The following is a 111,484-nucleotide window of genomic DNA, read 5'->3' as shown; positions in this document are numbered from 1 at the left end:
ACAACACGCCGTCACGAACAAGTACGACGTCATCATTATTATGTCTAACGATAGTGACTTGCTGCCCGCCGTCGAATTTATATACCACGAGACACGGCCGCGCCTTGAGGTAGCTGGGTGGGAAGCGGACGGTCAGTACCCCCTCAGAATCCACCGTGGCACATCTAAGTCCCGAGCACCTTACTGCCACTACCTCGGAGACCACGTCTTCCGCCAAGTCCAGGATGACTAATGGACCGCAATTTGCTACCCACACACGGGACACCCCACCCCCGGGAACCAAGACCAGGGCGACGTCCTAGGGTTTGTCTCACAATATTGTGAGCCATGCGGCAACGGCAGAGATGACCACGCCTGCCCGGTAGACGCCGTCGCCGGTCAGGTGCACGCCGTCGGAGCCCTCGTCGGCGGCGGAGATGCCGCCGTCGACGGACAGCGAGGCGATGCGGCCGGCGACCTCGAGCGTGGCGACCTCCGAGCCGCTGGTGCGCAGCGCGCCGCCGACGCGCAGCGTGCCCACCTCGCCGGTTTCCTTCACGCTCAGCGCGATGGCCTTGAGCACGACCTGGACGCTGCGCACGAGGCTGGAGCCCTCGCCGCCCGAGGTGGTGACGTCGCCGGTGACCTCGAGGTGGGGCAGCGGCTTGGACATCTGGATGCCCAAGGAACCGTCGCCGGTGGTGGTGATCGGCGCCTGAACCTCGATGACCCTCGCACCGCCTTCAATGGCCTTCTTCAGTTCCTGTGCGTCGCGTACCTGTGTCGTGTCGCTCATGCGCCCCCTTGTCCGCGATTTTGGTGACATCGCAGTATTTATTTCGCCTCTCGACGCCCCGCCACCCGCTCCGCCACCTCCCGCGCGTACTGGCCCACCCCCGTCAGCGTGGCGCTGCCCGGCCCGGTCCAGTCGCCATAGCCGACGAAGAAGAGGCCGGGCGGGGTGGCGTCGAAAAGCGAGCGCAGGGGAGTGATGGCGGGGCGGAAGCCGGTGCACCAGATGAGGTGGTCGGCGTCGACCTCGTCGAGCGAGCCGAACATCGGCGTCGCGGTGAGCCGGCCCGAGTCGCGCGCGGCGCGCACCCGCGGCAGGACCACGATGTCGCCCAGCGCGTTGTCCGGGCCGGGGTCGGGCTCGCCGCGCCGGATCGCCGCTGCGCGCTGGCTGGCGCGGCGGAACAGGACACGGCCGTCGACGTCATCCGGCATCCAGCGCGGCTCGTGGCGGGTGTACCACGTCACCTCCGCGACGTCCGTGAGCTCCGCCGCGATCTGGGCGCCCGAGTTCGCCGCTCCCACCACCGCGACCCGCGCGCCACGGAAGGGCTCCACACCCGGGTAGTTCGCCGAGTGCCACTGCCTGCCGGAGAAGGTGCCCGGGTAGCTCGGCACGAAGGGCGCCGACCACGTGCCGGTGGCCGCGATGACGTTGTCGGCCGTGAACGCGCCCGCGGAGGTGTCGAGGCGGAACGCCTCGCCGTCGTGGGTGACCTTCTCCACGCGCACCGGGCGCTCCACCGGCAGGGCGTAGCGTCGCTCGTACTCCGTCAGGTAGCGCACGACGTGCTCGGCGGGCGGAAAACCGTCGTAATAGGGCATCGGCCAGCCGGGCAGGTTGGAAAACTCGCTGGCGGAAAACAAGGTCATCGACGGCCACACGTGGCGCCACGCCCCACCCGGTGCGGGCTGGTCGTCCAAGATGAGGAAGTCGACCCCGCGTTTGCGCAGGTAGTAGCCCGTAGCGAGGCCGGCCTGCCCGCCTCCGACGATGATCGCCTGGTGGTACTCACCCCGCTCAGCCAATGGAGAGCACCGTCCTCAACGCGGCAAAGGTGCCTGGCTCCACCGCGTGCACCACGGTGCGCCCCTCCCTGTGGCGGGTGAGGAAGCCGGCCTCCGCGAGCTTCTTCAGGTGGTGCGACACCGTCGGCTGGCTCAGACCCAGTTTCTCCGTCAGGTCGCCGACCGTCGCGGGGGCGCAGTCCTCCGCCGCGATCAGCGAGATGATCCGCAACCGGGCCGGGTCGGCCAGCACCCGGAACAGCGCCGCGTGGGCCTCAGCCTCGTCGGGGGTCAGGGGCGCGGTGGTGAGGGGGCAGCAGGGTGGGGCGTCGACAAGCATTGCCACATTATATCGATGTTGGTCTATATTTGTGGGCATGTCGCTCCTCGACCGCTTCATCCCCCTCTGGATTCTCCTCGCCATGGGCGCGGGCCTCGCGCTCGGCCGCCTCGTCCCCGGGCTCGCGCCCTTCCTCGACTCGATGAAAATCGGCTCGGTCTCATTGCCCATCGCGCTTGGCCTGCTCGTGATGATGTATCCGCCACTGGCCAAAGTCCGCTACGACCAAACCCGCAACGTCGCCACCGACAAACGCCTCATGGGCGTCTCCCTCGTGCTCAACTGGGTCGTCGGCCCTGCCTTCATGTTCACCCTGGCCTGGGCTTTCCTTCCCGACCAGCCCGAGCTGCGCACCGGGCTGATCATCGTCGGCCTCGCCCGCTGCATCGCCATGGTGCTCGTCTGGACCGACATGTCCTGCGCCGACCGCGAGGCCACGGCCGTGCTCGTCGCGCTGAACTCCCTGTTCCAGGTGCTCATGTTCGGCGTGCTCGGGTGGTTCTACCTGCAGATCCTCCCCGCATGGCTCGGCTTACCGACGACCTCCGCGACCTTCTCCTTCACCGCCATCGTCACCTCAGTCCTGGTGTTCCTGGGCATCCCCCTGCTGCTCGGTGCGCTCTCGCGCGTCGTGGGGGAGCGCGTGCGCGGGCGCGCCTGGTACGAGGAGCGGTTCCTGCCGTGTATCTCCCCGCTCGCCTTGATCGGGCTGCTCTACACCGTGGTGCTGCTCTTCGCCCTGCAGGGCGAGCAGATCACCTCCCAGCCATGGACAGTGGCGCGGATGGCGCTGCCGCTGCTGTGCTACTTCATCGGCATGTTCGCCTTTTCGCTGGTTGTGACGCGGCTGGCCGGCATGGGCTACGAGCAGGCGGCGGCGGTCGCGTTCACCGCCGCCGGCAACAACTTCGAGCTCGCCATCGCGGTGTCCATCGGCACCTTCGGCGCCACCTCCGGTGAGGCGCTCGCCGGCACCATCGGCCCGATGATCGAGATCCCCGTGCTGGTCGGGCTCGTGTACGTCATGCTGTGGCTGCGGCCGCGGTGGGGCGCTGGTTCTGCTGGCGCTCCGGTGCTTCAGGGCAAAAACTAGAGGACAAAAATCCAGCCTCAACCGCCCGGACAGCGCATTCTTGCCCTTCCGTTCTTACCCTCAAGGAGAAGCCATGACCCCCTCCGTCCTGTTCATCTGCGTTGGCAACGGCGGCAAGTCCCAGATGGCCGCCGCCCTGGCCACCCACTACGCCGGCGACTCGGTGGAGGTGCATTCGGCCGGGACCAAGCCCGGGACCTCGCTGAACCAGGAATCCGTGGCGGCGATCGCCGAGGTCGGAGCCGACATGTCGCAGGGCAAGCCGAAACCCATCGACCCGGAACTCCTTGCCACGGTGGACCGGGTGGTGGTGCTCGGCGAGGACGCGCAGGTGGAGATGCCCGCCGACGCGCGCGGGACCATCGAGCGCTGGGTCACCGACGAGCCCTCCCTGCGCGGGATCGAGGGGATGGAGCGGATGCGCCTGGTGCGCGACGACATCGACGCCCGCGTGCGCGCGCTGCTGGGGATGTAACCGGCTGGACGTTTAACCGGCAAAAACAGCCATTCAGAAGCGGATAGTTCGCCATCGGGCCCCGGCGACCCACCCCGAGTCGTTGGAGTATCTGCTTCTGAATGTCTGCATCTGGGGTTTTTCGGGGGTCAGCGCAGCCCGGCGCGCGCGTTCAGCCCCGCGGCCACCAGAAGCATCGCCGCCGACAGGCCAAAACCGGCCAGGGGAGCGGCGGAGTAGACGGGCAGCACCGCCAGCGGGGTCAGGGCGTTGCCGAAGAAGCGGAACGCCTGGACCGTCGAGAGGATCTGCCCACCGGCGGGCGAGCGAAGGACCAGCATGTTCACGCCCACCTGCACGCCCTGGGCGGCGAGCACCGCCACGCCCCAGAACACCGCGACGCCGAGCATCCACGGCGCGAGGGCCACGCCCAGCATCGCGACGGCGGCCACCACCAGGGAGACGACCACCAGGGGGCGGGGGCCGCGCGTGTCGGCGAGCGCGCCGATGCGGCGGGAGAAGACGAAGGCGGTCAGGCCTCCGGCCATCACGATGAGGCCCCGGGTGAGAGGTGGGGCGTCGAAAAGCGAGCCCACGTGGATGGCGATGAGGAAGCCCATGCCAATCACGCCCGCGCCGATAGCGAGCAGCGTGAGGCACGCGCGCACGACCGGCCAGCCGAGGACGCGGTGGCCCGAAACCGAGCCCTGGGCGGGCACGAAGGGCAGGCCGAGGGCCACGATGAGCAGCGCAAACACGCCGAGGAGGACGTACATCCACCGCCACGAACCCACCGTGACCATGAGCCCTGCGACGAGCGGGGCCGAGAAGATGCCGAAGGACTGCATCGCCGCGTACGTACCCAGCGCACGACCCAGCCGCTCCCGCGGCGTGATGTGACGCAGGATGAGCTGCAGCAGCGGTGCCGTGAACGCGTTCGACACCCCCGCCACCACGAACGCGAGAAGGAACATCCACCACGCGGGCGCTGCGACCAGCACCACCGACGCCAACGCGATCACCGTGTAGGCGAGGCGCACCACGCGCGTGGGGGAGAGGTGGCGCACCAGGTACGTGGAGAACAGCATCATCGTGGCAAACGGCAGGGTGTAGGCCGTCATGGTGAGCGAGGCCAAGCTCAGCGAAATGCCGAAGTCCGAGGCGAACTCCGGCAACACCACGGCGAGCGACTGCGCCGCGAACGGGCCGAGGAAGCCGCCGACCATGATGCAGAGGTAGCGCAGGCGGTCGATAAGGGGCATGCGCCTACCTTAGGTCCCTTAGGCGATGCCGCCCGCCGCGAGGGCCACCGCCAGGACGATCGGCCAGGCGAATAACGTCAGCACCGAGACCACGCCGAGCAGCCACGACCTGCTGCGGACAGCCACGACGATGCCCGGCCTCTCTAGTAACTGCTCGACCCACCGGCCCCGGAGAACCCGGAGCTGAACGAGGTGTTCGTGGCCGAGGAGGACGCCTGCTCCGCGGCCTGCACGTTGTTGTCGTGCCAGCTCGACAGCGCCACGTAGGGCACGATGCCGGGGTAGTGGTAGCCGGGCTCGTAGAGGCGGGGTTGCTGCAGCTTGTGGCGGTCCTTCACGTCGCTGAACTCGCGGGTGCGCACGAGGTCGAGGATGACCTGGTAGTCGCCGAGCACGCGGACGAACTCGTCCATATAGGTGGGTGCTTCGGTGTTCTGGTCCAGCCAGTTGATGCGCCCCTCGAGGTCGCGCAGGCGGCTCTTCACATCGGGGTCGTTCACCTCGACGGAGGCGCGCATGACGTCCTCGCGCAGTGAGGTGAGGTCGGCGCGGCGGGCGGCCGGGTCGCCGCGTTCGACGTCGAAAAGCCTGTTGATGTTCGTCTCCGCGGTGGTGGTGTGCCGGACAGACTCGGCGGCGTCGGCGAGCTTCGCGCGGTTGGCCCACACCTGCTTGTCGTCGTTCATGTCGATCGACCCGATGCCGCCCGCGCCCGAGACCGTCTCGTGCATGCCGAGGAAGCGGTCGCGCACCTGCGCCCAATCGCGGCGCAGCTCGGCGTTGGCGAACTCCGAAGTCAGCGAGTTGGCACGGATGTCCACCGCATCGAGGCGCTGCCCGAGCTGCGCGTACTCGCGGGTGACCAGCTCGTAGTCCTCGCGGCCCTGGGCAATTGCTTTACGACGCCTATTGCGCACCCCCACCACAACAGCGCCCGCCGCACCGGCGACACCGCCCGCACCGATGCCGCCTCCGATGGTGGCAGAGCCCTTCTCGGACTTCGCTTCCTCGACCCGGTAGGTGGCGATGTCCTCGGCATCCGTCGCCTTGCTTGCCCCGGCGAACAGCGCGGCGGGGATGTTGTTGTCGCGCATGCCGGGCTTCATCGCCTCGTTGACCGGCTCAAGGCGCTGACCCTCGCGCAGGTAGAGCTGGTCGGCCACTTCCTCGCCCGCGAAGGCGAACACCTTGCGCTGGTCGGTGCCCGCGCCGAGGATGAGTACGCCGTCGGCAAACTTGTCGTTGCCGATATCCTCCGGGTGGTTGTCGCGCAGGTACTCCTCGACGGAGTCGTTGACGTTCTCCCGGGTCTGGCCGAGAACCAGGTAGCGCAGGGAGGTCACGGTGTCCGGGACGTCGAGGCGCTCGGCGTCGCGCTGCATCCGGGCCTCGTCCTCGGGGGTGAGGAGGTCCTGCGGGTCGTCGATGAGCACGCGCGGCGCGCCGGCGGTGGCGACGGCGACCTCGTCGCTGGTGGGGACGTCGACGGCCGTGGAGGCGAGGCCGCCCACCCCCACAGCCGCGGCGGCGGCGATCGCGAGGACAGTGCCGATCTGCTTCGAGGTTGCCATGGGTCGGATTCTAGAGCGTCTAGAAGGGTTCCGCGACGGCGCGGGCGATGATGGTGGCCTCCGGGCCGAACCGCTCGGTCAGGCGGTCCTCCACCTGCTCAAGCGTGTCCGTGGTGAGCAGCCAGCCGGACCAGGCGTCCTTGGCGGGGGAGAAAACGCCGTCGCCCCGGCCGATGATGTTCAGGGTGGCGTCGCGGGTCCAGAGGGGGCCGACGAGGTCGGGGGTATCCAGGGCGTCGACAAGCGCGAGCTCCTCCTCGTAGGCAACCGCGGTGCAGCGCTCGATGAGCTGGGTGAACAGCGCCTGCGCGCGCTCCTCCATGCCCTCCGCGCACAGGTAGACAACGGTGATCAGGCGCAGGTCCCGGCCGGGTTCGACCGGGTCGCGCGCGACGATGCCCCTCAGGCCCCCGATCTGGGAGGGGAAGCGGGAGGCGGCGAAGGGGTCGTCGAGGAAGAAGTGGTCGATGATCTCGTCGCGGTCCGTGCCGGCGAAGTCGACGAGCGCGTTGGCCTCGTAGAGCTGCATCTCCTCGGGCGCGGCGAGGTTGCCGTAGGCCGCCTCGGTGCGCAGGTCCCACAGGGAGTAGGGCTCGTCGATCGGGTGCGGGCCGGGGGAGAGGGCGTGGATCGTCGCGGGGGAGTCGTGGACGCGGCGCGCGTAGATCTCGTAGGCCTCCCGCGCGTCATCGGGGTGGGCCAGGTAGAGGGTGGTGACGATCTCGGCGCTCATGGCTACCCAGGATACGGGGGCGGAAAAACGGATGTTTCACGTGAAACATGCGGAAGACGCCGCGCCCTATACTGAACCCAGTTCACCCCACTACGGATCGTTCGGCACGTTCCTGCCGATGGAGGAAATCATGGCAACAGTAACCTTTGACCAGGCCACCCGCGTGTACCCCGGGGCGAGCGAGCCGAGCGTCGACAAGCTATCGCTCGAGGTTGCCGACGGCGAGTTTCTCGTCCTCGTCGGACCCTCGGGCTCCGGAAAGTCGACCGCGCTGCGCATGCTCGCCGGGCTGGAGGAGACCAACGAGGGACGCATTCTCATCGGGGAGCGCGACGTGACCACCCTGGAGCCGAAGGAGCGCGACATCGCCATGGTGTTCCAGAACTACGCGCTCTACCCCCACATGTCCGTGCGCGAGAACATGGGCTTCGCGCTCAAGCTCGCCGGGATGGACAAGGCGGAGATCAACAAACGCGTCGGTGAGGCCGCGCGCACGCTCGACCTCACCGAATACCTCGACCGCAAGCCGAAGGCCCTCTCCGGCGGGCAGCGCCAGCGCGTGGCCATGGGCCGCGCCATCGTCCGCGAACCGCAGGTCTTCCTCATGGACGAGCCGTTGAGCAACCTCGACGCCAAGCTGCGCGTGCAGACCCGCACGCAGATCGCCGGCCTGCAGCGCCGCATGGGCGTGACCACGCTCTACGTCACTCACGACCAGACCGAGGCCCTGACCATGGGCGACCGCATCGCGGTGCTCAACTTCGGCGTGCTGCAGCAGGTGGGAACGCCCCACGAGCTCTACGAGCACCCCGACAACGTCTTCGTCGCCGGCTTCATCGGCTCGCCCGCGATGAACCTCGCCCGCTTCGAGGTCAGCGGCGGCATCGCGCGCCTCGGCCAGGCCGCGCTGCCCGTCTCGCTTCCCGACGGCGGCGTCATCCTCGGCTTCCGCCCCGAAGCGCTGCGCATAGCCCCGGCGTCCTCTGCGGGCCTGCCGCTCGAGGTGGAGTTCGTCGAGGAACTCGGCTCCGACTCCTACCTCTACTGCAACCTCGTCGGCGGCGGCTGGATCTCCGAGGGCAGCGCCGAAGGTTCCACCGGGCACATCGTCGTGCGCACCGGGCCGCGCTCCGGTGTGCAGGCAGGCGATGTGCTCCACGCCGAGGTTGCCCAGGACGGGCTGCACGCCTTCGACGTGGAGACGGGGGAGCGGCTGTAGGGCGCGCTGACCTGTCCCCGCAACGGAAAACGCCCCGCCTCCCCTTCACGTCAGGGGAGGCGGGGCGTTCGCGCGCGATCGGAAGATCTAAACAGCTACACGGCGGTGGAGCCTTCGGTGGCGCTGGCGGGGGCGTCGTCAAGCTGCTTGTTCTTGAGCTCGTGGCCCTCGATGGACCCAGCGGCGAAGCGGTTGACGATCATCGCGATGGCGCCGTCGCCGGTGACGTTGGCGGCGGTGCCGAAGGAGTCGATGACGATGTAGGCGGCGATCATGAGCGAGACCATCGACTCGTCGAAGCCCAGGTTGGCCTGCAGCAGTCCGACGGCCGCCATGATGGCGCCGCCCGGCACGCCGGGGGCGGCGACCATCATGATGCCTAGCAGGAGGAGGAAGCCCGCGATCTGGCCGGCGCCGATCGGCAGCGAACCCATGTAGACGATGGCGAGGGCGTAAAGGGTGATCTTCATCATCGAGCCGGACAGGTGGATCGTCGCGCAGAGCGGCACGACGAAGCCGGCGACGTTCTCGTCCACCTTGTTCTTCAGGGTGGAGGCGTAGGTGACCGGGATGGTGGCCGCGGACGACGAGGTGCCCAGCGCCGTGAAGTAGGCCGGGAGCATGTTCTTCAGCGCGACGAACGGGTTGCGGCCCGCGATGGCGCCCGCGACGAGGTACTGCAGGAGGACAATGACCACGGTCATCACAACCGCCAGGACGAGCACGATGCCGAAGGCGGACATGGTGGAGCCCAGGTTGTCGTTCATGCCCAGGTTGAGGAAGGTGCCGAAGATGAAGATCGGCAGCAGCGGGATGACGAAGACGGTGACCACCTTCATCACCACCGACTCGAGCTCGCTGAAGAAGCTGTACATCGTGTTGGACTTCACGGCCGTCATGCCCAGGCCGACCACGAAGGCGAGGAGGAGACCCGCCATGACCTCGAAGGGGGCGGGCATCTCGACGGTGAAGAAGGCGCTCAGGCCGCCTGCTTCTGGGTCGTCAACGTCCGTGGCGAGGGTGTGCCCCGCGAGCAGGGTGGGGTAGAGGGCGGAGGACAGGGCCCAGGCGATCAGCCCGGAGAGCACCGTGGAGCCGTAGGCGATGCCCGCGGTGATGCCCAGCCACTTGCCCGCGCCGCGGCCGAGTCCCGCGATGGCCGGGGTGATCAGCGAGAAGATGAGGACGGGGACGAAGAAGCCGAGGAAGTTGGAGAACAGGCCGTTGAAGGTCACGAAGACCCGGGCCAACCAGACGGGGAAGAACAGGCTGCAGACGATTCCGAGGAGGATCGCCACGACGATCCAGAACAGCAGCGAGTTCAAGACTTTGGATTTCATGTGCGCGCCTTTTCGCTCGACCCGCTCGGCGGGTTACATAGGTGGGACAGTTGTCTATGGACAATCCTTAACCTATACGGTAGGCCCGCACTCTGGGCCGATAACCTCCCGTTCACTTTCGGGCGGCCGCGGGGGCGGGGTTATGCTGAGGGGCATGAGTGCAGCAAACCTCGTTGTCGGCGTCCTCCTCCTCGTCCTCGCCCTCGCGCTTGTCATCCCGGGCGGGATGGCGACCGCCGGCAAGCTGCCCGGCAACTCCTTCTTCGGCCTCCGCGTGCCGGAGGTGCGCAAGGACAAGGCCACGTGGGACCAGGCGCACAAGGTGGCGGGGCCGCTGTGGATCTTCTCCGGCGTCGCCCTCGCCTTCGCCGCGGCCTTCGCCTTCATGGCCTCCGGCTGGATGTGGCTCGTCCCCGTCCTCTTCTTCGTCGCGGCGGTCGTGGGCTTCTCCGTGGCGGGCAACTTCGGGGCGCGCGCCGCAGCGCTTGTCGACGCCGCCCGTGCCGACCAGGAGAACCAGCCCGCCAACGACCCCGCCCCGGCGCCGCGGGTGAACCTCGACGCCCTGCGCGAGGCCGCGGGGCGCGCGGACGAATCCCGCTAGGGAGGCGCGCCCGGCCCCGATGTTTCACGTGAAACATCGCGAAACCGCTTGCGGGCACCCCCTACGCCCGATAACCTATCCCTCGTGACTTCCGTTAACTTTTCCGCAGCCGCTGCCCCCGGGCAGTGGTGGTGGCGCGCGTAAGCGGCGTGCCACCCAGCTAGTCACAATTTTCTCGGCCCGCCGGCTTGGACAAACCAAGCACCGCGGGTCTTTTTGTTCCCCGTACCCTCGGTGTAGACCACACGACACAAGGACGTACTCATGAGGAACCTCACACCCGCCACAGCGCGGGCCGACGTGCGCTATCACGCCGACGCCTCGAGCCTCTTCGCCCACCTCGGCGGCACCACGGCCCCCGACGCGGTGCTGCTGGAGTCCGCCGACATCACCACGAAGTCTGGGCTGCAGTCCGTGGCGGTGCTCTCCGCCTCCCTGCGCGTGACCTGCAACGGCGAGCGCGTGGCCGTCGAGCCGCTCACCCCCTCCGGCGAGGTTCTCGCCGCGCGGCTGGCCGAGCAGCTCGCCGAGCACCGGGTGGGGGAGAACAGCTACGCCTTCCCCGCCTCCACCGCCGCCGACGAACGCGAGCGCCTCACCGCCACCTCGAGCGTGGAGGTGTTGCGCGCGCTGACCACCCGCGCCGGCTACCGGGAGGGCGACTTCCCCTTCCTCGCGGGGGGCATGGCCTTCGACTACCTGGCCACCTTCGAGACCCTCCCCGAGGTTGGCGAGTCCGCCAACACCTACCCCGACTACCAGTTCGTCCTCGCCGAAACCCTGCTGCGGGTCGACCACCGCGAGCGCACCGCGCATCTGGCCGCCATCGCCTTCGACGGCACGACCCCCGACCTGGGCGAGCTCGCACGGCGCATCGACGAGGCGCAGCCCGAGCCGCAGGCGGCGCCCCGCCACGGCGGCACCCTCACCGTGACGGCGGACATCACCGACGAACGCTTCCGCGGGGACGTCGAGAAGCTCAAAGGCGACATCTACAACGGCGACATCTACCAGGTCGTGCCCGCGCGCACCTTCACCGCCGAGTGCCCCGACGCCTTCGCCGCCTACCAGCGGCTGCGCGAGACCAACCCCTCGCCGTACATGTTCTACGTGCGCGGGATCGACCGGAACGGCACCAGCTACGAGCTCTTCGGCGCCTCGCCGGAATCGAACCTCAAGTTCAACGCCGCGACGCGCGAGGTGCAGCTCTACCCGATCGCGGGTACCCGCCCCCGCGGGCTCAACCCCGACGGCAGCGTCAACCACGAGCTGGACACCCGCATGGAGCTGCAGCTGCGCACCGACGCCAAGGAGGTCGCCGAGCACACCATGCTCGTCGACCTCGCCCGCAACGACATGGCCCGCGTCGCCGTCCCGGGCACCCGCCGGGTGGCGGAGCTTTTGCAGGTGGACCGCTACTCGCGCGTCATGCACCTCGTCTCCCGCGTCACCGCGACCCTCGCCGAGGACCTCGACGCCCTCGACGCCTACCGGGCGTGCATGAACATGGGCACCCTGACCGGCGCGCCGAAGCTGCGCGCCACCGAGCTCATCCGGGAGCTCGAGGGCGCCCGCCGGGGGTCCTACGGCGGGGCGGTGGGCTACCTCACCGGCGACGGAGACATGGACAACTGCATCGTCATCCGCTCCGCCTACGTCGTCGACGGCGTAGCCGCGGTGCAGGCCGGAGCCGGCGTGGTGCGCGACTCGAACCCCCAGGCCGAGGCCGACGAAACCCTGCACAAGGCCTACGCCGTGCTCGGGGCCATCGCGGCGGCGGCCAACGCCGAACTGGAGGTCATCAAATGACACAGCGGATCGTCCTGCTGGACAACCAGGACTCCTTCGTCTACAACCTCGTCGACGCTCTCAGCGCCCACAAGACCGCCGAGACCACCGTCTACCGCAACACGGTGCCCGCCGCCGACGTCCTGCGCGCCAACCCCGCGCTCATCGTGCTCTCTCCCGGCCCCGGCTACCCCGTCGAGGCGGGCAGCATGATGGAACTGGTCGCCCGCGCCCAGGGCCGCGTGCCCATCCTCGGCATCTGCCTCGGCTACCAGGCGCTCATCGAGCACTTCGGGGGTCGGGTGCGGCCGTGCGGGCCGGTCCATGGGGCGTCGATAGGCATGCAGCTCACCGACGCCGGCCTGGCCTCCCCGCTGTTCGGGGGCCTGACCACCGACGACGTCCCCGGCCGCCCCGGCCGCACCGTGCCGGTCGCGCGCTACCACTCGCTCGGCACGGTCGACGCGCCCGAGGGCATGCACGCGCTCGCGCGGACGAGCACGCAGCTTGGCGACGTCATCATGGCCGCGGCCTCCGACGACGGCATGTCCATCGGGCTGCAGTTCCACCCCGAATCCATCCTCACCCCGGGCGGGCCAGTGATCCTGGAACGCTGCGTGAACGAACTCATGAAGAAAGGCGCGAAGTAATGGCGAGCGACAAGGCGCTGGAAATCCTGCGGCGCTTCCTGGACAACAAGGAACCGACCCTCGAGGAGGCGGTTGAAGCCTTCACCCCGCTGACCGTCGGCGACTACGACGACGTGCACATCGCCGCGCTGCTGGCCACCGTGCGCACACGCGGCGAGACCTTCGCCGACATTGCCGGCGCGGCCCGCGCCTTCCTCAAGGCCGGCCGGCCCTTCCCCGTGACGGGGGAGGGGATCATGGACACAGCCGGCACCGGAGGCGATGGGGCGAACACCATCAACATCACCACCGCCGCCTCGCTCGTCGCGGCCGCCGGCGGGGTGAAGATGATCAAGTGCGGGAACCGCTCCGTGTCCTCCAAGTCGGGCTCGGCGGACGTGCTCGAGGCCCTCAGCATCCCGCTGGACCTCGACCCGGAGCGCGCGGTGCGCCAGTTCGAGTCCTCCAACTTCACCTTCCTCTTCGCCCCGGCGTACAACCCGGCGATCGCCCACGTGCAGCCGGTGCGCAAGTCCCTCGGCGTGCCCACCGTGTTCAACACCCTCGGACCTCTGCTTTCTCCGGGACGTCCGGAATTCCAAATAATGGGGATAGCCAACCCTAAACAGGGTCAACTAATCGCGGAGACGATGAAGGAGCTCGGTCGGGGTCGCGCGCTCGTCGTCCACGGGGCGGGGACCGACGAGGTCGCGCTGCACGGCGAGACCCTCGTGTGGGAGCTCGGCCGCGAAGGCTCCATCGAGCACTACACCATCACCCCGGAGGACCTCGGCCTCGCCCGCTACTCCCTGGACGACCTCCGCGGCGGCGACGGCGTGGAGAATGCGGCCGCGATGCGCGCCACGTTCGCGGGGGAGGGGCCGGCCGCGCACCGCGACGCCGTCGCTGCGGCGGCCGGCGCGATGTTCTACCTCTACAGCACCGCCGACACCCTGCGCGGCGGGGTCGAGCACGCGCTCGGGCTGATCGCCGACGGAACGGTGCAAACGTGGCTCGCGACACACGAGGAGACCGATTACAGTGCCTAAACTGCCCACCGTCCTAGAGGGTATTGTCCAGGGACGTTTTAGTCACCTTGACGAAATTAGGCGTCGTATAGCCCACGTCGACCCAGCGGCCCTGCCGCGCTCCGAGCGCTCCCTCTACGGCAACCTCGCCCGCCCCGGCGCGCAGTACATCATGGAGTGCAAGTCCTCCTCGCCCTCGCTCGGCGTGATCCGCGCCCACTACGAACCGGGGGAGATCGCCGCGACCTACTCGCGCTACGCCGCGGGCATCTCGGTGCTCTGCGAGCCGGACCGCTTCGGCGGGGACTACGACCACCTCGCCACCGTCGCCGCGACGACCCACCTCCCGGTGCTGTGCAAGGATTTCATCGTCGACGAGGTTCAGGTCCACGCCGCGCGCTACTTCGGCGCGGACGCGATCCTGCTCATGCTGAGCGTGCTTGACGACGCCACCTACACCGCCCTGGCCGACGAGGCCGCGCGGCTGGGCATGGACGTGCTCACCGAGGTCATCGACGAGGAGGAGGCCGAGCGCGCCTGCCGCCTGGGGGCGCGGATCTTCGGCGTCAACCACCGCAACCTGCACGACCTGTCCATCGACCTCGGACGGTCCGCGCGTCTCGCCCCGCTCGCCCCCGCGGGCGCGCTGGTCGTCTCGGAGTCGGGCATCCGCGACGCTGAGACGGTGCGCCGCCTCGGGTCGCACTCGGACGGCTACCTCGTCGGCTCCCAGCTCACCGGGCAGCGCGACATCGACCTCGCCGCCCGCGACCTCGTCTACGGGCCGAACAAGGTGTGCGGGCTGACATCCTGGGGGGCGGCGCAGGCGGCGCGGGCGGCCGGCGCGGTCTACGGCGGCCTCATCTTCGAGGAGGCCTCGTCGCGCAATGTTTCACGTGAAACATCGGCCGACATCATCGCCCTCGAGCCCCACCTGCGCTACGTCGCCGTCTCGCGCCGCACGTCGGGGTGGGCGGAGCTACTCCAGGACGGGATCGCCGCCGTGCAGGTCCACGCGCCCTACCAGGGGTCCATCGAGGCGGAGGTCGAGCTTGTCCGCCGGGCCCGCGGGGACGTGGGAGAGGGCGTTGAGGTGTGGCGCGCGGTGGACATGACGCGCCCGGAGGGCGCGCAGCTGGCGACGGCGCTGATGGGGGACGTCGACAAGCTCGTTCTCGACGCACACGACGGCGGCTCCGGCGAAGCCTTCGACTGGGCGAGCGTGCCCGAGGAGGTCAAGGCGATGTCGCTGCTCGCGGGCGGCATCGGGCCCGCCAACCTCGAGGACGCGCTGCGCGTCGGCTGCGCGGGCGTCGACCTAAACTCCGGCGTGGAGTACCCCGGCCAGAAGGGCCGCAAGGACGCGGCCGCGCTGCGCACAGCCTTCCGCACCATCCGAAATTTCCACTACTAAAAGGGACACCACACATGACTGATTACGAGCACGGCGGGCGCACCATACTGCCCGCCTACTACGGCGAGTTCGGCGGGCAGTTCGTCCCCGAATCGCTCCTGCCCGCCCTCGACCAGCTCGAGAAGGCCTTCGTGGAGGCGTGGGAGGACGAGGAGTTCATGGCCGAGTACCGCGCGCTGCTGCGCGACTACCTCGGCAGGCCCACCCCGCTGACCGAGTGCCGCAACCTCCCGCTGGGCGACAGCCCCGCGCGGATCTTCCTCAAGCGCGAGGACCTCGTCCACGGCGGCGCGCACAAGACCAACCAGGTGATCGGGCAGGCCCTGCTGGCCAAGAAGATGGGCAAGACCCGCATCATCGCCGAGACAGGTGCCGGGCAGCACGGCACCGCGACGGCCCTGGCCTGCGCCCTTCTCGACCTCGACTGCGTGGTCTACATGGGCGTGGAGGACATGGCCCGCCAGGAGCCCAACGTCTTCCGCATGCGTCTCATGGGCGCCGAGGTCGTCGGGGTCGACTCCGGCTCCGGCACCCTCAAGGACGCGGTCAACGAGGCGCTGCGCGACTGGACCGCGACCTTCCACGAGTCCCACTACCTGCTCGGCACCGCCGCGGGCCCGCACCCCTTCCCGAAGATCGTCAAGGAGTTCCACCGCGTCATCTCCACCGAGGCCCGCGCCCAGATGATCGAGCGCACCGGCGGGCTGCCCGACGCCGTCGTCGCCTGCGTGGGCGGCGGCTCCAACGCCATCGGCATGTTCGCCGACTTCATCGACGACGAGGGCGTCGAGCTCATCGGCGCCGAGCCGGGCGGGGAGGGCTTCGGCAAAGGCAAGCACGGCGCCGCCATCGCCGCCGGCACCGTGGGCATCCTCCACGGCACGCGCTCCTACCTCATGCGCGACGACGACGGCCAGGTGGAGGAGTCCTACTCCATCTCCGCCGGCCTGGACTACCCGGCCGTCGGCCCCGAGCACGCGCACCTGGCGCAGACCGGGCGGGCCCGCTACATCCCCGTCACCGACGAGGACGCGCTGCGCGCCTTCCAGCTGCTGTCCAAGTACGAGGGCATCATCCCGGCGCTGGAGTCCTCCCACGCTCTGGCCTACGCCCTCAAGCGCGCCGAGGAGGCCACCGAGCCCGAGAACATCCTCGTCTCCCTGTCCGGCCGCGGTGACAAGGACGTCGCCCACGTCCGCGCCACCCTGGACGCGCACCCGGACTGGGTCATCAGCACCACCGACAGGAGGGGGAAGTAGACATGTCCCGTTACGAAAACACGTTCCGCGCCCTGCAGGAGAAGGGGGAGGGGGCCTTCGTCCCCTTCGTCATGCTCGGCGATCCGAACCCGGAGGACGCCCTCGAGATCATCCGCGCGATCGTCGACGCCGGCGCCGACGCCCTCGAGCTCGGCGTTCCCTTCTCCGACCCCGTCGCCGACGGCCCGACGATCCAAAAAGCGCACATCCGGGCCCTGGACGGCGGGGCGAACGTCGATAAGGCCCTGGCCCAGGTGCGCACCATCCGCGAGGAATACCCCGACCTGCCGATCGGCATGCTCATCTACGCCAACGTCGCCTACGTGCGCGGGGTGGGGGAGTTCTACCGCGAGTTCGCCGAGGCCGGAGCGGACAGCATCCTGCTTCCCGACGTCCCCGTGCGCGAGGGACAGCCCTTCAGCGAGGCCGCCTCCGCCCACGGCATCGACCCGATCTACATCGCGCCGGCCAAGGCCTCCGAGCAGACGCTCGAGGGCGTGGCGGCGCAGTCCCGCGGCTACATCTACGCCATCTCGCGCGACGGGGTGACCGGCACCGAGCGCGAGTCCTCCGTGGAGGGCCTGCGCGAGGTGGTGGCCAACGTGCAGCGCTTCGGCGGGGCGCCCGTCCTGCTCGGCTTCGGCATCTCCGCGCCCGAGCACGTCCGCGCCGCGATCGAGGCCGGCGCGGCGGGCGCGATCACGGGCTCGGCGATCACCTCGATCATCGACCGCCACGTCGAGGGCACCCACCCGCACCCCGGCCGCGTCACCGACATGGCCGCGCTGAAAGAGGAACTGGCCACATTTGTCTCCGAGATGAAGAGCGCGACCCGCTAGCGGGCTAGACTCTGGAAGCATGACCTGCTCACGACGCCTTTTCCTGCTCGGTACCGCGACCACCTTCGCCGGCGCGTTCCTCGCCGCCTGCGGCGAGAACCCCCCGGAGGAGGTGGCGAAGACGGAGGTCCCCGTCGGCAGTGCGGTCGTGCTGGACACGGTCATCATCGCCCAGCCGACCGAGGGCCAGTTCGTGGCCTACTCGTCCACCTGCCCCCACGAGTTCAAGAAGATCACGCAGGTGCAGGGCGACACGGTGCGCTGCACCGCCCACGGCTCCACCTTCAACATCGCGGACGGTTCCGTCCTCCAGGGCCCGGCCGTTCGGGGGATGCGCGTGCTCGACCTCAAGGAGGAGGGCGGCCGCCTCGTCGCCACCGACGCGGAGGCCTAAACGGCGCCCGGGCGGGCGCGGGGTTCGTAGACTGATCCCATGCCCGTTCCCTCTTTCCTCAAAGACCCGCTCATCCAGGGGATCCTCGCCGCGACGGTGCTGGCGCTCCTCCTCCCCGCCCACGGCACCTTCGCCGCGGTATTCGGGGTTGCCACCAAGCTCGCCATCGCGCTCCTGTTCTTCCTCTACGGCGCGCGACTTTCCACGCAGGAGGCGCTTCATGGCCTGACCCACTGGAAGCTGCACCTGGTCATCCTCGCTTTCACCTTCGTGGCGTACCCGCTCATCGGCCTGGCGCTGCGCCCGTCCACCCTGGTCATCTCCGAGCCGATCTACCAGGGCATCCTCTACGCCATGCTCGTGCCCTCGACGGTGCAGTCCTCGGTGGCGCTGACGGGAATCGCGCGCGGCAACGTCTCCGGCGCGGTGGTGGCCGCCAGCCTGTCCAGCCTCATCGGTGTCATCGCCACACCCGTCCTGGTCATGCTGCTCATGGGGGCGGGGGAGGGCATCAACGTCGACGGCGGGGTCTTCGCCAACATCGCCCTGCAGCTGGTGCTGCCCTTCGCGCTCGGGCAGTTCGCCCACAACTTCCTCCCGCGCGTGCGCGAGATCGCCGGGGCGAAGGCGACGAAGCTCGTCGACCGCGGCTCCATCTGGATGGTCGTCTACGCCGCGTTCTCGCAGGGGATGGTCTCGGGCGTGTGGGACGAGGTCCGCGCCTGGGAAATCGTGGCCCTGGCGGTGTTCTCCTTCCTGCTCGTCTACGCCATGCTCTGGCTGACCCGCGTGACGGCCAACGCGCTGCGCTTCAGCTACGCCGACCGCGTGACCATCCAGATGTGCGGAACCCAGAAGTCGCTCGCGGCCGGCCTGCCGATGGCCAGCGTGATCTTCGGTGGGGCGTCGTTAGGCATTCTCATCGTGCCCCTGATGATCTACCACTTGGTGCAGCTCATGATCTGCTCGGCGGTGGCCGCGCGCTACGCTCGTGAGGCAGAAGCGACGAGCTAGAAGGAGACGTTTCACGTGAAACACTACGTCCGCATCCACTACGAGGTGCCGGAGCTCGGCGGGCAGCTGCTCAACATCGCGGAGCTCGAGGAGATCTCCCCGACGCAGTGCACCATGGTCCGCATGATCGAGCTCGATCCCGCCGAAACCATCACCGGCGCCTACGCGGAGGGCCGGGTCCACGGCCAGGCCAACGAGCCCACCGAGGTCGTCCCGCACCCCGACGCGTACGCCCAGTTCGAGGGCATCACCGCGCGGACACTGACCCCCGAGGAGTTCGACGGCCTCTGGGCCGAGGCCCGCGCCAAGTTCCCGGGGCTCTGAGCCTCCGCTTGACGACGCCCGCGCCCCGCCCCGGCTCGCCCCGGCGGGGCGCTGTCGTTCTCTGGGGCTGGCCCGATTAGAACAGGAGCGTGAGCCCGCCGGACTGCGCGGCGCCGCCGGCCAGCATGAGGAGCAGGGCAGCTCCGGCGAGCTGGGGCGGTGGTGGGAACGGGGAGTGTGCGTGGGGCGCACACGGATCTGCTCACCGGATCACTCACCACGAAGGCCGAACCCACTGGTGCAGGGGACACCTCGACGTCTCCCCGAAACAACGGGCTGCCTCTGGAACAACGCACGATCCCGCCATTCCACGATTCGTCAGCATCGGTCGTTGTCAAGGCATCCACCACGGTGCTCCTTGGTCTCGCGCTGGTCGGCAGCCCCGAGTGATTCGGAGAACATCGGCTCACAACACGGCGTTGACCAGCCCCATGTACAGCGCGGTCCCAGCGAGGATGGACAGGGCGGGGGAGCGCCGCCACGCGTGCACCGCCAGAGTGAAGGCGGCCGCGAACAGCGCCGCGCCGACGCCCCCGGGCTCGGCCGCGGCCCCGGCCAGCGTGTAGACCACGAGGACCACCATCACGCCCACCGGCATGTAAACGCCGAGGAATTCGATGAGCGGGCTTCCCTTGAGCAGGCGCAGGAAGGGGAAGGGCAGGGCCCGCAGGAGGAGGGTCACGGCGGCGACGGGGAGGAGGACGGAGGTGACGTCGATAAGCGATATGCCCTCGGGCAGACCCATTTACCTCGCCTCCCAGCGAAGCGCGGTGTCGAGCCGGGGGCTCCAGAAGCGCGCGAGGAGCACGGCGAAGTAGGCGAGCAGCGCCGCCATGAGCATGTGGCCCGGGGCGAGCACGGCGCAGACGATGCCGGTGAGCGCCGCGATCAGCACCGCCGAGAGGTCGCGAGAGGCAGCGAAGGCCTCGTAGGCGAGGACGACGAAGAGGGCGGTGAGGGCGAAGTCGAGGCCGCGCACGCTGTCGGGGATAGCCTGGCCGGTCAGCGCCCCGACGATGCCCGCGGCGACCCACAGTGCCTGGCAGGTCGCCTGGACCGTGAGCAGCCACGTCCCGGAACGGGCGAGGGTGACGGAGGCGATGGCGTAGGACTCGTCGGTGAGCGCGTAGGTGGAGTAGGCCCGGCCGAGCCGCGAGCGGATGAGGTGGCGGGGGAAGGTCAGCCCGTAGAAGATGTGGCGGAAGTTCACCATGAAGCCCGTGACCAGCGCCGAGAGGGGGCCGACCCCGGTCAGCGTCATGTTCAGGGCGAGGAACTCCATCGACCCCGCGTAGATCACCACCGAGAAGATGGGGGTCCACCACCACGCGAAGCCGGACTGCGTCATGAGGACGCCGAAGGCGAGGCCGAGGGGGATGACGCCGAGGGCGACGAGGGCGGAGTCGCGCAGCCCGTCGCGGACGTGGGAGAGTTCGGGATGTTTCACGTGAAAAACTCCCTAGTTGTCGTCGAGGTCAGCGGGGAACGTCGAGAAGAGGGGCAGGGGCATTGCTTGGCGACGCATCACGTCGCTCCACAGGTCCGCCCCGGCAGGCGCGACCACGTCGGAGGGCAGGGCGGGGGCGACGAACCAGTCGCCGCGCGCGATCTCCTCGTCCAGCTGGCCGCCCTCCCACTGGGAGGTGCCCACGAAGATGCGCACGCCCTCCAGCGCGTCGCCCACCTCGAGCGGGTGTGCATGCAGGTCGAGGTGGACCAGCCGGTTGGCCAGGCGCGTGAACTGCGGGTACTCCTCGATGGCCACCCCGTTCCTGGTCACCCCCACGGCCACGCCGGCCTGCGGACCCACCGGGCCGCCGAGGTAGAGCGCCTGCGGCCGGGCCACCAGCGGCAGCCACTCCGGCAGGACGTTGTGCACGGCCGTCTCGCTGCGTCGGTTCAAGATGATGCCCAGTGTCCCGTCCGCGGAGTGCTCCAGCACCAGCACGACGGTGCGCGCGAACTCGGGGGAGAGCATGCCCGGCGCTGCGACGAGCAGGGAACCCGCCTCCGGCTCGGCGCGCTCGAGCGCGTTGAACAGCCGGTCGGCGTAGAAGTACTCAGGCATTCTCCTCCTCCCACCACTTCTTCAGCTCGGCGACGGCTTCGTCGTGGTCCAGCTCGCCGCGCTCCAGGCGCAGCTCCTTCATATACTTCCACGCCCTGCCGACCTCCGGGCCGGGTTTCAGTCCGAGGATGCTCATGATCTCGTTGCCGTCCAGGTCCGGGCGCACCCGCGCCAGGTCCTCCTTCGCGGAGAGCTCCGCGATGCGCTCCTCCAGGTGGTCGTAGGTGCGCTGCAAGCGGCGCGCCTTGCGCGGGTTGCGGGTGGTGCAGTCGGCGCGCACCAGCTTGTTCAGCCGCGGCAGGAGCTCGCCGGCGTCGGTGACGTAGCGGCGCACCGCCGAATCCGTCCACTGGCCCTCGCCGAAGCCGTGGAAGCGCATGTGCAGGTACACCAGCTGGCTGACGTCCTCGATGACGTGCTTCGGGTACTTCAGCTTCCGCATCCGCTTTCGGGCCATCTTCGCGCCCACGACCTCGTGGTGGTGGAAGCTCACGCCGCCGCCCTCCTTCACCGCGCGGGTGTCGGGCTTGCCGATGTCGTGCAGCAGCGCCGCCCAGCGCAGCTTCAGGTCGGGGCCCTCGTCTTCCAGCTCGGTGGCCTGGCGCAGCACGGTCAGGGAGTGGCGGTAGACGTCCTTGTGCTGCATGTGCTCGTCCGTCTCCAGCTGCAGCGCCGGAACCTCCGGCAGGACCACGGCCGCGATCCCGGTCTCCACCAGCAGATCCATGCCCTCCCAGGGGCGCGCGCCCAGCATCAGCTTGTCCAGCTCCGCCTGCACGCGCTCCGCGGTGATCCGGTCGATCTCACCGGCCATGTCCCCCATCGCGGCGCGCACGCGCTCCGCCACGGAAAAGCCCAGCTGGGAGACGAAGCGGGCGGCGCGCAGCATGCGCAGCGGGTCGTCGCGGAAGGAGACCTCCGGGGCCTGCGGGGTGTCCAGGCGGCGGTGGAGGACGTCGTCGAGCCCGCCGACGGGGTCGTGGAAGCGGGGCTCCAGGGTGCCGTCGACAAGCGAAAGCTCAATCGCCATCGCGTTGCAGGCGAAGTCGCGGCGCACCAGGTCGCCCTCGAGCGTCTCGCCGAAGGTGACCTCCGGGTTGCGCGTCACGCCGTCGTAGAGGTCGGAGCGGAAGGTGGTGATCTCCACCTGCTGGCCCTGCTTGACCGCGGACACCGTGCCGAACTCGATGCCGGTGTCCCACGTCTTCTCGCCCCACGCGCCGAGCAGCTCCTGGATCACCTCCGGCCGCGCCGAGGTGGTGAAGTCGAGGTCGTGGCCGAGGCGGCCGAGCATCGCGTCGCGCACCGGCCCGCCCACAAGGTAGAGGGACTCGCCCTTCTCCGCGAACAGCGCCGCGAGCGGCTCCAGCATGCCGCCAAGCTTCTCGACGGCCCCCTGCGCCCGCGCCAGCAACGCCTCGCGCGCGAACGGGTCGGCGGGGTCGGGCAGGTCGAACAGCGGTGCGTACTTCTCAGGCGTTGTCACCCGTACCACGATACCCGCCGCAAAACACCGCCCCGGGCGGCCCTGTTAAGTACCACAAACGGCGCGGCGGCGGATACGATGATGCGGATGACTGACACAACGAGGCCCAGCTCGGGCGACCCGGAGCGCCCCCGCAGGCGCGGCAGGCGCCGGCGCGGGTCTCGCCCTGCCGGAAAGGCGCAGCAGGGCGGCCGGCGCCGCAACCCCGCCACGGCGGGGGGCGCGGGCTCCAAGGGCGGCAAGACCGCCAAGAGCTCGAACGGGCCCGAGGACAAGGACGAGAAGAAGAACAGCGGCCGCAACCGCAACCGGAAGGGCCGGGGCCGCGGCAAGGGCGGCCGCGGCGGGTCCCGGTCGGGCTCGGCGCACAAGCAGAACCAGCGCGCCCCGCGCCACGCCCAGTACGCGGACTCGACGATGGAGACGCGCGACGAGACGTCGGCAGGCGGGCTCGTCGTGTCGGGCATGGCGGAGGCCGTCGCCCCCAACGGGCACGTCGACCTCTCCCGCATCTACGTCGCCCTCATCGGGCGGCTCGACCGGCGCGGGCGGCTCCTGTGGTCCATGCCCAAGGGCCACGTCGAACCCGGCGAGCACCAGTGGACCACCGCCGAGCGCGAGGTCTGGGAGGAAACCGGCATCTCCGGCGAGGCCTTCGAGACCCTCGGCGTCATCGACTACTGGTTCGTCTCGGACGGGGTGCGCATCCACAAGACCGTGCACCACAACCTCCTGCGGTTCGTCGACGGCATCCTCAACGACGAAGACCCAGAGGTCACCGAGGTGACCTGGGTGCCCATGAGCGAACTGATCGAGCACCTCGCCTACGCCGACGAGCGCAAGCTCGCCCGCATCGCCTACGACCGCATGCCCGAGCTCGCCAGAAAGGAAGCCGACGCCGGAAGGGCGACCCCCCGATGAGGCGCGCCGCATCCGCGCTCGCCGCCCTGGCCAGCGCCGCCCTCGCCGGCGCCACCCTCGCTCCGGCCGCGCGGGGCATCGCCATCCCCACCGACCCCGACAACCCGGCTGTAGCCGAGCAGTGGGCCAACCCCGCCATCCGCGCCGGGGAAGGGGAGCGCGCGACAGTCGAGCTGCTCTCCGGCCCCGAGTCCATCGGCGCCCACGACCCCGTCAACGTCACCCTGCGCGTCACCAACACCTCCGAGACCCCCCTCGACGGCCTGAGCGTTACCCCCCGCCGCGGGCCGGCCACCGGGTCCGTGCGAGACCAGCGGGCCGCCACCGTCGCCGAGGTGAGCGAGTACTCGGTGGTCGGGCGCTCGAGGGACGTCGGCAGGCGGCTCGCCCCGGGTGAGAGCACCGAGGTCTCGATGGAGATCCTCGACGGCGAGCTGCCGCTGCCCGGGCTGGCCACCTACCCGCTGCTGTTCGCGCTCTCCGCCGGCGGGGAGCTGCTGGACACCGACCGCCTCCACCTCACCGTCAGCGGCGCCGCCGACGGCCCCACGCCCGGCCTGAGCACGCTGTTTCCCGTCTCCGCGCCCGTGGACATCGTGCCGGGGGAGACGGGCCAGGCGCCCGACGAGGCGCCGCTCATCCTCTCTTCCGAGAACCTCGCCGACCAGCTCGCCCCCGGCGGAAGGCTCGACACGCTTCTCGACGTCTACTCCGACGCCACGGCCGAACCCGCCGTCGCCCAGGCGACCTGCATGAGCCTCGACCCGGCCCTCGTGGACACCGTCGCGCGGATGGCCGAGGGCTACCGCGTCTCCGAGTCGCGCCCCGACGTGGTGGAGGAGCCGAAGCGCCTGCGCGACAGCTGGGGCGCGGCCGACACCGCCCCCGACAGCGCCCCGGGGCGCGGGGCCGCGGACGCCGCCGCCTGGCTGGAACGCGTCACGCAGATCGCCGCCACCGGCTGCGTCGTCGCGCTACCCTGGGCAAACGCCGACCTCAACGCGGTGGCCCGGACGGGAGACGTGTGGCTCATGCGCGAGGCGCTCGAGCGCGGGCCCTTCACCCTGGACCGCGTCCTCGGCACAAGCGGACTGGAAAACGTCGTCATCTCCGGCACCGGCTACGTCGACCCCGCCGCGGCCGAGGGCCTCGGCTGGGCGGACCACGGCCGCTCCACCATCGCGAGCGAGGGCATGAACGGCGCGTGGGAGAAGGCCCAGGAGGGCGCCGGGCAGGCCGCGGGAGGCCGCATCGAGGGCGACCAGCGCGCCGCCCTCGACCGCCCAGACCTGCCCGGTCCCGCGGGCGTGGCCGCCCCCGCGCCCGAAACACCCGTGCGCGCGCTCGTCGCCGCCGGCACCGCCGGCGCGCGCTTCTCCTGGCTCTCCCCCGGCGTGATGGCCGTGGAGTACCAGGACGACCTGGCCTCCACCCTCGCGGCCGTCGGGCCGCACCCCGAGACCACCGGCTACTCCGCCGAGGAGCTGCGCTACGACCTGCAGGAAGACTCCCAGCGCGCCCGGGCGGTCAACGCCGCCTCGGCCGCCCGCCTGGCCGTCGCCTCCGCCCGCGCGGAAGCGGGGGAGGGCGAGCCGGAGCCCGTGCTGCTCAACCCCCCGGCCGCGTGGGACGCGGCGGATGCCGCCACGCTCATGGGTGCCGTGCGCGACCTCCTCGCCAGCCCGGCTCGGGCCGTCTCGCTCGAGGACTACCTCGCGCCCGGCGCCGACGAGGAGGTCGGGCCCGCCGCGCCTGCGGGCACGCTGGGCGCGCTGGGCTCGGACCCGAGCGCCTACGCCGACTCTGAGATCCTCGCCGCGGGCCAGCAGGCCCGCTTCATCAACGACCTCTCCGCCCTGCTCATCCCCGACCCGGCGATCGCCCTGACGCGCTACGGCTTCACGCTGCCGCTGCGCCGCGACCTGCTCGTCGCGCTCTCCGCCACGGGACGCCGCGCCCGCGACTTCTACCCGGAGGCCGAGCAGGCCACCCGGGCACGCCTGGCCGGCAGCCGCGACACCCTCAACGAGCTGCGCTCCTCCGTCGCGCTTATCCCGCCCGGAAACGTCTACACGCGCGCCTCGCCCTCCTCGCCGCTTCTCATCGTGGCGGAGAACGGGCTGCCCCTGCCGGTGGACGCCACCATCCTCTACAACGGCCCGGAGGGGGCGAGCCTGGACGTGCCGGGCACCCTGCGCATCCCCGCGCACGGCTCGGTCACCGCGCAGCTCACCGCGGACCTGCCGGACACAGGCGGAACGGACCTCACACTCTTCCTCGCCTCCCCGCAGGGCGTGCCGATCTCGCAGCCCGTGGACATCACGGTGCGCACCGCCGGGATCGCGCTGCGCGGCAAGGTCCTCCTCGCCGCGCTGGCCGTCGCGCTCGCGCTGCTGCTGCTGTTCGGGATCGGGCGGCGCCGCCGCGCCCGCCCGCCGACGCGCCGCTCGCCACACCGGCCGCCGCGCGCCCGCCGCGCGGCCCCCGCCAGCAGACAGAGAGACCCACCCCGCCGCCCGACGGGCAGGCGAACCGATTGGAGAACCCCTCACCGTGACCACCCAGGAACCGTCCCAGCAGCAAGCTGGCCTCCGGAGCCGCATCGTCACGCCCGCCCCGCCGGCCCCCGTGCCGGCGCCGCGCGAGAAGAAGCCGACCCCGGAGGAGGAGGCGGGCGAGGACCGTTCCGCCCTGACCATCAGCCCCTCCGGGGAGACGCTGGCCACGCCCGCCGACGCCGAGACGGCCGCCGGCGGGGAAACCACCAACGCCGACGTGGTCCGCTCCACCGGCTCGATGGCGGTGGCCACCCTGATCTCCCGCATCACCGGCTTCGTGCGCACCGTCCTCATCGGCGCCGCGCTCGGCGGCCCGGTGGCCTCGGCGTTCAACACGGCGAACACGCTGCCGAACCTCATCACCGAGATCGTGCTGGGCTCTGTGCTCACGGCCCTGGTGGTCCCGGTGCTCGTGCGCGCGGAGAAGGAGGACGCCGACCACGGCGCCACCTTCATCCGCCGCCTGTTCACCCTGACGCTCACACTGACCTCCGTGGTGACGCTGCTTGCGGTGATCGCCGCGCCGCTGCTCACCCGGGTCATGCTCAACGACGAGGGCCGGGTCAACGTCGTTCAGGCCACCTCCTTCGCCTACCTCCTCCTCCCGCAGATCTTCTTCTACGGGATGTTCTCGCTGTTCATGGCCATCCTGAACACGAAGGAGCACTTCCGGCCCGGCGCCTGGGCGCCGGTGGCCAACAACGTGGTCTCCATCGTGGTGCTGCTGCTCTACATGCTCCTTCCGGGGCAGCTGAACCCGTCCGCGCCGGCGTCGGTAAGCAACCCCCATGTGCTGCTGCTCGGCCTCGGCACGACCCTCGGCGTGGTCGTGCAGTGCCTCATCATGCTGCCCGCGCTGCGCAAGCTCGGCATCGACCTGCGCCCGCTGTGGGGCATCGACGAGCGGCTAAAGACCTTCGGCGGGATGGCGCTGGCGATCGTCACCTACGTGGCCATCAGCCAGCTCGGCTACGTGGCCACCACCCGCATCGCCTCCGTCGCCGACGGCTCCGCGCCGTTCATCTACCAGCAGCACTGGATGCTCTTGCAGGTGCCCTACGGCGTCATCGGCGTCACGCTGCTCACCGCGATCATGCCGCGGCTGTCGCGCAACGCGGCCGACGGCGACCACCAGGCCGTCGTGCGCGACCTGACCCTCGGCACGAAGCTGACCTTCATCGCGCTCATCCCGATGATCGTGTTCATGACGGCGCTCGGCCCCGACATCGGCCACGCCCTGTTCGCCTACGGCAACTTCGACCCCGAGCTGGCGCGCACCCTCGGCCTGACGGTCAGCTTCTCCGCGTTCACCCTCATCCCCTACGCGCTGGTGATGCTGCACCTGCGCGTCTTCTACGCCCGCGAGGAGGCGTGGACGCCGACGTTCATCATCGCCGGGATCACCGCCACGAAGGTCGTGCTCAGCCTGCTCGCCCCGGTGGTGGCGGACTCGACCCAGAACGTGGTCGTGCTGCTCGGCGCCGCCAACGGCTTCGGCTTCGTGGCGGGCGCGATCATCGGCGCCTTCCTGCTGAAGCGCAAGCTGGGCACCCTGGAGGCGGGCTCCGTGCTGCGGACCTCCCTGTGGGCGCTGGGCGCCTCGCTCGTGGGCGTCGCGGCGACGTTCCTGCTGCGCTACCTGGTGCGCGACCTGCTTGGCCTGGACCTGGCGGTGGCGTCCGGCCGGCTGATCGGGGTGCCCTCCATCGGCTTCCTCGTGGAGATCGTGGTCCTGGGCCTGACCTTCCTCGTCATCACCGGCCTCATCCTCTCGCGTTCGAAGCTGCCCGAGGTGCAGAACCTCGGCCGCGCCCTGGCCCGCATCCCGGGCCTGAGCCGCCTCATCACCTACGACGAGGACAAGGCGATCGAGGTCGGCGAGGTCGACCCCCGCGACCTGTCCAACCAGTTCCTCGTGGGCGACACCTTCAACGCCTCGCCCGTGCCGCCGCCGATGTCGGCGGGTGTGGTGCGCGGCCCGCGCCTCGTGCCGGGCGCCCCCGTCTCGGACGGCCGCTTCCGCCTCATCCGCGACCACGGCGCGACCACCGGCGCCCGCTTCTGGCAGGCCCGCGAGGTGGCCACGGAGCGGATGGTGGCGCTGACCTTCGTGGACACCACGGGCTCCGCGCCTCTGGCGCCGGCCACCCCGCGCCAGGCCGCCATCGACGCGGCGGGCGTGGCGCGGCGCACCCGCAAGCTCGCGGAGCTGCGCCACCCGGCGATCGCGGACAACATCCAGATCCTGTCCTACCGCTCGGGCGCGCTCGTCGTCGCGGACTGGATCCCGGGCACGACGCTGAAGAGCGTCGCCGAGTCCGGCCAGACGCTCCACGCGGAGGCGGTGGCCCACGCCCTCGCACCGCTTGCCGACGCCATCGGAGCCGCCCACGAGACCAAGGTCCCGCTCGGCCTGGACAACCGCAACCGCCTGCGCGTGTCCACTGACGGCATCGTGCGCCTCGCCTTCCCGGCGGTGCTGCCCGACGCCTCGGGGGAGGAGGACGCCTCCGCCCTCGCCTCCGCGCTGACGCTGCTGACCACCGACGTCAGCTCGGACGCCCTCGAAGGGGTCGCCGCCGCAACGCGCTCGCTTGCCGACGCCCCCTCCGCCGCCCCGCAGGATTTCCGCGGCGTCGCCGCCACCCTGGAGGCCATCGGCGCCGGGGACGAGGTCGACGACGAGACTGAGCCGGAGGAGCCGCGCCCCGCGCGCGACCTCAGCGCGGCCGTGGAGGCGGGACGGCGCGACCCCGAGCCCGACCCGGAGGCGCTGCGCGGCGGCTTCGGCCGCGAGGCCTACCGGCCGGCGTCGCTGGTGCTCATCCTCTCCCTGGTCATCGGCGCGGTGGTGCTCATCGCGGCGCTGACGGCCTACCTCATCGGGGCGCTCGGCCGCTCGAGCGCCGGGACCCCGGTGACGCCCGAGAGCGTGGAGACCGGCGTGGAGAAGGTGGAGGACAACGCGGCGGCGGGGCCCGCCGTCATCATCGCCCCGCTCGCGGCGGGGGAATGGAACGGCGCCTCCGGCGGGGCCGCGGCGCTGGCGGTGGACGGGCAGCGCTCCACCACCTGGCAGGCGGCCGGGGGCATCGGCCTGCGGCTGCGCCTCGACGGGGCGTTCGACCTGGAGCAGGTGCTCGTCGACGCGGCGGCGGGCGGGGCGTCGTTCAGCGTCTACGGCCTCCCCGAGGGGGCCGCAGGGGAGGGCGAGCTCGGCGGGCTTCCGCAGCTGGGCAGCGGGACGCTGCGCGGGGGCCAGAGCAGCGTGGACACCGCCGGCGGTCAGCGCCTCTCCGGCGTGGTGCTGTGGTTCGCGGACCCCGCCGAGATCCGGGAGGTCACGCTGATCGGGCGGACGTACCCCTGAGAGCCGGGCGGGGTCACTAAAGTGTGAGCCCCGCCGGCCCCTGCCGCCCGGGCCTGGGACACACTGGACAGGCCGGACAACGGGGGAACATTCGGGCAAGCATTCGGGGGAGTGTCAATGACCAACGGAACCATCAGCGACGGGGCGCGATCGGACCAACAGCTCGTCGAGGCGTACATGGGCGGCGACCCGCGCGCCTTCACCGCCATCGTGCAGCGGCACCGGGCGCGGCTCGTCTACGTCGCGCGCCGCTACTCGCGCAACGAGAACGACGTGGAGGACATCCTGCAGGAGGCCCTGTTCAAGGCCTCGCGCAACATGCACACCTACCGCTCCGAGGCCGCCCTGTCGACGTGGCTGCACCGGCTGGTCATGAACACCGGCTTCGACCACGTCAAGGCCTCCCGCAAGCGGTTGCGCGACGTCAGCATCGACGACGAGCGCATCAGCCCCGAGGCCAACCCGGTCCTCGCCCACGACCCCACCGCCCACCTGGACCGCACCATCGTCGTCCGCCAGGCCCTCGAGGCCCTGCCCGAGACGCAGCGCCGCGCGCTCGTGCTCATCGACGTCATCGGGCTCAGCGTGGAACGCGCCGCCGCCGAGATGGGGGTGCAGCCGGGCACGGTGAAGTCGCGCCGCGCGCGGGCGCGGGCGGCGCTGGCGAAGGCGGTGGACGGGGCGGCTGGTGGGGCGTCGAAAAGCGGGTTCTAGCTCGGCAATCGGCGCGGTGTCGGGCGCCGCAGTAGACTAACGCACCGTAGTAGAACCCCCGTTGAGGAAGAGTAGAACGCGATGACGAACCCCGGCTTCAACTTTGTGGCGCCCAAGCAGGACCTGGTCGCCGCCCCGAGCGAGACCAGCGAGACCGTGGACCGGCCCGACGACGAGGTCCGCGACGTCATCATCGTCGGCTCCGGGCCGTCGGGCTACACCGCCGCCCTCTACGCCGCGCGCGCCGAGCTTTCCCCCCTCGTGTTCGAGGGCTACGAGTTCGGCGGCGAGCTGATGAACACCACCGAGGTGGAGAACTTCCCCGGTTTCCAGAACGGCATCATGGGCCCCGACCTCATGATGGAGATGCGCGCCCAGGCCGAGAAGTTCGGCGCCGACCTGCGCCCCGACCTCGTCGAGAGCGTCGACTTCAGCGGCGAGATGAAGAAGGTCATCGTCGCCGGCGAGGAGTACCTCGCGCGTGCCGTGATCCTCGCCACCGGCGCCGCCCCCCGCCACCTCGGGGTGCCGGGGGAGACCGAGCTGACCGGCCGCGGCGTGTCCACCTGCGCGACCTGCGACGGCTTCTTCTTCAAGGACCACCACATCGCCGTCGTCGGCGGCGGGGACTCCGCCATGGAGGAGGCGATCTTCCTCACCAAGTTCGGCAGCAAGGTCTCGCTCATCCACCGCTCGGAGAACTTCCGCGCCTCCAAGGTCATGCTCGAGCGCGCCCGCGCGAACGAGAAGATCGAGTTTGTCACCCACACCATCGTCGAGGAGGTCGTGGAGGAAAACGGCAAGGTCGCCGGGCTGAAGGTGCGCAACGTGCAGGACAACACCGAGTCGGTGCTCGACGCCACCGCGATGTTCGTCGCCATCGGCCACGACCCGCGCTCGGGCTTCCTCGGCGGGCAGGTCGAAACCGACGCCGCCGGCTACGTCGTCGTGGACGAGCCCTCCACCCGCACCAACGTCGAGGGCGTGTTCGCCTGCGGCGACCTGGTGGACACCACCTACCGCCAGGCCATCACCGCGGCCGGGTCCGGCTGCCGGGCGGCGATCGACGCCTCCCACTACCTCGAGGCGCTGGACGCCTAGAGTTTCCGGGGCGGGGCCCGCCCCCACTATTGTTGTAGACAACTGACGCGGCAGCCGCCGCCCCGACCAGCACGCAGAGGAGTTGCATCACCGTGAGCGCCACGATCGACGTCACCCAGGCCACGTTCAAGTCCGAGGTCATCGACTCCGAGACCCCGGTCCTGGTCGATTTCTGGGCGCAGTGGTGCGGCCCGTGCAAGAAGCTCTCGCCGATCCTCGACGAGGTCGCCTCCCAGCTGGGGGAGAAGGTCAAGGTCGCCAAGGTCGACGTCGACGCGGAACGCGCCCTCGGCGCCATGTTCCAGGTGATGTCGATCCCCACCGTCCTCATCTTCAAGGACGGCGCAATGGTGGACCAGTTCGCGGGCGTGCAGCCGAAGGAGGAAATCGTGGCACGCGTGGAGAATCACCTCTAGGACACACCGCCGAGTAGCATACATGTCTGTTCCGCAAACTAGCCCAGGAAGGTGTCCAGTGACAGAGACCCTGCGCGTCGGTGACTCGAGCGCTCGCGTTGCCGAGGTCCGCTCGACCCTCGCGAGGCTCGGCATGCTGGACGACTTCGAAGGAAACGTCGGCGACTGGAACGCCCGCCAGTTCTCCCGCCGCGACCTGCTTTTCGACGACACCCTCGCCGAAGCCCTCAAGGCATTCCAGCAGTCCCGCGGCATCATCCCCTCCGGGGAGATCGACATCGTCACCCTCCGCGAGCTGCGGGAGGCCTCCTACACGCTCGGCGCCCGCGTGCTGTCCTACCAGCCGAACCAGGTGCTCGTCGGCGACGACGTGCGCCAGCTCCAGAACCAGCTTCAGGACCTCGGCTTCTACGCGCACCGGCTCGACGGCCACTTCGGGCCCCGCACCCACGAGGCGGTGGCCTCCTACCAGCTGAACTACGGCCTGCCGGACGACGGCGTCTGTGGCCCCGACACGCTGCACGCGCTCAGCCTGCTCGGCCGCCGCATTACCGGTGGTTCCGCCCAGGCGATCCGCGAGCGCGAGAACGTCCGCGAGGCCGGGCCGCGCCTGGCCGGCAAGCGCGTCGTCATCGACCCGGGACTGGGCAACGGGGAATCCGGGATGACCGTCTCCGGCCCCTACGGCTACATCACGGAGGAGGAGATCCTCTGGGACCTCGCGCAGCGCGTCGAGGGCCGCATGATCGCCGCCGGGATCGAGACGATCCTCTCGCGCCCCCGCGGTGACAACCCGAGCATCAAGGCCCGCGCCGACCTGGCCAACAGCTCCAACGCGGACCTGCTGATCTCCCTCCAGCTCGACCGCTACGAGAACGAAAAGGCCAACGGCGTCGCGTCCTTCTACTTCGGCTCGGAGGCGGGCGCGTCGTCCATGACGGGTGAGACGCTGTCCGGGTTTATCCAGCGCGAGATCGCCGCCCGCACCGACCTGCGCAACTGCTTCAACCACGGCCGCACCTGGGAGCTGCTGCGGATGACGAAGATGCCGTCCATCGAGATCGTTCTCGGCTACCTCACCAACCCCGGCGACGTCGCGATCGTCACCGACCCGCGCCAGCGAGATTCCATCGCCGAGGCGATCGTCGTGGCCATCAAGCGCCTCTACCTCCTGGAGGAGGACGACATGCCCACCGGCACCTATTCCTTCAGCAAGCTTTTGCGCGAGGAGAACGCCATCTAAACCCCGGCGCTGTAACGGGTGGTGCGCGTGGCGCCGCTGCGCCTGACCCGGCCCTGCCCGACGAGCGAGCGCAGCGCCCGGTACGCCTGCTGCTGGCCCAGCCCCGCCCGCCGCGCGACCTCCCCGCTCGAGGCCTCGCCCAGCTCACGCAGCGCCTCCAGCACGAGATCGCTTGTCGACGCCCCACCAGCCCCCACCGGGCTCACCACGCTCACCGTCACCGCCTGCGCGTGCGTCCCCGCGTAGGAGGGCACCGGGGCGCCGCGCCGCGCGAGGTCCCGCGCCGCGTCCACCACGCCCGTGCCCGCCCCGCGCGTGAGCCCCGTGTGGGCCAGGGCGGTGCTCAGGTACAACGAACGGGGGGCGAAGGTCGGAGCGTCGCTGAGCAGGTCCTCCGGCCTCACGCCGCGGGGCAGCGCCCCGGGGCTGGTCACCGCCCGGCGCTTCGCGTCCACGTGCACGTACACCGCCCCCGGAAGCGAGTAGTCCCGGTGGGCCAGAGCGTTCAGCACGAACGGGAGAGCATCGCCGACCGCCTCGGAGGCGGCGAGGTTCTCCGCCAGGACCGCCAGGGGAGCGCGGCTGCGCCACGTCGTGCGGGGGGCACGGGTGTCCGCCAGCACAACCTGGTGGTAGGGCAGGTGGCGGGCAAGCGCCTCCTCCGTGCCGAACAGGGCGACCGCTCCCAGCAGGATGGGGGTGTCCGAATCGTTGCGGAAGCCGAGCGCGCGGACGAGGGCGTCGTCGTCGCGGGCCGCCAGGGCGGTGTTGCCGTGGTGGGCGGAGGTGAGGCGTCGATAGGCGGCGAAGGCCGCGGGATCGAGGTCCGCGAGAGTGGCTCCTGGGGCGGGGGAGAGGGCCCAGTCGAGGCCGTTGGCGTCCCGGTAGCGGGTGAACAGCTCCGGCGGGGTCAGGCCCTCGTCCACCGCGACGCCGGCGCCGTTGAGGCGGCGGGCGCGGTACACGCCCCAGGTTGTTGCCACCGGCGAGGCGGCGGCCTCCGTGCTCAGGGCGACGACCGCGCGACCCCCGACGGCGGCAACCTCCACGGTGACGTCGAGGGGCGGCGAGGTGTGGCGGCGCACCGCGGCGGCGAGCTCGACGGGGTCGGTGTGGTCGCCGTGGAAGGGGTGGGCGCCGGAGACGGTCCCGTCGGAATCGACGCCGACAAGCAGGGTGCCGCCCTCGCTGTTGGCCATCGCGGCCATTCTTTCCACCACGGCGCGCTCGTTGATGTAAGCCGACGAAACGCGGCGGGCGAAGGAAAGAGCGATTCCTTCCCCCGATTCTATGAGCTGCTCTATCTCCCCGCGTTGCATGCTTTCAGACTACTACAGGCCTCGGATGTGGTGGATTGATTGAATGAATAGATGGAATCAGACGGCCGGCACTCGCGCCAGCGCGTCCTCCACCTCGCGCGCGCTCAGCAGGTCGTGGGCCGGCGGCAGAGACACGCGCAGCCGGGGAATGACAGGGTGGTCCGCGACGACCTTGAACCCCGCCGATTCCAGGATGGCCGCGTCCACGAGGCCGATTCGGTCGGAACGGCGCCGCAGCGACTCCGCCGAGGGGGAGGAGACCGGGGCGTCCGGGCGCAGCCCGAAGGCCTCGAGAGCCGGGGCGCCCGCCGTCGAGGCCGCCATAATGACAGAATCGAGGAGGACCGCCTCCCACCCGCGGCGCCGGACCGCTAGGTCGATGTGGAGGCTCGTGACCACCCAAGCGTCGCGGCCGACGGGCGCAGTGGGCATCCGCACCGCCCCCGGGGCCTCGGCGGCGGGGCAGTAGAGGACGGTGGCGAAGGCGCCGAACTCGCTGCCCGCTTCCGCGATGCTGAAGCCCACGGTGCCCTGCTCGGCGGCGCGGGCGACCAGCCAGACGCTCTTGTCCACCTCGGAGTCGGTCGCGCAGTAGGCCTCGCTCAGCGGGTCGACCTCCCAGAACACGCTGGACGCCGTCACGGGGTGGACCCGCGCCAAGTTCTGCGCATCTAGCGGGACGACCTGCGCCCGCCGCCGGGAACCTGTCGAGCCCGCCACCGGGGCTAGTCCTCGCCCTGGATGAGCGACATGATGCGCTCGAAGTCCTCGCGGTCGCCGAACTCGACGACGATCTTGCCCTTGCGCTTGCCCATCGTCACCGACACGCGGGTGTCCCACACGTCGGCGAGGCGCTCCGCGGCGCGGCTCAGGTACTCCGGTTGGGGCTGCGGCTCGCGCTTCGGCCGCTCGGGGGCCTTCCCATTGGCGTTGAGCAGGGTCACGGCCTCCTCGGTGGCGCGCACGGTCAGGCCCTCGGCGACGACGCGGTCGGCGAGGTCGGCCTGGGCGGCGGCGGTGTCGTCGCCAAGCTTGATGCCCAGGAGGGCGCGGGCGTGGCCGGCGGAGAGCACGCCTGCGGCCACGCGGCGCTGGACGGGGACCGGGAGGTTGAGCAGGCGGATCGCGTTTGTGATCACCGGGCGGGAGCGGCCGAGCTTGTCGGCGAGCTGCTCCTGCGTCACCCCGAACTCCTCGAGGAGCTGCTGGTAGGCGGCCGCTTCTTCGAGCGGGTTGAGCTGGACGCGGTGGATGTTCTCAAGCAGCGCGTCGCGCAGCATGTCCGCGTCGCTGGTCTCGCGCACGATCGCCGGGATCTGCTTCAGGCCCGCCTTGGAGGCCGCGCGCCAGCGGCGCTCGCCCATGATGAGCTCGAAGCCCTCCGGCGTTTCCCGCACGACGATGGGCTGCAGCAGCCCGAACTCCCTGATGGAGTGGACGAGCTCGGAAAGCTCGTCCTCGTCGAAGACCTGGCGCGGCTGCTTCGGATTCGGCTGGATCTGGCCCAGCGGAACCTCCTGATAGCGCGCGCCGACCGGGACCGGCTGCTTCACCTTCTCGGTGGAGGCAACCACCGTCGGAGCCCCCGGGATGGAGGGCGCGCCCGGGACGCGGGTGCGGCCGCGGGGCGGCAGCTTGTCGCCCGACGTGTCGGCGGCCTTAGTGCCTGCGTTCCCGCCGCGCGCACCCTTCGACCCGCCGATGATCATGTCGGCCGCACCGTCGCCGAGCCTGCCGGTCTTGCCCGTGGTGTCGGTGGCCTGCGGGTTGGAGGGGATCAGCGCCGCGAGCCCACGGCCGAGGCCGCCCTTACGTTCCTGTGCCATGGTTTATTCTCCGTCCTGCAAAGTGTCCTGCTCGCTGTCCTGCTGCACGTCGGGGGCCTCCTCGACCTCCGAGGCGTCCGCCCCGTCGAGCTGGCGCGCCACCTCGGGGCTCACGCCGATCGGTCCTGTCGTCGCGTGGGGCTGGTAGTCGCCGCGCTCCGCCACTTCGCGGGCGGCGTCGACGTAGGCCAGGGCGCCGCGGGAGCCTGGGTCATAATCCACCACGGTCTGGCCGTAGCCGGGGGCCTCGGACACCTTCACCGAGCGGGGGATGACGTTGCGCATGACCACCTGGCCGAACTGGTTGCGCACCTCGGAGGCGACCTCCTCGGAAAGCTTCGTGCGCGCGTCGAACATGGTGAGCAGGATGGCCGAGATGTGCAGGTTGTGGTTGAGGTGCTCGCGGATCATGCCGATGTTGCCCAGCAGCTGGCCCACGCCCTCGAGTGCGTAATACTCGCACTGGATGGGGATCATCACCTCGTCGACGGCGGTCATCGCGTTGATGGTGAGCAGTCCGAGCGACGGCGGGCAGTCGATGAAGACGTAGTCGAAGCCCTCGCGGTCGAGGAATCCGCGGCGCAGCGCGTCGTGCAGCCGGTACTCGCGGCGCACCAGGCTGACCAGCTCGATCTCCGCGCCGGCGAGGTCGATGGTCGCGGGAATGCAGAACAGGTTTTCGTTGCCGGGCGAAGGCTGCATCGCCTCCGCCGCCTCCGCCTCGCCGATGAGCAGCTCGTAGCTCGACGTCGTGCCCGCCCGGTGCTCCGCGCCCAGAGCGGTGGAGGCGTTGCCCTGCGGATCGAGGTCGATGACCAGGACCTTCAGGCCCTGCCGGGACAGCGCGGCGGCCATGTTGACCGAGGTGGTGGTTTTGCCCACGCCACCTTTCTGGTTCGCCACGGTGATCACGCGCGGCTGGTCCGGTTTGGGCAGCTTCTGCATGCCCAGGTTGAAGCGCGCGGCGCGCTGGGCCGCCGCCGCGATCGGGGTGTCGTCCCACTGGGCCGTGGCGTCCACGGGCCCGTCCGTACCTTCGTTCATCATCCGCCTCACCGTGCCTGTTCCCTCGCCGAGCCGGCCCGCGCCGACCGGGAATCAACCTCTCTCACCCTAGTGCCTCGCGCTCCCACGGGTCAGCGCCGCCGGGGAATACGGATGAGGGTGGTGGGCTGCTCGAGGACGTCCGCGCCGACCGTGACAATCTCCGCCTCGCCGCCGCCGGCGCGGGTGATGGCCGCACGGTCGCGCTCGAGCTCCTCGACCACGCTGGCCCCCTTCATCGCCACCATCGCGCCGCCGACCTTGACCAGGGGAAGCGACCAGCCGGCCAGCTTGCCCAGGGGTGCTACGGCGCGGGAGGTCACGACGTCGAAAAGCGACTTCTTCTGCTCCTCGGCCCGGCCGCGCACGACGGTGACGTTGTCCAGACCGAGCTCCTCCTTGACCTCGGCGAGGTAGGTCGAGCGCTTGAGCAGCGGCTCGATCAGCGTGACGTGGAGGTCCGGGCGGGCGATCGCCAGCGGGATGCCGGGCAGGCCCGCCCCGGAGCCGACGTCGGCGACCCGCAGGTCCGGCCCGAGGGCCTCGGAGACCACCGCGCAGTTGAGCAGGTGGCGCGACCACAAGCGGTCGACCTCCTTCGGCCCGATGAAGCCGCGCGCGGAGGCGACCTCAGCCAGCGAGCGCTGGTACGCCCGGGCGAGCTCGAGACGCTCGCCGAAGACCGCCTCTGCGGCGGCGGGGACGGCCTCTGGAGCGGGCGTGGGACTCGACACGGCTGTGTTCTCCTTTGGATCGGGGGCGCTGTTTCGCGTGCCCTCGACTCTAGTAAACCCCTCCGACACCGACCCAATGGCCGCGCGTCGCCCCAGATGGCGGCGCAAAAACGGCCCACGGGGACGATGTGTCCTCGTGGGCCGTGGCGGGCCGGGATTAGCTGCCCTGCTTGCGCTGCTTCTTCGTGCGCTTGTCGACGCGACGTGCGGCCACCTGGGGCGCGGAGGCGCGCTTCGCCTCGCGCTTGGCCTCCTCCTCGGCGGCCTCCTCCTTGTCCATCTTGTCGAAGACGATGCGGGTTTGGAAGAAGGTCCAGACGTTGTTGGCCAGCATGTAGAACAGCAGGCCGATGTGCCAGAGGAAGCCCGAGGCCAGGATCATGGCCGGGAAGATCCACAGCATCATCTTGTTCATCATCTGCATCTGCGATTCCATCATCGCCGCGTTGTCGTTCGCCGGCGCGGCGACCTTGCCGGCGGCGCGGCGCGCGTTCTGGCGGTCGATGGACAGGCGCGCGTTCAGGTGGGTGAACACGGCGGAGATGATGACCAGCGGGAGGCAGACCGCGATGATGTTAGCGCGGGTGAAGTCGAGGCCCGTGAAGGCCGCGAAGGCGCTTTCCGGCATGGACATGTAGGCCGACAGCGGCACGCCGAAGAAGTCCGCGTCAAGGAAGGAACGGACGTCCTCGGGGGAGAAGATGTAGTTGGCGGTGTTGCGGTTCTCCTCGACGCTCATGCCCAGCGAGCCCGGCCCGGTGCCGGTGCGGTTGAAGGAGCGCAGCACGTGGAACAGGCCGAGGAAGACGGGCATCTGCACGAGCGGCACGATGCAGGAGGCGAGCGGGTTGGTGCCCATCTCCTTGTAGAGCTTCTGGGTCTCCTCCGCCATCTTCTGCTGGTCGTTCTTGTACTTCGCGCGGATCTCCTGCATGCGCGGCTGCATTTCCTGCATGCGGCGCATGGAGCGCATCTGGTTGACCATCGGCTTGACCAGCAGGACGCGGATGGTGAACGTGAGGAAGACGATGGACAGGATCCAGGCGAAGCCCGAGTCGGGGGCGAAGATGGAACCGAAGATCTTGTGCCAGAACCACAGCACAGCGGAGATCGGCCAATAAACGAAATTCAACACTTGCGGGTCGTTGCTCCTAATCGGTGACGGGTGGGGCCGCTTCGCTCCCGGCGGCCTCGCTGGCATCCGGTGAAGCCACGCTGCCGGGGACAGGGTCGTATCCGCCGGGATGCCAGGGCCCGCACTTACAGACGCGGGTTGCGGCAAGCAGGCTTCCCTTCACTGCCCCGTGGCGTGAGACTGCTTCGAGCGCGTAGGCGCTGCAAACAGGCATGAAACGACACGTCCCCGCCATTTTAAGGGGTGAGAGGTATTTTTGGTAAAGGCGCACCAGCCCGACCAGCCCTTTCGCGGCGGGCCCCCGGGCGGGTGGGATCCCCCCGCCGAGGAAGTTGTAGTACGCCATCACATTTTCTTCAGGGCCCTGTTTAGGGCTCTGTCCAGCGCGGAGTCGAAGTCGCGGGCGAGCTGCGCGCTCGTCGCGGTTGCGGCGGGGGGCAGGGCCCGGATGACTACATCGTGGGAACGCTCAAGCTTGTCGACGCCCCCGAGGCACACGTGCCGCAGCTTGCGCGACACCGCGTGGCGCGTCACCGCGTTGCCCACTTGCTTGGAAACGACAAGCCCGAACCGGGGGCCGCCGGTAAGGGCGGTGCCGGTTCGGGCTGTCACGTGAACCACCATCGTCGCCGAGCCGGCGCGGCCGCCCTTCCTCATCGCGCGGCGGAAGTCCGCCGAGGAGGTCAGCTTGTGCGCCTTGGGAAGCACGTCTCGATGGGTGGTGGCCGTCGGGCGGCGAAACTACGCGGTGAGGTTTGCGCGGCCCTTGCGGCGGCGCGCCGAGACGATGGCGCGGCCGGCGCGGGTGCGCATGCGGGTGCGGAAGCCGTGCTTGCGGGCGCGGCGGCGGTTGTTGGGCTGGAAAGTCCGCTTAGACACGGGAGACTCCTTGTACGTTGCGACGGCCAGCGGCGCCGCGCCTGGGGCGCGTATAGCCTCCCGGGGTAGAGACCGTCCCGGTATGAAAATTCTTTCTGAGATGCGGGTGCCCCGTGGCCTGGCCTGAAGCCGAGTGACCGGTGGTGCTCCTCGCGTGCAGCTCCTACGCCGACTCGCCCTGGCGGGCGGCCCGGTGCACCGCGCGGGTGCTGCTCTCAAGCACATCGGAGAAGAAGCGAAAAACGTGCAACCGCGGCTACCCGATGTGGCAGACCATGCCAGGTTACGTGAAATCGCGGTGCCCGGCCAAATCGACACGCCCTGCTCACGCGGGGGTCGGGCGGGTTACCCCCGGAATTACAAAACTGTGTTTTTGGCCAGGTCGGCCGGCGAATCGCCGACGCACCCTGCGCCTCGGCGCCCACAGCCGGGCCGTGGAGGAGGCCCGGGAAGTTATCCACAGGGGCGGTGACGCTTATCGCGTGGACACAGGGCCCGCCAAGCGGGTACCAATAATTTATCACCACAACTTCACACAGACATCACCCCACAGGCCTGTGGATAACCCTGAACATGCGGTTGAGGGTTTGGATTACATTGACGTGTTTCCCTAGTTCACGGACGTTATAGGCGGGGTGGAAATCTATCCACAGGGCGGGAAGCCGACTGTGGATAAGGGGTAGCGCGGAGTTACTCCACACCTGTGGATAAAGTTGTGGAACTACAGGTAAGAGCCACCGCGGGTGGCCCGGAAATTGTGGATGGGGCGGTGAATGACACGCCTCCCATCGCGCCGCACCGTGGCGCTCGGCAGTGCTCGACAACGACGGAACGAAGGACGAGGAAACAGGTACGTGGCGGACCAACAGATCGAGGCGCTCTGGCGCGACATCGTCACCGAGCTGCTCGCGCTCTCGGAGCGCCCCAGCTCGACCATCCCGACCCTCACCCACCAGGAGCGGGCCTACCTCCAGCTCGTCCGCCCCGTGATGATCGTCGACGGCTACGCCATCCTCTCCACGCCCCACGCGGCCGCCAAGGCCGTCATCGAGGACAACCTCGGCACCCACATCGCAGCCCTGCTCACCAACCACCTCGGCCGGCCCTGCAGCCTCGCCGTATCCGTGCAGCAGCCCGCCCCCGAGCCCGAGGCCCCCGCGCCGGACCCGGCGCCCGCGGCAGCGGAGGAGTGGTACCCGACCCGCACCCAGCCCTTCCACCACGAACGCGACACGCTCCCCGGGGAGCAGATCCCGATGGGACTCGACGAGCTCGCCCGGATCCACTCGCAGCAGCAGGCGGAGAGGGAGGGGCGTCGACAAGCATCCGCCCACCCCACCGTGGTGCAGGGGGCCCAGCGGATCCCCCGCGAGAAGCCGGCCCACGACCCCGACCGCGAGACCTCGCTGAACCCGAAGTACACCTTCGAGAACTTCGTCATCGGCTCCTCCAACCGCTTCGCCAACGGCGCCGCCGTCGCCGTGGCCGAAAACCCCGCCCGCGCCTACAACCCCCTGTTCATCTGGGGCGGCTCCGGCCTGGGCAAGACGCACCTGCTCCACGCGGCGGGCAACTACGCCCAGGTGCTGCAGCCGGGGCTGCGGATCAAGTACGTCTCCTCCGAGGAATTCACCAACGACTACATCAACTCGGTGCGCGACGACCGGCAGGAATCCTTCAAGCGGCGCTACCGCAACCTCGACATCCTCATGGTCGACGACATCCAGTTCCTCGAGGGCAAGGAGGGAACCCAGGAGGAGTTCTTCCACACCTTCAACGCGCTGCACCAGGCCAACAAGCAGATCATCCTGTCCTCCGACCGCCCGCCGAAGCAGCTGACCACCCTGGAGGATCGCCTCCGTACCCGCTTCGAAGGCGGTCTCATCACCGACGTCCAGCCGCCGGACCTGGAGACGCGCATCGCGATTCTGCTGAAGAAGGCCGCCGCCGACGGCACCCACGTCGACCACGCGGTGCTCGAGCTCATCGCCACCCAGTTCCAGTCCTCCATCCGCGAGCTGGAGGGCGCCCTGATCAGGGTGTCGGCGTACTCCTCCCTCATCAACGAGCCGATCACTCTGGAGGTGGCCCAGGTCGCGCTGCGCGACATCCTCCCCGACGAGGGCGACGTGAACATCAACGCCTCCACCATCAAGGACGCGGCGGCCGAGTTCTTCGGCGTGACCATCGACCAGCTCACCGGCGCGGGCAAGACCAGGCAGGTCGCCCACGCACGCCAGCTGGCCATGTACCTGTGCCGGGAGCTGACGGACCTCTCCCTGCCCAAGATCGGCGACGAGTTCGGCGGCAAGGACCACACCACGGTGATGTACGCCGACCGGAAGATCCGCAAGGAAATCACGGAAAACCGCGGGACCTACGACGAGATCCAGGAACTGACCCAAATGATCAAGAACAGGGCGCGGATGCGCTGACGCCGCGCACTCCCGCCCGGCGCCGGAGGCCAGCTCGAAAACGCTGGTCTGCCGGCGCTTTTTCGTGTCCGCAGGGATTCTCCACAGACCTGTCCACAATTGTGTAATTCCACGCTTGTGATTCAATGATCTCGGCCACTATGTGCCCTGGATCACCAAAACTGAAGGCTGTGGATAAGACGCATTTCCGTGTGAAAGCCCAGTGGAGAACGCTTTCGGGACTGTGGACAAATCTGCACCGAAGAAATCTATCCACAGGACGATCGATCTATCCACACGTATTCCACAGGCAGAATCACACGGCGTATCCGCCGCCCCACCACGGATAATCGGCCGTTTTCCCCAGAATGCACAGGACTTATTGTTGTTACCGTCTTTTACTTTGTAATTCTTCCCGGAGAAACAGAGCGTGTGGACAGCCTCCCCGGAGCGGCCCGGTGGGCGAAGAGAAACGGGCTGGGACGGCAAGCCGCTGAATGACAAGATTCGGCCCTGCGCCTAAGGTGGAGTGGAAATTCCGTAATTCACCTTCCGCGCCTCCCGCCCCGGCCGACGAGCCCGGCGGGGGAGCGCGAGCCGACGTGCAAGGAGCCGCTCGCCGCCATGGACGACAACCGCGTGTCATTTCGCGTTCACAAGGATGACCTCTCCGACGCCGTCGCGTGGGTAGCCCGCAGCCTGCCGACGAAGAACACGCAGCCGATCCTGCGAGCGGTCGTCATCACCGTCGACGACGAGGGCCTCGAGTTCGCCGGCTTCGACTACGAGGTTTCCTCGCGCGTGCGCATCGGCGCCGAGGTCGACCAGCCGGGCCGCGTCGCCGTGGCCGGCAAGCTGCTCGCCGACATCGTCTCCAACATGCCCAACAAGCCCGTCGAGGTCTCCACCGACGGCTCGAAGATGCTGCTGCAGGGCGGCTCCGCCCGCTTCGAGCTGCCGCTCATGCCTCTCGACGACTACCCGCAGCTGCCCACCCTCCCCGAGGTGACCGCCACCCTCTCGCCCGCCGACTTCGTCGGGGCCGTCACCCAGGTGGCCTCCGCCGCCGGGCGCGATGACCCCCTTCCCATGCTCACCGGCATCCACATCGAGATTGACGGCGAGCAAATCCAGCTCACCGCCACCGACCGCTTCCGCCTCGCGCTGCGCAGCATCTCCTGGCAGCCCGCGGCCGACGGCATCCAGGCCAAGCTTCTCGTGCCCGCCAAGACGCTGCTGGACAACGCCCGCACCCTGGACACGCACATCGACAACCCCGTCGAAATCGCCGTCGGCGGCAGCGGCAACATCGGCGGCGACGGCCTGTTCGGCCTGCACTCGGGCAACCGGGAAACCACCACCCGCATGCTCGACGCCGACTTCCCGAACATCCAGCCGCTGCTGCCGAAGACCCACACGTCCATGGCCCGCGTGGCCATCGCGCCGCTGGTCGAGGCGATCCGCCGCGTCAGCCTCGTCGCCGACCGCAACGCCCAGATCCGCATGCAGTTTCGCGCCGGCGAGGTCACCCTCTTCGCCTCCGGGGCGGACTCCGGCGAGGCCACCGAGACCGTCCAGGCGGAGTTCACCGGCGCCGAGGAGCTCCTCATCGCCTTCAACTCGGGCTACCTCAAGGACGGCCTCGCGGTCATCCCCACCGAGGACGTGGTCTTCGGCTTCACCGAGTCTTCCCGCCCCGCGATCATGATCCCCGCCCCGGAGGCCCTGCCCGAGGCACAGGGCGACGGCTCCTTCCCGACCCCCGAGACCGACTTCACCTACCTGCTCATGCCGGTCCGCCTGCCGGGCTAAACCGTGTACGTCCGCCAACTCGACCTGCGCGACTTCCGCTCCTGGCCCACCCTGACGCTGGAGCTCGAGCCGGGCGCGACGGTCCTGTCCGGGCGCAACGGCCACGGCAAGACGAACGTCGTCGAGGCCGTGCACTACAGCTCGGTGCTCTCCAGCCACCGCGTCGCCGGCGACGCGCCGCTCATCCGGGCGGGGGCCGACAACGCCCGCGTCTCCGTGACCACGGTCAACGAGGGCCGCGAGCTGACCACGCACCTGCTTATCAAGGCATCGGGCGCGAACCAGGCGCAGATCAACCGCACGAGGCTCAAGTCCCCGCGCGAGATGTTGGGCGTGCTGCGCACCGTCATGTTCTCTCCCGAGGACCTGCGCCTCATCAACGGCGAGCCCGCGGAGCGCCGCCGCTTCCTCGACGAGCTCGCCGCCCTGCGCACCCCACGCCTCGGCGGGGTGCGGGCCGACTACGACAAGATCCTGCGCCAGCGCAACGCGCTTTTGCGCAACTCGGCCATCGACCTGCGCCGCGGCTACGACGACGCCAGCGGCGCCTCGGCCCTGAGCACCCTCGACGCCTGGGACTCGCAGCTCGCCCGCGCGGGCGCCGAGGTCATCGCGGGCAGGCTCACGCTTCTCGACGCCCTCCTGCCGCACATCACCGAGGCCTACGCCAGCGTCGCCCCCGAGTCCCGCCCCGCCTCCGCGCACTACAAGTCCACCGTCGACGAGGCGGTGCGCGCCCTGCTCGGCGACAACACTCGAGACCCCGACATCATCGAGGCCGCCCTGCTCAGCGAGCTCGGCCGGCGCCGCAAGGAGGAGATCGACCGCGGCACCACCCTCGTCGGGCCCCACCGCGACGACCTCGTCCTCACGCTCGGTGAGCAGCCCGCCAAGGGCTACGCCAGCCACGGCGAGACGTGGTCCTTCGCCCTGGCGCTCCACCTCGCCGAGTACGCCCTGCTCGCGGGCGAGGGCAGCAGGCCAGTCCTCATCCTCGACGACGTCTTCGCCGAGCTCGACGCGAAGCGCCGCGAGCGCCTCGTCGCCGTCGCCGAGGCCGCGGAGCAGGTGCTCATCACCGCCGCCGTGGGCGACGACCTGCCCGCCAACCTCGACGACGCCGTCAGCGGGCGCCACCGCGTCATCATGGAAAACGGGGAGTCCCGCCTTGAGTGACCTGATCAAAGAGACCTTCGACAACCTGCGCGCCACCGCCCGCCGGCACGGAGGGAAGCTGCCCGATCTGAGCAGGCAGGGAACCAGCGTCGTGCCCCGCCGCAGCGTGGGCAGGGCGAGCCTCGGGGCGGGGGAAGGGGCGTCGATAAGCGTGCCCGGCATCAAGCTCGACGTCGAGGAGACCCGGCCCTGGATCGGCCGCGGCAGGCCCACCGGGCCCGACGGCCGGGCCCTGGGCAAGAGTATGCAGGTCAAGGGGTTCGGCGCGCTGGTGAGCAAGGAGATCAAACGGCGCGACTGGACCCACAACATCGCCTACGGCTGGGTCATGGGCAACTGGCCCGGGCTCGTGGGGGAGAAGATCGCGCAGCACACCCGCGTCGAGATGATCAAGGAGGGCGAGGTCTTCGTCTCCTGCGACCAGACCGCCTGGGCCACCCAGCTGAAATACATGCAGGCGACCGTGCTGTCGGAGATCGCCCGCAAGGTCGGGCCCGGGGTCGTGACCAAGCTTCACGTCTACCCGCCGAAGACCAAGAGTTGGCGCTACGGGCCGCTGCACGTCAAGGGCCGCGGTCCGCGCGACACCTACGGCTGAAAAATAGGCGGGAGGCTCAAATCCGCGCGAGAAACGCCCTCTCGCTGGAGTTGCACGTTCCGTGGGTGGGACCCGCGGGGTGTAGGATGGGATGGGTTAAAGCCAAAATAGCGCAATAGGAGAGTCCATCAAACGTGGCTACCAACGAACCGCACTATGACGCGTCATCGATCACCATTCTTGAGGGGCTCGAGGCCGTGCGCAAGCGCCCCGGCATGTACATCGGATCGACGGGCACGCGCGGCCTACACCACCTCGTGTGGGAGGTCGTGGACAACTCGGTGGACGAGGCGATGGCCGGCTACGCCGACCGAGTCGACGTCACCCTGCTCGCCGACGGCGGCGTCGAGGTCATCGACAACGGCCGCGGCATCCCCGTGGAGATGCACCCCTCCGGCGCGCCCACTGTCCAGGTGGTCATGACGCAGCTGCACGCCGGCGGCAAGTTCGACTCCGAGTCCTACGCCGTCTCCGGCGGCCTCCACGGTGTGGGCATCTCCGTGGTCAACGCCCTGTCCACCCGCGTCGAGGCCGACATCAAGCGCGACGGAAAGCACTGGTACCAGCGCTTCACCAACGCCGTGCCCGAAGAGCTGGAGGAGGGCGGCAACGCCCGCGGCACCGGCACGACCATCCGCTTCTGGCCCGACGCGGAGATCTTCGAGACCGTCGAGTTCGACTACGACACCATCGCCCGCCGCCTGCAGGAGATGGCCTTCCTGAACAAGGGCCTGACCATCACCCTCAAGGACGAGCGCGTCTCCGACGAGGAGCTCGAGCTGGAGGCCATCGCCGAGGAGGGCGACACCGCCGCGCTCGTCGAGGGTGACTCCTTCGATGACACCGTCGTCGAGGAGACCGAGGCGGCCGAGGACGTCGCCCCGGCGGTGAAGAAGAAGCGCGAGAAGAAGGTCACCTACCACTACCCGAATGGCCTGATCGACTACGTCGAGTACCTCAACCGCAGCAAGAACGCCATCCACCCCTCCGTGATCGGCTTCGAGTCCAAGGCCAAGGAGCACGAGGCCGAGGTGGCAATGCAGTGGAACGCCGGCTTCAAGGAGTCCGTCCACACCTTCGCCAACACCATCAACACCCACGAGGGCGGCACGCACGAGGAGGGCTTCCGTGCCGCGCTGACCTCGCTGATGAACCGCTACGCGCGCGAGCACAAGCTGATCAAGGACAAGGATCCCAACCTCACCGGCGATGACTGCCGCGAGGGCATCTCCGCCGTCGTATCCGTGCGCGTGTCCGACCCGCAGTTCGAGGGCCAGACCAAGACCAAGCTCGGCAACACCGAGATCAAGGGCTTCGTGCAGCGCGTCGTCAACGAGCACCTCTCGGACTGGTTCGACGCCAACCCGGCCGAGGCGAAGGCGATCATCAACAAGGCCGTCGCGTCCTCCCAGGCCCGCCAGGCGGCCCGCAAGGCCCGCGACCTGGTGCGCCGCAAGTCCGCCAACGACATGGGCGGCCTGCCCGGCAAGCTCGCCGACTGCCGCTCCAAGGACCCGAAGAAGTCCGAGCTGTTCATCGTGGAGGGCGACTCGGCGGGCGGTTCCGCCAAGCAGGGCCGCGACTCGATGTACCAGGCGATCCTCCCGCTGCGCGGCAAGATCCTCAACGTGGAGAAGGCGCGCATGGACCGCGTGCTGAAGAACGCCGAGGTCCAGGCGATCATCACCGCGCTGGGCACCGGCATCCACGAGGAGTTCGACCTGTCGAAGCTGCGCTACCACAAGATCGTGCTCATGGCCGACGCCGACGTGGACGGCCAGCACATCGCGACCCTGCTGCTCACGCTGCTGTTCCGCTTCATGCCGGAGCTCATCGAGAACGGCCACGTCTACCTGGCCAACCCGCCGCTGTACAAGCTGAAGTGGGGCAAGGGCGAGCCGGGCTACGCCTTCTCCGACGCCGAGCGCGACGCCGAGCTCGCCGCGGGCCTCGAGGCCGGCCGCAAGATCAACACCGACGACGGCATCCAGCGCTACAAGGGCCTGGGCGAGATGAACCCGGGCGAGCTGTGGGAGACCACCCTCGATCCCGAGCACCGCATCCTGCGCCGCGTCGACCTGGAGGACGCGCAGCGCGCGGACGAGCTGTTTTCCATCCTCATGGGCGACGACGTCGCGGCGCGCCGCTCCTTCATCACCCGCAAGGCGAAGGACGTGCGCTTCCTCGACGTCTAGGGGGTGCGCGCGTTAACAGTACGCGCGCGTCTCCATTTCGCGAGCGGTGAGTCGTGGGTCACGCTAAACTCATGACAATGACGAGCATCACACACGTCGGCCCGGAATCCGTGAGCGTGACCCTCCCGGACCGCAGCGCAAGCACCGTTCTCCTTTTCGCGCCCGGCGAGACCGCCCAGCCCGCCAAGCCGCTGGTTGTGATCTGGCCGGGCTTCGGCATGGGCGCCAGGTACTTCAAGCCGATGGCGAGGTGGCTGCGCGACCACGGCTTTCCCACCGCTATCGGCGAGCTGCGGGGGCAGGGCACCAGCACTGCGTCCGCCTCGCGCCGGAGCTCCTGGGGCTACCACACCATGGTCACCGAGGACTACCCCCTGACCATCGCCGCCGCGAAAGAGGTCCTGGGCTTGCCCCCGGGGCACCCGGTTGTCCTCCTCACCCACTCGATGGGCGGCCAGATTGGCTCCCTGTTCCTGTCCAGCCCGGCGGCGCAGGAACAGAACGTGATCGGCATGATGGGGGTGGGAACGGGCAGCCCGTACTGGCGCTCCTTCACCGGGCGGCCGAAGTGGCGCGTCGGCATCGGCGCCCCGGTGATGGCCGCCGTGTCCCGCGTCCTGGGGTTCTGGCCCGGCGGAAGGTTCGACCTCGCCGGCTACGGGCGCCAGGCGGGCCTGCACGTGCGGGAGTGGGCGAAGCTGTCGCGCACCAACTCCTTCTCCCACATCGCGGGGGCGGATTACGAGACGGCAACAACCGAGGTCACCGTCCCCGTGCTGCTGACGCGCTTCGCCAACGATGAGGACTGCTCCCTGGAGTCGGCCCAGGCGCTCGCGATTCATCTGCCTGCGGCGCACCCGGCAGTGGAGGAGCTGGACGGCGGGCTGGGGCACAACAAGTGGGCCCGCAGCCCCGAGGTCGTGGGCCGCAGGTTTGTGCGCTTCTACGAGGAGAAGCTGCGCGGGTAGGCCGGTCGGCGCTACCGGGCGTGGCGCTCCACGATGTCGCCCAGCTGCGGCAGGGCGGGTGCCACGATCGAGCTGGCCTTGTCGCGCAGGCTGCGGTAGACCTTCTGCACCGGGGCCGGTCCCCGGTCCGCAAAAGCGTCGCCGAGCTTCAGGATGGAGGAGGTGACGTCCTCTTCGCGGGAGGCGAGGTAGTTGCCAAACCCGGCCGACTGCTCCGGGGAGTATGCCTCCCAGTAGGGGGTGAGCTCGCGGACGATCTCTGGGAGGAACCGGTCGATGCCCTTGGCCACGGCGTCGGGCTGGGCTTTCCTCACGGCTCCGAGGGCGGACTTGATGGCCATTCCAGTGAGGCCGGATTGGCTGGATGCGGTGGTGTCGACGAGCTCGGCGAGGTCGCGGACGACGGTGGGCCGGGTGGTCTCGGTTAGCAGTGCGCTGAGGTCGCTCATGGGTGACCAGCATAGTTGAGCCGGGTGCCTGTCCTAGGTCGGTTGCCGGGCGGGGTTGGGTGCGGCGCGGTGCCTGATCGTGGCGCCGGCGGAGGAGCGGTAGCCGGTGGTTTCGTTGGTGCGGGGCGGGCCGGTGCCGGCGGGGTGGTGTTCCACCCGTCCGGTGGCGCGGTTGATGTCCACGTGGCCCATGTTGCGGTGGCCGTCCCTGTTGTCGTTGTTGCACCTGTGGTGTTCCCGGCAGAGGCCGACGAGGTTCGAGATGTTGGTCGGGCCGCCGTCTTTCCAGGCGATGACGTGGTGGGCCTCGAGTTCCATCCCGGGTTTGTCGCACCCGGCCCAGGCGCAGACGCCCTGGGCGGCGAAGATGGCGAGCTTTTGCTCGATGCTGGCCAGCCGGGTCCGCCCGAGGTTGAGGGGGAGGGCGGTGACGGGGTCAAGTTCGAGGAGGAAATCGGTGCCGCTGAGCCCGAGGCGGATGATGTCGCCGGCGCTGAGGTCGACCCCGGTGTTCGTGGGGAAGAGGCTGTCGCGGTCCGCGCGGGCCAGGTCCTCGGCGGTGAGTGAGAGGACTATCGACGCCACCCCGCGCCTGGCATCCTGCCTGCCGTTCTCGTAGCTGCGCAGGATGGCCGTCAGCTGGTCGAAACCGCGTTGGGTGCGCGTCCTCGCGTCGTCGGCCGGGGAGTCGGAGGCGTTCGTGCCGGGCGCGTACCCGGGCTGGATGAGGGCCTTGAGGAGGGCGAGCTCGGCGCGGGGGACCTGGAGGGTGACGCGGGTCAGGCCGTCGGCGTCCGTGCGGCCGAAGAGAATCGCGCGTTTCTTCCATGCGGCGCAGGGGTCCTTTTCGCCGTCGTAGTCCCGGCCCGCGAGATTGGCGCGGCGCACGGCCTCGCGCAACCACCGTCGCAGGTCCTCGGGGCCGCGTGTCGACGCCTCCGCGAGCGCCTGCTCGTGCAGCTCGTCGTAGGCGGGGCAGGCGTGCTCGTTGAGGTCGCGCAGGCACTGCTGAATGATCTTCTGCTTCTCCGCGTTGATGGCGGCGGCGCGCTTTCGGGCCTTCTCCCGTGCGCGGCGCGCGGCGGCCCTGCGGCGCTCCTGTTCCTGCCGGCGCGTCCGGGCCCGGGCCTCGTCCTCTTCGGGTTCCCGGGGCGGCTCCGGCACCTCGGGCTCGCCGAACAGGTCGCGCCCGCGCTTGATCCTGCTCAGCGCCTCGGCGCGGGACAGGCCGAGGACATCCACGAGGTACTGGGTGGCGTGGTTCGCGCCGACGGCGGAGCCGGCGCCGTCCCTGTCGGCGACGAAGGCGAAGGCGGCGTCGATGGCGGCGAATTTGTCGAGGGCGGCGTAGAGGCGCTCCATGTCCCCGCGCACGTCGGCGAAGTCGAGGTGCTCCGGGTGGGAGAATAAGACGGAGAGTTCGTTGGTGGCGTTGGCGATGTCGTCGACAAGCGAGCTCAGCATGGTTCGTGGCACCCCCTTTTGATTCGTTTGTGCACACCTTAGAACATGCGGTCGACACGGGACGCGCTACATCGAACACAGATTCGAACATACGGGGGAAGAAAGACCCCGGGGCGGGCCCGGGGTGTGGCTCGCGTTACGCAGAGAGGGAGGAAGCTGCAGTGGAGGAGCCGAGCACGCCCCCAACGATCGAAGAGACGAGACCAACCGCGGTCGAGATGAGGAACCAGGCAGCGCCGATCTTGAGGGCCTGCTCGGTCTCGTGGCGCGGAAGCGGGGGACGGACTGGAAGAAGTCGGTGACGCCGGCCGGGATCTCGAGGCGGGAGCTGGGTTCCGGAGCGACGATCTCGGCGTGCACGGCCGGGGTGGCGGTGAGCACGGGGGCTTGCGGTAGCGGCAACGAGAGCCTTGTGGGTCTTTCTTGGTTTCTCCTTGGGGTGAGGAAAGAGTGGGGCGGGACACCGCAGAGGCCACTGACAACCTGTGAATCTCACAGCGCAATCGCAGGCAGCACGCAGAAAAACCCCGTACGCGCGGCTCATGCGCGTGGGGTTCCGCCGCTTCGTGTTGGGGCTCTTCCGCCGCAGCGCTCATGCCCGTAAGTAACAATTGTCACTGCAACCACAACAGCACCAAACTTAACATGCGCCTCCCCGACGCGCCAGCCGGGCTACGGAAGGAGGTCCGCCATCGCTTTCTGCAGGTCAGGGAGCTGCATTCCGGTCAGGGCGGGAACACCGTTGACGAGGATGGCCCCGAGCAGCCCGATCACCGCGACCGCCAGGCCGAACGAGAGGGGAGCGCAGCCCGTGTAGGCGCTGTGCGCAGCGGGGCGGGCTCCGCGACGTCCACGCCCCCGGGCGCGTTGTGCTTGTCGGAGCTCGCCGAGGCGCCGGAGGATCCGGAGGAGGTGGAGGACAGCTCGGTGGCGGCGGACTGGCCGGTGGCCGCGCGTTTTTCGCTTTTCGACGCCCAACAAACGCCCCTCACCCCACTTCCGCCCAGTCCCGGTACACAGCGCCCGCCACCTCCGCCAGCGCGTCGTTCGCGCCGGTCAGGGGCCGCAGAGCGGCGACAGCGCGGGAGAGTTCGGTGGCCGCGGCCTCCGCAGAATCGAACACGGGTGCGCCGTGCACGCGGGCCCCCGGTACGGCGGCGCAGGCCGCGAGCGCCGCGAAGGAGCGCACGCGCACCTTATGTATCGCGCAGACCTCGTCCGCGACGGCGAGCATCTGCTCGGTGCTCAGGCCCTTCACAGCCCGCGCGCCTGGCGGATGCGGGCCTCGGCGGCGGCGTACTCCTGGGCGCGGCTGCGGGCGAGGGCGGTGACGGTGGCGTCGTCAAGCATGCGCGCGGCGGAGGTGACGATGGCGCGGCGCGCGGCCTCCTGTTTGGAGCAGCCCCAGGCGGAGGCGAGGAGGACGAGCGCCTTGTCCTCCTCCGTGGACAAGCGGAGAGTCATAGCCATACCACTTTGATACCACTGACGGCTGCGAAACCCCGCCAGGGCCCAGATACAATGGCCACAGGCAAAAGAAAGGCAATCCATGAGTGACGACACCCTCGGCGGTGACGAGTACGACCGCATCAAACCCATTGACATCAATGAGGAGATGCAGACCAGCTACATCGACTACGCCATGAGCGTGATCGTGGGCCGCGCGCTTCCCGACGTCCGGGACGGCATGAAGCCGGTCCACCGCCGCATCATCTACGCGATGTACGACAACGGCTACCGCCCCGAGCGCTCCTACGTGAAGTCGGCGAAGCCCGTCGCCGACACGATGGGTAACTACCACCCGCACGGCGACTCCGCGATCTACGACACCCTCGTGCGCATGGCCCAGCCGTGGGCGATGCGCTACCCGCTTGTCGACGGCCAGGGCAACTTCGGTTCCCCCGGCAACGACGGCCCGGCGGCCATGCGTTACACAGAGTGCAAGATGACGCCGCTGGCCATGGAGATGGTCCGCGACATCCGCGAAAACGCGGTCGACTTCTCCCCGAACTACGACGGCAAGACCCGAGAGCCGGATGTCCTGCCCTCGCGCGTGCCGAACCTGCTGATGAACGGCTCGGGCGGCATCGCCGTCGGCATGGCCACCAACATTCCGCCGCACAACCTCCGCGAGCTCGCCGAGGCGATCTACTGGATCCTCGAGAACCCCGAGTCCGACGAGAAGACCACCCTCGATGCCGTGATGCAGCGCGTCAAGGGTCCGGATTTCCCCACCGCCGGCCTCATCGTCGGCGACCAGGGCATCAAGGACGCCTACACCACCGGCCGCGGCTCGATCCGCATGCGCGGCGTCACGGAGATCGAGGAGATCGGCAACCGCCAGGTCATCGTCATCACCGAGCTGCCCTACCAGGTCAACCCCGACAACTTCATCGCCGGCATCGCCGACCAGATCAACAACGGCAAGATGCCGGGCGCATCCCGCATTGACGACGAGTCCTCCGACCGTGTCGGCATGCGCATCGTGGTCACCCTGCGCCGCGACGCCGTGCCCCGCGTCGTGCTGAACAACCTCTACAAGCACTCCCAGCTGGAGACCAACTTCTCCGCGAACATGCTCTCCATCGTCGACGGCGTGCCGCGCACCCTGCGCCTAGACCAGATGCTGCGCTACTACGTCAAGCACCAGATCGAGGTCATCGTCCGGCGCACCCAGTACCGCCTCAACGAGGCCGAGAAGCGCGCCCACATCCTGCGCGGCCTGGTCAAGGCGCTCGACATGCTCGACGAGGTCATCGCCCTGATCCGCCGCTCGCCGACCGTCGACGAGGCCCGCGCGGGGCTGATCGAGCTCCTCGACGTCGACGAGATCCAGGCCAACGCCATCCTCGAGATGCAGCTGCGCCGCCTCGCCGCCCTCGAGCGCCAGAAGATCGTCGACGACCTCGCCGCCATCGAGCGCGAGATCGCGGACTACAAGGACATTCTGGCCAACCCCGCCCGCCAGCGCGCCATCGTCGCGGAGGAGCTGGGCGAGATCGTGGACAAGTACGGCGACGACCGCCGCACCCAGCTCGTCGCGGCGACCGGCGACGTCACCGAGGAAGACCTCATCGCCCGCGAGAACGTGGTGGTCACCATCACCTCCACCGGCTACGCCAAGCGCACCAAGGTCGACGCCTACAAGTCGCAGAAGCGCGGCGGCAAGGGCGTGCGCGGCGCGGAGCTGAAGCAGGACGACGTGGTGAAGAACTTCTTCATCTGCTCCACCCACGACTGGATCCTCTTCTTCACCAACTTCGGCCGCGTCTACCGCCTGAAGGCCTACGAGCTGCCAGAGGCGGGCCGCACGGCCCGCGGCCAGCACGTGGCCAACCTGCTGGAGTTCCAGCCGGAGGAGAAAATCGCCCAGGTCATCCAGATCCAGTCCTACGAGGACGCGCCCTACCTGGTGCTGGCCACCCGCGAGGGCCGCGTGAAGAAGTCCCGCCTCACCGACTACGAGTCCGCCCGCTCCGCCGGGCTGATCGCCATCAACCTCAACGAGGGCGACGCCCTCATCGGAGCCGTCCTCGCCAGCGAGGAGGAGGACATCCTCCTGGTCTCCGAACAGGGCCAGGCCATCCGCTTCACCGCCGACGACGAGCAGCTGCGCCCGATGGGCCGAGCCACCGCCGGCGTGAAGGGCATGCGCTTCCGCGGCGACGACCAGCTCCTCGCCATGACCGTGGTGACCGACGGCCAGTACCTGCTCGTGGCCACCACCGGCGGCTACGGCAAGCGCACCGCCATCGAGGAGTACAACGCCCAGGGCCGCGGCGGCATGGGCGTGATGACGTTCAAGTACACCCCGAAGCGCGGCAAGCTCATCGGCGCCCTCGCCGTGGACGAGGAGGACCAGATCTTCGCCATCACCTCCGCCGGCGGCGTGATCCGCACCGAGGTCAGCCAGATCCGGCCGTCGTCACGCGCCACGATGGGCGTGCGCCTCGTGGACCTTGCCGACGATGTCGAGCTGCTCGCCATCGACAAGAACGTCGAGGACGAGGGCGAGGAGGAGGCCACCGCCGTGGCCAAGGGCGAGAAGACGCTCGAGGAAGCGATGGAGACCACCTCCTCCGCGCCCGGGGCGCCCGCTAAGCAGGACGGCGGGGAGTAGCCGTGGCCGCGCGTAAGGTGACCATCACGTACGTCAGCCCCGCCTCGGCGTTCAAGATCGGGTCGATCCTCGCAGCGGTCGGCTTCATCGTGTGGATGATCGCGGCGACGCTGCTCTACGGCGGCCTCGAGGCGGCCGGGGTGATCGAATCGGTCAACTCGCTGATCGGCGGGGTCGGCGGGGACCAGGTCGTGGACTTTCCCCTCCTCATCTCCGCCGCCGCGCTCCTCGGCCTCGTGGGGGTCGTGTTCGTGGCGGTGATGGCTCCGCTGACCGCGGTGATCTACAACGCCGTCGCCAACCTCGCGGGCGGGTTGACCATCCGCATGGGCAACGCGCCGAGGTAGGTGAACCAGGAAGAACAGCCCACTGACCTGGCGATTTGTTGTTAAAGCCGGCGGTGGGTAATGTTCTATCTCGTTCCCAGGGCCTATAGCTCAGTCGGTTAGAGCGCATCGCTGATAACGATGAGGTCGCAAGTTCGATTCTTGCTAGGCCCACCACGGGGGATTAGCTCAGTTGGTAGAGCACCTGCTTTGCAAGCAGGATGTCAGGAGTTCGATTCTCCTATCCTCCACATTTTATGAGGCACCCGGTTTGCGCTGGGTGCCTTTTCCGCGTCCCGGGGCAAAGACGAGCATATGGGTGCTGCGGGCACGCCTGAGGCGCCTCTTCCGGGCTACATGCTCGTCTTGCCCGCCCCCTGCGCAAGCACCCCCCCCGTAAGCAAAAGACCCCCGCGCCCGGAAAGGGGCGGCGGGGGCGAAACCGGAGGGTTTACTTCTTCGGCAGGGTGGCCAGCGCGAGGCCGGCGGCGCCGAGCCAGGAGTCCTTGGCCAGGGCGGTGCCGTCCTGGCTCGGGCGGATGCCGTCGTCCTGGGTCATGTCGGGGTTGCCGAAGTACATGCTCAGCAGGCCGGCGGAGAAGGCGGTCAGGCCGAGGCCTACGAGGCGGTTCGGGATAAAGGGCAGCAGCAGCGCAGCGCCGAGAGAGGTCTCGGCGGTGGCGAGCAGCTTGGCAAAGTTCTCGGCGTCGAATTCCTTCACGAAGGGCAGGCCGGTCGAGGCCATGTTCTGCAGGAACTCGGCGGTGCCCTTGTCGGCCTTGAACTTGCCCAGGCCGGAGTTCAGGATGTACAGGCCGATGGGGGCGCGCAGGGCGGCGGAGGCGAGCTTGGCGCTGGCCTTGTCCTCCGCGGTGGTGACGCCGGTCGGGATCTTCTTCAGGGGGTTAAACATGTGCTTCTCCTACTTCCTAAGTTGGTGATGTATCAACATTAAACATCCTTCCCGCCGGAAGCGCAACCCTCCCGGGGGAACGTGCCACCACCGAGGATAGGAGCTTTCAGCGGATTTCGTCCTCGACCACCCACTTGTGGTTGGTCATTGTCATCCCGTCCGCCTCGTAGTCGACCATGTAGACGGGCTGGTCGGTGGAGGAGACGACGGTCGCGGTGGCGCCGCGCATTCCGGGCATGTGGTCGGCGGTGAGGACGACCTCGGTGCCGTCGGCAAGCCTCTCGCTCCCGGCTCCTTCGATCTCCTCCTGCACCACCCACTTGTGGTCCACCACGGGCGCGCCACCGTCGGTGGGGGTGTAGCTGACGGCGTAGGTGTAGGTGTCGTAGGCGCCCGCGACGGTCGCGTCCGCACCTTCCATGCCCGGCATGTGGTCGGCGGCGAGGGTGACCCGGGAGCCGACGGGGAAGGCGGGGTTCGCAGCCTCCCGGATCCCGGCGGGGGCGGGGCCACCGTCGGCCGGGTGGCTCATCGCGGAATGGTCGTGCGGGGCCGGGCTTTGCGACGCCCCACCGGCGCCCCGGGAACTCGACGCGCTGCTGGAGCCTGCGGTGCTGGGCTGCTCGTTCGGCGGCGTGCAGGCGGCGAGGCCGAGGGTGCCAGCCGCCGCGAGGGCGAGGCCGGCTCGTGCTGCGAGGGTGCGGGCGTTCATGTCTTCTCCTTGTTCGGGGGTCAAATGAGTCCACCCGCCACGATACCCACCGGGGGTATTACCCGCGCCCCGCCCGCTACACGCTGAGCTCGGGGTGCCGGTCCTTCGCGCTGATCACCCGGTGCTTGTACATGCCCGCGGCGGCGATGACCCAGGAGGCCACGGCCAAAAGCGCCAGCACCGCCACGGCGCGCCACAGGCGGGGGTCGCCGTCCCACGTGCCGAACAGCGCGTGGCGCAGCAGGTCGACGCTGAAGCGCATCGGGTCCGAGCTATGCACCCAGCGGATGAACGCCGGCTGCACCTCGGGCGGGTAGAGCCCGTTGGAGGCCACGAGCTGTAGCGACATCAGCGCCATGGTGACCAGCTTGCCGGCCGAGGATGTCGCGGGGGACGCGGGAGAAGAAGGGCTGGGCCCAGGCGACCTGCTCGCGGATCGCCTCGCGGGCGGAGACGGCGCGCTCGATTCGCGGCTGGCTTCCAGCAGCGTGAGGCCGGGGTGGACGTCAAAGGAGTACGGCGCGTCGCCCTTGCGCAGGGCCAGGTCGCGCACGCTGAGGACGGGGGCTTCTGGGGGCACGGTCACCACACCTAAACGTAGGTTGAACTATCAGTTAGCAGGTGAGTATCGTGCACTTTAACAGCCCCCGTCTCAACTAAGGAGGGTGCCCGTGCGCGCCGACGCAAAACTCAAACGACAAAAGCTCATCGAGGCCGCCACCGAGCAGTTCCGAACCAGGACGAACTCGGAGGTGACCCTCGAGGGCATCGCCAAGGATGCCGGGGTGGGAATTGCCACTCTGTACAGGCATTTCCCCACCCGAGAGGATCTGCGCCTCGCCTGCGCGCTGAACCTGTTCGACACGCTCGACACCGTGCTCGCGCGCACGGTGGAGGAGTTCGACACCGACCCGCGGGGCACCTGGGAGGCCGCCATCTGGCGCCTCGCCGACTACGGCATCGGCGTGCTCGTCGGGGCGCTTGCCGACGAGCACCCGCGCAGCGTGGACACCGAGGTGCTGACCAAGCGCGACCAGTTCTTCGCGCGCGTGCAGCTGCTCATCGACAAGGCGGCCGCACACGGCCTGGTCGCCGCCGACCTGGAGCCGCTGGAGATGGCCGCCGAGCTCATCGTGGCCACCAGGCCGCTGTCCGCCACCGCCAACGAGCTGTTCCCGGACGTGAAAAACCGGCTGGTGCGCCACCTCATCACTGCGTGGCGCCAGCCGGTCGTGCCCGGGGGCGGGGCTTAGCGGGTTGCGTCGCGCTGGTCGTCGTCAAGCGTGTCCAGCGTGGAGAGCTGCTCGTCGATGGAGCTGAGGAGCTCTTCGTCGCGCACCGCGGGCTCCTCGCCCAGCGGGCCCGCCACGCGGTCGTCCTCCGTCGTCGTGGAGTAGACGAGGGTGGCCGTGCCGGTGGAGGAGGCCGGGCGGGGCTCGGCGGGCTGCGCCGTCGCACCCGCGCGGTCCTTCAGCAGGAAGGTGTAGACGGCCCAGGCCGCGCCGCCCGCGGCCGCGAGACCGGCGAGGATGGCGGCCGCGCGACCGGTCTTCGCCCTCTTCTTGGCCTTCTTGTCCGCCTTGACCGTGGCGGGGGCGTTCTTCGCCTCGGCCCGCAGCTCCGCGAGGCGAGCCCTGCGCTCCGGGGCCGCCGCGGCGAAGGCGGCGCGGCGGCGATCGAGGCGGTCGTGGCTCGAGCGGACCACGTCTCCGGCGTGGGCGCGGGCCGTGCCGTAGAGGTCCTCGAGCTCGTCGATGTCCTTCAGATCCTCGATGCCGTGGACCTCGTCGTTCTTGATGGCGTCGACGACGGCGTCGTAGATGTCGCGCTGCTTCTCGTCGTCGAGCTTGCGGAAGTAATCGAAGGCGGCGCCGGCCCCGCGCAGGGCCAGGCGGACGGTGGTGAGGTTCATGGTGTCTCCTTGCGTTTCGTCGTGCGTGCCGTACAGCTGCCGTGTGCCCCAGCCTAGCCACGCGCCCGCTGACGCGGCGCGGGTACGGACGGGGAAGCGGCGCGGCAACGGTGTGGGAACGCCATCCCAAAAATTGCGTACAGAGCGGTACGCAAAGCTGCGTTAGGTGACGAATAATATTCACGCAAAAGCGCCCCATGAACTGGCAATTAGACCAAGCGGTTCATTTTTCGTTGTGCGGGGCAGAACGGCTGGTTACCTTGTGTAACAACGTTGCTCCGTAAGCGCCGAGCCCGGCCAGGAATCACCGCAGACGAAAGGCCCCTAACCATGCGTGGGAACACCCCTTCGTCGCGGCTTTCCGCGCCGGCTTCCCGAGTCTGCACAGCGCCCCCGCTGGTCTCGGCCTCGGCCCCGCTGGATCGCCCCGACGAGACACCCCCGGCACCCAAGCCGCGCGCCCGCACGGCGCTGAGCTTCGAGCTCATCCCGCCGCGCCACGGCGCCGACGCCGCCCGGCTCGACGAACTCATCGCCGGGCTGAGCGCCTACAACCCTGACTACGTCTCGGTCACCTCCTCGCGCCGCTCCGACTGGCTCGCCGGCACCGCCGCGCTCATCTCGCGGCTGGACAGCACGACCGACCTGCGCACCATCGCCCACCTCGCCTGCACGGCGGGCACCCGCGAGGAGCTCACCGTGTGGATCCGCACGCTTCTCGACGCCGGGGTGCGCGGCTTCCTCGCCCTGCGCGGCGACCTCCCGCCCGGCGAGTCGCGCCTGCCGGAGGGCTACCTGCAGCACGCCACCGACCTGCTCAACCTCATCCAGGAGGTGGAGGAGGAGGAGACGTTCCGGCTCGCCGCGGGCAAGCTGGCCCTGTCGGTGGCCTGCTACCCCTCGGGCCACGCCGAGTCCCGCAACCGCGACGAGGACCTCGACGTGCTGCTGGCCAAGCAGCGCCTCGGCGCCGACTTCGCCATCACGCAGCTCTTCTTCGACGCCCGGGACTACCTGGACTTCGTGGAGACCTCCCGCCTCGCCGGGGTACGCATCCCGTTGATCCCGGGCATCATGCCTATGACCAGCCTGAAGCGGGTTGAGCGCATGGGCGTGCTGTCCGGGATCACCGTGCCCGAGCACGTCGCCGGGGCTCTCGCGGCGGCGTCCTCCCCGGAGGAGGAATACGAGGTGGGCATGCAGCTCTCGGCGGAGCTGACCCGCACGATCCTCGACGCCGGGGCGGGCGGGCTGCACATCTACACCCACAACGACATCGCGGTCACCCGCGACCTGTTGGACCGGGTGGGCATCCCGCGCCCGGACGCGACCTTGTAAACACACATTTCTGAACTTCTCATTCAAGGACACGACATGACCACTTCCTTCCCGAAAGCGACGATCGAGGGCTACCCGCGCATCGGCGCGAACCGCGAGCTCAAGCGCGCTCTCGAGTCCTACTGGGCGGGGCGCATCGACGCCGAGACCTTCCGCTCGACCGCCCGCGCGCTGCGCATCGACACCTACAACCACCTGCGCGACCTCGGCCTGACGGAGGACTACGCCATCCCCGCCGACGTGGCCTATTACGACCAGGTGCTCGAGACGGCGCTGACCGTCGGCCTCGTGCCGGGCGGCACGGACCTCGACGAGGAGTTCGCCCTCGCCCGCGGCACGGACACCCGCGTCCCGCTCGAGATGACGAAGTGGTTCGACACCAACTACCACTACCTCGTCCCCGAGGTCTCCGCGGGCCAGGACATCACCCCGGCGCCGGAGCGCATCGTGCGCATCGTGGAGGAGGCCCGCGAGGCCGGCCACACCGTCCGCCCGTACCTCGTCGGCCCGGTCACCCTGCTTGCCCTGTCCAAGCCCGCCGAGTGGTCGCTGCTCGAGAAGCTTGTCGACGCCTACGCCCAGGTCCTCTCCGCCCTGAAGGCCGCCGGCGTGGAGTGGGTGCAGGTCGCCGAGCCCGCCGTCGTCGCCGACCTGTCCACCCCGGACGCCGAGATCGCCGCGCGCCTGCGCGAGGCGTGGTCGACGCTGCTGGCCCGCGAGGACCGCCCGAACGTGTACCTGACCACCCCGTACGGCGCCGCCCGCGAGGCGCTTGCCGTCCTCGGCGAGCTGGCCCCGGAGGCGCTCCACGTCGACCTGGCCCCCTGGACCCTCGACACCGACGCCGACTACGCCTCCCGCGTCGCCGCCGCGATCCCGGCGGGCGTTCACCTCGTCGCCGGCCTCATCGACGGCCGCAACGTCTGGGCCGCCAACCTGCGCGAGCGCACCGAGGTGCTCAACGGCCTGGGCCGCGACAACGGTACCGTGTCGGTGTCCACCTCCACGTCCCTGCAGCACGTGCCGCACACCCTGAACGCCGAGCGCAACCTGCCCGTCGAGGTCGCCCCGTGGCTGTCCTTCGCCGATGAGAAGATCGCCGAGGTCCGGGCCCTCGTCGCCGGCGAGGACGAGGCGGTGTCGGCCTTCGCGCAGTCCGACCGCGCGGTGCGCACCCGCGCGGAGTCCGCGACGATCCACTCCGCGGAGGTCAGCGCTCGCGTCGAGAAGCTGCCCGCGGGCGAGGTGCAGCGCGCCCCGCTGTTCGCGGAGCGCAAGAAGATCCAGGACGAGGAGCTCGGCCTGCCCAAGCTCGCCACCACCACCATCGGCTCCTTCCCGCAGACCCCGGAGATCCGCAAGGCCCGCGCCGACCACAAGGCCGGCGAGCTCACCGACGAGCAGTACCGCGACGCGCTGAAGGCCGAGATCAAGAACGTCATCGAGCTGCAGGAGGAGATCGGCATCGACGTCCTCGTGCACGGCGAGGCCGAGCGCAACGACATGGTGCAGTACTTTGCTGAGCTTCTCGTCGGCTTCGTCGTCACCGAAAACGGCTGGGTCCAGTCCTACGGCTCCCGCTGCACCCGCCCGCCGATCGTCGTCGGCGACGTCTCCCGCCCGGCCCCGATGACCGTGGAGTGGGCGAAGTACGCCCAGTCCCTGTCCGACAAGCCGGTCAAGGGCATGCTCACCGGCCCCGTGACTATCCTGGCCTGGTCCTTCAAGCGCGACGACGTGCCGCTGTCCGTCTCCGCCGACCAGATCGCCCTCGCCCTGGCGGACGAGGTCCGTGACCTCGAAAACGCCGGCATCAAGGTGATCCAGATCGACGAGCCCGCCCTGCGCGAGCTGCTGCCGCTGCGCGCCGACGAGCGCCCCGCCTACCTCGACTGGGCCGTGCGCGCCTTCCGCCTCGTGGCGCTGGAGGCGCAGCCGGGCACCCAGATCCACACCCACCTCTGCTACTCCGAGTTCGGCCAGATCATCGACGCGGTCGCCGGCCTCGACGCCGACGTCACCTCGATCGAGGCGGCCCGTTCCCGCATGGAGCTGCTGGAGGACATCGACTCCACCTTCCACTCCGAGATCGGCCCCGGCGTGTGGGACATCCACTCCCCGCGCGTGCCCTCGACCGAGGAGATGGTGGAGCTCATCCGCGCCGCGCTGGCCAACGTGCCCGCCGAGCGCCTCTGGGTGAACCCGGACTGTGGCCTGAAGACCCGCGGCTACGCCGAGGTCGAGCCCTCCCTGCGCAACCTGGTCGCCGCGCGCGACGAGGTGGCCGCCGGCCTGTAGGGCGCCGCCGGCGGGGCGCACTCGACCGATGGCGCACCCCGCCGGCGAAACCCCAGGACGCGGACGCGATCCGTCGAGTAGCGCACCCTGCGACCGCGCACCAGCGGAACGCGTATTCTGGACACCATGACTTTGAAGACTCAAACTGCAATCCTGCACACGAACCACGGCGACATCCGCATCGACCTCTTCGGCAACCACGCGCCGAAGACGGTGGAGAACTTCGTCGGCCTCGCCACCGGCGAGGGCGAGTACTCCACCAAGAACGCTGCGGGCAGCAACGAGGGCCCGTTCTACAACGGCGCTATCTTCCACCGCATCATCCCGGGCTTCATGATCCAGGGCGGCGACCCGACCGGCACCGGCACCGGCGGCCCGGGCTACCAGTTCGCCGACGAGTTCCACCCGGAGCTCCAGTTCGACCGCCCGTTCCTGCTGGCCATGGCCAACGCCGGCCCGGGCACGAACGGCTCGCAGTTCTTCATCACGGTGGACGCCACCCCGTGGCTGAACAACCGCCACACCATCTTCGGCGAGGTCACCGACGAGGCCTCCCAGAAGGTCGTCTCCGAGATCTCCCAGGTCCGCACCGGGCGCATGGACCGCCCGGTCGAGGACGTCGTCATCGAATCCGTGGACTTCGAGTAACCACCGACCGACCCGCCCCCCGCGCACCCCGCGCCGGGGGTCTTTTCATATGGACATCAAGAAGCTTTTTTCCGGCGCACCCGCCACGGCCACCATCTGCGCGCTGTGCCTGCTCTACTACGTGGCCGCAGCCGCGCAAGCGCGGTCGATCACGAACGCGGTGTGGGACTCGCGCCTCGGCACCGCCATGGTCCTGTACGGCCCCTTCGTCGAGTCGGAGCCGTGGGGCTGGACGCGCGCCGTCACCGCGGGTTTCCTGCACCTCGACGTCACGCACGTCTTCGTCAACGTGCTCATGCTCGCACTCATCGGCACCGAGGTGGAGCGCTTCGTGGGCACCCGAGCCTACGCCCTCGCCTACGGCGCCGGCCTGCTCGGTTCCTCGGCGACGGTGTTGGCGCTGAACTTCGACACGCCCACGGCGGGGGCCTCGGGCGCGCTCTACATGCTCATGGCGGTGCTCATCGCCGTCGCTTACCGACGCCACACGGACCTCCGCGCCCCCTTCGCCCTGCTCGCCCTCAACCTGGCGTACTCGCTGCTCGCGCCGAACGTCAGCCTGTGGGGGCACGTGGGCGGCATGGCCGTGGGGGTGGTCCCTCTCCCTTATCCACCTCTTGCCCTGCCGACGAGCTACTATTTACAAGCCCCCGTTGCCGCTGAGAAATATTAAAAAAACAACACATACTAAGNTCACAAGAGTTACCCACAGTCTGGATAAAAACATTTTTGTAATTCCTAGAACACCGTGGCGAAATCGAACGCTCCACAGCGCGCTCACCAGCGTTTGTGCAGCTCACCACCCCTCGGTGTTCGGGTGTGGGGAAGTAATGCACAGAGTTATCCACAGGTGGGGATAACTGCTCCGTCCACAGGTTCTTCCACAGTCTGTGGATAACTCGGGCTCCCGAAAATCAACAGCACCCGCCCCGGCGTGTCTCGGACGCGGTGGCCGGGGCGGGTGCTAGGGGGAAGTGTGGAGGGATGAGAACAACCCCTCGGCCTCGGTGGCGGTGGCGTCGGGGCAGCAAAAAGGGCGCCCCCCGGCGTACCGGGGAGCGCCACTGAGCGCGCTGTGTTAGCGCCAGCCCATCGTCATCAGGAGGCCGGCGATGAGGCCCGAGAAGCCGATCAGGTAGTTCCACGGGCCGAGCTCGGCGAGGAAGGGGATCTGGCTGCCCGCGATGTAGAAGACGATCAGCCAGGCGAGGCCGAGGATCATCAGGCCGAACATGATGACCTTGTACCACATGGGCGTTCCCCCGGTGTTGATCTTCACCGGGGTGCGCGAGGCGCCGGAGGAGGCCGTCGAGATCGGCCGGCTGTCCTTGGTTACTTTTGCCTTAGGCATTGCAAAACCCTTCGCTTTCAGGCGAAACGGTGGGCCACCGGACGCCAGTTGCAGTATTCGAAATGGCGCGGGCGTTCTGGCCGCCCGCGGGCGTGCCGGGTGAAGCACGCTGTGGGCAGCAATTTTAGCACCCGGGCGGGGCTACCGGCGCGGGACAAGCTGGAGCGGATCGAAGTTCCACAGGTTGTAGCCGATTTCCTGGTCCTTGCGGATCGTCTCCCCGGCCGCCACGGACTGGTGTCCGATGAGCCCCTGGTCCACGGCCGCCCCCGTGGGGACGGTGGGTCCGGCGACGAGCCGCCCGGTCCAGCCGGCCTCGCGCAGCGCGGCGTCGGCCTGCGAGGGCGACATCCGGCCGATGTCGATCATCTTCATCAGCATCCCGTTGGACACGCGCAGCTCGACGGTCGTGCCCTTGTCCACCTCGGTGTTCTCGCCGGCGGCGGCGATGACCTCGCCCTCCGGCTTCTCCGAGTCCACGCGGGTGACGGTGGCCTTGAGGTCCATCGACGCCAGCAGCTGGGTCGCCTGGTTGACGGTCATGCCCACCATCGAGGGCACGGTGACCTTCTCGCGGCCGGTGGAGACGACCACCGAGACCTTGGAGCCCTTGGACAGCTGCGCCCCGGCGGCAGGGTTCTGCGAGATGATCGCGCCCTCCGGGACGGTGTCGCTCGGTTCGTTGCGGAACTCGGTGTTGAGCTCGAGGTCCGCGTCGGCGAGGACCTCCGAGGCGTCCTGCGGGGTCAGCCCGGTGACGTCGGGGACGTCGGTAAGCTCGCGGCCCGAGGACACGGTGACCGTGACGAGCGTGCCGGGGCGCAGCTGGCTGCCCGCCGTCGGGTTGGTGCCCATCACCTCGCCGCGCGGGACGTCCGGGCTCGGGGTGTCGCTGACCGCCACCTGCAGGCCCAGGCCCTCGAGGGTGGCAACCGCCTCGTCGCGGAGCTTGCCCTTGAGGTCCGGCACCTCGACCATCGTCTCCGTGACGGAGGGGCCCGATTTGTCGTCGCTGGTGAGGTAGTTGTAGCCGAGCAGCGAGGCCGCGCCGACGAGGATGAGCGCCAGGAGGGCCGCGACCCACTTCATCCAGTCCGCGCCCCCGGTCTTCTCGTGGGCGCGGCGGTGCTGCTCGTAGCGGCTCCCGTCGCCGTTCGCGGGCGCGGCCCCGGCGGGCATAACCTCGGCCGGCGGGGCGGCGACGGTGGAGCCGGAGATGATCGTCGCGTCGGAGTAGTCCGGCTCCCCGTAGGACAGGTGGCTGCGGGCGGCGGAGGTCACCGCGCCGCGCTCGAGAAGCTCGAGGTCGTGGGCCATTTCGGTGGCAGACTGGTAGCGGTCGGCGGGGTGCTTGGCCATGGCGGTGAGGATCACCGCGTCGAGGTTGACGGCCTCGCTTTCGGCCAGGCCCTCGATCCGGGTGCTCGGCGGTTCCGGGTCCTCCTGCACGTGCTGGTAGGCCACGGCGAAAGGGGACTCGCCCTCGAAGGGCGGCCGGCCGGTGACCGTCTCGTACATGACGCAGCCGAGGGCGTAGATGTCGCTGCGCCCGTCGGCGGCCTTGCCGCGCGCCTGCTCCGGGGAGAGGTACTGGGCGGTGCCGATGACCGCCGAGGTCTGCGTCATGGCGGAGGTGGAGTCGTCGAGCGCCCGGGCGATGCCGAAGTCCATCACCTTCACCGCGCCGGTGTTGGTGACCATGATGTTGGCCGGCTTGATGTCGCGGTGAATGATGCCGGCGTCGTGGCTGGCCTGCAGGGCGCGGGTGACGGGCAGCAGCAGCTCGGCCGCGGCGCGCGGGCTGAGCGGGCCTTCCTGGCGGACGATGTCGCGCAGGTTCCGCCCGTGCACGATCTCCATGACGATGTAGGGCACGGCCACGCCCTCCCGGGCGACGTCGCCCGTATCGTAGACGGAGACGATGTTGGGGTGGTTGAGGCGCGCGGAGTTCTGCGCCTCGCGGCGGAAGCGCTCGCGGAAGTTCTCGTCGCGGGCCATGTCGACCTTGAGCATCTTGACGGCCACGTTGCGCCCGAGGGCGGTGTCGGTGGCGGCGTAGACGTCGGACATCCCGCCGGTGCCGATGAGCTCACCGAGGGTGTAGCGGTTCGCGATCATGGTCATTAGTTACCGCCATTCTGGGGGTTGAGGAGGCTCTCCAGGTCCGGCCGCTCGCCCGCGCCCCCCGGGTTCCCCGGGTTTGGGGTCGCCGGCGCGGGGGTGCTGCGCTCGGTGGTGCCCGGCTGGGCCGCGCTTGTCGACGGCTTGGGTGCCGTCGTCGGCTGCGTCGGTTCGCTCTCCGGGGCCTCGACGAAGCTCACGGTCCCCGGGGCGTTGTCGCTGGTGGTGACCCGCTCCCGGCTGCGCACCGTGGTGGTCTCACGTGAGGGCTGGTTGCTCGTCGTGCTCGGGGCGACGGTCCGCGTCTGGGTGACGATGGTCGGCGTGCTCGTCGAGCTGCGCGTGCCCGAGCCGCCGAGCGGGCCGGCCGTGAGCGCCCAGACGAGCGCGCCGCCTGCCAGCAGGATCACCGCGGCGATGGCGAGGCCGAGGCCGAACCCGCCGCGCTTGTCCTCCTCCCGGTCGGGCGCCACCGGGGCGGCGGCGCGCTGCTGCTCGGGCAGGTGCCCCTGGGGGCGGCGCTGCTGCGGGGAGGCGGGGCGCGCCGTGGCGGGCTGCGCCACGGAGGCGAGCATCTGGGTGGACGCGGTGGCGGAGGGCTCCACGGCGACGCGGGTGGTGGCGTCGCCCTCGGGCTGGGCGGGGCGCTGGCCCTTGCGCACCTGGGCGACGGCGAGCTGCATCTCGTTGCCGTCGCGGAAGCGGGTGCCGGGGTCCTTGCGCAGGGCGATCTCGATGAGCTCGCGGGCGGGCGCGCTGACGGACGTCGATAAGGCGGGCGGCTCGTTGGACACGTGCGCGAGCGCGACGGAGACGGAGGAGTCGCCGGTGAAGGGGCGCGCCCCGGAGAGCATCTCGTAGCCCACGACGCCGAGGGAGTAGACGTCGCTGGCGGCGGAGACGCGCAGGCCCTGGGCCTGCTCCGGGGAGACGTACTGGGCGGTGCCCACGACCATGCCCGTGCGGGTCAGGGGCACGGCGGCGGCGGCCTTGGCGATGCCGAAGTCGGTGATCTTGACCCGCCCGTTCTGGGTGATCATGAGGTTGCCGGGCTTGATGTCGCGGTGCACCAGCCCCATCCGGTGGATGACGGCGAGGCCGTGGGCCGCCTGCTCGAGCACGTCGAGGGCCAGCGCCTCGTCGAGCTTGCCCTCGCGGGCGATGAGGTCGGCCAGTGACTCGCCGCGGATGTACTCCATGACGATGAAGCACATGGAGTAGCCGGCGCCGGTGTCCACCTCGCGGTAGTCGTAGGTGGCCACCACGTTGGGGGAGTTGATGCCCTCGGCGGCCAGCGCCTCGTTGCGGAAGCGGGTGAGGAACTCCTCGTTGGCCGAGAACTCCGGGCGCAGCACCTTGATGGCCACCTCGCGGTCGTTCGCGCGGTCGTCGGCGAGCCACACCGTCGACATGCCGCCGTGGCCGATGATCCACTGCAGCCGGTAGTCGTCGCCGACGAGTCTCTGGAGTTCGTCCCTGTTGTCGGTGTGCATTAGTTTCCTCCTGCGGGGGCTGCGTTCAGGATGGCTCGTCCGATCGGCGCGGACACCTGGCCGCCGGTGGCGGAGACGCCGAGGTTGCCGCCGTCCTTGACCACCACGGCCACGGCGACGTCCTTCGCCGGGTCGAAGGCGACGTACCAGGTGTGCGGCGCGGCGCCCTCCCCGTGCTCGGCGGTGCCGGTCTTGGAGGCGTAGGAGTTGCCGTTGTAGCCGGCGGTGGAGCGCTCGGAGCCGTACATGAGGTCGCGGATGGTGGCCGCCTCCTCGGTGGTGAGCGCCTCGTTGATCTCGCGCGGGCGATTCTCGCGGATCGTGGTGAGGTCGGGGCGCACGACGCGGGAGACCACGTAGGGGCTCATGCGGCGGCCCTCGTTGGCCACGGTGGAGGCCATCACGGCGGCCTGCAGGGCGGTCATGGTGACGTCGCGCTGGCCGATGGCCGACTGGCCCAGCTCGGCCGCGCCGGGGATGTCGCCGAGGGAGCCTGCGGCGGTGGGCAGGCCGAGGTCGTACTGCTCGCCCACGCCGAAGTCCGCAGCGGCCTTGCGCAGGGGGTCGGCGCCCATGTCCAGGGCGGTCTGCACGAAGGCGGTGTTGCAGGACAGGGCGAAGGCGGTGCGCAGGGTGACGGTCCCGCCGCCGCCGCAGGTCTGCCCGCCGTAGTTGGTCAGGGAGACGTTGGTGCCGGGCAGCTGGATCTCCGACTGGCCGGTGACGGGGGAGTCGGGGGTGAACCCGCTGCGCAGGGCCGCGGCCGTGGTGATGATCTTGAAGATCGAGCCGGGCGGCAGCTGCTCCTGCGTGGCGTGGTTGAGGAGGGGATTGCCGGGGTCGTCGTTGAGCTGCTGCCACGTCGCCTCCGCCGTGTCGGGGTTGACCACGGCGTTGGGGTCGAAGGACGGGGTGGAGGCCATGGCGAGCACCTCGCCTGTCGACGGCCGCATCGCCACCACCGCGCCGTTGTAGCCCCGGCTGTCCAGCTGGTCGTAGGCGAGGGCCTGCAGGTTCGGATCGAGCGTCAGCTCGACGCTGTTGCCCGGGGTGGCCTGCTCGTTGCCTGTCCGGGTGAAGCGGTTGTTGCCCAGGCCTCCCTCGCCGGTCAGCTCGGCGTTGTACCCGGACTCGAGCCCGGCGGTGCCGTACTGGTCGGAGACGTAGCCGACGACCGGGGCGAAGGAGTAGGGCATGTTGGGGTAGGCGCGCTGGAAGAAGTCGTTGCCGTCCTTGTAGGACTGCGCCAGGACCTGCCCGCCGGCGTTGATGTTGCCGCGGTTGATCTGCTTGAGCTCGACGAAGGTACGCGCGTTGTGCGGGTTCTGCGCGTAGAGCTCTTCGCGGAAGCCCTGGATCACGGTGAAGTTGATCAGCAGGACGGCGGTGAGCAGGAGCGAGACGACGGCCCCGAGGCGGATTGCTTTGTTCATCGTGAAACCTCCGCCAGCTCGTAGGCGCCCGCGGCGGCGTCCTCCCCGGCCGGGCGGTTCGCCCCGTTGGAGATGCGCAGGAGGAGGCCGACGAGGATGTAGTTCGCCATGATGGCGGAGCCGCCGGCGGACATGAAGGGGGTGGTCAGGCCGGTCATCGGCAGCAGCGCGGAGATGCCGCCGGCGACGACGAAGATCTGGATGACGATGGTGGTGGCCAGCCCGGCGGCCAGAAGCTTGCCGTAGGAGTCGCGCACCTGCAGCGCCGCGTGGAAGCCACGGGTGGTGAAAACGGCGAAGAGCATGAGCACCGCGGCCAGGCCGGCGAAGCCGAGCTCCTCGCCGACGGCGGCGAGGATGTAGTCGGAGTGCGCGACGGGCACCATGTCCGGGTGGCCGTAGCCGAGCCCGGTGCCGGTGACCCCGCCCCAGCTCAGGCCGAACAGGGCCTGGGAGGGCTGGTAGCCGGTGCTGTCGTAGTGGGCGAGCGGGTCGATGAAGTTGTTCACGCGCTCCTGGATCTTGCCGGAGACCTGGTAGACGGCCCACCCGCCGAGGGCGACGAGCCCGAGGCCGATGACCAGCCAGGAGGTGCGGCTGGTGGCGAAGTACACCATCCCCAGCACGGTGGCGAAGAGCAGCAGCGCCGGGCCGAAGTCGTTGGAGATGCCCATGATGCAGATGGCAATCGCCCACACCACGAGGATCGGGGCGAGGTCGCGCAGCCGGGGGAAGCTCATGCCGAGCACGCGCCGGCCGGCCACTGTGAACAGCGAGCGCTTCTGCGCCAGCAGCTGGGCGAAGAAGATGAGCAGCAGGATCTTGGAGAACTCACCCGGCTGGATGGAAAACGGCCCGAGCCAGATCCAGATGCGGGCGTCGGCGAAGTCCGGCGGCTGCGGCCACACGAGCGGCAGCGCGAGCAGGACGAGCCCGGTCAGCCCCAGGAGGTAGGAGTAGCGCGTCAGGGACTTGTGGTCGCGCACGAACACCAGGGTGAGCACGAGCAGGATCACCCCGGCCAAAGACCACAGCACCTGCCGCTCCGCCAGCGCCCCGTAGCCCGGGCGCTCCGCTAGGTCGAGCCGGTAGATCACCACCAGGCCGATCGCGTTGAGCGTCGCCGCGACGGGCAACAGCACCTGGTCGGAGTGCGGCGCGGTGAGGCAGATGGCCAGGTGCGCAATGGCGTAGACGCCGATGAACCCGCCGACCAGGTAGAGCATCTCGGTGGACAGGGCGCGGCCCTGCGACATCTCGAGTCCGAAGAGCATGAGGAGGAGCAGCAGGGCGGCGCAGATGAGCAGCCCCAGCTCGCGTGTGCGGGAGAAGATTCGCGACATGTCACTTCACCGTCCTGCAGTCGCTGTTGTTGCCGTTGCCTTCGGCAGGCTTATCGACGCACACCGGCAGCGCCTCGTCGGCAAGCCTGTTCATCAGCGCGACGGCCTCCTCGTAGGTGCCGCCGCTGAAGTCGCGCATCGCGTCCTGCTGCGAGGGCGGCAGGTCGTCGGTGGTGAAGACCTTGCAGTCGTCGGGCAGGTCGGTCGTGCCGGTGATGCGCAGCTCGTTCTTGTCGTTGATGCAGGCGAGCTGGTAGTCGGAGCGCTCCGTGTTGCCCAGCAGCGAGCCCGGCTGCTGCTGGATGGCCACCTGCTTGTCGCCGTTGGCGGCGACGAAGTAGGTGTCCTCGACGCGGCTGTTCAGCCAGGCGAAGCCCCCCACGCCCGCGATGGCGAGCACGAGCAGGCCCACGACCCACGGCCAGACGGTGCGGCGCCGGTGAGACTCCTCTTCTTCCTCGGCACCCGTCTCCTGCGCGGTACCCGGGGTCTCCGGCCCGCGCCCGCCCTTGAGGGTGGAGGTGTGCACCGTCGGCGCCGGGGCGTCGGCGGCGCGCATGAGGGCGGCCGCCCGGCTCGCGGCGGAGTCGGGGTGCGTCGGCTCGTGGTCCGGCAGCAGCGCCCCCGCGCTCGCGGGGGCGGTGGGCAGCCGGGGCGCGTCGGGGGAGGCGCTGTCCACGACGTCGGCCACGACCACCGTGATGTTGTCCGGCCCGCCGGAGCGCAGCGCCAGCTCGATGAGCCGGTGCGCGGCCGTCTCGGGGGTGCCGCGGCGCAGCGTCTCCTCGATGGTGGAGGCCGTGACCGGGTCGGACAGGCCGTCGGAACACAGCAGGAAGCGGTCGCCGGCGCGCACCGGGATCATCTCCAGGTGCGGGTCGACGGGGCGGCCGGTGTAGGCCTTGAGGATCAGCGACTTCTGCGGGTGCGAGGAGACGTCCGCGGGGTCGAGCCTGCCCTCGTTGACGAGGGACTGCACGAACGTGTCGTCCTCGGTGATCTGCGCCAGTGAGCCGTCGCGAAGCAGGTAGCCCCGCGAGTCGCCGACGTGGATGAGGCCCACCTCGGAGCCGTTGAACATGAGGGCGGTCAGGGTCGTGCCCATGCCCTCCTGCTCCGGGTTCTCGCGCACGGAGCGCTCGATGGACGCGTTCGCGTCGTCGGCGGCCGCGCCGAGCAGGGCGAGGACGTCGGCGTCGCCCGGGTCGCGGTCGAGGTGCTCCATGTGCTCGACCATGAGCTGGGAGGCGACCTCCCCGGCGGCGTGGCCGCCCATGCCGTCGGCAAGCAGGAGGAGGTTGGGGCCCGCGTAGGCCGAGTCCTCGTTGTTGCCGCGCACGAGACCGCGGTCGGAGGCGGCGATGAAGTTCAGTTTGAGGGTCCCGGAAGTCATGGCATCAGCCTCACAATCGTGCGCCCCATCTTGATGTCCGTGCCCACAGAGACGCGTTCCGGCTGGTCAATGCGGGTGCCCTGCACGAAGGTGCCGTTGCGCGAGTCGAGGTCCTCCACGAACCACTCGCTGCCGCGGCGGAACAGGCGGGCGTGGCGCGAGGAGGCGTAGTCGTCGCCGAGGACGAAGTCGTTGCCCTCGGCGCGGCCCAGGGTGACGTCTTCCACGCTGGAAATCTCCATGTGGGAGCCCTTCAGCGGGCCCTCGGCCACGACGATCTGGCGCGCCTTCTCGCGCTTGACCGGGGCGGAGGCAGCCGCTTGACGACGCACCCCCGACGCCGCCACCACATCTCGCCGCAGCCCCCACATGACGAGCAGGATGAACAGCCACAGGAGGATGAGCAGCCCGAAACGTGCCCCGAGGATGATCGCGGAATCCATGCGGCTCCTTAGAGGTTGCGTTCATCCGGGCTTTGGCCCCGGAAGAACTCGGTTTGGGGGTGTGCGACGTCGTCCGGGTTGCGGCCGGCGTCGGAGGTCAGCCCCCGGTCGGCGCGCGGTTCGACGATCCGCACCTCGATGTGGGAGTGGCCCACGGTGATCACGTCGCCGTCGGCGAGCAGCCAGTTCTCGATGGGCTCGTCGTTCACGGTCGTGCCGTTCGTCGACTCCAGGTCCACCAGGACCGCGGACTCGCCGTCCCACGTGATCTCCGCGTGCTGGCGGGACACGCCCGTATCCGGCAGGCGGAAGTCGGCGTCGTTGGAGCGGCCGAGGATGTTGGAACCCTCGCGCACGAGGTACGTCCGCGAGGAGCCGTCCTGCAGAAGCAGGCTCACGGTCGGCTCGCTGACGTTGTTGGGCTCGGACATGTCATCCTCCTGGTCGCGGCCGTGGCGGCCCGCGATCTCATTGTGTGTCGTTGGTTCCGCAAAAATCGCGTCGAAACCGCTGGAAACATCGGGTGCCGAATCGACGTACGACGACGCCCGCAGCTGCCCGGTCCGCAGACCGGACTCCTCGGCGACGCGCACGACGACGGGCCCGTCGAGGTACCAGCCCTGGTTCCGCAGGTAGCGCGCCAGCTGGTCAGCGAACTGGGCGGGCAGGTCGCGGGTCTGCGACAGATTCTCCAGGTCCTTCGACGACACCCCGACCGCGTACACGTTCGGGGCGACGACCTCGTCCTGGTCGGACATGACGAGGCTGTCCTGCGCCTCCTGCTTCAACAGCTCCTCGATCTCGGCCGGCACAACCTTGCCGCCGAAGATCGCGGCCATGCTGTTGTCCAGGCCGCGCTGCATCGAACTGTCGAGCTTGGCCAACCTGTCCAGAAAAGCCACCTACCCGCACCTCCTTCCCTTTGCTGTCAGCTGCACGTGCGGTTGATAACTGAAACAGTATAAGTGGGCACAGCCCGTTGACATAGACGTATGAGCCTCGAGCCGCGCCCGCTACCGCAAAATATAGGCCTCTTGCACGGGATTTGGTAGTGCGCCGAGGCGTGGTGCTATATTAATCAAGTCGCCCGCCCGGGTGGCGGAATTGGCAGACGCGCTGGCTTCAGGTGCCAGTGTTCGCAAGAACGTGGGGGTTCAAGTCCCCCCCCGGGCACAACAGCTCGAGTCCCTCCGCGGGGCTCGAGCTTTTTGTTTGCCGATTAATTCTTTGCCCCCTGGAAGTATCTCCTTCCGTCTACACCCGCCGCCGCAACCGGCCCCTCGGGCGCGCGGTGCCGCTGCGCAGTGGCTTCGCGCGACAGCCCGGGGGCGTTTCCACTTTCGTGCACACCCGCCGTCCGGCGGGTGGCGCGCAAAGCTCTTCCGCAGGTCAGGGGCCCGGTGTTAGTTTCTCAGCCACGGGTCCGCAGCATCCGAGCCGCGGTTGCCCACCCCGACCCATCTTTCCGATCCACCACTGGGAGACACCATGAATCTCAAGAACACCCTTCTCGCCCTGTCCGCCGCCACCGTCATCGCGACCGCCGGTGCTGGCGTCGCCTCCGCCGAGACCACCACCGCCGAGACCCCCGCCGCCACCGCCACCGCCGAGAGCGACTCGATCTTCGGCTCCTCCAGCAAGGCCGACGACACCGAGGGCACCGAGGGCACCACCTCCGGCTCCTCCGACGACTTCTTCGGCTGGGACGAGTCAACCACCGGCGCTCAGAAGTTCGAGGACGTCAGCGGCATCGTTGGCAAGGTCTTCGGGTTCATCGGCAAGATCGTCAAGATCTTCCTCTAAGATCCGGGCACCTTTCGGGACACACCCCGCACCGTCTCACGACGGGCGGGGCGCTTTTCGTGGTCGGGATGGGGTTACGGTGTGGTAACCCGCGCCTAACGGTAAGAACGGAAGGGTAAGAATCCACGATTTCTGCGCGGCATGCCGGATTCTTACCCTTCCGCTCTTACCCGGAAGCAGGCTGGCCCTCGTTGTCCGCCGCATCCCGCTTATCGACGCCCCCCAGCTGCTCCGATCCCAGCCTCACCAGGAGGATCTTCCGCTACACCGCGAACGGGTCATCCTCCGGGTCGCGGGAGACCCGGAGCTCAATCGCGTCAGTGATCTCCTGCGCTGTCGCTTCGCCGAAATAGTGGGCCACGAGGGCGGCGGCCATATCCATCCCTGCTGCGACACCGGAGGAGGTCCATCGGTCGCGGTCGTGGACCCAGCGGGCGCTTCGTCGCCAGTTGATGTCGGTGCCGAAGGAGGAAGCCCAGTCGAAAGCTCGCTTGTTGCTGGTGGCGGAGTATCCCTCCAGCAGGCCCGCGGCGGCGAGCAGTGCCGAGCCGGTGCAGACCGAGGCGACGATGTCGGCCGTGCGCACCATGCGAGCGAACTCGGACAGAAATCCAGCGTCGCGGACCAGGGCGCGCGTGCCCATTCCACCGGGGACCAGGAGGACATCACCGTCCATTGCCGCGAAGTCGCCGTGCGCCGCCAGCGCAACGCCCTGGGAGCTCCGCACTGGGGCGCCGTCCCGGGAGACGAGCTGGACCTCAAGTCCCTCGACTCGAGCAAGGAGTTCCACGGGGCCAGCGACATCAAGGAGCTCGACGTCGGGGAAGAGGACAACGGAGATGCGGCGGAGGCTCATGGCCTTCACGCTAGCCAGCGCAGCGGGATGCGCCACGTACGATTGCCGGCATGCCGAAGAACTGGTGGCGCGCCTCGCTCCCCGGCGACCTCGTCCTCGCCGGCTGCGTGGCGCTCTCGGTGGTGGCGATGGGCCTGGCCTGCCTGATTTACCCGGCCTCGTACGTGCACGGCTTGTTTGCCTTCGTGATCCTGCCGCTTGGCACGGGGCTGCTGCCGGTGCTGGTGTGGCCTCGGGCAGAGGTGGCGTGGGCCATGATGCGCACGGAGAACGCGCGCACCGCGCGGGGGTGCTGCTGCGCGCCGGAGCCGCGCCCGCCGTCGCAACGGTGGTGGTCCTGGCAAACTTCTCCGTCACCCTCGGCGGGGACGTCCTGGCGCAGACTCCACTGTGGATCGTCGCGCTGCCCTCCTGGCCCGAGACGGCGGAGGGGGCCGGCCGTTTGGGCACGGCGTTGGTTCTCGGTGGCGCGCTGGCAGTTCTCCTGCACTGGCGGGCGAAGCGTGCCCTCGGCCGGCGCGTCGGGTGACCGGGACGAAGTTTGCAGCGCGATATAACAAATGCTCTTTAGTAAATGCTGGTCAGCCGAGAAACCGCCGACGAGCGGCGCGGTTCCTCTCGACTAACTCGCATTCACTAGCGAGCATGTGGACCCGATCCCGGGGCGGCGCGGGGTGTCGGCGCCTCAGGGTAAGAACAGAAGGGCAAGAATCCACGATTTCTGCGCGGATTGCCGGATTCTTGCCCTTCCGCTCTTACCCGGAACGAAACTGCTCAGCGACGCCCCGCCCGCGGACTACTTCCCGCGTTTTTCCGGGAACCCCGCCGCCCACAGCGCCGCGGCGATGAGCGCGGGCTGCCCGAACAGCCGGGTCAGTCGCTTGCGGTCGGTGTCCAGGCCGAAGGCGTCGTTGCGCTCGGCGTACTGGCCGATGTTGCCGGGGAAGATGGCGGTGTAGAACGCGGCCAGGGCGGTGCCGGTCAGCTTGCGCTGCCGGGGCAGGGCGAGCAGGGAGGCGCCGAGGGCGATCTCGGCGGCGCCGGAGCCGAGGACCACGAGGTCCTTGTTCATGGGGAACCAGTCGGGCACCTGGGCCTGGAAGTCCTTGCGGGCGAAGGTGAGGTGGCTGGTGCCGGCGAAGCTCATGAAGGCGCCGAGGGCGAGGCGGGTGAGGTTCTGCGAGTCGAGTGCCATTGTCTTTCTCCCTGAGAGTTAGGGCTTGAGGACAACCTTGATGCAGCCGTCCTGCTTCTTCTGGAACTTCTCGTACATGGCTGGGGCATCGTCGAGCGGCGCGGTGTGGGTTTTCAGGTCGAGCACTCCGAGGGGGTCGGAGGGGTCATCGACCAGCGGGAGGAGGTCGTCGATCCAGTTGCGCACGTTGCACTGGCCCATCCGCATCTGCACCTGCTTGTCAAACAGAGTCATCATCGGCATGGGGTCCTTCATCCCGCCATAGACGCCGCTGAGCGAGATGGTGCCGCCGCGGCGCACGGCATCGATGGCGGTGTAGAGCGCGCCGAGGCGGTCCACGCCCGCCTTTTCCATGGCGGCGCGGCCGAGCGGGGAGGGGAGCAGGCCAGCGGCGGCCTGAGCGGCGCCCGCGACGGGGGAGCCGTGGGCTTCCATGCCGACGGCGTCGATGACGGAGTCGGGTCCGCGGCCGTCGCTAAGCTGGCGCAGCTTTTCCACAACCTCCTCGCCGCCCTCGTCGACCTCGATCCCGTGCCGGGCGGCCATGGCGCGCCGCTCCGCGACGGGGTCGACACCGATGACGCGGTAGCCCAGGTGGGCGCCGATGCGGGCGGACATCTGCCCGATCGGGCCGAGCCCGAGCACCGCGAGGGTGCCGCCGGCGGGGACGTTGGCGTACTGGACCGCCTGCCAGGCGGTGGGCAGCACGTCGGAGAGGAAGAGGTAGCGCTCGTCCTCGCCAACGTTGGGGACCTTGATGGGGCCGTAATCCGCGTGGGGCACGCGCAGGTATTCGGCCTGGCCGCCGGGCAGAGAGCCGTAGAGGCGCGAGTAACCGAGCAGGGTTGCTCCGCTGCCGTACTCGCGGACCTGCGTGGTCTCGCACTGGGACTGCAGGCCGCGCTCGCACATGTAGCAGTGGCCGCAGGAGACGTTGAAGGGGACGACGACCCGGTCGCCCGGTTTGAGGTTGGTGACGGCGTCGCCGACCTCCTCGACGATGCCCATGGGCTCGTGGCCGATGACGTCGCCCTTGTCCATGTAGGGCCCGAGGACTTCGTAGAGGTGGAGGTCGGAGCCGCAGATGGCGGTGGAGGTGATGCGGATGATGGCGTCGGTGGGTTCGATGATCGTGGGGTCGGGGACCTCCTCGACGCTCACGGTGCGTTTGGCTTGCCAGGTGAGGGCTTTCATAAATGACCTTTCATGTGTGGTGTGCCGCCGAGCGTACTCCTGCCCTGGCGGGCGCGCCACGTAGTTCGGCGCCGTGTAATCTCCGTGGCATAAAACAATAGCCATGTGTCGGGCCGCGGTCTCGGGCGTCCTGGCACCTGAAAAACGGAGGTCAACGCGGTGCGAAGATCACTACGAATGGTGGCGCTCGTCCTCGGAGCCTCGCTCCTCGGTGGGTGTGGGTCGATACCCGCCGACCCGGGCGGGACGCTCAACCGCGCCAGCGGAGGCACCCTCGTGGTCGGTGTTTCCGAGCACGCGCCGTGGACCGACGTGGATGATGACACCGGCGAGGTCTCGGGGACGGAGGCCGACCTTGTCCGCGGCTTCGCCGACAGCATCGATGCCCGGGTGGAGTGGAAGACCGCCCCGGAAAGCGTGCTGGCGGGGTGGATGGAGGACGGTGAGATCGACGTGATGATCGGGGGTTTGACTTCCAAATCCCCCTGGGCGTCGAAAGTTGCGCTGACCCGCCCGTACACCACGGTGGAAAGCCCGGAGGGCGCGAAGGAAAAGATGGTCATGGCGGTGCCCATGGGTGAAAACAAGCTGATCGTGGCCCTCGAGCGCTACCTCGCCCGCGAGGAAGGGGAGATCCAGTGACGCACGTGGACGAGGCGAGCACCGGTTCCGGCATCGACGCCCTGCCGGATGAGCACGGCGCGATGCTGCGCAAGGCGGTGCGCCTAGAGCGGATCACCCTGGTCGTCCTGGCGGTGACGGTCGCCCTGGTCGGGGTGGTGTCGGGCCAGTCGCAGGCGATGAAGACCGCCTGGTACGAGGACCTCCTTTCTTTCCTGCCGCCGATCGCCTTCCTCGTGGCGACGCGGGTGATCAAGCAGAAGCCGGACGCCGAGCACCCCTACGGCCACCACCGTGCCATCGGCGTCGGCCACGTCGTGGCGGGCGCGGCGCTGCTGGCGATGGGCTCCTTCCTGCTCATTGGCTCGCTGATCGGGCTGATCAACCAGGAGAAGCCGCCCATCGGGACCGTCGTGCTCTTCGGCCACAGCATCTGGCTGGGCTGGCTCATGGTCGCCGTGATGGCGGTGACCGGCATCGGCCCGGTGCTCCTCGGCCGCGCCAAGCTCAAGCTCGCCGGGCCCCTGCAGGACAAGGTCCTCTACGCGGACGCGGACATGAACAAGGCGGACTGGATGACGTCGGTGTCCACCATCGTCGGCGTGCTCGGCATCGGCATCGGGTGGTGGTGGATGGACGCGGTCGCCGCCATGGTTGTCGCCACCTCCATCGTGTGGGACGGAGTGAGCAACCTGCGCACCGCGGTCCGCGACCTCACCGACGCCCGCGCCACCGACCTCGACGGCGGGAAGCACCCCTGTATCGACCAGATCGAACAGACCGCGCGCGGGGTGGCCTGGGTGGACGAGGCCGCAGCAAGGGTGCGCGACGAGGGCCACGTCTTCCACGTCGAGCTCTTCGCCGTGCCCCGCCGGGGGCAGGACCCGAGCGTCGAGCAGATCCGCGAGCTTCGCGACGTCCTCCATGAGCTTGACCACAAAGTCCACGACGTCGTGGTCGCCCCCGTGCACTCCATCCCCGTGTACTTGACGGAGGAGGAGCGCTAAGACTCCCGCGTCTCGCTTACCCAAGCAATACGATGAGCACGGCGCCCAGCGCGAAGCAGGCGATGCCGTAGAAGTCGGTGACGGAAACCCGCCGTCGCCCGGGGACGCGCACGCTGCCGGCAGGCACGAGGGGGTCGTTGAACGAGGGCAGCCGGGACGCGAGCACGCCCCCCGCGGTGCCGGCGAGCAGCAGGGCAAGCCCCACGAAGAACACGGTCCACGCGTGGATGCCCACCCGGCCCGTGCTGCCGAGACCGGCGCCGACGGTGATCGCTGCGATGAACGCGAAGACGGTGCCGCACAGGAGCACGCCCGCCAGGGGTCGCCCCATCATGAAGCGGACGGCCCAGGACATGAACCGGCCCACCACGGGAAGCGCCACTCCCAGCACCGCTAGGACGAGAACCGTTGCCCAGCTCAGTGGGCGGGCATCGCCCTGAACCAGGCCTGTGACGCCGTCGAGGCCCACAATAACGCCGGCCACCTGGAGGAAGGCGGGCACGAGCAGCCATGTCAGCCCGGGGCCGGGGAGGGGCTCGTGGTTCGAGGCGATGGTGGCGGCGTATTCGCGCGCCGGACCGAAGGCGTCGAGGGCGCTTTCTCCGGAGGTGAAGCAGTGGTCGTCGACCTCGCCGAGCGCCTCGCCAATGATTGTGCCGGGGACTTCGCGCAGCCGCGCCTCCACGATGAAGGCTTCGGTCCAGGTGGGGTCAATGTGCGGGGCGAGATCCAGCTCGGTGTCGTGCTTAGTCATTGTCGTTTCCTTTCCGGCCGGCGAAGTGCGCGGCCACGACCTGTGAGAAGTGCTCCCAGTGGGCGGTGTTTTCACGCAGATGGTCGCGTCCTTCCGGAGAGAGCTTGTAGTACTTGCGGCCGGGCCCGGATTCACCCGGTTTCCACTGGGTGGTCACCAGCGCGTCGGTTTCCAGCCGCCCGAGGAGGGGGTAGAGGGTGCCGCCCTTGATGTCGCCGAACCCGGCCTGGGCGAGCTTCGCGGCAACGTCGTAGCCGTAAGTTTCCCCGTCGGCGAGGATGCGCAACACCGCCAGGGGCAACACGGCGCGGATCCAAGCGGTGGGGAAGGCTCGTCCGGACACGTCTAGATAGTAACGCTAACTAGATTGGATCGCTACCTAGTGGCGTCGTGAAGCGGGAAGGTCCCGTCGACTAGGCTTTTTGGAATCCGATCCTCCAACCCCGCAAGAAGATGACTGTCTACCCCGCCCCGCTGCAACCCGGTTCGACCATCCGCGTGGTCACCCCCTCGCTTTCCCTGCCCTTCGTCGTGGACAGGGAGAGGGGGGACTACCTCGCCCGCTTGGCGACGTCACGCCTGACCGACCTGGGGCTCAACGTCACGTTCGGGGAGCACGTCAACGAGTCGGACGAGTTCTTCACCTCGGAGGTCGACTCACGGGTGCGCGACATCCACGCCGCCTTCGCGGACCCGGAGGTCGACGGCATCCTCTCCGTCATCGGCGGCTTCAACAGCAACGAGCTGCTTCCCTTCCTCGACTACGACCTCATCGCGGAAAACCCCAAGTTCCTCTGCGGGCACTCCGACGTCACCGCCCTGCAGAACGCGCTGTTCGCGCGCGCCGGGCTGGTCACGTACTCGGGCCCGCACTGGTCGACCTTCGGCATGCGCGACCACAGCGAGCTGACGCGGCGCTCCTTCCGGCACGCGGCGTTCACGGACGATCCGATCGAATGGGAGTCGAGCCCCTGGTACACCGACGACGACTGGTACGCCCAGCAGGACGGCCGGGTGACGGAGCCCACGACGGGATGGTGGGCCATCCGGGAGGGTGAGGCCGCCGGCACCGCGATCGGGTCGAACCTGAGCATCTTCACGCTGCTGCACGGCACGGAGTTCCTGCCGGAGCTCGACGGCAGCGTGCTGTTCGCCGAGGTCACCTTCAACTCCGACATCACCGAGTTCCGCCGCCGCCTCATGTCGGTGATCCAGCAGCCCGGTGGGGAGGACATTCGCGCGGTGGTCATCGGGCGCTTCCAGAAGGAGAGCAGGGTGACCCGGGAGGACCTGCAGGCCACCATCGATTCCATCCCGCTGCTGGAGAACATCCCGGTGGTGGCCAACGTGGACTTCGGGCACACCAACCCGCTGCTCACCTTCCCGGTGGGCGGGCGCGTGGAGCTCGCCGTCGCCGAGAACGAAACCACCATCCGCTTCCCCCGGGAGGCCTAGGTGGGTCGCACCCTTTCCACCCCGGTGCAGCGCTGGGGCTTCTTCGCGGTCATCTCCCTCGGGCTGCTCATGATCGGCCTCGACAACTCCATCCTCTACACGGCCCTGCCGGTGCTGGACGCGCAGCTGGACGCCACCGCCACCGAGTCGCTGTGGATCATCAACGCCTATCCGCTGGTCCTCGCCGGCCTCCTCCTGGGCACGGGCACACTCGGCGACAAGATCGGCCACCGGCTCATGTTCCTCATCGGCCTGGCCATCTTCGGCCTGGCCTCGCTGGCCGCGGCCTTCGCCCCGAGCGCCTGGGCGCTGGTCGCCGCGCGCGCCGCGCTCGGGGTGGGCGGGGCGACGATGATGCCCGCCACCCTCGCCCTGATCAGGCTCACCTTCGCCGACGAGCGCGAGCGCAACATGGCCATCGGCATCTGGGGCTCTGTGGCCGTCGTGGGCGCCGGCATCGGCCCGGTGGTCGGCGGCGCGCTCCTTGAGGCCTTCTGGTGGGGGTCGGTGTTCCTCATCAACGTGCCCATCGTGGTCATCGCCGCCCTGCTGACGTTCTGGCTCGGCCCGGAGAACACGCCCAACCCAGGCAAGCACTGGGACGTCATCTCCTCCTTCTACGCCCTGCTGGCCCTGTCGGGGCTGACGGCCACGATCAAGGAAACGGCCAACTCCTCCCGCTCCGGCGCGCTGCTTGCGGCGGCGGCGCTCGCGGCGGTTGTCGGTGGGGCGCTGTTTGTGAGTCGTCAAGCAAAGCTCGACGAGCCCCTGCTGACCTTCGACATCTTCCGCTCCCGCATGTTCACCGGCGGCGCCATCGCGGCTGCCGGCGGCATGTTCGTCATGGCGGGCACCGAGCTCAACACCACCCAGAGGCTTCAGCTTGTCGACGCCTTCACGCCCCTCCACGCCGGGCTCGTCGTCGTGTCGATGGCGCTGGCCGCGATCCCGGCCTCGACGCTCGGCGGGGCGTTCCTCCACAAGGTGGGCTTTTTGCCCCTGGTCGCGGGCGGTTTCGCCTCCGCCGCAGCGGGCACCGCGCTGGTCGCGTGGGCCTCCAGCGCGGACAACCTCGCCGCCTTCGTCGCGGCGCTGGCGCTGGTGGGGTGGAGTGCCGGGTCGGTGATGTCGGTGGCGTCGATCGCCATCATCGGCGCGGCGCCGCTGTCGCGCTCGGGCATGGCCGCGGGCGTCGAAGAGGTCTCGTACGAGCTCGGCACGCTGCTCACCGTAGCGATCACCGGCGCGCTGCTGCCGCTGTGGCTCGAGCGCAACATGACGGCCGCCGAGTACCGCCCCGCCTACGTTCAGGCCTACCACTGGGTGCTCTACATGCTCGGCGCGGCCGCGGCGGTGTTCGCGCTCGTGACCTGGTGGTGCTTCCGCGGGAACCCGAAATCCGGCGAGGCAACCCCCATGCACACGTAAATACCGCCCCCTCGTGCGAGGGGGCGGTATCAGGCTACCGGCTCTGCCTTACTAGAAGAGCGCGGAGGACAGCTGCCCAACCACGGTGACCGGGAACTGCAGAGCGGCGAGGCCGGCGTTGAGCAGGACGTTCAGGGCGTTAACAATGATGTCAAGCATGATGCTTTCCTTTCGTGTTAGTGAGTATTGCTTCGTGCGATATTGACTCTATGTTCCCGCCTCGCTCAGGGAAAGTGCTGGTGAGGGCTAAAGAAGTTGGACGGTCGGCTGTACCGTAAAGAAACCTAAAAGAATCGTGAATTATGTAACACCTAATAAGTGGTACCAAATGTGTTTGACCACGTAACTTCGTACGGGCACCGAAACCGTGCGTGCGCCGACTGACTGGACGGGGAAAAAGTCTCACAGGATCGGTTTCGCCGAAATCACCCCCGTTAGGGGGGGTAATCTTGGAACTCAGCGGATGGTTTCTGGCAGTAACCCTCTACCTGGCGGGGAAATGAGCGAAGGACACCTGCCCTCCTGGTTGCACTGACTCCCTTCCCGTTCCAGAAGGCTGGGCCCCACGGTTCCGAAACAGCCTGGATGATGCTGTCCGCTGAGCTCTCGTGTTGCCTCGTCGCACGACGACCGTCGCTGCTCGGTCACCTTCGGTGCCACTGCGGCCCCGGTTTGGATGCCGGTGGTGTAGCTCAGGGGGTTCCCGGAGGGAGGAACAAGCGCCCTGAGCGTTTGGGATGCGCGCCGCGGGAGGGGGCTGCCTGGGCAAACGCTCGCTAGTAGACGCCTGGTGGCCGAGCGACGGGGTGGCGCTGCGACGCTTCTTCAGGGAGAGCCGGCGAAGCTGCGTTTAACCGCGCAGCTTACTGGCAGAACGGCCTAATCGCGCGCCGCCAGCTGCCCCACGTCGCTGCGCCCGAAGCACATCTCCACGTCGGAGCGCACGCTTATCGACGCCCCACCGCCCTCAACCCGCACCCACACCTGGTGCAGGCCCGCCCGCACGGGAACCTCCACGGCCTCGCCGTCGAGCGCGACCTCGGCGGTGCCGTCGGCGGCGGCGTTGTAGTTGAGCAGGACGGTCCACTCGACGTCGTAAAGCGGGCCGTCGAGCGGCAGCGTTGTGGTTCCGCCCGCTCTGCACGCCTCGGCGCTGGTGCGGGCGGGGACGAGGGTGGCGGGGTGGCGGTTGCCGTGGGCGTCGATGAGCGTGGGCGCCTCCGTGTACCCGGTGACAAGCCAGGGGGCGAGGTGGTCCAGCCTGTTGTGCGGGGTGGCCACGGGCAGCAGCACCTCGGCGGGGACGTCCTGGTTGAGGCCCGGTTCGCGCAGCGCGGCGAAGTATTCGCGGGCGGGCTGGTCGGCCCACGCCTGCGCGAAGGTGACGGAGCTGAACAGGCAGGAGGCCGCCACCGCGCCGACCGCCAGCGCGGGGAGGGTCCGGGTGCGCAGCAGCACCGCGAGGGTCAGCGAGACGAGCACCGCCTCCTCGGACAGGTGGCGCAGCGTGAGCACGATCTCCTCCGCGGTGTTCGCACCGGAGCGCAGCAGCCACAGCGCGAGGATGGGCACGAGGGGGTAGACCGCCACCGGAATCCAGGCGGCGAGCTGGCCGCGCGACCACCACAGCACAGCGCCGATGACCAGGACGCCGAGCAGGATCAGCGGAAGCGGGGCCTGGGCGAAGGGCGGGGAGGGCTGCCAGCGGCCCCACACCCACGGCCCGCCGGCGGCCGCGGGGACGAGTCCCTCGGCGTAGCCGCGCCAGATCAGCCCGGCCAGCGAGACACGCGTGTCCGAGCTCGCGTCCGGGCGCACCAGGGCCAGGTACACGGCCGCCCACGCAATCGTCGGGGCGGCCAGCGCGGTGGCCAGCGGCTTCACCCGTTCGCGGTGGCCCCAGCAGGCGAGCGCGGCCAAGGCGAGCGGCGCGACGAGCAGGGCGCGCTCGTTGAAGGCCAGGCCGAGGGCCAGCCACCCGGCGGCCCGCAACAGGTCGCCGTGCCGGGCGCGCGCCGCCAGGCCGAGCACCGTCGCCAGGGCCGCGTGCAGCGGCAGGGCGTTGACGCCCGCGGCGAGCCAGGTGGTCACGGGCAGGGTGAGCGGGCTGACCAGGTACAGCACCACCGGCACCGGCGTCCAGCGCCCGGCGAGCTGGCGTGCCGCCCAGGCCACCGCCCCCGCCGCCCAGAGCTGCAGGACCACCAGCACCACCAGAGCCGCGGGCCAGTTCAGCGGGGCGAAGGTGGCCAGCGCCCACTCGATGACCCAGGCGGCGGGCATGAGGTGGCCGTCGTGGGGCTGGAACAGCGCCGCCGCCAGGCCCGCCTCGCGCGCCTTGGACTGCAGGATGAGGTCGTCCCAGTACAGCCAGCCGCGGGCGGCGACGGCGGTGCGCAGCGCCACGCCGACGACGAGGAGGATGCAGGTGAGGCGCTTGTCCGTCATGGAGTTCAGGGTAGCGGCCGGTAGGCGCCAGTACACTGGCCCGCATGCCGACTCCCGTGCCCGAATACCTCAACCGCATCCTCGACCTCGTGCGCGACGAGGACGACGGCGCGGTGGCCGACTACATCGAGGACCTGAAAAACGCCGACCCCGACAAGCTCGGCCTCGCCGTGTGCACGACCACCGGCCACCTCTACGCGGTGGGTGACGCCGACTACGAGTTTTCCATCCAGTCCATCTCCAAGCCCTTCGTCTACGCCCTCGCCCTCGAGGAGCTCGGAGCCGAGGAGGTCCACTCCTCAGTCGGCGTGGAGCCCTCGGGGGAGGCCTTCAACGCCATCTCGCTCGACGAGGTCACCCACATCCCCGCGAACCCGATGATCAACGCGGGTGCGATCACCGTCAACCAGCTCATCAACGGGCCCGCCTGCACGGTGGAGGAGCGGGTGGAGAAGATCCGCGCGTTCATGTCGCGCCTTGCGGGCCGGGAGCTGAGCATCGACCCGAGCATCGTGGAAAACGAGCTGGCCACCGCCAACCGCAATCTCGCCATCGCGCACCTGCTGCGCGAGTTCGGCATGCTCAACGACGAGCCCATCGACGCCGTCAACTCCTACACCCAGCAGTGCTCCGTTCTGGTGACCATCAAGGACCTCGCCGTCATGGCCGCCACGCTGGCCAACGGGGGCGTCCAGCCCGTCACCGGGGAGCGGGTCCTGTCGGCGCAGTCCTGCCGCATCACCCAGGCGGTGATGACCTCGGCCGGGATGTACGACGGCTCGGGGCGCTGGATGGTCAACGTGGGCATCCCCGCGAAGTCCGGGGTGGCTGGCGGGCTGATCGGGACGATGCCGGGGCAGCTGGGGATGGCGTCGTTTAGCCCGCGGCTGAACAAGGAGGGAAACTCCGTGCGCGGGGTGAAGATCTTCCGCGAGCTGTCCGCCTCGCTCGGGCTGAACATGATGTCCTCGGACTACTACGCCGCGCCGGGCATCAAGTCGGTGGACCGCGGCAGGGAGCGCACCGTGGTGGAGCTGCAGGGCACGATCAACTTCACCGCGGCGGAGAAGATTATCCACGACCTGTCCGACATGAACCTCACCGCCGACCACCTCGTGCTCGACGTGTCCAACGTGACCAGCTTCAACAAGGCGGGGCGCATGCTGATCAAGGAGGGCTTCCGCGAGTTCCGCGACGCCGGCTGCGACGTGAAGATCTACGACCCCGACGGCGCCATGCCCGACTACGAGTTCTCCGACGGCACCTTCGTGGAGGCGATCCAGGACTTCTCCGCCTCCTTCGACGTGGCCGCGCCGCGCGAGGAGGTCTACCAGGCGATCTGCAACCCGAAGGAGTGGTGGGACGAGGGCATCGAGGGCTCCGCCAGCGAGCCCGGAGGCGCGTTCGCGCTGGACAGCGAGGAGCAGTACGCGGAGTTCACCGTCGAGGAGGCCCGCGACGGCGACCGCCTGGTGTGGCACGCCGAGCCGACGGAGAGCGACAGGGGCGAGAGCACGTGGCACGACACCGACATCATCTTCGAGCTCGAGGACGGCGACGACGGCGACACCCACGTCAAGCTCACCCACCGAGGCATGCTGCCGCACGACGAGCGCTACAAGGAGATCACCGAGGGGTGGCGCAGGCGCCTGTCGGGGCTGAAGCGGCGCTCGTCGAAGGCCTGAGCTTCTCGACGCCCCACCGGCGCCAGTCTTGGGCCAGTCCGGCGCTAGTCCTCGAACTCCGCGTTGAGCCGCCTCTCGTCCGCGTGGCGCCTGCCCAGTGCGATGGCCGGGCCGATGGCCAGCGTGAGCAGCGTGGCGGTGGCCACGCCGACAACCATCCCGGTGTGCCCGCTTTCGCTGTTGGCGAAGGCGTTGAGGGCGATGCCCACCAGGCCGAGGATCCAGAGGACGAAAAACCGGATGTTCGCCTTGGTCAGCATCCGCCGCGGGCGGGGCCGGGGGGCGTAGGAGCGCAGCCAGTACTGGCCGGTGAGCTGGGGGAACATGGTGGGGAGCACGGCAAGGACGGCGCAGATGGAGGGCGTGCCCGGCAGCGTCCAGGCGAGGGCGGCGAAGACGGCCGCCATGATGAACGGCTCTGCCTCGGCGAAGGCGTTCGGGTTCCTCCGGGGCGGCGGGGTGGCGTCGTGAAGCGGGGCCGCCCGCCCGGATCCCGGAGGGGGACGTAGCCTGGCTGGAGTACCTGCTGTCCGACCTCTCATGCCCGACAAGGAGTTGCGATGATTGCCGACACCATCTGGTGGCACGTCTACCCGCTCGGCGCCACAGGCGCGCCCGTGAGAAACCGCGTCACCGACGACGCGGACCACCGGCTGCGAAGCCTCGGCCCCTGGCTCGACTACCTCATCGAGCTCGGCTGCAACGGACTGCTCCTCGGCCCCATCTTCGAATCCGTGGGCCACGGCTACGACACCCTCGACCACTACGCCATCGACGCCCGCCTCGGCGACGACTCCGACTTCGACTGGCTCATCGCCGAGTGCAACGCGCGCGGCATCAACGTCATGCTCGACGGGGTGTTCAACCACGTCGCCGCGACCCACCCCGCGGTCGCGGAGGGCCTGGCGGGCGAGACCAGCTGGGAGGGCCACGACGAGCTGGCCACCCTCCACCACGCCGATGACCGGGTCAAGGACCTGGTCACCGACATCATGCTGCACTGGCTGCGCCGCGGGATCGCCGGCTGGCGCCTCGACGTCGCCTACTCCGTGCCCCCCGAGTTCTGGCGCGAGGTCATCGGCCGGGTGCGCGAGGAGTTCCCGGACGCGATGTTCCTCGGCGAGGTCATCCACGGCGACTACGCGGGAATCGCGGAGGCCGGGACGATGGATGCGGTGACGCAGTACGAGCTGTGGAAGGCGCTGTGGTCGTCGATCAAGGACCGCAACTTCTGGGAGCTCGACCACGCCCTGTCCCGCCACGAGGCGATCAGCGGGCGGGTCCTGCCGAACACGTTCATCGGCAACCACGACGTCGACCGCATCGCCAGCATCGTCGGCCAGGACGGCGAGATCGTGGCGCTGGCCCTGCTCATGACCCTGCCCGGCATGCCGAGCATCTACTACGGCGACGAGCAGGGCTTCGAGGGCCTGCGCACCGAGGGCTTCGAGGCCGACGACGCCGTGCGTCCCGCCCTGCCCGCCGACCCCGCCGAGCTGTCCCCGCTCGGCCGGTGGATCTTCGAGCAGCACCAGGCGCTCATCGGGCTGCGCCGCCGCCACCCGTGGCTCACCCGCGCGCACGTCGAGGTGCTGGACAAAACCAACGAGACGATCAGCCTGCGCACCTATTCAGAGGGGCACGAGCTGCTAGTCGACGCCTGGCTCGACCCCACCCCCGGCGTCCGCGTGCGCGCCGGGGAAGCGACGCTCTACGAGTGGCCCTAGCCGCTCAGGCACCGAGGAAACGGCGCACCAGCGAGCGGTAGGCCAGGGTGGTCAGCTCCACGTCCTCCACCTCGACGTACTCGTCGTGGCTGTGCAGCAGGTCGAGCACCGTGCCCAGCGTGTTGCCCCGGCGGTGCAGCGCGAAGCCGTAGCCCACACCGCCTTTGCGGCGGCCGAAGCGCAGGTCGGAGCCGCCGGCGGCGATGGTCGGCACGACCGGCACGCCCGGGAAGAATTCCCCCAGGGTGGCCACGAGGGCGTCGTAAAGCGGGCCGGAGGCCGGGGAGACCGTGGCGTCCTCGGTGATGAGGTGCTCGATCTCCACGCGGTCGGCGAGATCGCCGAGCGCGGTGCGCAGCAGGGCGTCGATCTCTTCCTGCGTCTGCCCGGGCAGGGGGCGGATGTCCAGCTCCAGGTAGGCCGCCGAGGGCAGGACGTTGATCGCGGAGCCGGCCCGGAGGACGGTCGGCGCGACCGTGAGGTGGCTCATGGCGTGGGAGTAGCGGGCGAGGTCGTCGAGGGCGGCGTAGTTGTGGCCGTCGAGAAGCGCGCTCTCGGTGTCGGGGTCGAAGCGGAACGCGCGCACGTAGCCCTCCCACAGCTCGTCGGCGCGCACCTCCGGCTCGAGCGCCACCACGCGCCGCGCCACCTCGGAGATGAGCGCGACCGTCGACTCGCGTCCGTAGGGGGTCGAGCCGTGCCCGGCGTCGCCGTGGATGTGCAGGCGGCGCTGCGCTGCGCCCTTCTCGCCGACGACCACGACGAGCGCGTCGGAGCCGTCCGCCACCGGCAGGTGGGACCCGCCCTCCTCGGACAGGCAGTTCCTCCAGCTGAACGCCTCGCCGGCGTGCTCGGCGAGCCACCCGGCCCCGAGCCCGCCGCGGGCCTCCTCGTCCGCGCAGCCCACAAAGGTCAGGGTGCCGCGAGGCGGAGTGTCCGAGAAGGCGACCTCCCTGGTCACCGCCGCCATCGCCGCCGTGATGTAGAGCATGTCCGTCGAGCCGCGGCCGTAGATGCGCCCGTCGATCTCCTCGGCGGCGAAGGGATCCACGCTCCACTTCGCCTCGTCGACCGGCACGACGTCGGTGTGGCCCAGCAGGGTCAGGGGCTCGGCGGACGGGTCGGAGCCCTCGACGGTGAAGGCGATGGACACCCGCCCCGGGTGCGGCTCGAAGCGCTGGGCCCGCGCGCCGGAGCCGGCGAAGAAGCGCTCGAGGGTGTCCGCGTTGCGGACCTCGTGGCCGGAATCGGCGGTGAGGTCGTTCACGCACGCATTCTTGATCATCTCCTTGAGCAGCAGCAACGCGGATTGGGTGACGTCGTGGGTATCAGGCATGACGACGAGGGTACCGGCGGGGGTAGAAAAGCACGTGAATCGTCACATTTTTTGTGCGGTCGTGGGACAATCAGTCCCAAAAGTCATGTGGGTTCGTCGGGTGCGCGACGGCGTTTGTGGTCCGCGTCCGGTCAAGTCCGGTGGTGTGGTGTATCTGCCCTTTCGATAGAGCTAGCAGCGTGATGGGTTTACGGTCCGGCGCGTGATCGGTGTTGGTGCGTCATCATGCGGCGTTTTCAGTGGTCTCGGCGGCGTCGATGACGGTGCTGGCGATCATGGTTTTAGTCTGTTCCAGGCTTGTCAGCGACATGTAGCGCTTTTGCTGGATCCAGTCGTCATGGTGTTCGGCGAGGACTGCGCCAACCAAGCAGATCACGGCGTCACGGTCGGGGAAGATCCCGACGACATCTGTGCGCCGGTGGATTTCACGGTTGAGCCGTTCGGTGGGGTTGTTCGACCACACCTTGGTCCACACGGCTTTTGGCGTGTTGGTAAACGCGAGCAGGTCGTCGAGTGATTTCTCCAGGTAGTCGGCCACGTGCGGGAATTTCTGCTGGCAGAATTCCACCACGTCGTGGGCCTGTTTCCACACCGCTTGCGAGTCGGGTTGCTGGAAGATCGTGTGGAACATCGCCGACACAGTCGGCCACTGGGTCTTCGGCACCATCGAGGAGAGGTTCTTCGAAAAATGGGTGCGGCAGCGCTGCCAGGCAGCATTCGGCACCACCTCGCTAACCGCGGCTTGGATGCCCAAGTGGGCGTCGCTGGTGACCACATACACGTCCCCCGGGCCGCGGGCTTTTGAGGTCGCGGAAGAATCCCGTCCATGATGCGACTGACTCGGCGGTGGCGACGTGCATGCCGAGCAGTTCCCGGTAGCCATCATTGTTGACGCCGGTGGCCAACAGCACGCTGGTTTTGACCACGCGCCCGCCTTCGCTGACTTTCATCGTCAGCGCGTCGCACGAGACATAGAAATACGGGTCTGAATCCAACGGGCGGGTGCGGAAGTCCTCCACCATCCCGTCGAGCTCTTTGGCCATGTCACTGACCTGCGATTTCGACAAGTTGGTGATGCCGAAGGTGGCGACGAGATCGTTCATCCTGCGGGTGGAGACTCCTTTCAAGGTAGCAGGCGGCGATCACGGTGGACAGGGCGCGCTCTGCGCGGGTGCGTCGCTCGAGTAGCCAGTCGGGGAAGAAGGAACCGGCCCGCAGTTTCGGTACCGCAACATCGATGGTGCCGACTCTGGTGTCGAGTTGACGTGTGCGATAGCCGTTGCGTCGGTTGGTGCGCTGATCGGAGACGGTGGCGTACTCGGCGCCGCAGACACTGTCTGCCTGGGTGGAGAGGATCTGGTTGATGAAGTCCTGCAGCATCTGCCGCATCAGATCCGGGGAAGCTTGGGCGAGCAGTTCATCAAGGTAGGCGGTGGGGTCGATATGATTGGGTCCAGCGGCCATCGCGGATATTTTCCTTTCGAGGAGATGTAGGAGTTGACTCGAAAGGTACTGCGGTGGTCGCCTCACGCATTCATCAGGCCCCTCACCAGCAGTCACAGATACACCACGCTAGAGGACACAACACGTGCGCGGTGTGGCGCCGAACGTCGCGGCTCGCTTCTCGACGTCTACGCTTCGCCTCGCCGTCAACATTTTCGTCTTTGTCACCGCAGTACTTGTCGCCGTTGTGAACCCGTCGATTCTGGACATGATCTCCGTGGTCGGCGGCATCTTCGTGGCGTTTCTGGTCTACATCACGCCCGCGCTGCTGTTTGCCAAGACCACGGCGTTGAAGCACTACGCCCGCCGCCCGGACACCATCTTCGTGCTGGTGGTGGGCCTGGTGATCATGGGCGTAACGGTATGGGACATGATCGCAGGTTAAGCACGGTTACGGGAATACGAATTCTTGGCGCTCCCTAGAGTGTCGGGCCAGCTAGGGGCCAGTAGGCCGAGGCGCCAATATTGCCGGCAGATGAACATTCGATCCCGGGCGTATTTCATGTGCGAGTGTAGGAGCATAATTTCCCGCGTGAGCATCACAATCCTCCTCGTACTGATCATCGTCGTTGCCTTGTTCTTCGACTTCACCAACGGCTTCCACGACACCGCAAACGCGATGGCTACCTCCATCGCCACTGGCGCACTCAAGCCCAAGGTGGCTGTGGCGCTCGCCGGTGTTCTTAACCTTGTCGGCGCGTTTCTCTCCGTCGCCGTGGCTAAGACGGTCGCGGGCGGCATTGTGAAACTCGACCTTTTCGACCTGAATGACACTGTCGATTCCGAGCGGCTCCTCCTCGTGGTGTTCGCCGGCCTAGCCGGCGGCATCATGTGGAACCTGTTCACCTGGCTCTTCGGTATCCCGTCGTCGTCCTCCCACGCACTGTTCGGTGGCCTGATCGGTGCAGCAATCGCGGCCATCGGCTTCGACGGCGTGGTCTGGGGCGGCGTGCTGGACAAGATCATCCTCCCGGCACTGTTCGCACCGTTCGTCGCCGGCCTGATCGCCGCCATCGGCACCTGGCTGGTGTATAAGATCACCGCAAACGCGGAACAGGACCACCGCGACAACTACTTCCGCTGGGGCCAAATCGGCACCGCCTCCCTGGTGGCGCTGGCGCACGGCACCTCCGACGCGCAGAAGACCATGGGCGTCATCTTCTTGGCCATGGTGGCCGCGGGCCAGTTCGGTCAGGATCACCCGATGCCGTTCTGGATCCAGTTCGCCTGCGCATTCGCCATCGCGCTGGGCACCTACTCCGGCGGCTTCCGCGTGATCCGCACCTTGGGCAAGGGTCTGGTGGAGATCCACCCGCCGCAGGGCATGGCCGCTGAGACCTCCTCCGCCGCCATCATCCTCACCTCCTCCCACCTGGGTATGGCACTGTCCACCACCCACGTGGCCACCGGCTCCATCCTCGGCTCCGGCCTGACCGGCCCGAAGGGCGAGGTCCGCTGGGGCGTGGCCGGCCGCATGGCGCTGGCCTGGATCACCACCCTGCCCGTCGCCGCTCTGGTGGCGTTCTGCACCTGGTGGGTCGGCCACTGGGCGGCCGAGCTGGGTGGCGACCTGTTGTGGGGCGGAATCGCCCTAGCCCTGATCATCCTCCTCGGCGGCGGCTACATGTTCTGGCAGGCATCCCAGAAGCCGGTGCACAAGGACAATGTCAACGACGACTGGGACGGCGACTCCAAGTCCCCAGCGCACACCACCAGCGACGCGACCAAGGGCTCCCGCGACTCCGGGGAACCCGCCGACTTCGTGGACACCTCCCGCGGCCTCGAGTCCCTCCGCGGCGGCCCCACCGCTGACCGCCACGACCACCTACACCGCTAACCGCCGGAAAGGACACTCATCATGATTGACCTGCTGCAATCCCTGTTCCTCGTCACCGGCGTGGGCATCCTGTTGGGCGCAGGCCTGCCGGCGCTGTTCTCCCTGAGCATCCACTTCCTCTCCCCGTCCGGGGACGGCACGGCAGCCTCCGGCGGCCGCCGCGCGCTGGGCTGGATCTTCCTGGCCATCGTGCTCGTGGCCGTGGTCGCCGCGATTCTGCTCATCGCCCGCGAGCGCATCGAGTACTTCACCGGGTGGGACCCCTACCCGTTCCTGTAACCGCCAGGTTCCTTAACCACGCCCCGGTTTACACCGGGGCCTTTTTTGTGGATGGGACACAATCGTTGCTGTTGACAAACTATTTGCCAGGACCTAAGATTGCCGAAATATGAACGGAAGGTTAACAACCTTCCCTGGTAACGAAAGGAGGTGGGCCATGAAGGGCTTCATCAATAGCATCCGTGCATGGTTCCGCGACGAGGAGCGTGGCATCGCGTCGCTGACCGAACTCTCCCCGCTCGCCGTGCTCCCGCACGCCGACGCACGTTCGTAGAGCGCCGCTGAGAAAACCGGGCCTGCCCCCGCAAGGGGCAGGCCCGGTTTTGCTAGTTCGGCGCTTCCGCCGAGATCTTACTTCTCCAGTATGCTCTCGTACTGAGCGAGCGCCACGCCGGTGATGAGGAGCGTGGGAGCCCACTGGCCGGTGAACAGGCCGTTGCGGTCCGCCTTGTCGCCGGCGTGCATCAGCTCGGAGCCAGCCCAGTTGATAACGGTGAGGGCGATGGAGCCGAAGCCAGCAGCGTAAGCGTGCTCGGAGCGAAGGCCCATGGTGTGCAGGTACTTGATCGTTGCGTTTCCTTGTGTCTCAGATCGTCTCCGCGGTGGGGACGAGCCGGCAGGTCTACCACTCCCACTTCGCGGACCGAGATAGCGCCGTCATGGCGGTGCTCGAGCGCGACGTCCTCGAGCCGCTCGTCGCCGCCATCGCGGAGGTGGGGGAGGACGCCTCCTGCCGGGATCTGCTGACGGCCGTGATCAGTACGCTGGCCGGGTGGATGGATCTGCTGTGCAACGTGCTGGACAGCCCGGTGCAGTCCTGCTTCGAGAGGATGCTCACCGGGCCCCTGCATCCCCTGGTCAGCCACCGCATCGCCCACTTCCTGCAGGAGAACGACGCCTCCCTCACGCAGGATCAGATCGACGACGTCTCCGTCTACCTCGGCGGGGGAGTGATTGCCGCGATGTTCCACTGCCTTGATACATTCCAGGGAGTAGACGATTCTGTCCAGCGCATCCTGACCATCCTGTCTCTCGGCCTGTCTGCCGCCGGGGCGTCCGGATCCCCCTACGACAACCTCCCCCGGGAGGGCATCGGGGAGGACCAGCCCCGGCAAGTCATGGCATAAAGGGGCCGGGGCCGCTCGCGCGGGGCGGCGGAGCAGGAAACGAAGTAGAGGGAGGTGGCGCGAATGCCCCGGAGGACCGGAAGCACCGACCCGCGGGCGGTGCGCACGCGCACGAGCCTGATCGAGGCGAGCATCAAGCTGCTGGCGGAGAAGCGCTCTGAGGAGCTGAGCGTCTCGCAGATCGTGAAGCACGCCCGGGTGAGCCGGCAGGTGTTCTACGAGCATTTAGAGTCGCGCGAGGAGCTCCTCACGGCCGTCGGCGACCAAGTCTTGGTTGAGCCGATCGCGCGCTACGCGCAGCGGTTGGCCGACAACTACGGCGACGAGAACAACGTGCTCGAGCTCGCCAAGGAGGTCGGTCCCCGCCGCCGGGTGGTGCTCAACCTCATCCACGGCCCCGCCGACTCCGCCATCTACGGCCGGTGCCGCGACGCCCTCTTGCCCGTCATGCTCGAGCTTCTCGACGCCCGACTCGGCCCTCCCGGCGAAGAGATCCCCGCCGACAACATGAAGTGGAGCGCCGAGTTCCTCGTCGCCGGGCTGCTGGGCACCCTGGCGGAGGCGCTGCGCTCTGCCACGGGGCCGGCCGAGGCGGCGCGCCGGGTCAAGGCCGTAGCGCGCACGGTGGAAAGCCTGCGCCTGTCCAGGAGGAACGCCGAAACGGAGGAGTAGCTGAACACCGTTCAAGTGCTGGGTTATAGTGTTCCCACTTGCTCTACCCGGCTCTTTCGAGCACTTCCCGCACCGATCGGAGTTCACGACATGTCTGCCCCCATCCTCGAGATCGCCCGCGAAAAGGTCCTGGAAAACGGCGAGGGCCTCAGCGAGGCCGAGCTGCTCCAGGTCCTCCAGGTTCCGGACGAGGACCTGCAGGAGCTTCTCGACCTCGCCCACCAGGTGCGCATCCGCCACTGCGGCGTGGAGGTGAGCCTGGAGGGCATCATCTCGCTGAAGACCGGCGGGTGCCCCGAGGACTGCCACTTCTGCTCCCAGTCTGGCCTGTTCGAGTCGCCCGTGCGCGCGGTGACGCTGGATATCGCCGAGCTGGTCGAGGCCGCGAAGCAGTCCGAGAAGATGGGTGCCAGCGAGTTCTGCATCGTCGCCGCCGTCAAGGGCCCGACCCAGAACCTCCTCGACCAGGTGCGTGAGGCCATCACCGCCATCAACGAGGAGGTGGACATCTCCATCTCCGCCTCCCTGGGCATCCTCACCGAGGAGCAGGCGAAGCAGCTGCGCGAGATGGGTGTGAGCCGCTACAACCACAACTTCGAGACGGCCCGCTCCTTCTTCCCCAACGTGGTGACCACCCACACCTGGGAGGAGCGCAAGAACACCCTCGAGTTCGTCCGCGCGCAGGGCATGGAGACCTGCTGCGGAGGCATCATCGGCCTGGGCGAGACGCTGGAGCAGCGCGCGGAGTTCGCCGCCCAGCTGGCCGCGGTGGAGCCGCACGAGGTGCCGATGAACTTCCTCGACCCGCGCCCCGGCACCCCCTTCGCCGACCGCCCGCTCGTGCCCCAGGGCGAGGCGCTGCGCGCCGTCGCCGCGTTCCGCCTGGCCATGCCCACCGCGCAGCTGCGCTTCGCCGGCGGCACGGAGCTCGCGCTCGGCGACGACGGCACCGAGGCCGGCCTGCTCGGCGGCGCCAACGCGATCATCGGCGGCAACTACCTCACCACGCTGGGCCGCCCCATCGAGCGTGACCGCGACCTCGTGGACAAGATCGCCCCGCGCCGCAACCTGGGCATCACCCCGGTCATGCAGGGCGAGACCGCGATCGAGCAGACCATCAAGGCGCTGTAGGCGTGAAAGTTCCCGACAGCACCGAGCTTGCCGACGCCATCCTGTCCGGTTCGGTGCAGTTCGCGCTGCGCGAGGACAGGCCCTACGACGCCCCGCGCGTCTGCCCGCTCTGCCAGCGCCGTATGGTGGTGAAGATCAACCCCTTCGGCTGGGAGGCGGCGTGCTCCCGCCACGGGCTGTTCCGCTCGGAGTGGCTTGAGCGCTGAGGGTCTGGCGCCCGGGGTCTAGCCCAGCTTCCGCAGCCCCTCGGCGAGCTCGGCTCCATCCGCGCCGAAGATGGCGGGGATCTCCCGGTAGTCACCCGGCTGCTCCATCGTCGTCGCGGTGCCGTGGGCGAGGATGTGCTCCGATGGGCTGAGCTCGCGCAGCGCCACCAGCCTGACCCGGTCCGGGTGCTCGAAGACCAGGTCGGAGTAGATCATCGGGTCGTGCTGGCCGTCGTCGCCAACCAGCGTCCAGGTGATGTTGGGGAAGTCGATCAGCAGGTTGCGCAGCTGCACGCGCTTGTGCTCCGGGCCACTGCGGAACAGCGCCGTCGGCGTCGGGCCCCAGTCGGTGAGCAGCATCGGGCCGGCCGGGAAACCGTGGCGGCGCATGAAGTCGCGCAGCATCTCGTAGGTGTTCCACGCGCCCGTCGACACGTAGAACACCGGCTCCTCCGGGGTCCGGGCGGCGTTGAGGAACTCCGCCATGCCCTCCACCGGCCGCCGGTTCGTCGCCGGCAGAACCCACGAGTTCCACGCCGCCAGCACCGCGCGGGGCAGCTGGGTGATCATGATCGTGTCATCGATGTCCGAGATCACCCCGTGGGTGACGTCGTCCGCGATGATGTGCACGGGGGCTTTGGCGGGGTGGGCGGCCAGGGGGACGTCGAGAAGCGCGTTGTGCCACCCCGGCTCGAGGCCGTGGCCTTCGAGAAGGACCTCGACGTAGCCCTCGTCGTTCGCGCGGGCCGTCACCGTGCGCCCGCCGAGCGTGACCGTCACGGGCACGTCGGGCACCGGAGTGGTGAGAAACTGCCGGTAACCGCGCTGCAGCGGCGTCGCGGGCTCGGGCGCCGCCGGGTCCTCCATGAGCACCCGGCCGACCACGCGCGCCCGCTGCGGGCTGCCGTAGCCCGTGAAGCCCGTCACCGCGGGAACCCACGAGGCTTTCGCTTTACGACGCACCCCCACCCGCCGGATCCGACCTTCCGCCCACCGGGCAACGTCCGCAACTCCCATGACCGCCCACTGTAATGGGGGCGCAAGTAGGGTGGGGAAGCATGGTGACAAACCTGGATGTGGACGGTGCTGTCGACAAGCTGATCGAGCTCTACAACGCCTCCTGCGCCCTGGCGCGCGACGTTGTGGACTCGGGCAACCTCGCCGACTACGCGGAGGTGCGCTACCCCAAGATCAGCGTGGAAATCACCAGCTGGGTGCCCGTCGACCGCACCGAACCCTTCGGCTACGTCGACGAGGCCGGCACCTACTCCGCCGTCGTCTCCCGCCCCGACCTCATGGCGGGCTACCTGCGCGCCCAGCTCGCCGCCCTGTGCTCCAACTACGACGCCGTCATCTCCGTCGGCTACTCCGACGAGCGCATCCCGCCCGAATACATCCGCGGCGTCGGGCCCCTCGACGAAGTGCGCGCGACCCACTCCGACGCCGTGCCCCGGCCCACCCTCGACTCCGTCCACGACGCCATCGTCGACGGCCACTGGGAGGCCTTCCACGGCGCCGAGAAGCCACTGTTCCACTTCGGCCCCCAGCGCTTCGACCTCGCCTGCGCCCGCCTCGAGCACTATACCGGCATCGAGGTCGACACGCTGCAGAAATACATCCTGTTCACCAACTACGCCATGCACGTCACCGAGTTCGTCCGCTTCGGACTGCGCGAGCTGGCGGACCCGGAATCGCGCTACACGGCACTGCGCCTGCCCAACGGGGAGACCGTCTCCGACACGGTCGCCTTCGAGGACCTCGACCTCGCCTCGCGCTACCAAATGCCGCGCTACGACCTCATCACCGACGCCGGCGACGGCATCACCATGATCAACATCGGCGTCGGCCCCTCCAACGCCAAGACCATCACCGACTCCCTCGCCGTCCTGCGCCCCGAGGCGTGGATCATGATCGGCCACTGCGCCGGCCTCGACGGGCGCATGCGCATCGGCGACCTCATCCTCGGCAACGCCTACGAACGCCACGACGGCGTCCTCGACGAACACATCCGCCCCGACTCGCCCATCCCCGCCGTCCCCGAAATCCAGCGCACCCTGGAAAAGGCTGTGCAGAAGGTCTACGGCGAGGACACCGAGCTCATGCGCACCGGCACCGTCCTGTCCACCGCCGACCGCAACTGGGAATGGAAAACACCCCGCGATCTGTGGGAATGGCTCCGCGGCTCCACCGCGGCCGCTGTGGACATGGAATCGTGCACCCTCGCCGCCAACGGCTACCGCTACCGCGTGCCCTACGGCACCCTCCTTGCCGTCTCCGACCTGCCCCTGCATGCCGTGCCCAAACTCCCCGCCGCCGCGCAGGCGTTCTACTCCAACTCCAAGGAAGCGCACGTCATGTGCGCCGTGCGGGCCATGGAGCGGCTGGCGAAGAACCCCGCCCGGCTGCGCACCCGGAAGCTGCGCCGCACCATCGGCGAGGTGCCGTTCAGGTAGGTGGGGTGGTGACAGATTTTGGGTGCGGCGGCTGAAATTTGTCACCTTCCGCTGGTGAAAATTCGGGCCGCCCGGAATCTGTCACGAAACCGCCCAACCCGCCCAAACCGCCCAGCCCAGACTACCCTCGCGAGGTGATGGAGGACAGAACCCAGTTCGACGACCCGGCGATCGCGATGGCCCACAGGAGCGCGCTGCGCTCGATCCAGCGCGTGGTGGAAGAGACGGCCGCTCCGACGGAACCGGGGGAAGCCCTGCGGAACGTCGCCGACCAGCTCAGGAACAAAAACGTGCTGGTCATCACGGGCGCGGGGATGTCCACGGAGTCGGGGATCCCGGACTACCGCTCGAAGGGAGGCCGCCTGACCAGGGGCCGCCCGATGACCTACCAGGAGTTCGCGCACGCGCCCGAGCAGGTGCGTCGCTACTGGGCGCGCGCCTTCGTGGGGATGCGCTTCATGCGCGCCGCGCCGCCGAATCGCGCGCACTTCGCGGTCACGGAGCTGGAGCGCGCCGGGCTGCTCACGGGCGTTATCACGCAGAACGTCGACGGGCTGCACGGCCAGGCCGGCACGAGGAATGTCCTCTCGCTGCACGGGGACATGGAGCACGTGGTGTGCCTGGATTGCGGCAACGTTGAGACGCGCGCGCTTTTAGACGCCCGACTCGCCGCCGCCAACCCCAACTTCTTCGAATCGGTGGAAATCACGGGCTCGATGATCAACCCGGACGGGGACGTAGAGCTGCGCGCCAGCGACGTGGAGCGCTTCCGGATGGTGCGGTGCGTGCGCTGTGGCGGGCAGCGGCTCAAGCCGGACGTGGTGTACTTCGGCGAGGCGGTGCCGAAGGCGCGCCGGGCGGAGGCGGAGGCGTGGCTGGGGGCGTCGACAAGCGTGCTTGCCCTGGGGACCTCCCTGGCAGTGATGAGCGGCTACAAGTTCGTGCTCGACGCGCTGAAACAGGGAAAGCCCGCCGCTGTGATCAACGGCGGGCCGGGGCGGGCGGACACGAAGGTGACCACCCTGTGGCGCGCGAACGTGGGCGACGCTCTCGCCAGCGTGCTGGACGAGCTAGACCTGTAGCGGCTCGCGCTCGTCCTGCCAGGCGCTCTCGTCGATGATGCCCTCGCGCTTGGCCACGACGGCGGCGACGACGGCCTGGCCGGTGACGTTGACGGCGGTGCGGCCCATGTCCACGATCGGCTCGACGGCGAGCAGCAGGCCCACGCCGGCGAGCGGCAGGCCCAGGGTGGACAGGGTGAGGGTGAGCATGACGGTCGCGCCGGTGGTGCCGGCGGTGGCCGCCGAGCCCAGCACGGAGACGAGCACGATGAGGATGTAATCGGTGACGCTCAGCGGCATGCCGTAGAACTGGGCGACGAAGATCGCGGCGATGGCCGGGTAGATGGAGGCGCAGCCGTCCATCTTGGTCGTCGCGCCGAGCGGCATGGCGAAGGAGGCGTACTCGGCGGGCACGCCCATCGATTCCTCGACGGTGCGCTGGTTGACGGGCATGACGCCCATGGAGGAGCGGGTGACGAAGCCGAGGGTGGTCACGGGCCAGACGCGGCGGAAGAAGGCCGGCACGGAAATGCGGTTGAGGGCCAGCACCGCGGGGTAGAGGCCGAAGATGACCAGGGCGAGGCCGACGTAGATGGCCAGGACGAACATGCCGAGCGAGCCGAGGGCCTCCCAGCCGTAGGTGGCCACGGCCTTGCCGATCAGCGCGGCGGTGCCGATCGGGGCGAGGCGGATGATCCACCAGAGCACCACCTGGATGACCTTGAGGAAGGACTCGGAGAACTCGATGAAGGGCTCGGCCGCCTTGCCCGCCTTCACGGCGGCCACGCCCACGAGCAGCGAGATGACCAGGATCTGCAGCACGTTGAAGGACACGGAGATCGAGCCGTCCGAGGCGGCCTTGGCGCCCAGGCCGAGGAAGTTCGCGGGCACGACGGACTGGATGAAGCCCAGCCAGGAACCGGTGGCGGAGGGGTCGGCGGCGGCGTCGGGGCTCACCGTGGAGTTCGCGCCCGGCTGCATGATCACGCCGACGAGGATGCCGATGACCACGGAGAAGAACGCGGTGATGGCGAACCAGATGAGGGTGTTGACCGCCAGGCGCGCGGCGTTGGTCACCTTGCGCAGGTTTGCTATCGACGTCACCACGGCCGTGAACACCAGCGGCGGGATGAGCAGCTTGAGCAGCTGGACGTAGGTGGAGCCGAGCCAGGTGAGGGTCTGGGTGAGCCAGTCGACCTCGCCGGCGCGGGCGACGAAGCCGAGGATGAGGCCGATGATGAGGCCGGCGACGACTTGGGCCCCGAAGCCGGTGGCCCACTTGGGTAGGTGCATGGTGCTCCTCGCTGTGTAGACAGAGTGGTCTAGTTGTTGGTATGTCAACCAGGGACGATACACGTTGCAACGTGAAAGACGGGCATCGCTATTCCCGGGGATGGAACAGACAATGCGGTCTACGAGTTGTGTGCCGCTAGGGTGGGCTGCACGCCACAACGGGCCACGCGCCAGAGAGGAGAACCACGTGATCTACGCCTTCGAGGGCAAGCAACCCAGCATCCACCCCAGCGCCTACGTCGCGCCGGAGGCCACCGTCATCGGTGACGTCGAGATCGGCGAGGACGCCAACGTCTGGCCGGGCGCGGTCATCCGCGGCGACGTCGGCGCCATCCGCATCGGGGCGCGCACGAACATCCAGGACGGCGCCGTCCTCCACGTCGACACCGGCGGGGAGACGGTGCTCGGCGAGGACGTCACCGTCGGGCACCTCGCCCTGGTCCACGGCTGCCACGTCGAGCCCGCCTGCCTCATCGGCATGGGCTCCACGGTCCTTTCCCGATCCCGCATCGGCGAGGGCTCCATCGTCGGCGGGGGAGCGGTGGTGCTGGAGGACCAGGAGATCCCGCCGTTCTCCGTCGCCGCCGGCGTTCCCGCCAAGGTGCGAAAGACGCTCGAGCCCGGCTCCCGCGCCGACCGAGTCGAGCACGCCGCCGGTTACGTCCAGCTAGGCCGCCGCCACCGCGAGGGGCTCTCGCAGGGCGAGGTCTAGCGCGACTGCGCGGGCGATGTCGCGCACCACCTCGCGGTGGGTGGGGATCATGCGCAGGCCCACCCGCGTGCCGGCGGGGGTGTGGGCGCGCACGGCGCGGGCGAAGGGGGCGGGGGCGAGCGGGTCGTCGATGAAGGCCGAGCCGGCCACCACCACCGTCGAGGGGGTGTGCTCCTCGTAGAGCTGCGCCGCCAGGACGCCCAGCTGGCGGGCCCGGTCGTCGAGGGCGGCGCGGGTGCCGGGTTCGTGGCGGGCGCTGGTGACGGCGTCGTGAAGCGTGCGGATGCCCGGATCGCTGATGGACTCGAGGAGGCCCTGGGTGGTGAGGTCCTCGCGGGAGACGGCGACGGGGAGGACCTCCGCGCCGGCGGCGACCGCGCAGCCGATGGAGTCGTCGGCGAACAGCGCCATGATCGTCGGGGGCTCGAGGCTGTCGCTCGACTGCGCCTCGCTGCCCACGATCGCCGCGGCGGCGGAGGTGACCACCACCGGCACCGCGAACTGCTCGCGCATCTGCGCCCCGATGTTCACCCCGCGCCAGTTCAGGTTGGGGGCGTAGACCTCGCCGTCGCCGGTGACTGTGCCGGAGGTGGTCACCCCGATCGTGGCGAGCGGCCGGTTCAGCCCGGCCCGGAGGCGGTTGAGCCCGGCCATGACGTGCTGGATGAAGTCGTCCTCGCTGAGGCGGGCCACCGGGATGTCGATGTCGACGCTGCGCAGCGTGCGCCCCTTCAGGTCGAACAGCGCGACGTAGGTGGACATGGTGCCCACGGAGATGCCGGCGTGGATCGCGCGCGGCTCGCCCAGCTCCAGGGGGATGGTGGGCCGACCCCGCCCGCAGGCCCGGGTCAGGTCGGTGCGCTCGGTGACGAAGCCGGCGTCGACGAGAGCGGCGATGGCGCGGGTGATGGTGGGCTGCGACAGCCCCGTGGCCTGCACGAGCTCGCTTCTCGACGTCAACTCGCGCAGCCGGATCACGTGGAGGCACTTCGCCGCTGGGGTCTGCGGGCGCGAGAAGGCGGAACCGGAGGCGATCATGCCCCAATGATAAACCCTTTCTAGACCGCTTTGTCCAGCGGGTCTAGACAAGCAGTGTGGGCAGGGCCTTTGCCGCAGTTTCCTCGACGACGACGCTGGCGATTGTGGACAGCTCGGTACGCATCGGGGTGACCTCCACGATCGGCACGCCGCGTGCGTGGGCGGTGAGCGGCAGGCCCGCCGCCGGGTGAACCACCCCCGAGGTGCCCACGATGAGCACCGCGTCCGCCTCCTCCATGCGCCGCTGCGCTTCTTCCCACTCGCGCTGCGGCAGGGCCTCGCCGAACCACACCACCCCGGGCCGCACCAGGTTGCCGCACAGCGGGCACTCCGGCGGCGCGATCGCCTCCACGGGTTCGGCGGGGAAGTCGACCCCGCCGCGCCAGGGCCGCGCGCAGATGGAGCAGCGGAACTCGAACAGCGAGCCGTGCAGGTGGACCACGTCTGCCGAGCCCGCCCGCTCGTGCAGGTTGTCGATGTTCTGGGTGGTCACCGTCACCCGCCGCGCACCATTGCGCGACCACTCGGCGATCGCCCGGTGCCCCGCGTTCGGCTCCGCCGCGTTGACCAGGCTGGCGCGCCAGAGGTACCAGGCGAACATCTCCTCCGGGCGCCTCGCCCAGGCGTCGATGGAGGCCATCGCGGCGGGGTCGACGTTCTCCCACACCCCCGTGACCGCGTCGCGGTAGGTGGCGATGCCGCTGTCGGCCGACATTCCGGCGCCGGTGAACACCTCGACGTGGCGGGCGTGGGCAAGGATGTCGCGGGCCCGCTCCCGCTGCTGCTCGCTCATGCCCACAACCATAGGCTCAGGTGGGAAAATGCAGGTCGGTTTACTACACTTTCCGCTCATGACGTCAGACACTGCAGGCTACGGCGCGTCCGACCGCCTCCCGTCGCTTCTGGATGCCACCTGCGAGGACTTCGTCTACGACCTCGCCGCGCTGTCCCCGACGCTGGCCACCTACCTTGGCGTGGAGGGCCACGACCACGAGCTGCAGGATTTCAGCCCCGCCCACTGGGACGCCGTGGCGGACCGGATCCGCGACCTCGTCGCCGACGTCGACGCGCTCAACGACTGCACCGACGACTCCGACGACGAGGACGACTTCGACCCCGTCGACCACCTCACCGCCGCGATCCTGCGCGAGCGCATGACCCTCGAGCTCGACCTGCACCACCGCGGCGAGTACATGCGCATGCTCAACAACATCGACTCGCCGGTGCAGCACATCCGCGACTCCTTCGCGCTCATGCCCAAGGTCTCCGAGGAGGACATCGAGCACGTCGAGTCCCGCCTCTCCCAGGTCCGCGCCTCGCTGCACGGCTACCGCGAATCGCTCGCCGAGGCCGCCGCCCAGGGCAACGTGGCCAGCCACCGCCAGATCGACGCGGTGATCAACCAGTGCGAGTCCCTCGGCGACGAGGGCTCCCTGCTGGAGAAGCTCGGAGTGCCCCCGGAGAGCGCCGTCGTGGAGGAGGCGAAGGACGCCTTTCAGGAGATGGCCGACTGGCTCTCCACCGAGCTGTCCCCGCAGGCCGCCTACGGCGACGGTGTGGGGCGGGAGCGCTACGAGCTGTTCTCCCACTTCTTCCTGGGCACGAAGGTCGACCTCGACGAGGCGTACACCTGGGCGATGGAGGATCTGCGCGAGACCACGGCGCAGCAGCGCGAGCTCGCCCGCGACATGTTCGGCCCCGACTGCACGGTGCAAAGCGCTTATCGACGCCTCAACGAGGACGAAAGGTACACCCTGCGCGGCACCGACGAGCTGCGCGAGTGGATCGTGGCCACCACCGACGAGGCGATGGACGTCTTCCGCGCCGAGTGCTTCACCCTGCCGGAGGAGGTCGCCCGCATCGACTTCGCCGTGGACGGCGACGGCACCGGCGGGGTCTACTACACCCCGCCGAGCGACGACCTCATCCGCCCCGGCACCATGTGGTGGTCCATCCCCGAGGGCCGCGAGGTCTTCCACACCTGGCAGGAGAAGTCCCACGTCTTCCACGAGGGCGTGCCCGGCCACCACCTGCAGCAGGCCAGCGCGCTGACCCAGCGCTCCGAGCTGAACCTGTGGCGCCGCGCGGTGAACTGGAACGACGCTCACCGGGAGGGCTGGGCCCTCTACGCCGAGCAGCTCATGGCGGAGCATGGCGCCTTCGACGACCCGGCGATGCGCATGGGGCTGCTCGGCGCGCGCCGGCTGCGCCTCGCCCGCGCGGCGGTGGACATCGGCGTCCACCTGCGCAAGAAGACCCCGGACAAGTCGGGCACCTGGGACGCGCAGTACGCGAAGGCCTTCCTGCGCGACAACGCCGCCCTGCCGGAGACGAGCCTCGCCTTCGAGATCGACCGCTACATGGGCTGGCCGGGCCAGGCGCCCTCCTATGTGGTGGGCTACCGGGCGTGGCTGCAGCTGCGCTACGACGCGCTCGCGCAGGGGATGACGGCGCGCGAGTTCCACGACGCCGCCCTGCGCCTCGGCTCGATGCCGATGCGCCTGCTCTCCCGCGAGATCCTCGGCACCTGCAGCTAGAGGCTGCTAGAAGCGGCGCAGGATGCGCGGCAGGTAGGCCGCCACCAGCATGACGCTGATGAGCCGGATGAGCTGCAGCGTGATCACGGCCGGGCCGGCCCCGCCCTCGGCGGACAGCGCCAGGACCGTCTCGATCGCGCCGGGGCTGGTGGCCAGGTAGCCCTCGAAGAAGGTCACGCCCAGCCACTTCGAGATGACCCAGCCCATCGACGCGCAGGCGGCCATCATCACGAGGATGTAGCCCATGGTCAGCGGCAGCAGCTTGCCGAAGTGCTTCAGCGAGGGCACGGACAGCCCGCCGCCGCACACCCAGCCGATGGAGAGGAAGGCCATGACCGCCAGAGCCTGGGGCGTGACGATGGGCACGGGCAGCAGCCACCCGACGGCCACGGTGATGAGCAGCGGCCCGAACACGCTGGGCACGGGGATGTGCAGCTTCTCGGCGATCGGCCCGCCGACCACGGCGATGGCCAGCACGAGCGGCCACATCCACCACTGCGTCGCCTCCTCCGGCGGGGGCGCCGCAGAGGGCGTCGTCAACAGCGAGGTCACACCCGGCAGCGTCACGGAGACGGTGAGAAGGCGCAGGTACTGGGTCAGGGCGACGTAGCGCATGTCGGCGCCGAGTTCCTGGGCGATGACGGGCATGATCGACGCCCCGCCGGCGAGCATGGAGAGCACCCCCGTCTCCCGGCTCACCCCGCCGTGGCGGGCGAGCACGAAGCCGCCGACGATGCCGGCGCCCGTGGTCACCGCCGCCGCGACGAGGCCGGGCACCAGGTAGTGGAGGAGCTCGCCGGCGGGGATCCCGACGAGCGGCACGGCCGCGAGCACGCCGATGACGCCGCGGCAGACCTTGTAGAAGCGCGCGTTGACCTTGAGGTCGCGCCCTGTCCCCAGCGCCATCGCGCCGGAGGCGATGATCGCGCCGAGGATCCAGGCGGCGGGGACGTGCAGCCAGTTCAGCAGCCAGCCGAGCGCCACGGACGCGGGGGCGACGACGAACCAGCGATTCATGGTGGGACATGCTACCCGCCCTGTACTCTCAGGCCGTATGGAGCACGAAACGCAGGCAGCAGGGGCGGTGGCGCGGTGACATTCGGGGTGCTTCTGGGCGCGGCGGCGCTCGCCGGCTGGGTCGACGCCGTGATCGGGGGCGGCGGCCTCGTGCTCATCCCGGTGCTCATGTCGGTCACGGGGATGCCCTCGGCGGCGGTGCTGGCCACCAACAAGGTGGCGGCGTTCACCGGCACGGCGTCCGCCGCGGTGACGATGGGCCGCCGGGTGGGCATCCCGCGACGCACGTGGGGCTACGCGGCGCTCGCTTTCGTGATGTCGGGGTGCGGGGCGCTGGCGGTCTCGCTGGTGGAGGAGAGCGTGATCCGCCCGCTGATCATCGTGCTGCTGCTGGCCGTCGGGCTGTTCGTGGCGCTCAAGCCCTCCTTCGGCACGGAGACGGGCCTGCCGCGGGTGACGGGGCGTCGAGTAGCGGCGGGCGCCGCCCTCGCTGCGGCCGTGGGCTTCTACGACGGCATCTTCGGGCCCGGCACCGGCATGTTCCTGATCCTCGGGCTGACGGCCGTGTTCTCGCAGGCCTTCCTGAGCTCCGCGGCGATGGCCAAGGTGATCAACACCGCGACCAACCTGGGGGCGCTGACGGTGTTCATCGCGGGCGGGCACGTCGCGTGGCGCCTGGCGCTGGCCCTGGCGGTGGCGAACGTGATCGGGGCGCAGCTCGGGGCGCGCACGGTGCTGGCCGGGGGATCGAAGCTCGTGCGCTGGGCGCTGCTCGTCCTCGTGGTCGTGCTGTGCGCGCGGCTGGGGTGGCAGGAGTGGGGTAGTGTCGCGAAAAGTACTTAACTGCTACAAATTTGTGTCATAGTGGGGAAATGAGACGTGGGACACAGAGCACCGCAGGCCAGCGCCCCAAGCGCAGGCAGGCGACAGAGGAAAAGATCTACCGCTCCGTGCTGACGCTGGCGCGGGAGCAGGGCTTCAACGCGGTCACCATCGACGCCGTCGTCGCGCACTCGGGGGTGGCCAAAACCACCATCTACCGCCGCTACGAGGATCGCAGGGAGATGCTTGCCGACGCCCTCTCGAACGTCGTCATCCGCATCCCGCAGCAGTACCCCACGACCTACGAGGAGTTCGAATCCTTCCTGGCCAGGCTGCAAAAGCACCTGGAGGAGGAGATCGGCATCCGGCTCATCGGCTCGCTGGTGGCCAGCCGGGAGGAGTACGTCGACGAGTGGGGCGACCGGCTGAGCAAGGAGGTCCTCGACGGGCTCACCGTCTACGTGCGCAAGGGCGTGGAGCGCGGGATGTTCGCCCCCGGGGTCGACGCCCGCTCCATCGTCTCGATGGTGGTGGGCAGCATCCTCGTGCGCTCCGCCTTCAACTTCGGCGACCCGGCGAAGCACCCCCGGCACATCGCGCGGATCGTCTGGCCGCTGCTCAGGGTGGGGCCGGAGGAGCTCGGAAAGGGCGAGGGGTACAGCTAGGACAGGGTGAGTGTGCCGTTGGTGATCCCGGCGACGGCGAAGACCGCCCCGACGATGACCACCGCGACGACCACCCACTCGAAGGCGTTGAAGAGGCGCTCGCGGTTTGCCCGCCGCGTCCAGATGTAGGGCACCAGGCCCGGCACCACCGCGAGCGCGCCGAGCAGCACGTAGACCGGGTCCGCGGCGTAGATCAGCCACACCGAGTACACGAACGCGAGTGCGCCCAGCACGAAGTGGCGGCGGTTCTCGGAGGCGGTGGCCATCTCAACATCGCGGCGCCGCGCCGCGCGGGCCGCCAGGATCATCAGGTACAGCGCCGAGAAAATGTACGGCAGCAGGTACATGATCGTCGCCAGCTGCACCATCGCGTTGTAGGAGGCCTCCGAGGCGAAGAAGATGATCACGAACACCTGGATCACCACGGTGGACACCAGCTGCGCCAGCCACGGCGCGCCCAGGTGGTTCGTCGCCGCCAGCTTCTTCGGCAGCAGGCCGTCGCCGGCCATCATCACCAGCGGCTCCGCGCACAGCATCTGCCACGAGACGTACGCGCCCAGCACCGACAGGCACAACCCCAGCGAGATAAACGCCCCGCCCCACGGGCCGACCACGGCCTCGAGCACCGCGCCCATCGAGTTCTCCGGCAGCCCCGCGAGCTCCTCCCGGGTCAGCACACCGTAGGACAGGGTGGACACNACCGACAGGCACAACCCCAGCGAGATAAACGCCCCGCCCCACGGGCCGACCACGGCCTCGAGCACCGCGCCCATCGAGTTCTCCGGCAGCCCCGCGAGCTCCTCCCGGGTCAGCACACCGTAGGACAGGGTGGACACCGCCACCAGAAGAAACAGCACTGACAGGAAACCGACCACGGTGGCGCGGCCGACGTCGCGGCGCGTCTTCGACTGCTTCGAGTACACCGAGGCACCCTCGATACCGATGAACACCCACACCGTAAACAACATGATGCCCTGCAGCTGCTGGCTCAACGCGATACCGGAGTTCTCCCCCCAGAAGTCCAGAGTGAACCTGTCCCAGGAGAAGCCGAGGAACGCCACCAGCACGATGAAGCTGATGATCGGGACGAGCTTGGCGATCGTGGTGACCAGGTTCATCACCGCCGCCTGCCGGATCCCGCGCGACAGCCCGGCGAAGATCAGCCACGTCAGCATCGACACCGCCACCGCCAGCACCCACTGGTTGTGCAGCACCGGAACGTAGTAGCCCAACGTGCGGAAAAACAGGGTGGCATAACCCACCTGCGCCATCACCGAGCCCAGCCAGTAGCCCCACCCCGAGGTGAAACCGATGAAGTCACCCAAACCGGCGCGCACGTAGGAATACACACCCGAATCCAGGTGCGGCTCACGCCGGGCCAGCACCTGGAAGACGAACGCGATGGAGAGCATGCCCACACCCGCGATCACCCAGCCGATGAGCATCGCGCCCGGGCTGGCCACCGACGCGATGTTCTGCGGCAGCGCGAAAATGCCCGACCCGATGGTCGAGCCGATGATCAGCGACACCAGCGTCCACATGGTCACCGTGTGCGTCTTGTGCGCGGTTGTCATGTGGCAGAAGAATACTTGGTAGATCCCAATTAATAAAATCTGCGGAGATCAGCGTCGGGCCGGACCTCAGGCGGGGGAACAGCCCTGCTCCTCAAGCCACGAGAGCGCGTCTGCCTCGGCGTCGTGGCTCGCCACGTCCGGGGCGATGGGATCCTCGGCGAACTCCTCCCCGGTGCGGTCCTTGTCCTTGGCGGTGGTCAACAGCATGGTTGCCCCGTCATGGAGATCCACCGCGATGTTCGCCGAGGCGTATCCGGCGGTCGGAACGCCGAAGCTGCGCGAGGACTCCAGGCCGCGGAACGCGAGCATGGTGGCTTCGGCCGATGAGGCTGTGGAGGCGTCTACAAGCACTGCGACGGGAACCTGCCGCTTGCCGCCATGTGTGGTCACCGCCGTGCCGCCGCCGGTGACGGCATTGCCGTTGACCGTGACGTCGGCCGTGCGCCCCCGGCCAACAAAGGAGAGTGCGACGCCGTCGGGAACGAGAGGCGACAACCCGGCGAGCATGGGTCCCATGTCGCCGCCGCCGTTTCCGCGCAGGTCCACGACGGCGCCGCACCGGGCGTGGGCAAGAATGCCGTCGGTCAGCCGGTTGGCATAGCCCTGGGAGTCGTCGTGGCGCGACACCTCCGGCACAGTGGCGATCGCAATGTCGCCGCGCGGAACGACCGTCGGCGGCGCCGGGGCTGCACCCTCGTCTGACTCGGACCCGGGCGGAAGGATGTCCGAGTGCTTGCCGCCGGCCGCCTTGACCACCTCGCGCAGAGGGCCGTAGGTGCCCTCGTACGACGAGGCGCCCTTGACCTGCTCCAGGGCGTCCTTTCTGGCGGGGGCGAACTCGTCCGAGGATGCGTAGATCCCGGCGAGACCGGCCGCCCGGACCACGTCCTTCGCGTACTTTTGCGGCGTCGGCGGGAACGGGTAGTGCGGAGACCCGGTGAAGACGATCGCGGCGGCCGGGCCCCACACGTAGCCGACGATCGCCAGCGTCGCGACAGCGATGGCGACGAGGCTCACGCCGCCGGTGATCAGCGGCCTCCTTCGTTTCCTGGCGGGTGTGGCGGTCATCACTGTCCTCTGTTTCGGGGTGCCTGCCTGGGTGTCCGGTCGAAGCGGGGGCGTGCGGGGACCGGATGGTGCCATGGTGCGTGAGTAAAGGGGTGTCGGCAAGCAAGGTGCCCCGGGAAAATGCGCTGAGTGTGCATGATTGCACTCGGAGTGCAAGAATGG

The 111,484-nt window shown here is 69.1% G+C and carries 110 protein-coding genes, 3 tRNA genes and 2 pseudogenes (1 of these 115 only partly in view); 58 read left to right on the top strand and 57 right to left on the bottom strand.

The window, feature by feature from the left end; genetic code table 11:
* Positions 1-232: the 3' end of an NYN domain-containing protein gene (locus tag DYZ02_RS07020; protein WP_115685601.1), read on the top strand. Its footprint begins 431 nt before the window's first position; 232 of the gene's 663 nt are visible here — the last part of the coding sequence; its start codon lies off the left edge, out of view; it ends in the stop codon at positions 230-232.
* A gap of 78 nt (positions 233-310) precedes the next feature.
* Here DYZ02_RS07020 and DYZ02_RS07015 read toward each other — a convergent pair whose 3' ends face one another.
* Genes DYZ02_RS07015 through DYZ02_RS07005 form a run of 3 tightly spaced genes read right to left on the bottom strand, consistent with a single transcriptional unit; the run spans position 311 to position 2,119 of the window.
* Positions 311-775: a hypothetical protein gene (locus DYZ02_RS07015; RefSeq protein ID WP_181896916.1), complete on the bottom strand. Its 465-nt coding sequence runs from the start codon at positions 773-775 to the stop codon at positions 311-313.
* A gap of 38 nt (positions 776-813) precedes the next feature.
* Complete coding sequence (locus DYZ02_RS07010; RefSeq protein ID WP_245945697.1) at positions 814-1,800, bottom strand: ArsO family NAD(P)H-dependent flavin-containing monooxygenase; 987 nt, start codon at positions 1,798-1,800, stop codon at positions 814-816.
* Positions 1,793-2,119, bottom strand: coding sequence for an ArsR/SmtB family transcription factor (locus tag DYZ02_RS07005; protein ID WP_115685600.1), 327 nt, complete (start codon positions 2,117-2,119; stop codon positions 1,793-1,795). The genes DYZ02_RS07010 and DYZ02_RS07005 overlap by 8 nt, the downstream gene beginning before the upstream one ends.
* 37 nt (positions 2,120-2,156) lie before the next feature.
* Between DYZ02_RS07005 and arsB the strand changes: the two genes are divergently transcribed.
* Entirely contained in the window at positions 2,157-3,212 is a 1,056-nt protein-coding gene (arsB, locus tag DYZ02_RS07000) for an ACR3 family arsenite efflux transporter (protein ID WP_115686411.1), read from the top strand.
* Positions 3,213-3,285: 73 nt separating this feature from the next.
* A complete protein-coding gene (locus tag DYZ02_RS06995; protein ID WP_115685599.1) occupies positions 3,286-3,687 on the top strand; it encodes an arsenate-mycothiol transferase ArsC in 402 nt (133 codons plus the stop codon).
* 128 nt (positions 3,688-3,815) lie between these two features.
* Here DYZ02_RS06995 and DYZ02_RS06990 read toward each other — a convergent pair whose 3' ends face one another.
* The 3 genes from DYZ02_RS06990 to DYZ02_RS06980 form a co-directional block, all read right to left on the bottom strand.
* Positions 3,816-4,928: an MFS transporter gene (locus DYZ02_RS06990; RefSeq protein ID WP_115685598.1), complete on the bottom strand. Its 1,113-nt coding sequence runs from the start codon at positions 4,926-4,928 to the stop codon at positions 3,816-3,818.
* 143 nt (positions 4,929-5,071) lie between these two features.
* Positions 5,072-6,499 carry a DUF5129 domain-containing protein gene (locus DYZ02_RS06985; RefSeq protein WP_115685597.1) on the bottom strand — a complete coding sequence of 476 codons (1,428 nt, stop codon included), beginning with the start codon at positions 6,497-6,499 and terminating at the stop codon, positions 5,072-5,074.
* 19 nt (positions 6,500-6,518) lie between these two features.
* Entirely contained in the window at positions 6,519-7,232 is a 714-nt protein-coding gene (locus tag DYZ02_RS06980; RefSeq protein ID WP_115685596.1) for a hypothetical protein, read from the bottom strand.
* 130 nt (positions 7,233-7,362) lie between these two features.
* On the opposite strand from DYZ02_RS06980, the gene DYZ02_RS06975 reads away from it, so the two are divergent.
* Positions 7,363-8,451, top strand: a complete 1,089-nt coding sequence (locus DYZ02_RS06975) for an ABC transporter ATP-binding protein (protein ID WP_115686410.1) — start codon at positions 7,363-7,365, stop codon at positions 8,449-8,451.
* A gap of 95 nt (positions 8,452-8,546) precedes the next feature.
* Here DYZ02_RS06975 and DYZ02_RS06970 read toward each other — a convergent pair whose 3' ends face one another.
* Positions 8,547-9,791 (bottom strand): dicarboxylate/amino acid:cation symporter, encoded by a 1,245-nt coding sequence (locus DYZ02_RS06970; RefSeq protein ID WP_115685595.1) that lies wholly within the window; start codon positions 9,789-9,791, stop codon positions 8,547-8,549.
* Positions 9,792-9,945: 154 nt separating this feature from the next.
* On the opposite strand from DYZ02_RS06970, the gene DYZ02_RS06965 reads away from it, so the two are divergent.
* The 10 genes from DYZ02_RS06965 to DYZ02_RS06920 all read left to right on the top strand — a co-directional run bounded on the left by DYZ02_RS06965 (position 9,946) and on the right by DYZ02_RS06920 (position 19,084).
* Positions 9,946-10,395, top strand: a complete 450-nt coding sequence (locus DYZ02_RS06965) for an SdpI family protein (protein WP_115685594.1) — start codon at positions 9,946-9,948, stop codon at positions 10,393-10,395.
* Between the two features lie 264 nt (positions 10,396-10,659).
* Positions 10,660-12,204 (top strand): anthranilate synthase component 1, encoded by a 1,545-nt coding sequence (locus DYZ02_RS06960; RefSeq protein WP_115685593.1) that lies wholly within the window; start codon positions 10,660-10,662, stop codon positions 12,202-12,204.
* Positions 12,201-12,833, top strand: coding sequence for a glutamine amidotransferase-related protein (locus DYZ02_RS06955; protein ID WP_115685592.1), 633 nt, complete (start codon positions 12,201-12,203; stop codon positions 12,831-12,833). The genes DYZ02_RS06960 and DYZ02_RS06955 overlap by 4 nt, the downstream gene beginning before the upstream one ends.
* Positions 12,833-13,861 carry an anthranilate phosphoribosyltransferase gene (gene trpD, locus DYZ02_RS06950; RefSeq protein WP_115685591.1) on the top strand — a complete coding sequence of 343 codons (1,029 nt, stop codon included), beginning with the start codon at positions 12,833-12,835 and terminating at the stop codon, positions 13,859-13,861. The genes DYZ02_RS06955 and trpD overlap by 1 nt, the downstream gene beginning before the upstream one ends.
* Positions 13,848-15,254 carry a bifunctional indole-3-glycerol-phosphate synthase TrpC/phosphoribosylanthranilate isomerase TrpF gene (gene trpCF, locus DYZ02_RS06945; protein WP_115685590.1) on the top strand — a complete coding sequence of 469 codons (1,407 nt, stop codon included), beginning with the start codon at positions 13,848-13,850 and terminating at the stop codon, positions 15,252-15,254. Before trpD ends, trpCF begins: the two co-directional genes overlap by 14 nt.
* Before the next feature lie 14 nt (positions 15,255-15,268).
* Entirely contained in the window at positions 15,269-16,513 is a 1,245-nt protein-coding gene (gene trpB / locus DYZ02_RS06940) for a tryptophan synthase subunit beta (RefSeq protein ID WP_115685589.1), read from the top strand.
* 2 nt (positions 16,514-16,515) lie between these two features.
* Positions 16,516-17,352, top strand: coding sequence for a tryptophan synthase subunit alpha (gene trpA / locus DYZ02_RS06935; protein WP_115685588.1), 837 nt, complete (start codon positions 16,516-16,518; stop codon positions 17,350-17,352).
* 19 nt (positions 17,353-17,371) lie between these two features.
* Complete coding sequence (locus DYZ02_RS06930; protein ID WP_115685587.1) at positions 17,372-17,746, top strand: Rieske (2Fe-2S) protein; 375 nt, start codon at positions 17,372-17,374, stop codon at positions 17,744-17,746.
* 39 nt (positions 17,747-17,785) lie between these two features.
* Positions 17,786-18,760, top strand: a complete 975-nt coding sequence (locus tag DYZ02_RS06925; protein WP_115685586.1) for a bile acid:sodium symporter family protein — start codon at positions 17,786-17,788, stop codon at positions 18,758-18,760.
* A 15-nt stretch (positions 18,761-18,775) separates the two neighbouring features.
* Positions 18,776-19,084, top strand: a complete 309-nt coding sequence (locus tag DYZ02_RS06920; RefSeq protein WP_115685585.1) for a hypothetical protein — start codon at positions 18,776-18,778, stop codon at positions 19,082-19,084.
* A 406-nt stretch (positions 19,085-19,490) separates the two neighbouring features.
* On the opposite strand, the gene DYZ02_RS06915 is transcribed toward DYZ02_RS06920, so the two are convergent.
* Genes DYZ02_RS06915 through DYZ02_RS06900 form a run of 4 tightly spaced genes read right to left on the bottom strand, consistent with a single transcriptional unit; the run spans position 19,491 to position 22,647 of the window.
* Positions 19,491-19,829 carry an AzlD domain-containing protein gene (locus DYZ02_RS06915; protein WP_115685584.1) on the bottom strand — a complete coding sequence of 113 codons (339 nt, stop codon included), beginning with the start codon at positions 19,827-19,829 and terminating at the stop codon, positions 19,491-19,493.
* Positions 19,830-20,531 carry an AzlC family ABC transporter permease gene (locus DYZ02_RS06910; protein ID WP_245945696.1) on the bottom strand — a complete coding sequence of 234 codons (702 nt, stop codon included), beginning with the start codon at positions 20,529-20,531 and terminating at the stop codon, positions 19,830-19,832.
* A gap of 12 nt (positions 20,532-20,543) precedes the next feature.
* On the bottom strand, positions 20,544-21,152 hold the full coding sequence (locus DYZ02_RS06905) for a YqgE/AlgH family protein (RefSeq protein WP_115685583.1): 609 nt from the start codon (positions 21,150-21,152) through the stop codon (positions 20,544-20,546).
* The gene (locus tag DYZ02_RS06900) at positions 21,145-22,647 is read right to left on the bottom strand and encodes a CCA tRNA nucleotidyltransferase (RefSeq protein WP_425451011.1); all 1,503 of its coding nucleotides are present in this window, start codon (positions 22,645-22,647) and stop codon (positions 21,145-21,147) included. Before DYZ02_RS06900 ends, DYZ02_RS06905 begins: the two co-directional genes overlap by 8 nt.
* A 69-nt stretch (positions 22,648-22,716) precedes the next feature.
* Between DYZ02_RS06900 and DYZ02_RS11570 the strand changes: the two genes are divergently transcribed.
* Positions 22,717-23,559, top strand: a complete 843-nt coding sequence (locus tag DYZ02_RS11570) for an NUDIX hydrolase (RefSeq protein ID WP_425451010.1) — start codon at positions 22,717-22,719, stop codon at positions 23,557-23,559.
* 457 nt (positions 23,560-24,016) lie between these two features.
* Here DYZ02_RS11570 and DYZ02_RS11565 read toward each other — a convergent pair whose 3' ends face one another.
* The 3 genes from DYZ02_RS11565 to DYZ02_RS11555 all read right to left on the bottom strand — a co-directional run bounded on the left by DYZ02_RS11565 (position 24,017) and on the right by DYZ02_RS11555 (position 25,024).
* On the bottom strand, positions 24,017-24,199 hold the full coding sequence (locus tag DYZ02_RS11565; protein ID WP_147291489.1) for a hypothetical protein: 183 nt from the start codon (positions 24,197-24,199) through the stop codon (positions 24,017-24,019).
* 162 nt (positions 24,200-24,361) lie between these two features.
* Entirely contained in the window at positions 24,362-24,502 is a 141-nt protein-coding gene (locus DYZ02_RS11560) for a hypothetical protein (RefSeq protein WP_181896914.1), read from the bottom strand.
* 177 nt (positions 24,503-24,679) lie between these two features.
* Entirely contained in the window at positions 24,680-25,024 is a 345-nt protein-coding gene (locus DYZ02_RS11555) for a hypothetical protein (RefSeq protein ID WP_147291488.1), read from the bottom strand.
* On the opposite strand from DYZ02_RS11555, the pseudogene DYZ02_RS11550 reads away from it, so the two are divergent.
* From DYZ02_RS11550 to DYZ02_RS06865, 6 genes and pseudogenes are all read left to right on the top strand, one after another.
* Positions 24,957-25,919: pseudogene (locus tag DYZ02_RS11550) on the top strand (DUF6049 family protein); the annotation flags it as partial. The gene DYZ02_RS11555 and the pseudogene DYZ02_RS11550 overlap by 68 nt on opposite strands.
* A 193-nt stretch (positions 25,920-26,112) precedes the next feature.
* Positions 26,113-29,487 carry a murein biosynthesis integral membrane protein MurJ gene (gene murJ / locus DYZ02_RS06885; RefSeq protein ID WP_115685581.1) on the top strand — a complete coding sequence of 1,125 codons (3,375 nt, stop codon included), beginning with the start codon at positions 26,113-26,115 and terminating at the stop codon, positions 29,485-29,487.
* A gap of 117 nt (positions 29,488-29,604) precedes the next feature.
* On the top strand, positions 29,605-30,201 hold the full coding sequence (locus DYZ02_RS06880) for a sigma-70 family RNA polymerase sigma factor (RefSeq protein WP_115685580.1): 597 nt from the start codon (positions 29,605-29,607) through the stop codon (positions 30,199-30,201).
* Between the two features lie 81 nt (positions 30,202-30,282).
* Positions 30,283-31,302, top strand: coding sequence for a thioredoxin-disulfide reductase (gene trxB / locus DYZ02_RS06875; RefSeq protein ID WP_115685579.1), 1,020 nt, complete (start codon positions 30,283-30,285; stop codon positions 31,300-31,302).
* Positions 31,303-31,394: 92 nt separating this feature from the next.
* Positions 31,395-31,718: a thioredoxin gene (trxA, locus tag DYZ02_RS06870; RefSeq protein ID WP_115685578.1), complete on the top strand. Its 324-nt coding sequence runs from the start codon at positions 31,395-31,397 to the stop codon at positions 31,716-31,718.
* 22 nt (positions 31,719-31,740) lie between these two features.
* Positions 31,741-32,961, top strand: a complete 1,221-nt coding sequence (locus DYZ02_RS06865; RefSeq protein ID WP_115685577.1) for an N-acetylmuramoyl-L-alanine amidase — start codon at positions 31,741-31,743, stop codon at positions 32,959-32,961.
* Here the strand turns inward: DYZ02_RS06865 and DYZ02_RS06860 are convergent.
* The 9 genes from DYZ02_RS06860 to rpmH all read right to left on the bottom strand — a co-directional run bounded on the left by DYZ02_RS06860 (position 32,958) and on the right by rpmH (position 39,898).
* Positions 32,958-34,280, bottom strand: a complete 1,323-nt coding sequence (locus DYZ02_RS06860; RefSeq protein WP_115685576.1) for an RNA-binding domain-containing protein — start codon at positions 34,278-34,280, stop codon at positions 32,958-32,960. The genes DYZ02_RS06865 and DYZ02_RS06860 overlap by 4 nt on opposite strands.
* A gap of 57 nt (positions 34,281-34,337) precedes the next feature.
* Positions 34,338-34,922, bottom strand: a complete 585-nt coding sequence (locus DYZ02_RS06855; RefSeq protein ID WP_245945692.1) for a hypothetical protein — start codon at positions 34,920-34,922, stop codon at positions 34,338-34,340.
* A gap of 83 nt (positions 34,923-35,005) precedes the next feature.
* Positions 35,006-36,106, bottom strand: a complete 1,101-nt coding sequence (locus tag DYZ02_RS06850) for a ParB/RepB/Spo0J family partition protein (RefSeq protein ID WP_115685574.1) — start codon at positions 36,104-36,106, stop codon at positions 35,006-35,008.
* A 3-nt stretch (positions 36,107-36,109) separates the two neighbouring features.
* Positions 36,110-37,150: a ParA family protein gene (locus DYZ02_RS06845; RefSeq protein ID WP_425451040.1), complete on the bottom strand. Its 1,041-nt coding sequence runs from the start codon at positions 37,148-37,150 to the stop codon at positions 36,110-36,112.
* Positions 37,151-37,242: 92 nt separating this feature from the next.
* Positions 37,243-37,884 carry a 16S rRNA (guanine(527)-N(7))-methyltransferase RsmG gene (gene rsmG / locus DYZ02_RS06840; RefSeq protein ID WP_115685572.1) on the bottom strand — a complete coding sequence of 214 codons (642 nt, stop codon included), beginning with the start codon at positions 37,882-37,884 and terminating at the stop codon, positions 37,243-37,245.
* 157 nt (positions 37,885-38,041) lie between these two features.
* Complete coding sequence (gene yidC, locus DYZ02_RS06835; RefSeq protein ID WP_115685571.1) at positions 38,042-39,019, bottom strand: membrane protein insertase YidC; 978 nt, start codon at positions 39,017-39,019, stop codon at positions 38,042-38,044.
* 16 nt (positions 39,020-39,035) lie between these two features.
* Positions 39,036-39,365, bottom strand: a complete 330-nt coding sequence (gene yidD / locus DYZ02_RS06830) for a membrane protein insertion efficiency factor YidD (RefSeq protein WP_115685570.1) — start codon at positions 39,363-39,365, stop codon at positions 39,036-39,038.
* Positions 39,365-39,727, bottom strand: a complete 363-nt coding sequence (gene rnpA, locus DYZ02_RS06825) for a ribonuclease P protein component (protein ID WP_115685569.1) — start codon at positions 39,725-39,727, stop codon at positions 39,365-39,367. The genes yidD and rnpA overlap by 1 nt, the downstream gene beginning before the upstream one ends.
* A 33-nt stretch (positions 39,728-39,760) precedes the next feature.
* The gene (gene rpmH, locus DYZ02_RS06820; protein WP_115685568.1) at positions 39,761-39,898 is read right to left on the bottom strand and encodes a 50S ribosomal protein L34; all 138 of its coding nucleotides are present in this window, start codon (positions 39,896-39,898) and stop codon (positions 39,761-39,763) included.
* An 854-nt stretch (positions 39,899-40,752) separates the two neighbouring features.
* Between rpmH and dnaA the strand changes: the two genes are divergently transcribed.
* The 6 genes from dnaA (at position 40,753) to DYZ02_RS06790 (ending at position 49,061) form a co-directional block, all read left to right on the top strand.
* On the top strand, positions 40,753-42,333 hold the full coding sequence (gene dnaA, locus DYZ02_RS06815) for a chromosomal replication initiator protein DnaA (RefSeq protein WP_115685567.1): 1,581 nt from the start codon (positions 40,753-40,755) through the stop codon (positions 42,331-42,333).
* A gap of 603 nt (positions 42,334-42,936) precedes the next feature.
* On the top strand, positions 42,937-44,124 hold the full coding sequence (gene dnaN / locus DYZ02_RS06810; protein ID WP_115685566.1) for a DNA polymerase III subunit beta: 1,188 nt from the start codon (positions 42,937-42,939) through the stop codon (positions 44,122-44,124).
* 3 nt (positions 44,125-44,127) lie between these two features.
* Positions 44,128-45,300, top strand: coding sequence for a DNA replication/repair protein RecF (gene recF, locus DYZ02_RS06805; protein WP_115685565.1), 1,173 nt, complete (start codon positions 44,128-44,130; stop codon positions 45,298-45,300).
* Positions 45,293-45,898, top strand: a complete 606-nt coding sequence (locus DYZ02_RS06800; RefSeq protein WP_115685564.1) for a DciA family protein — start codon at positions 45,293-45,295, stop codon at positions 45,896-45,898. Before recF ends, DYZ02_RS06800 begins: the two co-directional genes overlap by 8 nt.
* Positions 45,899-46,032: 134 nt before the next feature.
* Positions 46,033-48,093 (top strand): DNA topoisomerase (ATP-hydrolyzing) subunit B, encoded by a 2,061-nt coding sequence (gyrB, locus tag DYZ02_RS06795; RefSeq protein WP_115685563.1) that lies wholly within the window; start codon positions 46,033-46,035, stop codon positions 48,091-48,093.
* Between the two features lie 77 nt (positions 48,094-48,170).
* Positions 48,171-49,061 (top strand): alpha/beta fold hydrolase, encoded by an 891-nt coding sequence (locus DYZ02_RS06790; RefSeq protein WP_342767217.1) that lies wholly within the window; start codon positions 48,171-48,173, stop codon positions 49,059-49,061.
* A gap of 11 nt (positions 49,062-49,072) precedes the next feature.
* Here DYZ02_RS06790 and DYZ02_RS06785 read toward each other — a convergent pair whose 3' ends face one another.
* The 5 genes from DYZ02_RS06785 to DYZ02_RS06770 form a co-directional block, all read right to left on the bottom strand.
* Positions 49,073-49,510 carry a DUF6918 family protein gene (locus DYZ02_RS06785; RefSeq protein ID WP_115685561.1) on the bottom strand — a complete coding sequence of 146 codons (438 nt, stop codon included), beginning with the start codon at positions 49,508-49,510 and terminating at the stop codon, positions 49,073-49,075.
* A gap of 33 nt (positions 49,511-49,543) precedes the next feature.
* The gene (locus DYZ02_RS06780; RefSeq protein ID WP_115685560.1) at positions 49,544-50,974 is read right to left on the bottom strand and encodes an HNH endonuclease signature motif containing protein; all 1,431 of its coding nucleotides are present in this window, start codon (positions 50,972-50,974) and stop codon (positions 49,544-49,546) included.
* A gap of 672 nt (positions 50,975-51,646) precedes the next feature.
* The gene (locus tag DYZ02_RS11230; RefSeq protein WP_147291487.1) at positions 51,647-51,952 is read right to left on the bottom strand and encodes a hypothetical protein; all 306 of its coding nucleotides are present in this window, start codon (positions 51,950-51,952) and stop codon (positions 51,647-51,649) included.
* 10 nt (positions 51,953-51,962) lie between these two features.
* Positions 51,963-52,232 carry a TetR family transcriptional regulator gene (locus tag DYZ02_RS06775; RefSeq protein ID WP_115685559.1) on the bottom strand — a complete coding sequence of 90 codons (270 nt, stop codon included), beginning with the start codon at positions 52,230-52,232 and terminating at the stop codon, positions 51,963-51,965.
* A complete protein-coding gene (locus tag DYZ02_RS06770) occupies positions 52,229-52,444 on the bottom strand; it encodes a CopG family transcriptional regulator (protein WP_115685558.1) in 216 nt (71 codons plus the stop codon). Before DYZ02_RS06770 ends, DYZ02_RS06775 begins: the two co-directional genes overlap by 4 nt.
* Positions 52,445-52,523: 79 nt before the next feature.
* Here DYZ02_RS06770 and gyrA point away from each other — a divergent pair, with 79 nt between their 5' ends.
* From gyrA to DYZ02_RS06750, 4 genes are all read left to right on the top strand, one after another.
* Positions 52,524-55,094 (top strand): DNA gyrase subunit A, encoded by a 2,571-nt coding sequence (gene gyrA / locus DYZ02_RS06765; protein WP_115685557.1) that lies wholly within the window; start codon positions 52,524-52,526, stop codon positions 55,092-55,094.
* Positions 55,095-55,096: 2 nt separating this feature from the next.
* A complete protein-coding gene (locus DYZ02_RS06760; RefSeq protein ID WP_115685556.1) occupies positions 55,097-55,441 on the top strand; it encodes a DUF3566 domain-containing protein in 345 nt (114 codons plus the stop codon).
* A 79-nt stretch (positions 55,442-55,520) separates the two neighbouring features.
* Positions 55,521-55,597, top strand: a tRNA-Ile gene (locus DYZ02_RS06755).
* A gap of 1 nt (position 55,598) precedes the next feature.
* Positions 55,599-55,671 (top strand) — tRNA-Ala (locus tag DYZ02_RS06750).
* Positions 55,672-55,871: 200 nt separating this feature from the next.
* Here DYZ02_RS06750 and DYZ02_RS06745 read toward each other — a convergent pair.
* From DYZ02_RS06745 to DYZ02_RS11360, 3 genes are all read right to left on the bottom strand, one after another.
* Complete coding sequence (locus DYZ02_RS06745; RefSeq protein WP_115685555.1) at positions 55,872-56,333, bottom strand: DoxX family membrane protein; 462 nt, start codon at positions 56,331-56,333, stop codon at positions 55,872-55,874.
* A 106-nt stretch (positions 56,334-56,439) separates the two neighbouring features.
* On the bottom strand, positions 56,440-57,045 hold the full coding sequence (locus tag DYZ02_RS06740; RefSeq protein WP_115685554.1) for a YdhK family protein: 606 nt from the start codon (positions 57,043-57,045) through the stop codon (positions 56,440-56,442).
* A gap of 76 nt (positions 57,046-57,121) precedes the next feature.
* Positions 57,122-57,625, bottom strand: coding sequence for an ABC-2 transporter permease (locus DYZ02_RS11360; RefSeq protein ID WP_181896913.1), 504 nt, complete (start codon positions 57,623-57,625; stop codon positions 57,122-57,124).
* 91 nt (positions 57,626-57,716) lie between these two features.
* Between DYZ02_RS11360 and DYZ02_RS06725 the strand changes: the two genes are divergently transcribed.
* Positions 57,717-58,298, top strand: coding sequence for a TetR/AcrR family transcriptional regulator (locus DYZ02_RS06725; protein ID WP_115685552.1), 582 nt, complete (start codon positions 57,717-57,719; stop codon positions 58,296-58,298).
* Here DYZ02_RS06725 and DYZ02_RS06720 read toward each other — a convergent pair.
* The gene (locus tag DYZ02_RS06720; protein ID WP_115685551.1) at positions 58,295-58,957 is read right to left on the bottom strand and encodes a hypothetical protein; all 663 of its coding nucleotides are present in this window, start codon (positions 58,955-58,957) and stop codon (positions 58,295-58,297) included. The genes DYZ02_RS06725 and DYZ02_RS06720 overlap by 4 nt on opposite strands.
* A gap of 330 nt (positions 58,958-59,287) precedes the next feature.
* On the opposite strand from DYZ02_RS06720, the gene DYZ02_RS06715 reads away from it, so the two are divergent.
* The 4 genes from DYZ02_RS06715 (at position 59,288) to DYZ02_RS06700 (ending at position 63,914) form a co-directional block, all read left to right on the top strand.
* Positions 59,288-60,295 (top strand): methylenetetrahydrofolate reductase, encoded by a 1,008-nt coding sequence (locus DYZ02_RS06715; RefSeq protein WP_115685550.1) that lies wholly within the window; start codon positions 59,288-59,290, stop codon positions 60,293-60,295.
* Positions 60,296-60,331: 36 nt separating this feature from the next.
* Positions 60,332-62,593, top strand: a complete 2,262-nt coding sequence (gene metE / locus DYZ02_RS06710) for a 5-methyltetrahydropteroyltriglutamate--homocysteine S-methyltransferase (RefSeq protein ID WP_115685549.1) — start codon at positions 60,332-60,334, stop codon at positions 62,591-62,593.
* A gap of 126 nt (positions 62,594-62,719) precedes the next feature.
* Entirely contained in the window at positions 62,720-63,241 is a 522-nt protein-coding gene (locus tag DYZ02_RS06705; RefSeq protein WP_115685548.1) for a peptidylprolyl isomerase, read from the top strand.
* A gap of 49 nt (positions 63,242-63,290) precedes the next feature.
* Positions 63,291-63,914, top strand: coding sequence for a rhomboid family intramembrane serine protease (locus tag DYZ02_RS06700; protein ID WP_115685547.1), 624 nt, complete (start codon positions 63,291-63,293; stop codon positions 63,912-63,914).
* 405 nt (positions 63,915-64,319) lie between these two features.
* Here the strand turns inward: DYZ02_RS06700 and crgA are convergent, their stop codons facing one another.
* From crgA to DYZ02_RS06660, 8 genes are all read right to left on the bottom strand, one after another.
* A complete protein-coding gene (gene crgA / locus DYZ02_RS06695; protein WP_115685546.1) occupies positions 64,320-64,592 on the bottom strand; it encodes a cell division protein CrgA in 273 nt (90 codons plus the stop codon).
* Between the two features lie 141 nt (positions 64,593-64,733).
* A complete protein-coding gene (gene pknB, locus DYZ02_RS06690) occupies positions 64,734-66,716 on the bottom strand; it encodes a Stk1 family PASTA domain-containing Ser/Thr kinase (protein ID WP_181896912.1) in 1,983 nt (660 codons plus the stop codon).
* Positions 66,716-68,206, bottom strand: coding sequence for a protein kinase domain-containing protein (locus DYZ02_RS06685; RefSeq protein WP_115685545.1), 1,491 nt, complete (start codon positions 68,204-68,206; stop codon positions 66,716-66,718). Before DYZ02_RS06685 ends, pknB begins: the two co-directional genes overlap by 1 nt.
* Positions 68,206-69,639: a penicillin-binding transpeptidase domain-containing protein gene (locus DYZ02_RS06680; protein WP_115685544.1), complete on the bottom strand. Its 1,434-nt coding sequence runs from the start codon at positions 69,637-69,639 to the stop codon at positions 68,206-68,208. Before DYZ02_RS06680 ends, DYZ02_RS06685 begins: the two co-directional genes overlap by 1 nt.
* Complete coding sequence (locus tag DYZ02_RS06675) at positions 69,636-70,982, bottom strand: FtsW/RodA/SpoVE family cell cycle protein (protein WP_115685543.1); 1,347 nt, start codon at positions 70,980-70,982, stop codon at positions 69,636-69,638. Before DYZ02_RS06675 ends, DYZ02_RS06680 begins: the two co-directional genes overlap by 4 nt.
* Position 70,983: 1 nt before the next feature.
* Entirely contained in the window at positions 70,984-72,375 is a 1,392-nt protein-coding gene (locus DYZ02_RS06670) for a protein phosphatase 2C domain-containing protein (RefSeq protein WP_115685542.1), read from the bottom strand.
* Positions 72,372-72,818 carry an FHA domain-containing protein FhaB/FipA gene (locus DYZ02_RS06665; protein ID WP_115685541.1) on the bottom strand — a complete coding sequence of 149 codons (447 nt, stop codon included), beginning with the start codon at positions 72,816-72,818 and terminating at the stop codon, positions 72,372-72,374. The genes DYZ02_RS06670 and DYZ02_RS06665 overlap by 4 nt, the downstream gene beginning before the upstream one ends.
* A gap of 8 nt (positions 72,819-72,826) precedes the next feature.
* Positions 72,827-73,720, bottom strand: coding sequence for an FHA domain-containing protein (locus tag DYZ02_RS06660; protein WP_115685540.1), 894 nt, complete (start codon positions 73,718-73,720; stop codon positions 72,827-72,829).
* 187 nt (positions 73,721-73,907) lie between these two features.
* Between DYZ02_RS06660 and DYZ02_RS06655 the strand changes: the two genes are divergently transcribed.
* Both DYZ02_RS06655 and DYZ02_RS11355 read left to right on the top strand, forming a co-directional pair.
* Positions 73,908-73,991 (top strand) — tRNA-Leu (locus tag DYZ02_RS06655).
* Between the two features lie 315 nt (positions 73,992-74,306).
* Entirely contained in the window at positions 74,307-74,621 is a 315-nt protein-coding gene (locus DYZ02_RS11355; RefSeq protein ID WP_115685539.1) for a hypothetical protein, read from the top strand.
* A 262-nt stretch (positions 74,622-74,883) separates the two neighbouring features.
* Here DYZ02_RS11355 and DYZ02_RS06645 read toward each other — a convergent pair whose 3' ends face one another.
* Complete coding sequence (locus DYZ02_RS06645; protein ID WP_115685538.1) at positions 74,884-75,477, bottom strand: DJ-1/PfpI family protein; 594 nt, start codon at positions 75,475-75,477, stop codon at positions 74,884-74,886.
* A gap of 247 nt (positions 75,478-75,724) precedes the next feature.
* Here DYZ02_RS06645 and DYZ02_RS06640 point away from each other — a divergent pair, with 247 nt between their 5' ends.
* Entirely contained in the window at positions 75,725-76,006 is a 282-nt protein-coding gene (locus DYZ02_RS06640; RefSeq protein ID WP_147291486.1) for a hypothetical protein, read from the top strand.
* A gap of 267 nt (positions 76,007-76,273) precedes the next feature.
* Here the strand turns inward: DYZ02_RS06640 and DYZ02_RS06635 are convergent, their stop codons facing one another.
* Positions 76,274-76,672: a DoxX family protein gene (locus DYZ02_RS06635; RefSeq protein ID WP_115685536.1), complete on the bottom strand. Its 399-nt coding sequence runs from the start codon at positions 76,670-76,672 to the stop codon at positions 76,274-76,276.
* An 18-nt stretch (positions 76,673-76,690) separates the two neighbouring features.
* Positions 76,691-77,866 carry a zinc-dependent alcohol dehydrogenase gene (locus DYZ02_RS06630; protein WP_115685535.1) on the bottom strand — a complete coding sequence of 392 codons (1,176 nt, stop codon included), beginning with the start codon at positions 77,864-77,866 and terminating at the stop codon, positions 76,691-76,693.
* A 177-nt stretch (positions 77,867-78,043) separates the two neighbouring features.
* Here DYZ02_RS06630 and DYZ02_RS06625 point away from each other — a divergent pair, with 177 nt between their 5' ends.
* The gene (locus DYZ02_RS06625) at positions 78,044-78,508 is read left to right on the top strand and encodes a transporter substrate-binding domain-containing protein (RefSeq protein WP_115685534.1); all 465 of its coding nucleotides are present in this window, start codon (positions 78,044-78,046) and stop codon (positions 78,506-78,508) included.
* Positions 78,505-79,494, top strand: coding sequence for a cation diffusion facilitator family transporter (locus tag DYZ02_RS06620; protein WP_115685533.1), 990 nt, complete (start codon positions 78,505-78,507; stop codon positions 79,492-79,494). Before DYZ02_RS06625 ends, DYZ02_RS06620 begins: the two co-directional genes overlap by 4 nt.
* A 16-nt stretch (positions 79,495-79,510) precedes the next feature.
* On the opposite strand, the gene DYZ02_RS06615 is transcribed toward DYZ02_RS06620, so the two are convergent.
* Positions 79,511-80,248 (bottom strand): hypothetical protein, encoded by a 738-nt coding sequence (locus DYZ02_RS06615; protein ID WP_115685532.1) that lies wholly within the window; start codon positions 80,246-80,248, stop codon positions 79,511-79,513.
* Entirely contained in the window at positions 80,241-80,591 is a 351-nt protein-coding gene (locus tag DYZ02_RS06610; RefSeq protein ID WP_115685531.1) for a PadR family transcriptional regulator, read from the bottom strand. Before DYZ02_RS06610 ends, DYZ02_RS06615 begins: the two co-directional genes overlap by 8 nt.
* A gap of 110 nt (positions 80,592-80,701) precedes the next feature.
* Between DYZ02_RS06610 and DYZ02_RS06605 the strand changes: the two genes are divergently transcribed.
* Entirely contained in the window at positions 80,702-81,703 is a 1,002-nt protein-coding gene (locus DYZ02_RS06605) for a S66 family peptidase (RefSeq protein ID WP_115685530.1), read from the top strand.
* Positions 81,704-83,131, top strand: a complete 1,428-nt coding sequence (locus DYZ02_RS06600; protein WP_281268980.1) for an MFS transporter — start codon at positions 81,704-81,706, stop codon at positions 83,129-83,131.
* Between the two features lie 879 nt (positions 83,132-84,010).
* Here the strand turns inward: DYZ02_RS06600 and DYZ02_RS11350 are convergent.
* Entirely contained in the window at positions 84,011-85,579 is a 1,569-nt protein-coding gene (locus tag DYZ02_RS11350; protein WP_181896911.1) for a hypothetical protein, read from the bottom strand.
* A 44-nt stretch (positions 85,580-85,623) separates the two neighbouring features.
* On the opposite strand from DYZ02_RS11350, the gene DYZ02_RS06590 reads away from it, so the two are divergent.
* Entirely contained in the window at positions 85,624-87,264 is a 1,641-nt protein-coding gene (locus tag DYZ02_RS06590; protein ID WP_115685529.1) for a glutaminase, read from the top strand.
* Between the two features lie 44 nt (positions 87,265-87,308).
* Here DYZ02_RS06590 and DYZ02_RS06585 read toward each other — a convergent pair whose 3' ends face one another.
* Positions 87,309-87,671 (bottom strand): hypothetical protein, encoded by a 363-nt coding sequence (locus DYZ02_RS06585; protein WP_115685528.1) that lies wholly within the window; start codon positions 87,669-87,671, stop codon positions 87,309-87,311.
* A gap of 153 nt (positions 87,672-87,824) precedes the next feature.
* Between DYZ02_RS06585 and DYZ02_RS06580 the strand changes: the two genes are divergently transcribed.
* On the top strand, positions 87,825-88,991 hold the full coding sequence (locus tag DYZ02_RS06580) for an alpha-amylase family protein (protein WP_115685527.1): 1,167 nt from the start codon (positions 87,825-87,827) through the stop codon (positions 88,989-88,991).
* A 4-nt stretch (positions 88,992-88,995) separates the two neighbouring features.
* Here DYZ02_RS06580 and DYZ02_RS06575 read toward each other — a convergent pair whose 3' ends face one another.
* Positions 88,996-90,327, bottom strand: coding sequence for a M20/M25/M40 family metallo-hydrolase (locus tag DYZ02_RS06575; RefSeq protein WP_115685526.1), 1,332 nt, complete (start codon positions 90,325-90,327; stop codon positions 88,996-88,998).
* 223 nt (positions 90,328-90,550) lie between these two features.
* Positions 90,551-91,791, bottom strand: a pseudogene (locus DYZ02_RS06570) (IS256 family transposase).
* A gap of 133 nt (positions 91,792-91,924) precedes the next feature.
* On the opposite strand from DYZ02_RS06570, the gene DYZ02_RS06565 reads away from it, so the two are divergent.
* The 3 genes from DYZ02_RS06565 (at position 91,925) to DYZ02_RS06555 (ending at position 93,946) form a co-directional block, all read left to right on the top strand.
* A complete protein-coding gene (locus DYZ02_RS06565; protein ID WP_245945691.1) occupies positions 91,925-92,215 on the top strand; it encodes an amino acid transporter in 291 nt (96 codons plus the stop codon).
* A 147-nt stretch (positions 92,216-92,362) separates the two neighbouring features.
* On the top strand, positions 92,363-93,667 hold the full coding sequence (locus tag DYZ02_RS06560; RefSeq protein ID WP_181896910.1) for an inorganic phosphate transporter: 1,305 nt from the start codon (positions 92,363-92,365) through the stop codon (positions 93,665-93,667).
* Positions 93,668-93,688: 21 nt separating this feature from the next.
* Complete coding sequence (locus DYZ02_RS06555; protein ID WP_115685523.1) at positions 93,689-93,946, top strand: hypothetical protein; 258 nt, start codon at positions 93,689-93,691, stop codon at positions 93,944-93,946.
* Positions 93,947-94,297: 351 nt separating this feature from the next.
* Here the strand turns inward: DYZ02_RS06555 and DYZ02_RS06550 are convergent, their stop codons facing one another.
* Positions 94,298-94,495, bottom strand: coding sequence for a hypothetical protein (locus tag DYZ02_RS06550; protein ID WP_115685522.1), 198 nt, complete (start codon positions 94,493-94,495; stop codon positions 94,298-94,300).
* Between the two features lie 32 nt (positions 94,496-94,527).
* Here DYZ02_RS06550 and DYZ02_RS06545 point away from each other — a divergent pair, with 32 nt between their 5' ends.
* The 4 genes from DYZ02_RS06545 to bsaP all read left to right on the top strand — a co-directional run bounded on the left by DYZ02_RS06545 (position 94,528) and on the right by bsaP (position 97,082).
* Positions 94,528-95,073 (top strand): hypothetical protein, encoded by a 546-nt coding sequence (locus DYZ02_RS06545; protein WP_147291485.1) that lies wholly within the window; start codon positions 94,528-94,530, stop codon positions 95,071-95,073.
* A 63-nt stretch (positions 95,074-95,136) separates the two neighbouring features.
* A complete protein-coding gene (locus DYZ02_RS06540) occupies positions 95,137-95,745 on the top strand; it encodes a TetR/AcrR family transcriptional regulator (RefSeq protein WP_115685520.1) in 609 nt (202 codons plus the stop codon).
* 90 nt (positions 95,746-95,835) lie between these two features.
* Positions 95,836-96,876 (top strand): biotin synthase BioB, encoded by a 1,041-nt coding sequence (bioB, locus tag DYZ02_RS06535; RefSeq protein ID WP_115685519.1) that lies wholly within the window; start codon positions 95,836-95,838, stop codon positions 96,874-96,876.
* 2 nt (positions 96,877-96,878) lie between these two features.
* Complete coding sequence (bsaP, locus tag DYZ02_RS06530; RefSeq protein WP_115685518.1) at positions 96,879-97,082, top strand: biotin synthase auxiliary protein BsaP; 204 nt, start codon at positions 96,879-96,881, stop codon at positions 97,080-97,082.
* A gap of 18 nt (positions 97,083-97,100) precedes the next feature.
* Here the strand turns inward: bsaP and DYZ02_RS06525 are convergent, their stop codons facing one another.
* The gene (locus tag DYZ02_RS06525) at positions 97,101-98,099 is read right to left on the bottom strand and encodes an App1 family protein phosphatidate phosphatase (RefSeq protein WP_115685517.1); all 999 of its coding nucleotides are present in this window, start codon (positions 98,097-98,099) and stop codon (positions 97,101-97,103) included.
* Between the two features lie 41 nt (positions 98,100-98,140).
* Between DYZ02_RS06525 and amn the strand changes: the two genes are divergently transcribed.
* Both amn and DYZ02_RS06515 read left to right on the top strand, forming a co-directional pair.
* The gene (amn, locus tag DYZ02_RS06520; protein ID WP_115685516.1) at positions 98,141-99,535 is read left to right on the top strand and encodes an AMP nucleosidase; all 1,395 of its coding nucleotides are present in this window, start codon (positions 98,141-98,143) and stop codon (positions 99,533-99,535) included.
* Between the two features lie 137 nt (positions 99,536-99,672).
* Entirely contained in the window at positions 99,673-100,617 is a 945-nt protein-coding gene (locus tag DYZ02_RS06515; RefSeq protein ID WP_115685515.1) for a Sir2 family NAD-dependent protein deacetylase, read from the top strand.
* Here DYZ02_RS06515 and DYZ02_RS06510 read toward each other — a convergent pair.
* On the bottom strand, positions 100,606-101,889 hold the full coding sequence (locus DYZ02_RS06510) for a dicarboxylate/amino acid:cation symporter (RefSeq protein WP_115685514.1): 1,284 nt from the start codon (positions 101,887-101,889) through the stop codon (positions 100,606-100,608). The genes DYZ02_RS06515 and DYZ02_RS06510 overlap by 12 nt on opposite strands.
* 187 nt (positions 101,890-102,076) lie before the next feature.
* On the opposite strand from DYZ02_RS06510, the gene DYZ02_RS06505 reads away from it, so the two are divergent.
* On the top strand, positions 102,077-102,601 hold the full coding sequence (locus DYZ02_RS06505; protein ID WP_245945690.1) for a gamma carbonic anhydrase family protein: 525 nt from the start codon (positions 102,077-102,079) through the stop codon (positions 102,599-102,601).
* Here DYZ02_RS06505 and DYZ02_RS06500 read toward each other — a convergent pair.
* Positions 102,557-103,639, bottom strand: a complete 1,083-nt coding sequence (locus tag DYZ02_RS06500; RefSeq protein ID WP_115685512.1) for an ROK family transcriptional regulator — start codon at positions 103,637-103,639, stop codon at positions 102,557-102,559. The two genes, DYZ02_RS06505 and DYZ02_RS06500, sit on opposite strands and share 45 nt — an antisense overlap.
* Positions 103,640-103,682: 43 nt before the next feature.
* The gene (locus DYZ02_RS06495; protein WP_115685511.1) at positions 103,683-104,432 is read right to left on the bottom strand and encodes an NAD-dependent deacylase; all 750 of its coding nucleotides are present in this window, start codon (positions 104,430-104,432) and stop codon (positions 103,683-103,685) included.
* A 58-nt stretch (positions 104,433-104,490) separates the two neighbouring features.
* Here DYZ02_RS06495 and DYZ02_RS06490 point away from each other — a divergent pair, with 58 nt between their 5' ends.
* Positions 104,491-106,176: a DUF885 domain-containing protein gene (locus DYZ02_RS06490; RefSeq protein WP_115685510.1), complete on the top strand. Its 1,686-nt coding sequence runs from the start codon at positions 104,491-104,493 to the stop codon at positions 106,174-106,176.
* Between the two features lie 6 nt (positions 106,177-106,182).
* Here DYZ02_RS06490 and DYZ02_RS06485 read toward each other — a convergent pair whose 3' ends face one another.
* Positions 106,183-107,193: an AbrB family transcriptional regulator gene (locus tag DYZ02_RS06485; RefSeq protein WP_115685509.1), complete on the bottom strand. Its 1,011-nt coding sequence runs from the start codon at positions 107,191-107,193 to the stop codon at positions 106,183-106,185.
* Between the two features lie 75 nt (positions 107,194-107,268).
* On the opposite strand from DYZ02_RS06485, the gene DYZ02_RS06480 reads away from it, so the two are divergent.
* Complete coding sequence (locus tag DYZ02_RS06480; protein WP_115685508.1) at positions 107,269-108,036, top strand: TSUP family transporter; 768 nt, start codon at positions 107,269-107,271, stop codon at positions 108,034-108,036.
* Between the two features lie 29 nt (positions 108,037-108,065).
* A complete protein-coding gene (locus tag DYZ02_RS06475; RefSeq protein ID WP_115685507.1) occupies positions 108,066-108,680 on the top strand; it encodes a TetR/AcrR family transcriptional regulator in 615 nt (204 codons plus the stop codon).
* On the opposite strand, the gene DYZ02_RS06470 is transcribed toward DYZ02_RS06475, so the two are convergent.
* Together DYZ02_RS06470 and DYZ02_RS06465 are read right to left on the bottom strand one after the other, a co-directional pair.
* On the bottom strand, positions 108,677-110,254 hold the full coding sequence (locus DYZ02_RS06470) for an amino acid permease (protein WP_245945689.1): 1,578 nt from the start codon (positions 110,252-110,254) through the stop codon (positions 108,677-108,679). The genes DYZ02_RS06475 and DYZ02_RS06470 overlap by 4 nt on opposite strands.
* Positions 110,255-110,320: 66 nt before the next feature.
* Positions 110,321-111,322, bottom strand: a complete 1,002-nt coding sequence (locus tag DYZ02_RS06465) for a S41 family peptidase (RefSeq protein ID WP_147291484.1) — start codon at positions 111,320-111,322, stop codon at positions 110,321-110,323.
* Positions 111,323-111,484: the final 162 nt, after the last annotated feature.

This window comes from Corynebacterium senegalense, from assembly GCF_900411315.1.
In the GTDB taxonomy this organism is placed as follows: domain Bacteria; phylum Actinomycetota; class Actinomycetes; order Mycobacteriales; family Mycobacteriaceae; genus Corynebacterium; species Corynebacterium senegalense.
This window is presented reverse-complemented; position numbering and strand designations above follow the sequence as displayed.

What these genes read in the sequence shown, in the direction of transcription:
- DYZ02_RS06475 (WP_115685507.1), top strand. Translation starts at nt 108,066, where the DNA reads ATGAGACGTGGGACACAGAGCACCGCAGGCCAGCGCCCCAAGCGCAGG.
- DYZ02_RS06675 (WP_115685543.1), bottom strand. Translation starts at nt 70,982, where the DNA reads ATGTCGCGAATCTTCTCCCGCACACGCGAGCTGGGGCTGCTCATCTGC.
- DYZ02_RS06785 (WP_115685561.1), bottom strand. Translation starts at nt 49,510, where the DNA reads ATGAGCGACCTCAGCGCACTGCTAACCGAGACCACCCGGCCCACCGTC.
- DYZ02_RS06465 (WP_147291484.1), bottom strand. Translation starts at nt 111,322, where the DNA reads ATGACCGCCACACCCGCCAGGAAACGAAGGAGGCCGCTGATCACCGGC.
- DYZ02_RS06500 (WP_115685512.1), bottom strand. Translation starts at nt 103,639, where the DNA reads ATGATCGCCTCCGGTTCCGCCTTCTCGCGCCCGCAGACCCCAGCGGCG.
- gyrA (WP_115685557.1), top strand. Translation starts at nt 52,524, where the DNA reads ATGAGTGACGACACCCTCGGCGGTGACGAGTACGACCGCATCAAACCC.
- DYZ02_RS06850 (WP_115685574.1), bottom strand. Translation starts at nt 36,106, where the DNA reads ATGGCACAGGAACGTAAGGGCGGCCTCGGCCGTGGGCTCGCGGCGCTG.
- DYZ02_RS06790 (WP_342767217.1), top strand. Translation starts at nt 48,171, where the DNA reads ATGACGAGCATCACACACGTCGGCCCGGAATCCGTGAGCGTGACCCTC.
- DYZ02_RS06680 (WP_115685544.1), bottom strand. Translation starts at nt 69,639, where the DNA reads ATGAACAAAGCAATCCGCCTCGGGGCCGTCGTCTCGCTCCTGCTCACC.
- DYZ02_RS06670 (WP_115685542.1), bottom strand. Translation starts at nt 72,375, where the DNA reads ATGACTTCCGGGACCCTCAAACTGAACTTCATCGCCGCCTCCGACCGC.
- DYZ02_RS07005 (WP_115685600.1), bottom strand. Translation starts at nt 2,119, where the DNA reads ATGCTTGTCGACGCCCCACCCTGCTGCCCCCTCACCACCGCGCCCCTG.
- DYZ02_RS06705 (WP_115685548.1), top strand. Translation starts at nt 62,720, where the DNA reads ATGACTTTGAAGACTCAAACTGCAATCCTGCACACGAACCACGGCGAC.
- bioB (WP_115685519.1), top strand. Translation starts at nt 95,836, where the DNA reads ATGTCTGCCCCCATCCTCGAGATCGCCCGCGAAAAGGTCCTGGAAAAC.
- DYZ02_RS11350 (WP_181896911.1), bottom strand. Translation starts at nt 85,579, where the DNA reads ATGACGGACAAGCGCCTCACCTGCATCCTCCTCGTCGTCGGCGTGGCG.
- DYZ02_RS11355 (WP_115685539.1), top strand. Translation starts at nt 74,307, where the DNA reads ATGAATCTCAAGAACACCCTTCTCGCCCTGTCCGCCGCCACCGTCATC.
- trpB (WP_115685589.1), top strand. Translation starts at nt 15,269, where the DNA reads ATGACTGATTACGAGCACGGCGGGCGCACCATACTGCCCGCCTACTAC.
- DYZ02_RS06960 (WP_115685593.1), top strand. Translation starts at nt 10,660, where the DNA reads ATGAGGAACCTCACACCCGCCACAGCGCGGGCCGACGTGCGCTATCAC.
- DYZ02_RS06555 (WP_115685523.1), top strand. Translation starts at nt 93,689, where the DNA reads ATGATTGACCTGCTGCAATCCCTGTTCCTCGTCACCGGCGTGGGCATC.
- DYZ02_RS06580 (WP_115685527.1), top strand. Translation starts at nt 87,825, where the DNA reads ATGATTGCCGACACCATCTGGTGGCACGTCTACCCGCTCGGCGCCACA.
- DYZ02_RS06965 (WP_115685594.1), top strand. Translation starts at nt 9,946, where the DNA reads ATGAGTGCAGCAAACCTCGTTGTCGGCGTCCTCCTCCTCGTCCTCGCC.
- trpA (WP_115685588.1), top strand. Translation starts at nt 16,516, where the DNA reads ATGTCCCGTTACGAAAACACGTTCCGCGCCCTGCAGGAGAAGGGGGAG.
- DYZ02_RS06975 (WP_115686410.1), top strand. Translation starts at nt 7,363, where the DNA reads ATGGCAACAGTAACCTTTGACCAGGCCACCCGCGTGTACCCCGGGGCG.
- DYZ02_RS06715 (WP_115685550.1), top strand. Translation starts at nt 59,288, where the DNA reads ATGCGTGGGAACACCCCTTCGTCGCGGCTTTCCGCGCCGGCTTCCCGA.
- DYZ02_RS06665 (WP_115685541.1), bottom strand. Translation starts at nt 72,818, where the DNA reads ATGGATTCCGCGATCATCCTCGGGGCACGTTTCGGGCTGCTCATCCTC.
- DYZ02_RS06930 (WP_115685587.1), top strand. Translation starts at nt 17,372, where the DNA reads ATGACCTGCTCACGACGCCTTTTCCTGCTCGGTACCGCGACCACCTTC.
- yidD (WP_115685570.1), bottom strand. Translation starts at nt 39,365, where the DNA reads ATGGCGTACTACAACTTCCTCGGCGGGGGGATCCCACCCGCCCGGGGG.
- DYZ02_RS06995 (WP_115685599.1), top strand. Translation starts at nt 3,286, where the DNA reads ATGACCCCCTCCGTCCTGTTCATCTGCGTTGGCAACGGCGGCAAGTCC.
- DYZ02_RS06630 (WP_115685535.1), bottom strand. Translation starts at nt 77,866, where the DNA reads ATGAAAGCCCTCACCTGGCAAGCCAAACGCACCGTGAGCGTCGAGGAG.
- amn (WP_115685516.1), top strand. Translation starts at nt 98,141, where the DNA reads ATGGTGACAAACCTGGATGTGGACGGTGCTGTCGACAAGCTGATCGAG.
- dnaN (WP_115685566.1), top strand. Translation starts at nt 42,937, where the DNA reads ATGGACGACAACCGCGTGTCATTTCGCGTTCACAAGGATGACCTCTCC.
- DYZ02_RS06865 (WP_115685577.1), top strand. Translation starts at nt 31,741, where the DNA reads ATGTCTGTTCCGCAAACTAGCCCAGGAAGGTGTCCAGTGACAGAGACC.
- DYZ02_RS06880 (WP_115685580.1), top strand. Translation starts at nt 29,605, where the DNA reads ATGACCAACGGAACCATCAGCGACGGGGCGCGATCGGACCAACAGCTC.
- DYZ02_RS06985 (WP_115685597.1), bottom strand. Translation starts at nt 6,499, where the DNA reads ATGGCAACCTCGAAGCAGATCGGCACTGTCCTCGCGATCGCCGCCGCC.
- DYZ02_RS11570 (WP_425451010.1), top strand. Translation starts at nt 22,717, where the DNA reads ATGATGCGGATGACTGACACAACGAGGCCCAGCTCGGGCGACCCGGAG.
- trpD (WP_115685591.1), top strand. Translation starts at nt 12,833, where the DNA reads ATGGCGAGCGACAAGGCGCTGGAAATCCTGCGGCGCTTCCTGGACAAC.
- DYZ02_RS06845 (WP_425451040.1), bottom strand. Translation starts at nt 37,150, where the DNA reads ATGAACGAAGGTACGGACGGGCCCGTGGACGCCACGGCCCAGTGGGAC.
- DYZ02_RS06955 (WP_115685592.1), top strand. Translation starts at nt 12,201, where the DNA reads ATGACACAGCGGATCGTCCTGCTGGACAACCAGGACTCCTTCGTCTAC.
- DYZ02_RS06615 (WP_115685532.1), bottom strand. Translation starts at nt 80,248, where the DNA reads ATGACTAAGCACGACACCGAGCTGGATCTCGCCCCGCACATTGACCCC.
- DYZ02_RS07015 (WP_181896916.1), bottom strand. Translation starts at nt 775, where the DNA reads ATGAGCGACACGACACAGGTACGCGACGCACAGGAACTGAAGAAGGCC.
- arsB (WP_115686411.1), top strand. Translation starts at nt 2,157, where the DNA reads ATGTCGCTCCTCGACCGCTTCATCCCCCTCTGGATTCTCCTCGCCATG.
- DYZ02_RS06970 (WP_115685595.1), bottom strand. Translation starts at nt 9,791, where the DNA reads ATGAAATCCAAAGTCTTGAACTCGCTGCTGTTCTGGATCGTCGTGGCG.
- DYZ02_RS11565 (WP_147291489.1), bottom strand. Translation starts at nt 24,199, where the DNA reads ATGAGCGGCGCCTCGTCGGGCGCCTGGCCCGTCTCCCCCGGCACGATG.
- DYZ02_RS06700 (WP_115685547.1), top strand. Translation starts at nt 63,291, where the DNA reads ATGGACATCAAGAAGCTTTTTTCCGGCGCACCCGCCACGGCCACCATC.
- DYZ02_RS06720 (WP_115685551.1), bottom strand. Translation starts at nt 58,957, where the DNA reads ATGAACCTCACCACCGTCCGCCTGGCCCTGCGCGGGGCCGGCGCCGCC.
- DYZ02_RS06685 (WP_115685545.1), bottom strand. Translation starts at nt 68,206, where the DNA reads ATGCACACCGACAACAGGGACGAACTCCAGAGACTCGTCGGCGACGAC.
- DYZ02_RS06990 (WP_115685598.1), bottom strand. Translation starts at nt 4,928, where the DNA reads ATGCCCCTTATCGACCGCCTGCGCTACCTCTGCATCATGGTCGGCGGC.
- DYZ02_RS06860 (WP_115685576.1), bottom strand. Translation starts at nt 34,280, where the DNA reads ATGCAACGCGGGGAGATAGAGCAGCTCATAGAATCGGGGGAAGGAATC.
- metE (WP_115685549.1), top strand. Translation starts at nt 60,332, where the DNA reads ATGACCACTTCCTTCCCGAAAGCGACGATCGAGGGCTACCCGCGCATC.
- trxB (WP_115685579.1), top strand. Translation starts at nt 30,283, where the DNA reads ATGACGAACCCCGGCTTCAACTTTGTGGCGCCCAAGCAGGACCTGGTC.
- DYZ02_RS06780 (WP_115685560.1), bottom strand. Translation starts at nt 50,974, where the DNA reads ATGCTGAGCTCGCTTGTCGACGACATCGCCAACGCCACCAACGAACTC.
- crgA (WP_115685546.1), bottom strand. Translation starts at nt 64,592, where the DNA reads ATGCCTAAGGCAAAAGTAACCAAGGACAGCCGGCCGATCTCGACGGCC.
- DYZ02_RS06490 (WP_115685510.1), top strand. Translation starts at nt 104,491, where the DNA reads ATGACGTCAGACACTGCAGGCTACGGCGCGTCCGACCGCCTCCCGTCG.
- DYZ02_RS06515 (WP_115685515.1), top strand. Translation starts at nt 99,673, where the DNA reads ATGGAGGACAGAACCCAGTTCGACGACCCGGCGATCGCGATGGCCCAC.
- DYZ02_RS06540 (WP_115685520.1), top strand. Translation starts at nt 95,137, where the DNA reads ATGCCCCGGAGGACCGGAAGCACCGACCCGCGGGCGGTGCGCACGCGC.
- DYZ02_RS06510 (WP_115685514.1), bottom strand. Translation starts at nt 101,889, where the DNA reads ATGCACCTACCCAAGTGGGCCACCGGCTTCGGGGCCCAAGTCGTCGCC.
- DYZ02_RS06485 (WP_115685509.1), bottom strand. Translation starts at nt 107,193, where the DNA reads ATGAATCGCTGGTTCGTCGTCGCCCCCGCGTCCGTGGCGCTCGGCTGG.
- DYZ02_RS06590 (WP_115685529.1), top strand. Translation starts at nt 85,624, where the DNA reads ATGCCGACTCCCGTGCCCGAATACCTCAACCGCATCCTCGACCTCGTG.
- DYZ02_RS06525 (WP_115685517.1), bottom strand. Translation starts at nt 98,099, where the DNA reads ATGGGAGTTGCGGACGTTGCCCGGTGGGCGGAAGGTCGGATCCGGCGG.
- DYZ02_RS06635 (WP_115685536.1), bottom strand. Translation starts at nt 76,672, where the DNA reads ATGGCACTCGACTCGCAGAACCTCACCCGCCTCGCCCTCGGCGCCTTC.
- DYZ02_RS06915 (WP_115685584.1), bottom strand. Translation starts at nt 19,829, where the DNA reads ATGGGTCTGCCCGAGGGCATATCGCTTATCGACGTCACCTCCGTCCTC.
- DYZ02_RS06605 (WP_115685530.1), top strand. Translation starts at nt 80,702, where the DNA reads ATGACTGTCTACCCCGCCCCGCTGCAACCCGGTTCGACCATCCGCGTG.
- DYZ02_RS06495 (WP_115685511.1), bottom strand. Translation starts at nt 104,432, where the DNA reads ATGAGCGAGCAGCAGCGGGAGCGGGCCCGCGACATCCTTGCCCACGCC.
- DYZ02_RS06745 (WP_115685555.1), bottom strand. Translation starts at nt 56,333, where the DNA reads ATGTTTAACCCCCTGAAGAAGATCCCGACCGGCGTCACCACCGCGGAG.
- DYZ02_RS06740 (WP_115685554.1), bottom strand. Translation starts at nt 57,045, where the DNA reads ATGAACGCCCGCACCCTCGCAGCACGAGCCGGCCTCGCCCTCGCGGCG.
- DYZ02_RS06645 (WP_115685538.1), bottom strand. Translation starts at nt 75,477, where the DNA reads ATGAGCCTCCGCCGCATCTCCGTTGTCCTCTTCCCCGACGTCGAGCTC.
- DYZ02_RS06925 (WP_115685586.1), top strand. Translation starts at nt 17,786, where the DNA reads ATGCCCGTTCCCTCTTTCCTCAAAGACCCGCTCATCCAGGGGATCCTC.
- DYZ02_RS06905 (WP_115685583.1), bottom strand. Translation starts at nt 21,152, where the DNA reads ATGCCTGAGTACTTCTACGCCGACCGGCTGTTCAACGCGCTCGAGCGC.
- DYZ02_RS06585 (WP_115685528.1), bottom strand. Translation starts at nt 87,671, where the DNA reads ATGGCGGCCGTCTTCGCCGCCCTCGCCTGGACGCTGCCGGGCACGCCC.
- pknB (WP_181896912.1), bottom strand. Translation starts at nt 66,716, where the DNA reads ATGACCATGATCGCGAACCGCTACACCCTCGGTGAGCTCATCGGCACC.
- DYZ02_RS06625 (WP_115685534.1), top strand. Translation starts at nt 78,044, where the DNA reads ATGGTGGCGCTCGTCCTCGGAGCCTCGCTCCTCGGTGGGTGTGGGTCG.
- DYZ02_RS06575 (WP_115685526.1), bottom strand. Translation starts at nt 90,327, where the DNA reads ATGCCTGATACCCACGACGTCACCCAATCCGCGTTGCTGCTGCTCAAG.
- DYZ02_RS06980 (WP_115685596.1), bottom strand. Translation starts at nt 7,232, where the DNA reads ATGAGCGCCGAGATCGTCACCACCCTCTACCTGGCCCACCCCGATGAC.
- DYZ02_RS06550 (WP_115685522.1), bottom strand. Translation starts at nt 94,495, where the DNA reads ATGGGCCTTCGCTCCGAGCACGCTTACGCTGCTGGCTTCGGCTCCATC.
- DYZ02_RS06770 (WP_115685558.1), bottom strand. Translation starts at nt 52,444, where the DNA reads ATGGCTATGACTCTCCGCTTGTCCACGGAGGAGGACAAGGCGCTCGTC.